Annotated in this window: 104 protein-coding genes (1 of these 104 running past the window's edge); 54 read left to right on the forward strand and 50 right to left on the reverse strand. The window is 75.4% G+C overall.

Going from position 1 to position 104,314, the window contains the following annotated elements; all coding sequences use genetic code 11:
- Together K1Y72_RS23150 and K1Y72_RS23155 are read right to left on the reverse strand one after the other, a co-directional pair.
- On the reverse strand, window positions 1–699 hold the beginning of the coding sequence (locus K1Y72_RS23150; RefSeq protein ID WP_220168521.1) for a DUF1266 domain-containing protein. It extends 702 nt beyond the left edge of the window; the window shows 699 of its 1,401 coding nt (coding positions 1–699); its start codon is at window positions 697–699; its stop codon lies beyond the left edge, outside the window.
- Between the two features lie 34 nt (window positions 700–733).
- Window positions 734–1,699 (reverse strand): DUF6177 family protein, encoded by a 966-nt coding sequence (locus K1Y72_RS23155; RefSeq protein WP_220168522.1) that lies wholly within the window; start codon window positions 1,697–1,699, stop codon window positions 734–736.
- A gap of 83 nt (window positions 1,700–1,782) precedes the next feature.
- Between K1Y72_RS23155 and K1Y72_RS23160 the strand changes: the two genes are divergently transcribed.
- Window positions 1,783–3,237, forward strand: coding sequence for an LCP family protein (locus tag K1Y72_RS23160; protein WP_220168523.1), 1,455 nt, complete (start codon window positions 1,783–1,785; stop codon window positions 3,235–3,237).
- A gap of 289 nt (window positions 3,238–3,526) precedes the next feature.
- Window positions 3,527–4,411: a glycosyltransferase gene (locus K1Y72_RS23165; RefSeq protein WP_220168524.1), complete on the forward strand. Its 885-nt coding sequence runs from the start codon at window positions 3,527–3,529 to the stop codon at window positions 4,409–4,411.
- On the opposite strand, the gene K1Y72_RS23170 is transcribed toward K1Y72_RS23165, so the two are convergent.
- From K1Y72_RS23170 to K1Y72_RS23180, 3 genes are read right to left on the reverse strand one after another with little or no spacing between them, the layout of a single operon-like run.
- Entirely contained in the window at window positions 4,408–7,812 is a 3,405-nt protein-coding gene (locus K1Y72_RS23170) for a YML083C domain-containing protein (RefSeq protein ID WP_220168525.1), read from the reverse strand. The two genes, K1Y72_RS23165 and K1Y72_RS23170, sit on opposite strands and share 4 nt — an antisense overlap.
- Window positions 7,813–7,859: 47 nt before the next feature.
- Entirely contained in the window at window positions 7,860–8,780 is a 921-nt protein-coding gene (locus tag K1Y72_RS23175; protein ID WP_220168526.1) for a glycosyltransferase, read from the reverse strand.
- Window positions 8,777–10,051, reverse strand: a complete 1,275-nt coding sequence (locus K1Y72_RS23180) for a hypothetical protein (RefSeq protein ID WP_220168527.1) — start codon at window positions 10,049–10,051, stop codon at window positions 8,777–8,779. Before K1Y72_RS23180 ends, K1Y72_RS23175 begins: the two co-directional genes overlap by 4 nt.
- Before the next feature lie 183 nt (window positions 10,052–10,234).
- Between K1Y72_RS23180 and glf the strand changes: the two genes are divergently transcribed.
- The 5 genes from glf to K1Y72_RS23205 all read left to right on the forward strand — a co-directional run bounded on the left by glf (window position 10,235) and on the right by K1Y72_RS23205 (window position 16,703).
- A complete protein-coding gene (gene glf / locus K1Y72_RS23185; RefSeq protein ID WP_220168528.1) occupies window positions 10,235–11,404 on the forward strand; it encodes a UDP-galactopyranose mutase in 1,170 nt (389 codons plus the stop codon).
- Window positions 11,401–13,419: a glycosyltransferase gene (locus K1Y72_RS23190; RefSeq protein WP_220168529.1), complete on the forward strand. Its 2,019-nt coding sequence runs from the start codon at window positions 11,401–11,403 to the stop codon at window positions 13,417–13,419. The genes glf and K1Y72_RS23190 overlap by 4 nt, the downstream gene beginning before the upstream one ends.
- Entirely contained in the window at window positions 13,416–14,318 is a 903-nt protein-coding gene (locus tag K1Y72_RS23195; protein ID WP_308287193.1) for an ABC transporter permease, read from the forward strand. Before K1Y72_RS23190 ends, K1Y72_RS23195 begins: the two co-directional genes overlap by 4 nt.
- A complete protein-coding gene (locus K1Y72_RS23200; RefSeq protein WP_220168530.1) occupies window positions 14,319–15,125 on the forward strand; it encodes an ABC transporter ATP-binding protein in 807 nt (268 codons plus the stop codon). It begins immediately after the preceding gene.
- A 78-nt stretch (window positions 15,126–15,203) separates the two neighbouring features.
- A complete protein-coding gene (locus K1Y72_RS23205) occupies window positions 15,204–16,703 on the forward strand; it encodes a sulfatase family protein (RefSeq protein WP_220168531.1) in 1,500 nt (499 codons plus the stop codon).
- A gap of 7 nt (window positions 16,704–16,710) precedes the next feature.
- On the opposite strand, the gene K1Y72_RS23210 is transcribed toward K1Y72_RS23205, so the two are convergent.
- Window positions 16,711–17,913 (reverse strand): sialidase family protein, encoded by a 1,203-nt coding sequence (locus K1Y72_RS23210; RefSeq protein WP_220168532.1) that lies wholly within the window; start codon window positions 17,911–17,913, stop codon window positions 16,711–16,713.
- Complete coding sequence (locus K1Y72_RS23215; RefSeq protein WP_220168533.1) at window positions 17,910–19,028, reverse strand: alpha/beta hydrolase; 1,119 nt, start codon at window positions 19,026–19,028, stop codon at window positions 17,910–17,912. Before K1Y72_RS23215 ends, K1Y72_RS23210 begins: the two co-directional genes overlap by 4 nt.
- A 180-nt stretch (window positions 19,029–19,208) precedes the next feature.
- Here K1Y72_RS23215 and K1Y72_RS23220 point away from each other — a divergent pair, with 180 nt between their 5' ends.
- The 5 genes from K1Y72_RS23220 (at window position 19,209) to K1Y72_RS23240 (ending at window position 27,850) form a co-directional block, all read left to right on the forward strand.
- Window positions 19,209–20,261, forward strand: coding sequence for a glycoside hydrolase family 43 protein (locus tag K1Y72_RS23220; RefSeq protein ID WP_220168534.1), 1,053 nt, complete (start codon window positions 19,209–19,211; stop codon window positions 20,259–20,261).
- 250 nt (window positions 20,262–20,511) lie between these two features.
- Entirely contained in the window at window positions 20,512–22,599 is a 2,088-nt protein-coding gene (locus K1Y72_RS23225) for a hypothetical protein (RefSeq protein ID WP_258573393.1), read from the forward strand.
- The gene (locus K1Y72_RS23230) at window positions 22,596–25,586 is read left to right on the forward strand and encodes an ATP-binding protein (protein ID WP_308287194.1); all 2,991 of its coding nucleotides are present in this window, start codon (window positions 22,596–22,598) and stop codon (window positions 25,584–25,586) included. Before K1Y72_RS23225 ends, K1Y72_RS23230 begins: the two co-directional genes overlap by 4 nt.
- Window positions 25,587–25,650: 64 nt before the next feature.
- Window positions 25,651–27,501 (forward strand): AbeC-like domain-containing protein, encoded by a 1,851-nt coding sequence (locus tag K1Y72_RS23235; protein ID WP_220168535.1) that lies wholly within the window; start codon window positions 25,651–25,653, stop codon window positions 27,499–27,501.
- Between the two features lie 10 nt (window positions 27,502–27,511).
- Window positions 27,512–27,850 (forward strand): DUF5955 family protein, encoded by a 339-nt coding sequence (locus K1Y72_RS23240; protein WP_220168536.1) that lies wholly within the window; start codon window positions 27,512–27,514, stop codon window positions 27,848–27,850.
- A gap of 11 nt (window positions 27,851–27,861) precedes the next feature.
- Here K1Y72_RS23240 and K1Y72_RS23245 read toward each other — a convergent pair whose 3' ends face one another.
- A complete protein-coding gene (locus K1Y72_RS23245) occupies window positions 27,862–28,773 on the reverse strand; it encodes a hypothetical protein (protein WP_220168537.1) in 912 nt (303 codons plus the stop codon).
- A gap of 193 nt (window positions 28,774–28,966) precedes the next feature.
- Entirely contained in the window at window positions 28,967–30,310 is a 1,344-nt protein-coding gene (locus K1Y72_RS23250; protein ID WP_220168538.1) for a hypothetical protein, read from the reverse strand.
- A gap of 428 nt (window positions 30,311–30,738) precedes the next feature.
- Here K1Y72_RS23250 and K1Y72_RS23255 point away from each other — a divergent pair, with 428 nt between their 5' ends.
- Both K1Y72_RS23255 and K1Y72_RS23260 read left to right on the forward strand, forming a co-directional pair.
- Window positions 30,739–31,989 carry a Mur ligase family protein gene (locus tag K1Y72_RS23255; RefSeq protein ID WP_220168539.1) on the forward strand — a complete coding sequence of 417 codons (1,251 nt, stop codon included), beginning with the start codon at window positions 30,739–30,741 and terminating at the stop codon, window positions 31,987–31,989.
- The gene (locus K1Y72_RS23260) at window positions 31,979–32,707 is read left to right on the forward strand and encodes a type 1 glutamine amidotransferase (protein WP_220168540.1); all 729 of its coding nucleotides are present in this window, start codon (window positions 31,979–31,981) and stop codon (window positions 32,705–32,707) included. The genes K1Y72_RS23255 and K1Y72_RS23260 overlap by 11 nt, the downstream gene beginning before the upstream one ends.
- Window positions 32,708–32,758: 51 nt before the next feature.
- Here the strand turns inward: K1Y72_RS23260 and K1Y72_RS23265 are convergent, their stop codons facing one another.
- The 5 genes from K1Y72_RS23265 to K1Y72_RS23285 all read right to left on the reverse strand — a co-directional run bounded on the left by K1Y72_RS23265 (window position 32,759) and on the right by K1Y72_RS23285 (window position 36,220).
- Window positions 32,759–33,121 carry a DsrE family protein gene (locus tag K1Y72_RS23265; protein ID WP_220168541.1) on the reverse strand — a complete coding sequence of 121 codons (363 nt, stop codon included), beginning with the start codon at window positions 33,119–33,121 and terminating at the stop codon, window positions 32,759–32,761.
- 55 nt (window positions 33,122–33,176) lie between these two features.
- Window positions 33,177–34,391: an MFS transporter gene (locus K1Y72_RS23270; RefSeq protein ID WP_220168542.1), complete on the reverse strand. Its 1,215-nt coding sequence runs from the start codon at window positions 34,389–34,391 to the stop codon at window positions 33,177–33,179.
- Between the two features lie 203 nt (window positions 34,392–34,594).
- Window positions 34,595–35,188 carry an NUDIX hydrolase gene (locus tag K1Y72_RS23275; RefSeq protein WP_220168543.1) on the reverse strand — a complete coding sequence of 198 codons (594 nt, stop codon included), beginning with the start codon at window positions 35,186–35,188 and terminating at the stop codon, window positions 34,595–34,597.
- Window positions 35,189–35,214: 26 nt separating this feature from the next.
- Window positions 35,215–35,556 (reverse strand): STAS domain-containing protein, encoded by a 342-nt coding sequence (locus tag K1Y72_RS23280; RefSeq protein ID WP_220168544.1) that lies wholly within the window; start codon window positions 35,554–35,556, stop codon window positions 35,215–35,217.
- A gap of 130 nt (window positions 35,557–35,686) precedes the next feature.
- Window positions 35,687–36,220, reverse strand: coding sequence for a CGNR zinc finger domain-containing protein (locus K1Y72_RS23285; RefSeq protein ID WP_220168545.1), 534 nt, complete (start codon window positions 36,218–36,220; stop codon window positions 35,687–35,689).
- A gap of 84 nt (window positions 36,221–36,304) precedes the next feature.
- On the opposite strand from K1Y72_RS23285, the gene K1Y72_RS23290 reads away from it, so the two are divergent.
- Both K1Y72_RS23290 and K1Y72_RS23295 read left to right on the forward strand, forming a co-directional pair.
- Window positions 36,305–37,528, forward strand: coding sequence for an MFS transporter (locus K1Y72_RS23290; RefSeq protein WP_220168546.1), 1,224 nt, complete (start codon window positions 36,305–36,307; stop codon window positions 37,526–37,528).
- 41 nt (window positions 37,529–37,569) lie between these two features.
- Window positions 37,570–38,022: a pyridoxamine 5'-phosphate oxidase family protein gene (locus tag K1Y72_RS23295; protein WP_220168547.1), complete on the forward strand. Its 453-nt coding sequence runs from the start codon at window positions 37,570–37,572 to the stop codon at window positions 38,020–38,022.
- Window positions 38,023–38,028: 6 nt separating this feature from the next.
- Here K1Y72_RS23295 and K1Y72_RS23300 read toward each other — a convergent pair whose 3' ends face one another.
- Both K1Y72_RS23300 and K1Y72_RS23305 read right to left on the reverse strand, forming a co-directional pair.
- Window positions 38,029–38,301 (reverse strand): hypothetical protein, encoded by a 273-nt coding sequence (locus K1Y72_RS23300; protein ID WP_220168548.1) that lies wholly within the window; start codon window positions 38,299–38,301, stop codon window positions 38,029–38,031.
- 66 nt (window positions 38,302–38,367) lie between these two features.
- Entirely contained in the window at window positions 38,368–39,156 is a 789-nt protein-coding gene (locus tag K1Y72_RS23305; protein ID WP_220168549.1) for an amidohydrolase family protein, read from the reverse strand.
- A gap of 85 nt (window positions 39,157–39,241) precedes the next feature.
- Here K1Y72_RS23305 and K1Y72_RS23310 point away from each other — a divergent pair, with 85 nt between their 5' ends.
- The 3 genes from K1Y72_RS23310 to K1Y72_RS23320 all read left to right on the forward strand — a co-directional run bounded on the left by K1Y72_RS23310 (window position 39,242) and on the right by K1Y72_RS23320 (window position 42,416).
- Entirely contained in the window at window positions 39,242–39,604 is a 363-nt protein-coding gene (locus K1Y72_RS23310) for a MerR family transcriptional regulator (RefSeq protein ID WP_220168550.1), read from the forward strand.
- A 78-nt stretch (window positions 39,605–39,682) separates the two neighbouring features.
- The gene (locus tag K1Y72_RS23315; protein WP_220168551.1) at window positions 39,683–40,948 is read left to right on the forward strand and encodes an alpha/beta hydrolase; all 1,266 of its coding nucleotides are present in this window, start codon (window positions 39,683–39,685) and stop codon (window positions 40,946–40,948) included.
- A gap of 73 nt (window positions 40,949–41,021) precedes the next feature.
- Complete coding sequence (locus K1Y72_RS23320) at window positions 41,022–42,416, forward strand: sulfatase-like hydrolase/transferase (RefSeq protein WP_220168552.1); 1,395 nt, start codon at window positions 41,022–41,024, stop codon at window positions 42,414–42,416.
- A gap of 51 nt (window positions 42,417–42,467) precedes the next feature.
- Here K1Y72_RS23320 and K1Y72_RS23325 read toward each other — a convergent pair whose 3' ends face one another.
- From K1Y72_RS23325 to K1Y72_RS23345, 5 genes are all read right to left on the reverse strand, one after another.
- The gene (locus K1Y72_RS23325; protein WP_220168553.1) at window positions 42,468–43,244 is read right to left on the reverse strand and encodes a hypothetical protein; all 777 of its coding nucleotides are present in this window, start codon (window positions 43,242–43,244) and stop codon (window positions 42,468–42,470) included.
- Window positions 43,245–43,759: 515 nt separating this feature from the next.
- Window positions 43,760–44,116, reverse strand: coding sequence for a VOC family protein (locus tag K1Y72_RS23330; protein WP_220168554.1), 357 nt, complete (start codon window positions 44,114–44,116; stop codon window positions 43,760–43,762).
- Window positions 44,117–44,284: 168 nt separating this feature from the next.
- Complete coding sequence (locus K1Y72_RS23335) at window positions 44,285–44,467, reverse strand: DUF397 domain-containing protein (protein WP_220168555.1); 183 nt, start codon at window positions 44,465–44,467, stop codon at window positions 44,285–44,287.
- Window positions 44,468–44,600: 133 nt separating this feature from the next.
- The gene (locus K1Y72_RS23340; RefSeq protein WP_220168556.1) at window positions 44,601–44,786 is read right to left on the reverse strand and encodes a DUF397 domain-containing protein; all 186 of its coding nucleotides are present in this window, start codon (window positions 44,784–44,786) and stop codon (window positions 44,601–44,603) included.
- A complete protein-coding gene (locus tag K1Y72_RS23345) occupies window positions 44,777–45,568 on the reverse strand; it encodes a helix-turn-helix domain-containing protein (protein ID WP_220168557.1) in 792 nt (263 codons plus the stop codon). The genes K1Y72_RS23340 and K1Y72_RS23345 overlap by 10 nt, the downstream gene beginning before the upstream one ends.
- 156 nt (window positions 45,569–45,724) lie before the next feature.
- Here K1Y72_RS23345 and K1Y72_RS23350 point away from each other — a divergent pair, with 156 nt between their 5' ends.
- Window positions 45,725–46,174, forward strand: coding sequence for an ATP-binding protein (locus K1Y72_RS23350; RefSeq protein ID WP_220168558.1), 450 nt, complete (start codon window positions 45,725–45,727; stop codon window positions 46,172–46,174).
- A 7-nt stretch (window positions 46,175–46,181) separates the two neighbouring features.
- Here the strand turns inward: K1Y72_RS23350 and K1Y72_RS23355 are convergent, their stop codons facing one another.
- A complete protein-coding gene (locus K1Y72_RS23355; RefSeq protein ID WP_220168559.1) occupies window positions 46,182–46,760 on the reverse strand; it encodes an E3 ubiquitin ligase family protein in 579 nt (192 codons plus the stop codon).
- An 80-nt stretch (window positions 46,761–46,840) separates the two neighbouring features.
- Between K1Y72_RS23355 and K1Y72_RS23360 the strand changes: the two genes are divergently transcribed.
- The 4 genes from K1Y72_RS23360 (at window position 46,841) to K1Y72_RS23375 (ending at window position 49,715) form a co-directional block, all read left to right on the forward strand.
- Window positions 46,841–47,341: a heme-binding beta-barrel domain-containing protein gene (locus K1Y72_RS23360; RefSeq protein ID WP_220168560.1), complete on the forward strand. Its 501-nt coding sequence runs from the start codon at window positions 46,841–46,843 to the stop codon at window positions 47,339–47,341.
- A 389-nt stretch (window positions 47,342–47,730) separates the two neighbouring features.
- On the forward strand, window positions 47,731–48,147 hold the full coding sequence (locus tag K1Y72_RS23365; protein ID WP_220168561.1) for a Fur family transcriptional regulator: 417 nt from the start codon (window positions 47,731–47,733) through the stop codon (window positions 48,145–48,147).
- 9 nt (window positions 48,148–48,156) lie between these two features.
- Window positions 48,157–49,143, forward strand: coding sequence for a CAF17-like 4Fe-4S cluster assembly/insertion protein YgfZ (ygfZ, locus tag K1Y72_RS23370; RefSeq protein WP_220168562.1), 987 nt, complete (start codon window positions 48,157–48,159; stop codon window positions 49,141–49,143).
- Window positions 49,144–49,208: 65 nt separating this feature from the next.
- Window positions 49,209–49,715, forward strand: coding sequence for a hypothetical protein (locus K1Y72_RS23375; protein WP_220168563.1), 507 nt, complete (start codon window positions 49,209–49,211; stop codon window positions 49,713–49,715).
- Between the two features lie 4 nt (window positions 49,716–49,719).
- On the opposite strand, the gene dtd is transcribed toward K1Y72_RS23375, so the two are convergent.
- A complete protein-coding gene (dtd, locus tag K1Y72_RS23380; protein ID WP_220168564.1) occupies window positions 49,720–50,145 on the reverse strand; it encodes a D-aminoacyl-tRNA deacylase in 426 nt (141 codons plus the stop codon).
- A gap of 19 nt (window positions 50,146–50,164) precedes the next feature.
- Between dtd and K1Y72_RS23385 the strand changes: the two genes are divergently transcribed.
- On the forward strand, window positions 50,165–50,992 hold the full coding sequence (locus tag K1Y72_RS23385; RefSeq protein ID WP_220168565.1) for a beta-keto acid cleavage family enzyme: 828 nt from the start codon (window positions 50,165–50,167) through the stop codon (window positions 50,990–50,992).
- A gap of 70 nt (window positions 50,993–51,062) precedes the next feature.
- Window positions 51,063–52,025: an asparaginase gene (locus K1Y72_RS23390; RefSeq protein WP_220168566.1), complete on the forward strand. Its 963-nt coding sequence runs from the start codon at window positions 51,063–51,065 to the stop codon at window positions 52,023–52,025.
- A gap of 134 nt (window positions 52,026–52,159) precedes the next feature.
- On the opposite strand, the gene K1Y72_RS23395 is transcribed toward K1Y72_RS23390, so the two are convergent.
- The 4 genes from K1Y72_RS23395 to K1Y72_RS23410 form a co-directional block, all read right to left on the reverse strand.
- A complete protein-coding gene (locus K1Y72_RS23395) occupies window positions 52,160–52,471 on the reverse strand; it encodes a hypothetical protein (protein WP_220168567.1) in 312 nt (103 codons plus the stop codon).
- 309 nt (window positions 52,472–52,780) lie between these two features.
- Window positions 52,781–53,092, reverse strand: a complete 312-nt coding sequence (locus K1Y72_RS23400; RefSeq protein WP_220168568.1) for a hypothetical protein — start codon at window positions 53,090–53,092, stop codon at window positions 52,781–52,783.
- A 41-nt stretch (window positions 53,093–53,133) separates the two neighbouring features.
- On the reverse strand, window positions 53,134–53,565 hold the full coding sequence (locus K1Y72_RS23405) for a hypothetical protein (protein WP_220168569.1): 432 nt from the start codon (window positions 53,563–53,565) through the stop codon (window positions 53,134–53,136).
- Window positions 53,566–53,712: 147 nt separating this feature from the next.
- Window positions 53,713–55,461: a DUF2207 domain-containing protein gene (locus K1Y72_RS23410; protein WP_220168570.1), complete on the reverse strand. Its 1,749-nt coding sequence runs from the start codon at window positions 55,459–55,461 to the stop codon at window positions 53,713–53,715.
- A gap of 219 nt (window positions 55,462–55,680) precedes the next feature.
- Here K1Y72_RS23410 and K1Y72_RS23415 point away from each other — a divergent pair, with 219 nt between their 5' ends.
- From K1Y72_RS23415 to K1Y72_RS23430, 4 genes are all read left to right on the forward strand, one after another.
- Window positions 55,681–56,550 (forward strand): neutral zinc metallopeptidase, encoded by an 870-nt coding sequence (locus K1Y72_RS23415; protein ID WP_308287195.1) that lies wholly within the window; start codon window positions 55,681–55,683, stop codon window positions 56,548–56,550.
- A gap of 167 nt (window positions 56,551–56,717) precedes the next feature.
- The gene (locus tag K1Y72_RS23420) at window positions 56,718–57,113 is read left to right on the forward strand and encodes a helix-turn-helix domain-containing protein (RefSeq protein ID WP_220168572.1); all 396 of its coding nucleotides are present in this window, start codon (window positions 56,718–56,720) and stop codon (window positions 57,111–57,113) included.
- On the forward strand, window positions 57,110–57,664 hold the full coding sequence (locus K1Y72_RS23425; protein WP_220168573.1) for a hypothetical protein: 555 nt from the start codon (window positions 57,110–57,112) through the stop codon (window positions 57,662–57,664). Before K1Y72_RS23420 ends, K1Y72_RS23425 begins: the two co-directional genes overlap by 4 nt.
- A 148-nt stretch (window positions 57,665–57,812) precedes the next feature.
- A complete protein-coding gene (locus K1Y72_RS23430) occupies window positions 57,813–58,175 on the forward strand; it encodes a DUF2516 family protein (RefSeq protein ID WP_308287196.1) in 363 nt (120 codons plus the stop codon).
- A 19-nt stretch (window positions 58,176–58,194) separates the two neighbouring features.
- On the opposite strand, the gene K1Y72_RS23435 is transcribed toward K1Y72_RS23430, so the two are convergent.
- Window positions 58,195–58,959 (reverse strand): SGNH/GDSL hydrolase family protein, encoded by a 765-nt coding sequence (locus tag K1Y72_RS23435; RefSeq protein WP_220168574.1) that lies wholly within the window; start codon window positions 58,957–58,959, stop codon window positions 58,195–58,197.
- 114 nt (window positions 58,960–59,073) lie between these two features.
- Window positions 59,074–59,691, reverse strand: coding sequence for a TetR family transcriptional regulator (locus K1Y72_RS23440; RefSeq protein ID WP_220168575.1), 618 nt, complete (start codon window positions 59,689–59,691; stop codon window positions 59,074–59,076).
- Between the two features lie 72 nt (window positions 59,692–59,763).
- Between K1Y72_RS23440 and K1Y72_RS23445 the strand changes: the two genes are divergently transcribed.
- The 3 genes from K1Y72_RS23445 to K1Y72_RS23455 all read left to right on the forward strand — a co-directional run bounded on the left by K1Y72_RS23445 (window position 59,764) and on the right by K1Y72_RS23455 (window position 63,235).
- The gene (locus tag K1Y72_RS23445; protein WP_220168576.1) at window positions 59,764–62,079 is read left to right on the forward strand and encodes an MMPL family transporter; all 2,316 of its coding nucleotides are present in this window, start codon (window positions 59,764–59,766) and stop codon (window positions 62,077–62,079) included.
- Window positions 62,080–62,099: 20 nt separating this feature from the next.
- Window positions 62,100–62,591: a GNAT family N-acetyltransferase gene (locus K1Y72_RS23450; protein WP_220168577.1), complete on the forward strand. Its 492-nt coding sequence runs from the start codon at window positions 62,100–62,102 to the stop codon at window positions 62,589–62,591.
- Between the two features lie 146 nt (window positions 62,592–62,737).
- Window positions 62,738–63,235, forward strand: coding sequence for a hypothetical protein (locus K1Y72_RS23455; protein ID WP_220168578.1), 498 nt, complete (start codon window positions 62,738–62,740; stop codon window positions 63,233–63,235).
- A gap of 66 nt (window positions 63,236–63,301) precedes the next feature.
- Here the strand turns inward: K1Y72_RS23455 and K1Y72_RS23460 are convergent, their stop codons facing one another.
- From K1Y72_RS23460 to K1Y72_RS23475, 4 genes are all read right to left on the reverse strand, one after another.
- A complete protein-coding gene (locus K1Y72_RS23460) occupies window positions 63,302–63,766 on the reverse strand; it encodes an SRPBCC family protein (RefSeq protein ID WP_220168579.1) in 465 nt (154 codons plus the stop codon).
- 77 nt (window positions 63,767–63,843) lie between these two features.
- On the reverse strand, window positions 63,844–65,010 hold the full coding sequence (locus tag K1Y72_RS23465) for an alanine racemase (RefSeq protein ID WP_220168580.1): 1,167 nt from the start codon (window positions 65,008–65,010) through the stop codon (window positions 63,844–63,846).
- 15 nt (window positions 65,011–65,025) lie between these two features.
- Window positions 65,026–65,931, reverse strand: a complete 906-nt coding sequence (locus K1Y72_RS23470) for a cytochrome d ubiquinol oxidase subunit II (protein WP_220168581.1) — start codon at window positions 65,929–65,931, stop codon at window positions 65,026–65,028.
- The gene (locus tag K1Y72_RS23475; protein ID WP_220168582.1) at window positions 65,928–67,316 is read right to left on the reverse strand and encodes a cytochrome ubiquinol oxidase subunit I; all 1,389 of its coding nucleotides are present in this window, start codon (window positions 67,314–67,316) and stop codon (window positions 65,928–65,930) included. The genes K1Y72_RS23470 and K1Y72_RS23475 overlap by 4 nt, the downstream gene beginning before the upstream one ends.
- 92 nt (window positions 67,317–67,408) lie before the next feature.
- On the opposite strand from K1Y72_RS23475, the gene K1Y72_RS23480 reads away from it, so the two are divergent.
- Both K1Y72_RS23480 and K1Y72_RS23485 read left to right on the forward strand, forming a co-directional pair.
- Window positions 67,409–67,804, forward strand: a complete 396-nt coding sequence (locus K1Y72_RS23480; protein WP_308287197.1) for a BlaI/MecI/CopY family transcriptional regulator — start codon at window positions 67,409–67,411, stop codon at window positions 67,802–67,804.
- Window positions 67,801–68,709: a M56 family metallopeptidase gene (locus K1Y72_RS23485; protein ID WP_220168583.1), complete on the forward strand. Its 909-nt coding sequence runs from the start codon at window positions 67,801–67,803 to the stop codon at window positions 68,707–68,709. Before K1Y72_RS23480 ends, K1Y72_RS23485 begins: the two co-directional genes overlap by 4 nt.
- A gap of 23 nt (window positions 68,710–68,732) precedes the next feature.
- Here K1Y72_RS23485 and K1Y72_RS23490 read toward each other — a convergent pair whose 3' ends face one another.
- The 3 genes from K1Y72_RS23490 to K1Y72_RS23500 form a co-directional block, all read right to left on the reverse strand.
- Window positions 68,733–69,197, reverse strand: coding sequence for a TIGR03618 family F420-dependent PPOX class oxidoreductase (locus tag K1Y72_RS23490; RefSeq protein ID WP_220168584.1), 465 nt, complete (start codon window positions 69,195–69,197; stop codon window positions 68,733–68,735).
- A 13-nt stretch (window positions 69,198–69,210) separates the two neighbouring features.
- Window positions 69,211–70,611, reverse strand: coding sequence for an MFS transporter (locus K1Y72_RS23495; RefSeq protein ID WP_220168585.1), 1,401 nt, complete (start codon window positions 70,609–70,611; stop codon window positions 69,211–69,213).
- A 93-nt stretch (window positions 70,612–70,704) separates the two neighbouring features.
- Window positions 70,705–71,190 carry a MarR family winged helix-turn-helix transcriptional regulator gene (locus tag K1Y72_RS23500; protein WP_220168586.1) on the reverse strand — a complete coding sequence of 162 codons (486 nt, stop codon included), beginning with the start codon at window positions 71,188–71,190 and terminating at the stop codon, window positions 70,705–70,707.
- A gap of 84 nt (window positions 71,191–71,274) precedes the next feature.
- Here K1Y72_RS23500 and K1Y72_RS23505 point away from each other — a divergent pair, with 84 nt between their 5' ends.
- Window positions 71,275–72,093 carry a helix-turn-helix transcriptional regulator gene (locus K1Y72_RS23505; protein ID WP_220168587.1) on the forward strand — a complete coding sequence of 273 codons (819 nt, stop codon included), beginning with the start codon at window positions 71,275–71,277 and terminating at the stop codon, window positions 72,091–72,093.
- A 122-nt stretch (window positions 72,094–72,215) separates the two neighbouring features.
- The gene (gene trpS, locus K1Y72_RS23510; RefSeq protein ID WP_220168588.1) at window positions 72,216–73,253 is read left to right on the forward strand and encodes a tryptophan--tRNA ligase; all 1,038 of its coding nucleotides are present in this window, start codon (window positions 72,216–72,218) and stop codon (window positions 73,251–73,253) included.
- Here the strand turns inward: trpS and K1Y72_RS23515 are convergent.
- Entirely contained in the window at window positions 73,220–74,620 is a 1,401-nt protein-coding gene (locus K1Y72_RS23515; RefSeq protein ID WP_220168589.1) for an MFS transporter, read from the reverse strand. The genes trpS and K1Y72_RS23515 overlap by 34 nt on opposite strands.
- Before the next feature lie 109 nt (window positions 74,621–74,729).
- Here K1Y72_RS23515 and K1Y72_RS37300 point away from each other — a divergent pair, with 109 nt between their 5' ends.
- The 3 genes from K1Y72_RS37300 to K1Y72_RS23530 are packed head-to-tail and all read left to right on the forward strand — an operon-like array spanning window position 74,730 to window position 79,106.
- The gene (locus K1Y72_RS37300; RefSeq protein ID WP_220168590.1) at window positions 74,730–77,336 is read left to right on the forward strand and encodes an ATP-binding protein; all 2,607 of its coding nucleotides are present in this window, start codon (window positions 74,730–74,732) and stop codon (window positions 77,334–77,336) included.
- A gap of 32 nt (window positions 77,337–77,368) precedes the next feature.
- Window positions 77,369–78,022, forward strand: coding sequence for a TetR/AcrR family transcriptional regulator (locus K1Y72_RS23525; RefSeq protein WP_220168591.1), 654 nt, complete (start codon window positions 77,369–77,371; stop codon window positions 78,020–78,022).
- On the forward strand, window positions 78,012–79,106 hold the full coding sequence (locus K1Y72_RS23530; protein ID WP_220168592.1) for a winged helix DNA-binding domain-containing protein: 1,095 nt from the start codon (window positions 78,012–78,014) through the stop codon (window positions 79,104–79,106). Before K1Y72_RS23525 ends, K1Y72_RS23530 begins: the two co-directional genes overlap by 11 nt.
- A 1-nt stretch (window position 79,107) precedes the next feature.
- Here the strand turns inward: K1Y72_RS23530 and K1Y72_RS23535 are convergent, their stop codons facing one another.
- A complete protein-coding gene (locus K1Y72_RS23535) occupies window positions 79,108–79,638 on the reverse strand; it encodes a CGNR zinc finger domain-containing protein (protein WP_220168593.1) in 531 nt (176 codons plus the stop codon).
- Between the two features lie 75 nt (window positions 79,639–79,713).
- On the opposite strand from K1Y72_RS23535, the gene K1Y72_RS23540 reads away from it, so the two are divergent.
- Both K1Y72_RS23540 and K1Y72_RS23545 read left to right on the forward strand, forming a co-directional pair.
- On the forward strand, window positions 79,714–80,928 hold the full coding sequence (locus K1Y72_RS23540) for an MFS transporter (protein WP_220168594.1): 1,215 nt from the start codon (window positions 79,714–79,716) through the stop codon (window positions 80,926–80,928).
- Window positions 80,925–81,236, forward strand: coding sequence for a nuclear transport factor 2-like protein (locus tag K1Y72_RS23545; protein ID WP_220168595.1), 312 nt, complete (start codon window positions 80,925–80,927; stop codon window positions 81,234–81,236). The genes K1Y72_RS23540 and K1Y72_RS23545 overlap by 4 nt, the downstream gene beginning before the upstream one ends.
- Window positions 81,237–81,276: 40 nt before the next feature.
- Here the strand turns inward: K1Y72_RS23545 and K1Y72_RS23550 are convergent, their stop codons facing one another.
- Window positions 81,277–82,110, reverse strand: a complete 834-nt coding sequence (locus tag K1Y72_RS23550; RefSeq protein WP_220168596.1) for an NAD-dependent epimerase/dehydratase family protein — start codon at window positions 82,108–82,110, stop codon at window positions 81,277–81,279.
- A 353-nt stretch (window positions 82,111–82,463) separates the two neighbouring features.
- Here K1Y72_RS23550 and K1Y72_RS23555 point away from each other — a divergent pair, with 353 nt between their 5' ends.
- Entirely contained in the window at window positions 82,464–82,973 is a 510-nt protein-coding gene (locus K1Y72_RS23555; protein ID WP_220168597.1) for an O-acetyl-ADP-ribose deacetylase, read from the forward strand.
- Between the two features lie 10 nt (window positions 82,974–82,983).
- On the opposite strand, the gene K1Y72_RS23560 is transcribed toward K1Y72_RS23555, so the two are convergent.
- Genes K1Y72_RS23560 through K1Y72_RS23570 form a run of 3 tightly spaced genes read right to left on the reverse strand, consistent with a single transcriptional unit; the run spans window position 82,984 to window position 85,973 of the window.
- The gene (locus K1Y72_RS23560) at window positions 82,984–83,448 is read right to left on the reverse strand and encodes a universal stress protein (protein ID WP_220168598.1); all 465 of its coding nucleotides are present in this window, start codon (window positions 83,446–83,448) and stop codon (window positions 82,984–82,986) included.
- Window positions 83,449–83,501: 53 nt separating this feature from the next.
- Window positions 83,502–84,290 carry a TIGR03084 family metal-binding protein gene (locus K1Y72_RS23565; RefSeq protein ID WP_220168599.1) on the reverse strand — a complete coding sequence of 263 codons (789 nt, stop codon included), beginning with the start codon at window positions 84,288–84,290 and terminating at the stop codon, window positions 83,502–83,504.
- Window positions 84,291–85,973, reverse strand: a complete 1,683-nt coding sequence (locus K1Y72_RS23570) for an AMP-binding protein (protein ID WP_220168600.1) — start codon at window positions 85,971–85,973, stop codon at window positions 84,291–84,293.
- 102 nt (window positions 85,974–86,075) lie between these two features.
- Between K1Y72_RS23570 and K1Y72_RS23575 the strand changes: the two genes are divergently transcribed.
- A complete protein-coding gene (locus K1Y72_RS23575) occupies window positions 86,076–86,894 on the forward strand; it encodes a class I SAM-dependent methyltransferase (RefSeq protein ID WP_220168601.1) in 819 nt (272 codons plus the stop codon).
- Window positions 86,895–86,984: 90 nt separating this feature from the next.
- Here the strand turns inward: K1Y72_RS23575 and K1Y72_RS23580 are convergent, their stop codons facing one another.
- A complete protein-coding gene (locus K1Y72_RS23580; RefSeq protein WP_220168602.1) occupies window positions 86,985–89,348 on the reverse strand; it encodes a PEP/pyruvate-binding domain-containing protein in 2,364 nt (787 codons plus the stop codon).
- Between the two features lie 40 nt (window positions 89,349–89,388).
- Window positions 89,389–90,147: an SDR family NAD(P)-dependent oxidoreductase gene (locus tag K1Y72_RS23585; protein WP_220168603.1), complete on the reverse strand. Its 759-nt coding sequence runs from the start codon at window positions 90,145–90,147 to the stop codon at window positions 89,389–89,391.
- Between the two features lie 138 nt (window positions 90,148–90,285).
- Here K1Y72_RS23585 and mshA point away from each other — a divergent pair, with 138 nt between their 5' ends.
- The 3 genes from mshA to K1Y72_RS23600 are packed head-to-tail and all read left to right on the forward strand — an operon-like array spanning window position 90,286 to window position 92,996.
- Window positions 90,286–91,620: a D-inositol-3-phosphate glycosyltransferase gene (gene mshA / locus K1Y72_RS23590; protein ID WP_220168604.1), complete on the forward strand. Its 1,335-nt coding sequence runs from the start codon at window positions 90,286–90,288 to the stop codon at window positions 91,618–91,620.
- On the forward strand, window positions 91,617–92,120 hold the full coding sequence (locus K1Y72_RS23595; protein ID WP_220168605.1) for a type III secretion system chaperone family protein: 504 nt from the start codon (window positions 91,617–91,619) through the stop codon (window positions 92,118–92,120). The genes mshA and K1Y72_RS23595 overlap by 4 nt, the downstream gene beginning before the upstream one ends.
- Before the next feature lie 30 nt (window positions 92,121–92,150).
- Window positions 92,151–92,996, forward strand: a complete 846-nt coding sequence (locus K1Y72_RS23600) for a phosphoglyceromutase (protein ID WP_258573413.1) — start codon at window positions 92,151–92,153, stop codon at window positions 92,994–92,996.
- Window positions 92,997–93,065: 69 nt separating this feature from the next.
- Here K1Y72_RS23600 and phoU read toward each other — a convergent pair whose 3' ends face one another.
- Window positions 93,066–93,728, reverse strand: a complete 663-nt coding sequence (phoU, locus tag K1Y72_RS23605; protein ID WP_220168606.1) for a phosphate signaling complex protein PhoU — start codon at window positions 93,726–93,728, stop codon at window positions 93,066–93,068.
- 184 nt (window positions 93,729–93,912) lie between these two features.
- On the opposite strand from phoU, the gene K1Y72_RS23610 reads away from it, so the two are divergent.
- The 3 genes from K1Y72_RS23610 (at window position 93,913) to K1Y72_RS23620 (ending at window position 96,390) form a co-directional block, all read left to right on the forward strand.
- The gene (locus K1Y72_RS23610) at window positions 93,913–95,106 is read left to right on the forward strand and encodes a sensor histidine kinase (protein WP_220168607.1); all 1,194 of its coding nucleotides are present in this window, start codon (window positions 93,913–93,915) and stop codon (window positions 95,104–95,106) included.
- A 5-nt stretch (window positions 95,107–95,111) separates the two neighbouring features.
- A complete protein-coding gene (locus tag K1Y72_RS23615) occupies window positions 95,112–95,783 on the forward strand; it encodes a winged helix-turn-helix domain-containing protein (RefSeq protein WP_504739490.1) in 672 nt (223 codons plus the stop codon).
- Between the two features lie 217 nt (window positions 95,784–96,000).
- On the forward strand, window positions 96,001–96,390 hold the full coding sequence (locus K1Y72_RS23620; protein WP_220168609.1) for a hypothetical protein: 390 nt from the start codon (window positions 96,001–96,003) through the stop codon (window positions 96,388–96,390).
- Between the two features lie 63 nt (window positions 96,391–96,453).
- Here K1Y72_RS23620 and K1Y72_RS23625 read toward each other — a convergent pair whose 3' ends face one another.
- On the reverse strand, window positions 96,454–97,347 hold the full coding sequence (locus K1Y72_RS23625; RefSeq protein ID WP_220168610.1) for a copper chaperone PCu(A)C: 894 nt from the start codon (window positions 97,345–97,347) through the stop codon (window positions 96,454–96,456).
- Between the two features lie 142 nt (window positions 97,348–97,489).
- Entirely contained in the window at window positions 97,490–98,239 is a 750-nt protein-coding gene (locus K1Y72_RS23630; protein ID WP_220168611.1) for a hypothetical protein, read from the reverse strand.
- A gap of 354 nt (window positions 98,240–98,593) precedes the next feature.
- Here K1Y72_RS23630 and K1Y72_RS23635 point away from each other — a divergent pair, with 354 nt between their 5' ends.
- Together K1Y72_RS23635 and ispF are read left to right on the forward strand one after the other, a co-directional pair.
- Entirely contained in the window at window positions 98,594–99,076 is a 483-nt protein-coding gene (locus tag K1Y72_RS23635) for a CarD family transcriptional regulator (protein WP_220168612.1), read from the forward strand.
- A gap of 22 nt (window positions 99,077–99,098) precedes the next feature.
- Window positions 99,099–99,569, forward strand: a complete 471-nt coding sequence (gene ispF / locus K1Y72_RS23640) for a 2-C-methyl-D-erythritol 2,4-cyclodiphosphate synthase (RefSeq protein WP_220168613.1) — start codon at window positions 99,099–99,101, stop codon at window positions 99,567–99,569.
- Between the two features lie 45 nt (window positions 99,570–99,614).
- On the opposite strand, the gene K1Y72_RS23645 is transcribed toward ispF, so the two are convergent.
- On the reverse strand, window positions 99,615–100,061 hold the full coding sequence (locus K1Y72_RS23645; RefSeq protein ID WP_220168614.1) for a MarR family winged helix-turn-helix transcriptional regulator: 447 nt from the start codon (window positions 100,059–100,061) through the stop codon (window positions 99,615–99,617).
- Window positions 100,062–100,147: 86 nt separating this feature from the next.
- On the opposite strand from K1Y72_RS23645, the gene K1Y72_RS23650 reads away from it, so the two are divergent.
- Window positions 100,148–101,059 carry an LLM class flavin-dependent oxidoreductase gene (locus K1Y72_RS23650; RefSeq protein WP_220168615.1) on the forward strand — a complete coding sequence of 304 codons (912 nt, stop codon included), beginning with the start codon at window positions 100,148–100,150 and terminating at the stop codon, window positions 101,057–101,059.
- 194 nt (window positions 101,060–101,253) lie between these two features.
- Window positions 101,254–102,048 carry a carbon-nitrogen hydrolase family protein gene (locus tag K1Y72_RS23655; RefSeq protein ID WP_220168616.1) on the forward strand — a complete coding sequence of 265 codons (795 nt, stop codon included), beginning with the start codon at window positions 101,254–101,256 and terminating at the stop codon, window positions 102,046–102,048.
- A gap of 9 nt (window positions 102,049–102,057) precedes the next feature.
- Here the strand turns inward: K1Y72_RS23655 and fahA are convergent, their stop codons facing one another.
- Both fahA and K1Y72_RS23665 read right to left on the reverse strand, forming a co-directional pair.
- Window positions 102,058–103,275: a fumarylacetoacetase gene (gene fahA / locus K1Y72_RS23660; RefSeq protein ID WP_220168617.1), complete on the reverse strand. Its 1,218-nt coding sequence runs from the start codon at window positions 103,273–103,275 to the stop codon at window positions 102,058–102,060.
- A gap of 25 nt (window positions 103,276–103,300) precedes the next feature.
- Window positions 103,301–104,146, reverse strand: a complete 846-nt coding sequence (locus tag K1Y72_RS23665) for a DUF2637 domain-containing protein (protein ID WP_220168618.1) — start codon at window positions 104,144–104,146, stop codon at window positions 103,301–103,303.
- Between the last annotated feature and the right edge of the window lie 168 nt (window positions 104,147–104,314).

The following is a 104,314-nucleotide window of genomic DNA, read 5'->3' on the forward strand; positions in this document are numbered from 1 at the left end:
GTCGTAGACGTTCCACGGCTCCTGCAGCAGCTCCAGCGCGGCGCGCCCGTCGGCGAGGGCGCCCTCGGGGGACGGGTCGCCGCCGAGGCGGTCCAGCCGGAACCCGTTGATCGCCCCGTAGAGCGCGCCCGCGCCGAGGATCCAGCGCTGCACCGGCGTCGCCGGGCCCGGCAGGTGGGGCTCGGAGAGCAGCTCCCAGAGGCGCTCGCGGAACTCCTCGGCGGCGTCGGCCTCGCCGGCGAAGAACGCGGCGATCCGGCGCCGGATCAGCGGGTGCCGCAGGTGGAGCCGCTTGAAGACGCGGCCGCCGCGCCAGGCCAGGTGCGCGGGCTCCAGCTCGGCGAGCGGGACGGTGGCGCCGCGGTAGGCGGCGACGCCCTCGGCGAGCCGGAACTCCACCGCCGGGCGGTCGGGCGCGTAGCGCAGCACCAGCAGCATCGCGAGGACGAGCAGGACCAGCGCCGCGCCCGCGCCGAGCGTCCAGCGCGCCCAGCCGTCCGCGCCCGCGAACGTGAGGGCCGTCCCGGCGAGCATCAGCACGACGCCGCCGACGCCGGCGACCAGGAACCCGACGGTCTCGGAGAGGAGGGAGCCGTCCAGGGCGAGGACGCCCGCGTCCTCGTCGTAGTCGAGGGTGTCCTCGGCGAGGGTGCCGAGGGCGGCGTCCTCGACCGCCCCGAGCCGCCCGCTGTGCCCCATGTGCAGAGAACGTACCCGAAGTCGGGGCGGCGGATCAGTGCCGGAGGTGGGCGAGCAGCGCGCGGTGGCGCTGCCAGCCGTCGGGGGAGCGGCCGTCGCCGAGGGTGAACAGCGTCATCGGGGCGCGCTGCGGCCCGACCTGCTGGGCGGGGATGCCGGCGGGCCCGGCGGCGGCGCCGGCGACGGCGAGCGCGACGGCGGCGGGCGCGCCCGTCCAGCGCGGCTCGGTGGTGAGGTCGGCGCGGCCCGGGGTGAGCTGCACGAACAGCGAGGCGACGGGCTGGTCGGCGGCGAGCGCGGCGACGAGCGAGGGCAGGTGCTGGAGCGGCGGCGGGTCGGCCGGCGCGTACCCGATGACGACCGTGGTCGTCTCGTCGAGGGCGCCGCCGTCGGCCGCGGTGAACGAGCAGATCGCCTGCGCGGGGCGCGGCCCGTCGCCGATGACGAGGACGCGGGCGGTGCGCTCGCGGCGGACGTGCTCGGCGAACATCTCCGGCCGCCACTGGTGCTCCAGCGGCTCGGCCGGGCCCCAGCCCGCGGGCTGCTTGCCGGTGAGGAGCTGCAGCAGCCGGTCGGTCGGGCCGCCGAGGTCGCCGCCGGAGGCGTGCCGGACGCGGTGCACGAGCGAGAGCTGCGCGCCGATCGGCGCCTCGGGGCGGCCGGTGAAGCCCGGCGCGTAGTCGCGGGCGTCGGGCACCGGCGCGAACGCGCCGCCGTCCCAGTGCAGGGGGCGGCCGGTGAGGCCCTCGTAGTAGCCGTCGCCGTCGCGGACCACCCAGTGCACGCCGGCGTCGGGGGAGCCCGGGGCGCCGGGGGTGCCGCCCGCGGCGGCGCGGAGGGCGGGCGAGAGCCGGGACGCGGCCGGCGTGACGATCTCCAGGACGCGGCCGGTGCCCGCGCACTCCCGGGCGGCCCCGGCCAGCCAGGGGCTCATGGCCACCACCGGCCGGTCCTGGAGGACGACCATGGCCCGATCGGTCAGCGCGTCAACGGTGCTCATCGCCTGGCAAGTCTAGACCCGTGGCGAAATGACTTTCCTGTGACCACCGTTCCTGGTGTCCATTCTGTGCTGAAATATCCGCGATGCAGGCGCGACCCGGCACGAGGCGACCCGATCCCGTCAGGGCGCGGGCCCGGCTCCTCTACAGCGACGGCGCCCCGCCGCCACCGGAGCAGCCGGTGCGGGGGCGCTGGTGGCGCGTCCTCGGCGGCCTGTCGATCGCGCTGTCGGCGCTGCTCGTCGCCGGCTCGCTGTCCGCCTACGCCGCCTGGCGCCGGCTGGACGGCCAGATCGCCCGCGAGGACGTGCGGGGGCGGCTCGGCGAGCACCGCCCGCCGAAGCTGAACAGCGCGATGAACATCCTGGTCCTCGGCTCCGACAGCCGAGCCGGCGAGAACGCCCGCTACGGCACCGAGATCGGGCAGCGCTCGGACACCACGATCCTGCTGCACCTGTCGCCCGGCGGCGAGAAGGCCGTCGGGATCAGCTTCCCGCGCGACTCGATCGTGCGCATCCCCGCCTGCAAGAAGCGCGACGGGACCACCGTCCCGGCCCGCACCGACATGATCAACTCGGCGTTCGCGCTGGCCGGGCCCGCCTGCACCTGGCAGACCGTCGAGTCCCTCACCGGCATCCGCATCGACCACTACGTCATGGTCGACTTCGCCGGCTTCAAGCGCGTGGTGAACGCCCTGGACGGGGTGGAGATCTGCGTCGACAAGCCGATCGACGACCCCAAGGCCGAGCTGCACCTGAAGGCCGGCCGCCAGGTGGTGCGCGGCGACGCGGCGCTCGGCTACGTCCGCACCCGCTACGTCCTCGGCGACGGCTCCGACCTCGGCCGGATCAAGCGCCAGCAGGCGTTCATGGGCTCGGTCGTGAAGAAGGCCACCGACCGCGGCATGCTCACCGACCCCGCGCGCACCTACGCCTTCCTGTCGGCGGCCACCAGGTCGCTGCACACCGACGACGCGCTGACGCTGTCGGTGATGCAGAAGCTCGCGAGCGGCCTGCGCGGCCTGAGCGCCGGCAAGGTCCGCTTCGTCACCGTCCCGGTGCGGGCCTACGCCCCGAACCCCGCCCGCGTCGAGTTCGCGCCCGTCCTGTCCCGGCGCCTGTTCACCGCCGTCGCGCACGACAACGCGGTGCCGGAGAACCGGCCCGCCGTCGTGCCGGCGCAGGCGGTGCGGCCGAAGGACGTGCACGTCGCGGTCTACAACGCGACCTACACCGAGGGCGCCGGCGGCGAGGCGGGCGGGCGGCTGGAGGAGGACGGCTTCGACGTCGTCAAGGTCGGCACCAAGCGGCCCGTCGCCGCCCGCACCCGGCTGCTGTTCGGGCCCGGCGCCCGGCCGCAGGCGGCGGCGCTCGCCGCCCGGCTGCCCGGCCTCGCCCCGGCCGCCTACGCGGGCGGCAGGCCCGGCCGCGTCTACCTGATCATCGGCCGGAACGGGCTGCCCGCCGCGGGGCGGACGGCGGCCGTCCCCAAGATCGCCGGGGAGATCCGCGCGGACCGCGACGTCTGTGCGGGCGCCTGAGAGCACAGCCGGTTACGGCCTTGCGAATCGGTCCTCATGTGATCGAAGTGCATTTTGGCGCGGCCGGGCGACCGGTATATTGCGGCGCCATGACCGCATAAGTCCTCTTGGTGGTCGGGTGCCGGTAGCCCGGCGCCGCCCCCCGTCCGGCCCGCCCCGCCGGACGCCCCCGTCCCCCTCACGTGCCCCCCACCGTGCCCCCACCGTGCCCACGCGCTCCGCTCCCTGCGCGCCCCGCTCCACGTCGGCCCGGCGTCACCACGGCCTATGTCCTCCGGAGACGAGACCGATGCCGCTCGAACCCTTCACCCTGCTGATGACCGTCTACGACGGTGATCGGGAGGAGTACCTCCGGGACGCGTTCCGCAGCGCCGTCGACGAGCAGATCCTGCGGCCCGCGCAGGTCGTCCTCGTGCAGGACGGCCCGGTCCCGCCCGAGCTCGCCGTCGCGCTGAAGGAACTGGTCGCCACCTCGCCGGTGCCGGTCACCTTCGTGCCGCTCGCCGCCAACCGGGGCCTCGGCCCCGCCCTCGACGCCGGCCTCGCCGCCAGCCGCCACGACATCGTCGCCCGCATGGACGCCGACGACGTCGCGATGCCGCACCGCTTCCAGGTGCAGGTCCCGCTCGTCCGCGCCGGCGCCGACCTCGTCGGCGCCGGGCTGCTGGAGTTCGGCACCGACCTGGAGGACATCGTCGGCCTCCGCACCCCGCCGAGCGACCCCCTCGACATCGCCCGCTACGCGCGGCTGCACGACCCGTTCAACCACCCGACGGTCGTCTACCGGCGCAGCGCGGTGCGGGCGGCCGGCGGCTACGGCGACCTGCCGCTGATGGAGGACTACTGGCTGTTCGTCCGCATGATCGAGGCGGGCGCCCGCGTCGTCAACGTCGCCCAGCCGCTCGTCTACTACCGCGTCGGCGCCGGCGCCTACGAGCGCCGCGGCGGCCGCGACCTGCTCCGCTCGGAGCTGCGGCTCCAGCGCGAGATGCTGAGGCAGGGCTTCATCACCCGCCCCCAGTACCTGCGCAACGTCACCGTCCGCGGCGGCTACCGCTTCGTCCCGACCGCGATCCGCCGCCCCGTCTACCGCATGGTCGTCGCCCCCTACGGCGCCCGCCGCAACCGCAGGCAGACGGGCGGCGACGCCGCGGCTCCGCGGAACGCGGTCTAGGGCAGCGGGACGCTCCAGAGCAGCGGGACGTCCTCGGCGCGCGCGGCGTCGCGGCCCACGCCGAGCAGCCGGTCGCCGAGCGCGGTGAGCCCGCTGACCTGCTGGTCGCCGGCGCCCGACAGGCCCTTGCCGCCCGGCACGTCGACCTGCCACGCCGAGCCGTCCGCCGACGTCCAGCGCACCACGTCGCTGGCGCCCTGGCGGTCGGTCGTGCCCGTCGCGACGAACCCGCGCGGAGTCGCGGTGAGCGCGTTCAACGACAGGTCGCGGGCGTCGGCCGGCGCGGGGACGCGCACCTCCTTCCAGGTGCGGCCGCCGTCGGCCGAACGGAACCCCAGCGGGGTCAGGCCGGCGGACCCGACCGCGATGCCGAGCGCGACGATCACCTTGTCGCGGGCCGCGACCTGGCCGAGCGAGCCGAGCGCGATCCCGGCGGGCAGCCGCAGGGGGCGGAGCCGCCACTGCCGGCCGTCCTCCGACGTCCACACCGCCGGGCGGGCGCCCTGCCCGGCCGGCGCCCGCAGATCCTGGTAGCCGCCCGCCGCGACGAACCCGAACGGGCCGCCGGCCGCGGCGCGCAGCCACCGGTTGGAGCGGCCCGCCGCGGTCAGGTCGTCACGGGCGACGCCCCGGCCCCGCTGCCAGGAGCGCAGGTCCGAAGAGAACCAGACCGCACCCGACAGGCCGTCCTCGCCGACGACGACGTAACCGGACTTGTTCGCGGCCGCCCCGTAGGTGGCGAGCGCCATCCGGCCGCGCTGGGCGAACACGCCCGCCTTGTCGGCGCTCCGCCAGGACAGGCCGTCGGCCGAGGTGACCACCAGCGGGTGGCGCGGCTGCTCGCCGCCGTCGCCGACCGCGACCCAGCCGGCAGGGCCGCCCGCAACGCTCTGCAAACGCTGGATCGCCGGACGTTCCGCACCGTCGATCCGGCCGCGCGTCCAGGTCGTGCCGTCGGCGGACGTCCACGCCGCCGCGTCGCCGTTCGAGCCGCCCACCGCGACGGCCTTCGCGCCGACCGCCGCGACGGCGGACACGCCGAGGTCGCGGTGGAACGCGCCGGCGATCTTCGTGGGGTCGACCGGGACGGCGGTGCCGGCCCGGTCCCAGACCGACAGCAGCGCGTCCGTGTCGTCGGAACGGGCGTCGTGGCCGACCGCGACGGTCGTCTGCGCGGTCACGGCGGTGCCCATCAGCAGCCGCCCCGACGCGTTGACGAGCGATCCGGCGTCCTGCCAGGAGCGGCCGTCCGCGCTCCGCATCACCAGCGTGTCGCGGCCCCGCGTGACGAGCGCGGTGTAGCCGCCGTCGCCCGCCAGCAGGCGCTGCGTCTGCCGGAACCCCGACGCCCGCAGCCGCCCGCCGGTCTTCCAGGACTTCCCGTCGGAGGACAGGTAGGCCTGCCCGCCCGCGCTGGTGTCGCGGACCGCGATGAAGCCGTCCCGGCCGCCGCCGATCGTGAGGCCGCGGCTGCCCTTCGGGGCGGGGACGCCCGCCGGCGCCCACCGGCGGCCGCCGTCCGACGACACCCACACCCGCCGGAACGTGCCCTTCTTGCCGAGGTCGACCGAGCTCTCCAGCAGCGTCGTGCCGCCGGCCGCGGCGACCTCCAGCAGCGACAGCGCGCCCTTCGCCGCGGGCAGCCCCACCTGCCGGCCGAACCGCGTCTCCCAGTTCTGGCCGTCGCCCGACAGCCAGACGGCGGGCTCGGCGTCGGAGAAGTCGCCCCGCGCCGAGTGCGCGCCGATGGCGAGAAAGCCGTCGTCGGTCGCGATGATGCGCTGCACCCGGGTGCTCGGGCCGAACACGTCGCCGGCGGAGTCGGCGAGGCGGCGCCAGGCGCGGCCGTCGTCGCTCGTCCACACCGCGCCGCCCCCGCCGGAGCGCGATCCGATCGCGACCCAGCCGTGCCGGTCACCGCCCGCCACCATCCGCGGCACCTCGCCGGAACCGGGCTCGCCGCCGTCGGCGCTCTTGACCGACGCGGCCTGGAAGGTGCGGCCGCCGTCCGCCGACACCAGGAAGACGCCCCGGAAGGCGGCCGGATCGATCTCACTGCCGACCGCGACGACCGTGGTGCCGGACGCGGCGGCGTCGCTCAGCTCCTGCCCCCGCCCGTCCGCGCGGGCGGCGGGATCGACGGGGAACAGCGCGGCGCCCGTGCGGACGCCCGCGGCCGGCTCCTGACCGCCGTCGTCGCCGTCGTCCTTCAGCACGTAGAACCCGCCCGCCGCGACGAGCGCCGCGAGCGCGAGCCCCCCGCCGACCCCGAAGACGACCTTCTTGCCCTTGCCGCCCCGCCGCTTCTTCGGCGCCGCCTGGTTCAGCCACGGCTCGGCGACGACCGGCGGCGCCTCGCTCGCCGTGGGCGACGACGACGGCCGCGGCCCGCGCGCCAGCGGCGCCGCCATGTCGGACCGCGTCATGTCGGCCCGCGTGGCCTGCCCCGACACCTGCCCGGGGATCTCCTGCGCCCACGGGAAGGGCTCGGGCGCCTTCTGCCGCGAGGCCTGCCCGGGGATCTCCTGTGCGTACGGGAACGGCTCGGCCGGAGCTTGGCCGGGAATCTCCTGCGCGTAGGGGAACGGCGTGGGCGTCTGCGCGGGGCTCTCCTGCGCACGGAAGGACGCCGGAGGCTGCGGCTGCTGCCGGGGGATCTCTTGGGCGTAGGGGAACGGTTCGGGCGCGGACGGCTGGGCGGTGTTCTCCTGCGTGTAGGGGTAGGCGGGGGGCGGTGGTGCCTGGCCCGGGATTTCCTGCGCGTAAGGGAACGGGGCAGGCGGCTGCGCAGGGCTTTCGTGCGCGGCAGGGGAAGCCGGAGGCTGCTGCGACTGGCCGGGGACCTCCTGCGCGTAGGGGAAGGCCGGAGGCTGGGGCTGCTGGTTCGGGGCCGGCTGCGCGTACGGGAACGGCGGGGGCGTCGAGTGGCCCTGGTCCTGCTGCTGCTGCGGGCCGGCCGAGAGGCCGCCGCGGAGCTCCTGCTTGGTCGTCGGGCGGTTCTCGCTCTCCTCGGCGGGGCGGCGGCCGGCGACGTGTTTCATCGTCGCGGGCTCCTCCTCGGCGGGCGCGGGGGGCGGGGCGCTGCCGACGAGCGTCGCGTCGTGCGGGTTGGAGCCCGGGACGTGCTTGTGCGTGGGGCGGTCCTCGTCCTCCTGCGCGGGCGCAGGCGCGGGCGCGGGGAGGGGGACGCTGCCGACGAGCGTCGCGTCGTGGGGGTTGGTACCCGGGGTGTGCTTGGTGGTCGGGCGGTCCTCGTCCTCGTCGTCGCCGGGGGGCGGCGGCATGGCGGGGAGGAGGTCCTGGGGCTGGGCGGCGGCCGCGTCGAGCCAGCGCGGCGGCGGGAGAGCGCTCGCCGGGTCCTGCTCGGTGCCGTTCTCGTCCGGCGTTCCGTGAGAGGTCACGCCGCCCTCCGCATGGTGTCGAGGAGCTGGGTCGGGGTGGGGAAACGCTAGGGATCATAGCGAGGCGAAGCGGACGAAATGACGTCCTCGGTGGCGCGCGGTCCCCGCCGCAGGCCGTCGCGCAGACCGTCGCGCAGGCCCCGCCGCAGCGTGCCCCGGTCGGCCGATCCGGCGTAGGTGCGGGCCCACCGCCGCAGCGTCGCGCCGGCGTAGAGGGCGCGCTCGCCGGGGGCGAGCCCGCGGCTGCGGGTGAACAGCCACAGCTTGTTGCGCACCTCGAAGTAGAAGCGGTCGCCCGGGTCGGCCTCGGCGTCGCCGAACACGCGGGTCTTGTGCACGACGACGCTGGCCGGGCAGCGCAGCCCGACGCGGCCGCGCAGCAGCCGGGTGGTGAACTCGAAGTCGTCGTTCCACAGGAAGTAGTCGGCGAGCGGCAGCCCGCCCGCGCGCACCGCGCCCGCGTCGACCAGCACCGACACGAACGACGCCGACCGCACCGGCGTGCAGCCCGCGGCGGCGGCCTCGGCCAGCTCGGCGGCGGACGCGCCGGGCTTGACGCGCGGGGTGTTCATCGGATGATCGCGGCCGTCGGTCCACAGCACCCGGCTCGCGACGAGCGCGGGCGCGCGGGCGGCGCGCGCGCGAGCGTCCAGCAGCGCGCCGAGCGCGCCCGGCTCGGGGACGGTGTCGTCGTCCAGCAGCCACAGCAGGTCCGCGCCGCGCTCCAGGGCGCGCGCGATGCCCGCGGCGAAGCCGCCCGCGCCGCCGATGTTGCGGGACAGGACGACGAGGTCGGTGCCGCCGAACCGTTCCCGGACGAGGTCGGCGCTGCCGTCGGCGGAGGCGTTGTCCACCACCACGACCAGGTCGGGCGGCCGGTCCTGCGCGCCGACGGCGGTGAGCGCCTCGGCGAGCAGCGCGCGCCGCTCGTGGGTGACGACGACGGCCGCGACGCGCTCGCCGGTCATCGCTCCGCGCCCCGTACCGACAGCAGCGGCCCCGGCTCGGGCTCGGCGTCGGGGTCGGGCGGCGGGGGCGGCTCGATGCCGCGCAGCCGCTCCACCATGTGCCAGTAGCCGACCCGGACGCGCCACACCGCCGGGTTGCGCTCGCTGAGGTGGCGGGCCATCAGCTTCGGCAGCGCGGTGCGCTCCTGCTCGGCGCGCGCCGCGCGCAGCTCGGCGAGCTCGGCGCGGAGCGCGGCGACCTCGTCGAGCAGCCCGAGGACGGTGTGCGCGGCGGTGTCCAGCAGCTCGGCGTCGGCCGGCGCGGATCCGACGTCCGCCGGAGCGGGCGAGGGCAGCAGCTCGGCGAGGTCGCCGACGACGTCGTGGCCGGCGGCGCGCACCCCGGCCACGAGTTCCGCCGCCCGCTCGGCGGCCCAGGCGCGCCGGGCCGCGGGCAGCCGGACGCGGCCCGGCGCGCCGCGCCCCGGCAGCAGCCGGACCGCCAGCACATCGGTGACGAGCCGGTGGTAGAGCCACATCGGCGCGTCCGGGTCGACGGCGTGGTTGACGCGGCGCAGCAGCTCGGTCTCGGCGTGGCTGAGGGAGGCGTTGGTGCGTGCCTCGGTGAGGTCGGCGACGGCGGGGTCCACACCGATCAGCCCGGCGAACCGCTCCCAGAGCAGCTCGCGCGGTGCCGCCGGGCCCGGCAGCGTCAGCACGTGGACGCGTTCGGGCGGCACGTGCGGTGTCCAGCGTGCCAGCACGGCGGGGATGTCGTGCACCTGCCAGAACCAGGCGGCGGCCGCCTCGTCGCGCGGCCCGTCGGCGACCTCGGCGAGCCACTGGTCGAAGCCGTAGAGGTAGCGGTGCTTGACGTACTCCTGCCACTCCGACGGCAGGAGCCCGGCGAGGTCGCGCGCCGAGTAGACGACGTGCACCTCGCAGGGGGCGAGGGAGGCGACGGCGCGCGCGGCCCGCTCGGCGGTCACCGCGCAGAGCACCTCGCTGGACACGACGGCGGCGCGGGCTTCCGAGGCGGTGATCTCGGCGGCGAGCGCGTCCCAGGCGCCGGTCCAGTCCTGCATCGGGTCGTCCGGTTCGCGCTCGACGCCGCGCAGGTCGCGGGTGGCGCGCACGTGCGCGCCGAACGAGCCGCCGGGCAGGAGGACGCCGTGCTCGGCGAGGGCCTCGGCGTTGCCCCAGAGGAGGCCCTGGAGGAACGTCGTGCCGCTCTTGGGGGCGCCGACGTGCAGGTAGACCGTCGGCGGACGGGCGGCGGGGGGCACGGTCACCTGCGCTACTCCTGGGGGTGCGACGCCGGGGACGGACTGTCATCTTGACGGCATTTGACCGGTTCGACTGATCGGCCGGCCGGGGCCTCGGTATTTTAGCCCCGCAAAAGCCTCAAGACTCCCAAAGCCTCCATTCCCTCCACCGCGACGCCCCCCGCTCCCCGCGTCGTAGAAAGCCGAGCCGTGAACGTCGACCTTGTCGTGGCGGGTGCCGGTTTCTTCGGCCTCACCGTCGCCGAACGCTGCGCCGCCGACCTCGGCCTGCGCGTCCTGGTCCTGGACCGGCGCGGCCACATCGGCGGCAACGCCTACAGCGAGCCCGAGCCCGAGACCGGCATCGAGATCCACCGGTACGGCGCGCACCTGTTCCACACCTCCAACGAGCGGGTCTGGGAGTACGCGAACCGGTTCACCGACTTCACCGGCTACCAGCACCGGGTGTTCACCACCTTCAAGGGCCGCGTCCACCCGATGCCGATCAACCTCGGCACGCTCTGCTCCTACTTCGGCCGGTCCTTCACCCCCGACGAGGCGCGCGCGCTGGTCGCCGAGCAGGCCGCCGAGATCACCGACCCGGCCAACCTGGAGGAGAAGGCGATCTCGCTGATCGGGCGCCCCCTCTACGAGGCGTTCATCCGCGGCTACACCGCGAAGCAGTGGCAGACCGACCCGCGCGAGCTGCCCGCCGAGGTCATCACCCGGCTCCCGGTCCGCTACACCTTCGACAACCGCTACTTCGGCGACCGCTACGAGGGCCTGCCGGTGGACGGCTACACCGCCTGGCTGGAGCGGATGGCCGACCACCCGAACATCGAGGTCCGGCTCGGCACCGACTTCTTCGACGTCCGCGCGGACGTCGCCGGCGGCGTCCCGGTCGTCTACACCGGCCCGCTGGACCGCTACTTCGGCTACGCCGAGGGCGACCTCGGCTGGCGCACCCTGGACTTCGAGACCGAGGTCATCGCGACCGGCGACTTCCAGGGCACCCCCGTCATGAACTACGCCGACGAGGACGTGCCCTACACCCGGATCCACGAGTTCCGGCACTTCCACCCCGAGCGGACCCACTACCCGGCCGACCGGACCGTCATCATGCGCGAGTACTCGCGCGCGGCGGACCGCGACGACGAGCCGTACTACCCCGTCAACACCGCGCGGGACCGCGAGCGCCTGCTGCGCTACCGGGAGCGGGCCGCCCGCGAGGACGGCGTCCTGTTCGGCGGCCGCCTCGGCACCTACCAGTACCTGGACATGCACATGGCCATCGCCAGCGCGCTCTCGATGGTCGACAACAGGCTGCGCCCCCACTTCACCGAAGGGGTGCCGCTCACCGGCGGAGGGATCGACCGATGACCACCGAGCAAGGGACCGGGGACCTGCGGGTCCTGCACCGGGTCGTGATGCCCGCCGAGCGCGACTTCGACGTGCTGAAGCTCTACGTCGACGGCAACGCGGTGTTCGGCCGCCGCACCGCCGACCTCAGCACCGCCGCCGAGCGGGTCCTGGCCGAGCAGGCCGCGCCCGCGCCCGGGACGGCGGGCGCGTTCCGGCCCTCGTCCAAAGACGACAGCGCCGAGATCGTCGGGCGCCGCAGCATCGTCGTGCCGTCCGGCGCCCGGGTCTCGTTCTGCAGCTACTTCAACGCCTTCCCGGCCGGGTACTGGCGCCGCTGGAGCACCGTCGAGGACGTCCGGCTGCGCGTCCGGGTCCGCGGCGAGGCGACGATCCTCATCTACCGCTCCACCGGCAAGGGCCACCTGGAGCGGATCCGGTCGCTGCACGTGGACTCCGACACCCCCGTCGAGCGGACCGTCGACCTGCCGCTCGCGCCCTTCATCGACGGCGGCTGGTACTGGTTCGACATCGTCGCCGACGGCCGCACCGCCGTCCTCGACGCGGCCGACTGGTGCGCCGTCACCGACGGCGCCGCGCCCGGCACGGCGACGCTCGGCATCACCACCTTCAACCGGCCGAAGTTCTGCGTGGAGCAGCTCACCGCGCTCGCCGCCGCCGGGGACGTGCTGGACGCCGTCGACGAGATCCTCGTCGTCGACCAGGGCACCGACCGCGTCGAGGACCACCCCGACTTCCCCGCCGCGGCCGCCGCCCTCGGCGACCGGCTGCGCATCATCGACCAGGCCAACCTCGGTGGCTCGGGCGGCTTCGCCCGCGTCATGCACGAGACCGTCGAGGCCGGCCGCAGCACCTACGCGCTGCTGCTCGACGACGACGTCATCCTGGAGCCCGAGGGCATCCTGCGCGCCGTCACCTTCGCCGACCTCGCCCGCGGCCCGGTCATCGTCGGCGGCCACATGCTCGACCTGTACAACCGGTCGGTGCTGCACGTGTACGGCGAGGTCATCGCCCGCTACCGATGGTGGATGGTGCCCGCCCCGCACACTCACCTCGGCCACGACCTCGCGCACCACCCGCTGCGGCACACCCCGTGGCTGCACCGCCGCGCCGACGTCGAGTACAACGCCTGGTGGATGTGCCTGATCCCGGTCGAGGTCATCCGCAAGATCGGGCTGTCGCTGCCGTTCTTCATCAAGTGGGACGACATCGAGTACGGGCTGCGCGCCAAGGCCGCCGGCATCCCGACGGTGTCGCTGCCCGGTGCCGCCGTCTGGCACGTGCCGTGGCACTCCAAGGACGTCATGACCGACTGGCAGGCGTACTTCACCGAGCGGAACCGCATCGTCACCGCGCTGCTGTACTCGCCGTACGAGCGGGGCGGGAACATGCTCAAGGAGAGCCTGTTCATCACCGTCAAGCACGCCCTGGCGATGCAGTACTCGACGGCCGAGCTGATGCTCCTCGCCATCGAGGACGCGCTGAAGGGCCCGCAGGACCTGCACCCGTCCATCCACACCAAGATGGGCGAGCTCCGGGAGCTGCGCGCCAGGTACGTCGACGCGCGCGCGAAGTCCGACCTGGACGCGTTCCCCGCCGTGCGGCGCCGCAAGCCGCCGCGCAAGGGCCGCGACGTCACCCCGCCCCGCAACCGGCGCGCCATGTTCCAGACCGCGATCCTCGGCGGCCTCCGCCAGCTCCAGCCGGTCGGGCCGCACCCGAAGAACCACCCCGAGGCGGTCGTCCCGCACGTCGACCAGACCTGGTGGCTGCTCACCAAGTTCGACAGCGCGCTCGTCTCGTCGGCCGACGGCACCAAGGTGGCCTGGTACCAGCGCGACAACCAGGAGTTCTGGTCGCTGATCCGGCGCGCGACGGCGCTGCACGCCCGCCTCGGCCGCGACTGGGACCGGCTGAGCCGCGCCTACAAGGAGGCGCTGCCCGCCCTCACCTCGCCCGAGGAGTGGGCCGGCACCTTCGCGAAGGCGGCCGAGGACCGGGGCGCCGGGCGGTGACCGCGCTCTCGGGGGAGCCGGCCGCCGCGAACGCGCTGCCGGACCCGGCGGGCCTGCCGGACCTGATGGAGCCGGGACGCGGCGGCGGCCTCGCGGACGTGTTCCGCCGCCGCTACCTGCTGCGCCTCATCGTGCGGCGCGAGCTGCGCGCGCGCTACCAGGGCTCGGTGCTCGGCATGGGCTGGTCGTACGTGCGGCCCGCCGCCAACTTCGCGGTGTTCTTCTTCGTCGTCGGGATCTTCCTGGGGATGAGCAGGAACGTCGAGCACTTCCCGATCTTCATGTTCTCCGGGCTGATCCTGGTCTCGTTCTTCAACGAGACGCTGATCAACGCGACGCACTCGGTGCTCGGCAACGCGCCGCTCGTCCGCAAGGTCTACCTGCCGCGCGAGCTGTTCCCGGTCGCCTCGCTGCTCGTGTCGGTCGTGCACCTGGTGCCCGGCGTCGCCATCCTGCTCACCGCCGCGGTCATGTGGGGGTGGACGCCGTCGGCGCTCGCGCTCGGCTCGGCCGCGCTCGGCTTCGCGATCGTGGCGGTGCTCGGCATGGGCCTCGGCCTGCTCGGCGCCGCGCTGCACGTGTTCTACCGCGACACCGACAAGGTGGTGGACATCGCGACGCTGCTGGTCACCTGGTCCGTCCCGATGATCTACCCGTGGCACGTGGTGCGCGACAGCTCGCCCGGGTGGGCGCTCGACCTGTACCTGGCCAACCCGGTCGCCGAGGCGGTGCTGCTGTTCGAGCGCGCGTTCTGGTGGCCGACCACCGACCGCACCTTCGCGTTCCCGCCGCACCTCACCCGCGACGCCCTGATCACCCTCGCGCTGGCGGTGCTGCTGCTCGGCCTCGGCCAGTACGCGTTCGCCCGCCTGCAGCGCCGCTTCGCCGAGGAGCTCTAGATGGCCGAGCCCGCCCCGACCGCCGCCGCCACCGCTCCCGCCGCCGGCGCGCCGTCCGCCGTCCTGGTGGAGGCGGTCACCAAGCGCTTCACCCTGCGGCACGCCCACTCGATCAAGAACATGAGCATCCGGGCGCTGCGCCGCGAGCCGCTGCGCGAGCGGTTCACCGCGCTCGACGAGGTGTCGCTGGACGTCGCGATCGGCGAGTCGGTCGCGCTGCTCGGGGTGAACGGCTCCGGCAAGAGCACCCTGCTGAAGATCATTTCGGGGGTGCTGCCCCCGGACGGCGGGCGGGTGCGCGTCCGCGGCCGGCTCGCCGGCCTGATCGAGGTCGGCGCGGGCCTGCACCCCGACCTCACCGGCCGCGAGAACATCTTCCTGAACGGCGCCATCCTCGGCATGGACCGCGCCGAGACGCTCGCCAAGTACGACGCGATCGTGGAGTTCGCCGACATCGGCCGGTTCCTGGACCAGCCCGTCCGGTTCTACTCCTCCGGCATGTTCATGCGGCTGGCGTTCTCCATCGCCGCCCACACCGACCCCGACGTCTTCCTCATCGACGAGGTCCTCGCCGTCGGCGACCCGCTGTTCCGCGAGAAGTGCATCCAGCGGCTCGGCGAGTACAAGGCGAGCGGCCGCACGATGGTCATCGTCGCGCACGACGTCACGCTGCTCCGCTCCCTGTGCACCCGCGGGGTGTTCCTGGAGAACGGCCGGGTGCTGTGGGACGGCGACATCGACACCGCCGCCGACCTCCTCGTCACCAAGCGCCGGGAGCGCCGCGCCGCCGCCCGGGCGGCCCGGTGACCGTCCCCGCGCGCCCGCGCGGCGGCGGCGCCGTCCCGCGCGTGCCCTAGGGTTGTTCGCGATCTTGGAGGGGGTGCGATGGCCCGGGGAGACGCCCGACGCCTGCTCGCCGCGCTCGCGGCGCTGGTGCTGCTGGCGCCGGGGTGCGGGACGCCGGCCGGCAAGGCGGTGCCGAAGGCGCGCTCCAAGACGACGCCGGCCGCGCCCGCCGAGCGGCCCAACATCGTCTACATCCTCACCGACGACCTGTCCTGGGACCTCGTCCAGCACATGCCCAACGTGCGGAAGCTCCAGGCGCGCGGCATGACGTTCGACAACTACTTCGTGGCCGACACACTGTGCTGCCCGTCGCGCGCCACGATCCTCACCGGCCGGTACCCGCACAACACCGGGGTGCTCACCAACGACCCGCCGAGCGGCGGCTTCCAGGTCTTCAACGACCGCGGCAACGAGCAGAACACCTTCGCCGTCGCCCTGCAGAAGGCGGGCTACCGGACCGCGCTCATGGGCAAGTACCTGAACGGCTACGAGCCCACCGAGAAGCAGGGCGCCTCCCGCACCTACGTGCCGCCCGGCTGGACCGAGTGGCAGGTGACGGGGCTCGGCTACGCCAACTACAACTACAACCTGAACGGCAACGGCGTCCTCACCCATTACGGGCGGGCGCCGCAGGACTACCTGAACACCGTCATCACCGGCAAGGGCGTGGACTTCGCGAACCGGTCGCTGGACGCGAAGCAGCCGTTCCTGCTGGAGATGTCGACCTTCTCGCCGCACGCGCCCGCGACCCCGGCCCCTCAGGACGCCAAGGCGTTCGCGAATCTGCGGGCGCCGCGCACCCCGGGCTTCAACGAGCCCGACATCTCCGACAAGCCGAGCTGGCTGCGCAAGTACCCGCGGCTCCGGCCGCGCCAGGTCCGCGACATCGACGGCGCCTACCGGCAGCGCGTCCGCGCCGTCCAGTCGGTCGACCGGATGATCGGCGGCCTGATGGCCGCGGTGGACGCCAAGGGCGCGGCCGCCGACACCTACTTCGTGTTCAACTCCGACAACGGCTACCACCTCGGCCAGCACCGGCTGGAGGAGGGCAAGCTCACCGCCTACGACACCGACATCAAGGTGCCGCTGATCGTCGCCGGTCCCGGGGTGAGGCCCGGGAGCGTCGAGAAGCGCTTCGCGCAGAACACCGACCTCTGCCCGACGTTCCAGGCGATGGCCGGCCTGACACCGCCCGACAGCGTGGACGGCAGCTCGCTGCTGCCGCTGCTGCACAGCGACCCCGTGACGTCCTGGCGGACGACCGCCTACATCGAGCACACCGGCCCCAACTACCGCAGGAGCGACCCGGACCTGCCGCGCAAGTACGGCGGCAACCCGCCGACGTACCGGGCCGTCCGCACCGCCAGCGAGCTGTACGTCGAGTACGAGAACGGCGACCGCGAGTACTACGACCTCGCCCGCGACCCCTACGAGCTCGGCAACATGTACGGGCAGGCCCCCGAGGCCCGCAAGGCCGAGCTGCGCTCGGCCCTCCAGTCCTACCGCACCTGCACCGGCCTGGCCTGCCGCAACCTGTGACCGCAGGTCAGCGCAGGAGGGGGAGGGCGGCGGTGTAGGCGCGGCAGGTGCCGCCGTCGGGGCGCGTCGCCGCCTCCAGCAGGCCCTGCCCGGACGCGACGGGCAGCAGCGCCGAGCTGTAGTTCGCGCACACCAGCTCGGCGGCGGTCGGATTGGCGGAGAAGGGGACGCGGACCGGCGCCGGCTCGGCGAGCCAGCGCCCCGCCGGCCCGGTGGCGACGTTGGTGAAGACGGTCGTGCCGCTCGCCGCCCGGTCGAGGCGGCCGCGCGCGTCCCGGACCAGGCCGCCGACGAGCAGCACCCGGCCGCCGGGCAGCAGCGCCAGCGTCGGCGCGTGGAACAGCGTCCGGCCCCCGACGTCGCGGGGCGTCACGGCGGGCCCCCACGCCTGCCCGTCGGGCGAGGTCCGCAGGCGGACCCCGCAGCCGGACCGCCCGCACAGCTCGTAGGCCATCAGGTAGGTCCCCGACGGCAGCCGCCGCACCACCGGCATCCCGGGCCGGTCCCGCGGCCCGCCGCCGACGAGGATCCGGCGCGGCCCCCAGGTCGCGCCGCCGTCCCCCGACGTCACCGAGGCGATCACCTGCGGGTGGCCGCGGACGGTCTCGTCGGAGAAGAGGCAGACGAGCCGGCCCGCCGCGTCCAGCGCGAGCTCGGGCTCCCAGAGGCCCCGGTCCCAGCGGGTGCCCGGCGGCGCCTCCGCGCAGCTCGACAGGTACGCCCAGGTGCGGCCGCCGTCGGTGCTGCGCCACACCCGCAGCGCGGCGCGGCGGCCGGGCGCGCGGTTCTTCATCCCGGTCGTGGCCGCCCACAGCAGCACGCCGGGCGACGGCTCGAACGGCGCCCCGCAGCAGCCGCCCCGGCCCTGCGCGGCGGCCGAGTCGGACAGCGCGGACAGCGGCGCGAAGGTGCGGCCCTCGTCGGCGCTCGCGTAGAAGCGGACGGTGTCGGTGATGCCGCCCGCCGGGCCCGTCATGACGCTCAGCAGGACGCGGCCGTCGCGCAGCCGCAGCAGCCTCGGGTACATCGCGGTACCGCCGTCCAGGAGCCGTTCGCCGAGCGCGGCGAACGGGCGCCGCGGCGCGGGCGCCCCCGCCACCGCGCCCGCCGCGGCCTTCGCGCCTCGTCCCGGCTCCTCCGCCGCGCCGCTCGCGCAGGCGGCGGCGAGCAGCGCGGGCAGCAGGAGCAGGACGGCGGCCCGGCGCCTCACGTGGCCCGCAGCCGCGCGCCCATCCAGCGCAGCACCCCGGGCAGCACCCGCTCCCATGTCTGGAAATTGTGCCCGCCGCTGTCCAGCACGATCGAGGTCGCGCGCATCGGCGGTTTCACCAGGGACAGGAACCGGAGCGTGCCCTCCTTGTTGCGCTCGCCCTGCTCGCTCGTGGTGACCAGCACCGACACCGGCGGGGACGGCAGGTGCTCCAGCCGCCAGAACAGGTCGCTCTCGTCGCGGACGGCCTGGCTGCCGCCGTACAGCTCGCCCGTCGTCAGGTCCTTGATCGCGCCGTAGTAGCCCGACAGCGACGCCGCCGCCGCGAACACGTCGGAGTGGCGCATGGCGAGCTTCAGCGAGCAGTAGCCGCCGGTGGAGATGCCGAACAGCCCCCACCCGGCGCGCTCCGGCGCCGTCCGGTACGCCCCGCGCAGCGCCTCGGGCAGGTCCTGGGCGAAGAACGTCGCGACCTGCGGGCCGCCCGGCACGTCGTTGCACTCGGTGTCGCGCTCCTGCCCGACGACGGGCCGCAGCATCATGTAGATCATCGGCGGGACGCGGCCGGCCCGCGTCTCGGCGAGCACGGTCGCGGGCACCTTCACCTGCGTGACGAGGTTGCGGACCGCGCCGGGGTAGCCGCTCAGCACGATGGTGACGGGGAACCGCCGGTGCCGGGCGGACACCGCGAAGTACTGCGGCGGCAGGTACACGTAGCCGTGCGCGTGCAGGCCCGAGCGGGCGCCCTGGACGTCCACGGTCCGCAGCTCGCCGTTCTGCTCCGGCGTGCCGCCGACCGAGGCGTCCGGCGGGCGCGCGACGATCCGGGACGTCGCGCCGGCGCCGCCCTCCTGCCGGTCGACGCGGCCGCCGCCGTCCGCCGTCGCGATCAGCGGCAGCTCGCCCCACGAGGCGTAGAACGCGAAGTGCCGGTTCACCGCGGCCAGCACCGTCAGGCAGAGCAGCACCTGGCAGCCCGCGAGGACGGCGAGCCGCGCCGCGCCCGCGCGCCAGCCGGCCGCCGCGAGCGCGCGCCACCACCGCAGCGTCCCGGCGAGCGCCGCGACCACCAGGGCGGACAGCAGGACGAGCAGCGGGAGGCCGGTCAGGGACACGCGGCTCCTCCGGGGGAGATCGGCGGCGGGGCCATGCGCCGGACCCTACCGGCAGGAAGATCGGCCGCGCCGGGGCGGTGGGCTGTCCGGGGTCGGCCAGCGGCCCCCGACCGGCTGCGGGCCGCGGACGATCACGACTAGCCTGCCCGCGTCCGGTCAAGATCGATGTGGAGGCCCCCCGTGCCGCTCCCCGCCCGCCAGACCGCCGCCGTGGCCGCCGCCGCGCTGCTCGCGGGCGGCCTCGCCGCCTGCGGCGGCGGCGCGCCCCCCGCCCACCTGTCGGGTGCGGCCGCCGCGGCCGTCGCCGCCAAGCCGAAGCTCGTCGTGCCGGTGAACTTCCCCGACCCCGACGTGCTGAGGGCCGGCACGGGCTTCTACGCCTACGCCACCAACGCCGGCGGGAAGAACATGCCGGTCGCGAGCGCCGCGTCCGCGAAGGGGGCGTGGACGGTGCGCGCCGCCGACGGGCTGCCGAAGCTCGGCGCCTGGGCCGCCAAGGGGCGCACCTGGGCGCCGGACGTGTCCCGCCGCGCCGACGGCAGGTACGTCCTCTACTACACCGCGCACCACAAGGCCCGGAACCAGCAGTGCCTCGGCGTCGCGCTGGCGACGTCCCCGGCCGGGCCGTTCACGCCCGTCGGCAAGAGCGCGCTCGTCTGCGGCGCGCCCAAGGGCGCCACCCACGGCGCGCTGCGCGGCGAGATCATCGACGCCTCGTCGTTCGTGGACGGCGGCAGGCGCTACCTGCTCTACAAGGTCGGCTACAACGCCTACGGCAAGACCTCGTTCCTGGCGCTCCAGCGGATGAGCGCCGACGGCCTCACCAAGGTCGGCGCCGCGAAGGTCGTGCTGACCCAGACCACCGAGCCCTACACCGTCGAGGCGCCCGACCTGGTCCGCGCCGGCAAGCGGTTCGTGCTGTTCTACGCCGCCGGGGTGTTCAGCAAGAACAACTACCAGACCCGCTACGCGGTGGCCTCGAAGGTCGGCGGCCCCTACCGCAAGGCGGCGAAGCCGCTGATGACGACCGCCGGCCTCGGCCGGCAGGTCAACGGGCCGGGCGGCGCCGGCGCCGTCTACGACGCGGGCGCCTGGCGGATCTTCTTCCACGGCGCGATCGTGCCGGGCGCGCACCCGCACCCCGATCCGGCGGCGCAGCCGAAGAACCTGGTCCGCGGGATGTACGTCGCGGACCTGAAATGGACGTCGGGCGGGACGCCGTACGTGCGGTGACCCGGTGGCGGCGCGACGCGCCGGGGAAAGTGGCCGGATGTGGCCAGGTTGGTGTCCCTGGTGTCCGTTCCTTCCCGCAGGTGGCCATGGTGACCGAATTGCTGGGCCAAGCCGGTCATCCCGGTGCCTGTTGCGGCGAACCCGGCGCGTCGCCCCCCGAACCTCTTTAGGCTGTGCGGAGCAGCAGACCACCGACGACACACCAGGCGTTCCTCTTCCGCACATCCAGGGGCCTCTCGACGTGACGGACATGGCGAGCGATCCCGCCGTGGCGCGGTTCATCCAGCCCGACCGCGTCTACGTGGGCTGGCGCTACGCGCAGGTGCACCCCGACCCGGGGCCGCCGCCGGCGGCCCCCGACCCCGCCGGCCCCGCGCCGGCGCCGCCGCCCGCCCGGCGGCCGGCCGAGCACATGGTCGGGCGCCCGCTCCGCGCCATGGCCTACGGCGCCGCCGGGAGCGCCGCGCTGCTGCTGCTCATCGCCCTCCTCGGCTGGCTGCCGTGGGCGTTCGCCGCCGTCGGCCTGCTCGCCTGCGCCGGGATCGCCGGCATCGCGGTGTCGGCGCTCTGGCGCGACGAGCGCGGCGTCCGCGACCGGCTCGCCCGCGAGCGCGCCGCCGCCGAGCGCGACCGCGAGGAGCGCGCCCGCGCCCGCCGCCGCGCCGAGCGCGACCACACCGCCGCCTACCGCGAGTGGGAGCGCCGCCGCGACGACTACGAGAGCCAGCGCGAGTGGTACCCGGTCGCGGTGCCGCCCGGCGTCGACCGCGTCGACGTCGTCGGCGGCACCCTCGCCGGCTGGTCCGCCGCCGTCACCACCATGGGCGCCGCGCGGCTCGCCGTCGGCGCCCGCGTCACCGTCATCGACCTGTCCGAGGGCGCCGTCGCGCACGACCTGCTGCGCGTCGCCGCCGACCGCGGCGACGACCCGCTCGTCTGGGTGCTGCCCGCCGACCTGCCCCGCCTCGACCTCACCCGCGGCCTGCCGGCCGAGGCCCTGGCCGACGTGCTGTCGCTCGTCGTCAGCGCCGGCGAGGAGCGGCACTCCACCCGGGACCTGTCCTACGACAACTCCATCCTGGAGCGGATCATCGAGGTGCTCGGGCCGGGCCCGTCGATCCCGCAGATCACCGCGGCGCTGCGGGTGCTCGCCCAGGTCGGCGACCCGCGCGACGACCTCGCCGCCGGGCTGCTCACCGACGCCCAGCACGAGCGGATCGCGACGCTGTTCGGCCGCAACGCCACCGACCGCATCGTCGTCCGGCACGCCTGGGCGCTGGAGGCGCAGCTGCGCAAGCTGGACCGGCTCGCCGCCGAGCAGGTGCAGCTCCCGCCGTCGCGGCTGCACGTGGTGTCGATGGACCGCCGCGCCGGCGTCCTCACCAACCGCGTCCTCGGCACCTACGTGACGACGGCGCTGACGCACCGCGTCCGCGAGGCCCCGCCCGGCGGCCGCTGGGACCACACGCTGTTCCTCTGCGGCGCCGAGAAGCTGCGCGGCGACGTCCTCGACCGGCTCATCGACGCCTGCGAGACGACCGGCACCGGCCTGGTGCTCATGTACCGGTCGATCCCGCCGCACGTGCGCGAGCGCCTCGGCCGCCGCGGGCACGCCGCGGTCGGCTTCATGCGGCTCGGCAACCCCGAGGACGCGCGCGTCGCCGCCGAGCACATCGGCGCCGACCAGCGGCTCCTCGTCGCCGAGATCACCGACACGGCCGGCGAGACGCTGTTCGACGTCGCGGGCGAGACCTACGCCAGCACCGTCGCGTTCGCGCGGCGGCGCGGCGACGGCCTCACCGAGCCGGTCTGGTCGCCGCTGCCGGCGCCGGCCGCCGACGACTCGGCGTTCGTGCGCGGCATCTCCTCGGCGACGGCGTGGGGCCGCACCATCCCGGCCATCCCGACCCGGCAGCGGGCCCGCGAGCTGCTCATCGCGCCGCCGCAGCTCCAGGAGCTGCCGCCCACCGCGATGGTGTTCACGCACGCGGGCGCGGCGGGCCGCCGCATCAGCCTGGTGGACGCCAACCCCGGCATCATCACGCTGCCGACGGCGCACTCCATCGGCGTGGAGGAGTACGAGCGCGAGCGCGCCCGCCGCGAGCGGGAGGAGCTGGAACGGGACACCGCGGCGGGCGCGGCGGCCGGCCCCGCCGAGGACTCCTCGCCGCGCCTGCCCGCCGTCCGCCCCCGCCCCCGCCACGCCCGCGCGCCCCGCCGCACCAACGGCCGCCCGAACGGCCGCCACGCCGCCGCCCCGGGCGAGGGCGGCGCAGCGGTGAACGGTTCGAGTGCGAACGGGTCGAGCGCGGGCGGGGCGGAGGACGTCGGCGAGTGACGCAGTTTCCGCCGGACGTGCCGTCGATGCCGCAGATGCCGCCGTCGATGCGGCCCGCGCCGCCCCCGCTGCTGCCCGGCCCCTGGTACCGCATCCAGGCGATCCCGGCGCCCGAGCGCGCCGCGTCCGCCGAGTGGGACTTCGTGTCGGTGCTGCCCGCCGCGCTGTCGGCGGCGCGGCGCGGCGAGCCGTTCGTCGTCGGCTGGCTGTCGGCGGGCGGCGGCGCGCCGCTCCAGCTCATCACCAACGCCGGACCCGTCGGAAACAGCGGGAACAGCGAGAACAGCGGGAGCGGCGGCGGGCGCGTCCCGCTGTTCCCGAGCGGCGCCCGCGGCGTCCCGATCGGCGACGGCTGGCTCCGCGACGCCGAGCGCATGACGTGGACGCGCTGCCCGGGGCGGCTCGCCCCGCAGTCGGGCGGCCCCGACGGCGCCGCGCTGTTCGAGTCGACCCTGACGACGCTGATGGAGCGCCCCTTCGGCTGGTTCGTCGTCGCCGACCCCGGCGACGAGCGCGCCATCGACGCCGAGATGCGCGAGCTGCACCACGAGCTGCGGATGCTGCGGCGCGGCGAGCCCGAGCAGGAGCGGCTCGCCGTCGCCCGCGCCGACCAGCGCCTCGCCGAGCTGGACGCGTTCCGCGAGGCCGGGCTCTGGCGGGTGCGGGTCCTCGCGGGCGCCGCGTCGCCCGAGGAGCTCGGGCAGATCGCGCCCGTCCTCGTCGGGTCGGCGGAGCTCGCCCACCACCCCTACCGGCTGCGGTCGGGCAGCGGCGGCGGCCCGTTCGGCGAGATGCTGCGGCCGCCCGCCGAGCCCGCGACGGTCCGCGCGCCCGGCCCGGGCGAGCTGCGCTACCCCTTCACCGCGACGGCCGGGGCGATGGCCGCGCTCGCCGGGCTGCCGCGCCGCGAGGTGCCCGGCCTCCGCGTCCTGGACGCCGGCTACTTCGACGTCACCTCCGAGACCGCCGGCACCGCGCTGCCCGGCGAGCCGGAGATCGAGCTCGGCGCGATCCTGGACGGCCAGGACCGCACCGTCGGCGCGTTCGCGGTGCCGCGCTCCACCATCAACCGGCACGTGTTCGTCACCGGCGCGACCGGCGCCGGCAAGTCGCAGACCGTCCGGCACCTGCTGGAGCAGCTCACCCGCGCCGGCATCCCGTGGCTGGCGATCGAGCCCGCCAAGTCGGAGTACGCGGCGATGGCCGGGCGGATCGCCGACCTCGGCGCGCGGGTCACCGTCGTCAACCCCTCCGACCAGACGTCGGTGCCGCTGTCGGTGAACCCGCTCGCGCCCGAGCCCGGCTACCCGGTGCAGGCGCACATCGACATGGTGCGGGCGCTGTTCCAGGCCGCGTTCGACGCCGAGGAGCCGTTCCCGCAGATCATGGCGCAGGCGCTCCAGCGCGTCTACGAGGGCAACGGCTGGGACGTGGTGACCGGCGGCGCCGTCCCCGGCTCGCTGGTGGCGCCGTCGGTGCCGACGCTGGAGCAGCTCCAGAACGCCGCCCTCCAGGTGATCGGCGACGTCGGCTACGGCCGCGAGCTCGCCGCCGACGTGCAGGGCTTCGTCGACGTGCGGCTCCGCTCGCTGCGCATCGGCTCGGCGGGCCGGTTCTTCGAGGGCGGCCACCCCGCCGACATCGGGGGGCTGCTGCGCGACAACGTGGTGCTGGCCATCGAGGACGTCGCCAACGACGAGGACAAGGCGTTCCTCATGGGCACCCTCATCATCCGCATCGTCGAGCACCTGCGGATGCGGGCGCGGACGTCGTCCGGGCCGCCCGGCCTGCGGCACGTCATCGTCATCGAGGAGGCGCACCGGCTGCTCCGCAACCGGCCCGACCGCACCAGCTCGCACGCCGTCGAGCTGTTCGCCGGGATGCTCGCGGAGATCCGCGCCTACGGCGAGGGCATCGTCGTCGCCGAGCAGATCCCGACCAAGCTCGTCCCCGACGTCATCAAGAACACCGCGCTGAAGGTCGTGCACCGGCTGCCCGCGCACGACGACCGCCACCAGGTCGGCGCCGCGATGAACCTGGACGCCGACCAGTCCCGCGAGGTCGTGTCGCTGACTCCCGGCGTCGCGGCGGTGTTCGCCGACGGCATGGACCGGCCGCTGCGCGTCCGCGTCCCGCTCGGGGAGGGCCGCGAGGCCGAGCGTCCCGGCCCGCCGCCGCCGGTGGACGGCCGCCGCTCGGTCGCGTGCGGCCGCGAGTGCCGGTCGGGCAGCGCCTGCACCCTGTACGAGCTGCGCCGCGCGGACCTGCTGGCGGGCACGATGGAGTCGGCGTGGCTGCGGGTGTGGGTGGAGACCGCGACGCTCGCGCACGTCGTGGACCGGCCGCTGCCGGCCGTCCCGAACGAGCTGCTGCGGGCCTGGTCGCGGCTCGCGCCGCGGCTGCGCGAGTGCGCGCTCGCGACGGTCGTGGAGCACGCGGTGACGCGCCGCTCGCAGGCGCTCCGCACCGCCTACCCGCCCGCCGACCTCACCCGCGCCGTCGCGGAGGTCGCGGGCGCGCTGCTCGCGGGCGACGGCGCGGCCGCCGGGACGCGGCCCGGCGCGCAGTGGGTCATCCCGCAGGTCCGGTGGCTGCACGAGTTCGCGAAACTGTTCCCCTACGGCGCGCCGCGGCCCGGCCCGCACGACCCCGTCCCGCCGCTCGACCACCAGCTCCCGGGCCTCCGCCAGCACCCCGACCCGAAGGTCGGGCACCGGCTGCGGGCGCTGCGCCGCCACCCGCTGTCGCCGGAGGTGCCGCGCAACCGGCCGATCGCCCGCACCGCCCTCGCCGGCGACGACGCCAACGCCGCCTTCTACACCGACCTGTCGCTCGTCGCGATCGGCGTCCCCGAGGAGGACCAGATCGGCGAGGCCGCCGTCCCGATGGGCGTGCAGAACTGGCTGGAGCCCGTGCTGAGCTGGCCCGACGTCATCGTCAAGGGCTACGAGGACGCCGCGCCGGGCGAGCTGCCGTTCGCCGACTGAGCGGTAACGTCACGATCGGGAAACCGGTACCGCTCGCGGCCGCGCGCGGGTTACTTTCTTACGCATGACGGTCGAGGCCGAACCCCGCACGGACGAGCCCTTCTTCCGCCACGGCCACGCCTACGTGCCCCCGCAGGGGCAGCCGCTGCAGAACGCCACCCGGTACCTCGCCGCCGGCGTCTACCTGGACCGCACGCTCGGGCAGCGCGTCATCGCCGAGTACGTCGACGACGAGCACCGCGCGGTGACGCCGTCGTTCGGCTTCGACCTCGGCCCGGTGATCCTGCACGCGGTGCGGGCGCGCCGCCTCCGCCTGGCCCGCGACGTGCTGCTCGGCCTCTGCTGGTTCCTCGCCTACGTCCTGGCGCCGTGGACGGTGGTCATGCTCGGCATCGTGATGATCTTCCCGGCGGTCACCACCCGGCTGCCCTGGCGGCGGCTGACCTGGCCACGCCGGATCGTCCTGCTCTGGTTCTGCGTCACCACGCCCGTCTACGCGGCGCTCGCGATCGGGTACGGGCCGGCCGCCAGGGACCTGGCGCAGCAGGGCGAGACCGGCCGCGATCCCGCCGTCGACGGGAGCACCGGGACGAGCGGCCTCGGCCCGCTCGACGACCACAGCCTGCTGGTGGCGCTGCTCCTGCTGCTGGCGTTCTGCGCCGTGGTGTTCGGGCACCTGGCGCTCGTCTACCGCATCCTCGCCCGCGAGCTCCAGCCCGGCGCCGCCGGTCCCGGGCCGAAGGCGTGGAGCGAGCGGGTGGACCGCGCGCTCGCCCGGGTCGCCTCGGCGCAGCGCGGCAACGTGACGCTCTACTCGGGCGACAACCCCTTCCTCGGCGCGGGCCCGGTGGAGACCGAGGACGGCGGCCCGGCGCCCGGCGCGCGGGTCTGGTCGGTCGTGCTGGAACTCGACCGCGCGGCGGCGGACGTCCTCGGCAAGCCCGGATCCGGGCCGGCGCCCGTCGACCCGGTCGTCCTGCACCAGCGCGTGCGCGAGCGGCTCGTCGAGATGCGCGACGAGCGCCCGGCCGGGGAGGAGCGCCCGCTGCCGCCGAACGAGCGCATCGCGGGCCTGGTCACCGACATGCACGTCGTCGCGCCCGGCCGCTGCCACCAGCTCGCGCGCTCCTTCGACCCGTCGGGCTCCGGCGCCTACCGCGGGCACCCGCTGATCGACGCGAAGGCGGGGCTGCCGTACTCGGTCGCCTCCCCGGCGGCCGTCGAGGCGATCGTCCGCCATCCGCAGGGCGGCGTGCGCTGCTACCAGCGCGTCACCGTCGGCGCGCAGGGGCAGGCGGTGCGCGGCGCGGACGGGCGGCCCCTCGCCCCGGCCGAGGACCAGGACATCGCGGTCTCGTCGTTCATCTACCTGGCCGTCGAGGGGCGCATGCTCTACGGCCAGTTCGCGGCGACGGCGCTGCCGCCCGTCCGCGAGGAGTTCCGCGCCGTGGACGTCCTGCCGAACCTCGGCCCGGCCGGGTTCATCGGCCGGGCCGTGCGGACGGGCTGGCGCGGCGTGCTGAGCGGCGCCCTGCTGGCCTGGCCCCGCGTCGTCAAGACCTGCTGGCAGATGGGGCGCGGCGCGTCGGCGGCCGCGTCCGCGGGCAACCCGGCGCGGCACCTGGCGCACGACTACGGGTCGCGGCTCAGCGTCCGCGAGCTGGCCGCCGAGCCCGACTTCGTCACCTTCACCCAGAAGCTCGACGCCGAGAAGTACACCCGGCTCATCGAGCGGCGCGTCAACGAGGCGCTCCTGGACCACCTGGCCGACGAGTGCGGCATCGACGTGTCGGCCTACCGGGCGCAGGCCGGCGTGATCCTGAACGAGGGCGTCATCATGACCGGCGGCAGCGTGAGCGGCCAGGTCGCGACCGGCGCGGGCGCCCGCCTCACCCAGACCACCATCGACCCGTAAGGGGAACGGCATGTCCGAGCGCGGCGTCAGCATCGGCGGCAACGCGAACGTGTCCGGCCAGATCGCCACCGGCGACCACGTGACGATGAACCAGCGCACCGGCGCCGCCGGCGAGGACGCCTTCGCGAAGGTGGAGCGGCTGCTCGCCGAGCACGCGGGCGCCGTCGCCGAGGCGGGCAAGGCCGCGCGGGACGTCGCCGACCTGCGCGCCGAGGCCGCCGAGGACGACCCCGACACCGACCGCATGGCGAGCGGCCTGGAGCGGCTCGGCGCGCGCGTCTCGGGCGTCGCGGCGCTGGCGGCGGCCGTCGGCGAGCTGGCCGCCGCGCTGGGCCTGCCCCACTCCTAGGGGGCCGCCGGTCAGATCTGGTCCTCGGTGCGGGGCGTCAGGCCGGCCTTGGCGGCGTTGGCGTTCCAGTAGGAGAGGAAGGTGCGCTTGGCGTTGCTGGCGCGGGTGTTGGCGTCGGCGACGCCGGGGTCGGAGTCGGTGGGGCAGCCGGGCGCGCGGTCCAGGTAGGTCTGGTTGGAGTCCAGCGACGCCTGGAGCGCCTGGACGAGCGCGTCGCGCATCGCCGGGCCGTCGTCGAGGGCGTCGACGTCGAGGTCGCGGGCGCGGGCGAGCTGGGACTCGCGCCTGCTCCGGATGTCCTGGAGGTCGCTCGTCGAGCAGCCGTTCTCGACGGCGGTGCCGAGGGCGCTGCGCGTCGAGGACATGTCGCCGAGCAGCGCGTCCACATCCCGCGCCTGCGCGGTCAGGTCGCCGCTCGCGGTCGGCGACGACGTCTCCTCGTCCGTGGGCGTCGGCTCGGGCTGCGTCGGCGCCTCCGACCGCGACGGCGCGACGGTGCTCCCGGCGTTGTCGCTCCGGTGGGCGGTGGCGGGCCAGAAGATGATGGCGAGCGCGACCGCCGCGACCGCGACGACCCCCGCCGTGATCAGCAGGTAGGGGGGCTTGCGCTTGCGCGGGGGCGGCGGCTGCCAGATCCGCGGCTCGTTCCACGGCTCCTCCGACAGCGACAGCGTCTGCTCGCCGGCGGACGGCGCGTCGGGCGGCGGGACGGGCGGCAGGCCCCAGCCGGCGGGCTCGCCCGGCGGCGGCGACCAGGACCGCTGCGGGTCCTGCCGCGGGTCGTAGGGCGGCACCTGGTGGGGGTCGCGGTACGTCTCGTCCTGGGACGGCGGCGGCGTCCAGGGCGGCGGGCCGGCGGGCCGCTCCTGGTCCTGCGTCTCCTGGTGGGACCAGGGCGGCGCGGGCGGGCGCTCGTCCCGCACGGTCGCGCCGTCACCGCCCCCGAGGGGGGTGTTGCAGCGCGTGCACCTCGGCAGCGCCGGGGTCGTATCGCTACCGCATCCAGGGCACCGCATCGCAACCCCTCACCGTAGGGACCAACGGCCACAAGATACTGCGGGGCGTCCGGGAGCGGAGGCGATGCGGGCGGGTCGCAATCCGGTTGTGATCCGGCGATTACACGTTGTTCCATGCGCGGACCGGCTGGCCGCTCTTCTTGGCCACCGGATTCCACAGCGCGACGAACTGCTTCTTGGCCGCCGTGGCGCGCTGCTCGGCCGCCGCCCGGCCGGGCGCGTGCCCCGCGTCCGGCTTCGGCTTGCCCTTGCAGTGCCGCTGCGCCTTCAGCGCCCACACCTGGAGCGCCTGGTCGACCTCCAGGGACGCCTGGTAGGACTCCTTCAGCCGGGCGCGCATCCGCTCGCCGTTCGGGGTCTCGTCGACCTCCAGCGCGGCGGTGCGGGCGAGCTGCGCCTTGCGGCGCTGCGCGACCCGCTGGAAGTCGCCGACCGACGCCGGCAGCGTCTTGCAGCTGCGCGCCGCGGCGAGCCCGTGGGTGAGCGCCTGGCGGGCGTCGGCGCTCGTGTTGAGCAGCGCGTTGACGGCCGCGGCCTGCTCCTTGGCGGCCTGCGACAGCGGCTTCTGCTGCGCCACCGGCCGCTTGCCGGTGGACGGGCTGGTCGCCTGCGCCTTCGGCTTCCCGCCGTCGTCGTCCTTGCTGAAGACGACGATGCCGACGGCGGCGACCGCGACGGCGACGAGCGCGCTCACGCCGATGAGGAGCGGCTTGCTGGGGCCGCCGCCGGACGGGCGCTGCTGCTGGAAGTCACCGGGCTGCTGGAAATCGCCCTGCTGGTGGAAATCGCCGGGCTGGCCGTAGGGCGGCATCCCGCCGCCCATGGGGGCGACCTGCGTGGCGTTCTGGTCGCCGGGCCGGCCCCACTGCTGCTGGCCGTTCCACTGGTCCTGCTGGGGGGCCCACTGCTGCTGCTGCTGCGGAGCGGCGCCCCAACCGTCGGCGGCCGGTGCCTGCTGGCCCCACTGCTGCTGGGTGGCGTCCGCGACGGGCGCGGCCATCGGCTGGGCCTGGCCCTGCGGCGTCCACTTCTGGGTGGCCTCGTCGGCGGGCGGCGCGGGCTGCGGCGTCCACTGCTGCGGGCCCGGCTCGGGCTCGGGCCGCCGCGGCTTGGCGTACCAGGAGTCGGGGACGATCGACTCCGGCTCCTGCTCCGCGCCGGCCTGGGCGCCCCACGCGGGCGGCGGGGGAACGGGCAGCGCGCCGGGGGCGGCCTGCCGCGCGGGCGGCTCGTCGTCGGCGCCGGGGTCGAACTTCCACGGCGCCGTGGACTCGGACTCGGAGTCGGGCGTCGCGGGCGCCGCGGGCGTCCAGGACGGCGGCGGGGGCGCGACGATCGTCCGGTCGCCGAGGCCGGGGGCGGCGGGGGCGCCGAGCGGCGCGTCGCAGTTCGGGCACGGGCCGACCGTTCCGGGCGTGTGAGTACCGCACGTCGGACACTGCATCAGCTCTGAACCTCGCCTTTGGTCGCCGCTACGCCCTCATGGCCCCGGCCCCGCGTCGCGGGCGGCCGGGCCGCCTCCGGGCCTCGCTCGCCCTCCGGCGGGTCGTCGTTCCCCGCAAACGAGCAGGGACCCCGACAAAGTACCTGGACGGCGCCCGCCGTGTGCGCCGCCCCGGGAAATCCGTCGCAAGATCGGGTTCGCGTCCGGCGGGACTCAGCACGCAATCATGGTTGGACGGTAATGGTCAAGATTGTCGGGAGTGACGGGTGGGGCGCCCCGCCGCCACGGTGTGCTGCCGGTGCCGGTGCGGCCCGCCCGGGATGTGATCCTCGTCCCATCGGCCGCACGGCCGCGGCCGCAGGCGCGGCGCGCGCGGCAGCGGATAGGCTCGGGGCTTCCCAGGCGCACAACCAGAGAAGACGGAGTCCATGAGCGATCTTCCGCTGCGTTCGCAGCTGGCCGTCGCGCTCGGGCGGACGGCCGCGAAGATGTCCCGGCTCGCGGGCAAGGGCGACGGATCGGTGATCGGCGGCCGGATCGGCCTCCGGTTCGACCCCGAGCTGCTGACCCGCCTCGCCAAGGACCGCAACCTCGTCCTCGTTAGCGCGACCAACGGCAAGACGACGACGACCCGGCTGATCACCTCGGCGATGGCGCCGCTCGGGGAGGTCGCCACCAACGCGTTCGGCGCGAACATGCCGACCGGCCACGTGTCGGCGCTCGCGTCCGCCCCCGGCGCCCGCTACGGCGTGCTGGAGTGCGACGAGAAGTACGTCCCGATGGTGCTGGCCGAGACCGGCGCGAACGTCGTCGCGCTGATGAACCTCAGCCGCGACCAGATGGACCGCGCCGCCGAGATCTGGCTGCTCGCCGGCAAGTGGCGCAAGGCGCTGGAGAAGGCGCCGCAGACGCACGTCATCGCCAACTGCGACGACCCGCTCGTCACGTGGGGCGCGTCGTCGGCCAAGAGCGTGACGTGGGTCGCGGCGGGCCAGCACTGGCGCGAGGACTCCTGGTGCTGCCCCGAGTGCGGCGGGCCGCTGGACCGGCGCGACACCGAGGAGGACAGCGACTGGCGCTGCCGCCAGTGCCACTTCTCCCGGCCGCGGCCCGACTGGTCGCTGCGCGGCGACCACGTCATCGACCCGCAGGGCCGCGCGATCCCGCTGGACTCCGTCCAGCTCCCGGGCCGCGCGAACCGCTCGAACGCCGCGATCGCGCTCGCCGTCGTCGCGCAGTTCGGCGTCCCGCCCGAGCGGGCGCTGCCGCTGCTGGCGCAGGTCCGCTCGGTCGCCGGCCGGTACACCACCGTCGAGCACCAGGGCCGCTCGATCCGGCTGCTGCTGTCGAAGAACCCGGCGGGCTGGCTGGAGGCGTTCGACGTCCTCGCGCCCGCGCCCGGCCCGGTCGCCCTGTCGGTCAACGCGCAGGGGCCCGACGGCCGCGACACCTCCTGGCTGTGGGACGTGGACTACCGCATCCTGCGCGGCCGCCCGGTGTGGGTGACCGGCGAGCGCCGCATCGACCTCGCCGCCCGGCTGGAGGCCGCCGAGGTGTCCTTCACGGTGGTGGACGACATCGAGCAGGCCGTCCTGGCGGTCCCGCCCGGCCACCTGGACGTGATCGCCAACTACACCGCCTTCCAGGACATCCGAACGAGGTACGGCCGTGCCCTCTGACCGCATCAAGATCGTCTGGATCTACCCGGACCTGCTGTCCACCTACGGGGACCAGGGCAACACGATCATGCTGGAGCGGCGCGCGGCGCTGCGCGGCATCCCGACCGAGACGGTGCACCTCCGCTCGGACGAGCCGGTCCCGCAGGACGGCGACATCTACCTGCTCGGCGGCGGCGAGGACCGCCCGCAGATCCTCGCCGCGCAGCGCCTCCGCAACGACGGCGGCCTGAACAACGCCGCCGCGCGCGGCGCCGTCGTGTTCGCGGTGTGCGCCGGCTACCAGATCATCGGGCACGAGTTCGGCGGCGACGAGGGCCAGCAGCTGCCCGGCCTCGGCATCCTCGACATCCGCTCGGGCCGCGGGCAGCAGCGCGCCGTCGGCGAGGTCGTGGGCGATGTCGCGGCGGAGCTGAACGTGCCGCGCATCACCGGCTTCGAGAACCACCAGGGCGCCACCACCATCGGCCCGAACGCGCGGCCGCTCGCCAAGGTCGTCGCGGGCGTCGGCAACGGCGACGGGCAGGGCTTCGAGGGCGCCTACGCGGGCAAGGTGCTCGGCACCTACATGCACGGCCCCGCGCTCGTCCGCAACCCCGGCCTCGCCGACCTGCTGCTGCGCTGGGCCCTCGGCCACGAGATCGCCCCGCTGGACGACTCGTGGGCGGGCCGCCTCCGCGAGGAGCGCCTGAACGCCGTCCTGGCGGCGCAGCAGGGCTGAGCGTCCGCGCGTCGACGCCCGTCCCCGACGTCCGGGGCGGGCGTTCGCGCGTCAGTAGACGAGCGCCTGCGTGCCGTCCGTCAGGATCTCCTCGACGAACGTGGGCGCCCCGGCGATGCGGACGCCGTCCAGGACGTCGTCCGGGCCGATGTTCCGGCGGGCGGCGCACTGCGTGCAGAGCGTGACGCGCCCGGCCGACAGGAGGATGTCGAGGAGGTCGGGCAGCGGGGTGGCGTGCGCCAGGTCGAACTCGGCGGCGCGGCCGGGCAGCGCGAACCAGGCCGACTCGCCGGTCAGCCAGAGCGAGACCGGCACGCCGCTCGCCACGGCGGCGGCCGCCACCGTGAACGCCTGGTTGCACCGCTCCGGGGCGTCCGCTCCGGCCGTCACCTTGATCACCAGTGAACTCGCCATACCCGCACCCTAGTTGGCTAGGCTGGCCCCGTGGGTGGCATGGTGAACGCCGGGATCATGGTGGTCGTCCTCGCACTGGTCGCCCTCGGCGCGGCCCTGCTGGTGCTGAGGCTGTCCCGCCTGAAATGACGCCCGCGCCGCACCCGGCCACGGCGAGCAGCCCCGGCACCGCGAGCAGCGCGGCGCCCGCCGTCGCCATCGCCGCCACCGCGCCGCCGCCGAGCAGGCCCGCCACGGCCGGGACGGCCGGCTGCGCGACGCCCCAGCTCGATCCGAAGACGGCGAACCAGCGCGGCCGCTCCGCCTCCGGCGCGAGGTCGGCGACCACCGACTGCCAGCGGCCGAGCAGCGTCCCGGCGACCGCGCCCCAGCCGAGGTGGGCCACGGCCGTCCAGCCCGCGCCGGGCGCGGCGGCGAGCGCCAGCGTGAGCGCGCCGAGCAGCACCGTTCCCGCCGCGAGGACCACCGCATGCGGGCGGCCCGCCAGGGGGCCCGCCAGGGGGGCCCGCCCGGCGGCGACCGCGAGCGGAGCGAGCAGCGCGGCGCCCGCCAGGTCGGCGCCGGGCAGCCAGCCGGGCGCGCCGCACTGGAGCAGCAGCGCAGGCAGGAACATGAGCACACCCATGTACCCGTAGGCGAATGCCGTCCCCGCGAGGGTCAGCCGCAGGAGCGTCCCCGGTGGCCGCCACCGCCGCCTCGCGGGCTCGGCCTCGGGCGGCGGGGTGCGGGGGAGCAGGGCGGCGGCGAGGGCGGCCGAGACGAGGCAGGACGCGGCGTCCATCACCATGAGCCAGCGGACGCCGAGGGGGAGCAGCACGGCCGCCAGCAGCCCGGCGACGGCGCCCGCCGCCACCACCAGGGCGCTGAGGAGCTCGTAGGCGCGGTCGCGCACGGCGGGGTCGGGGGTGCGGGCGAGCATCTCCTGGGTCGCGGGCTCGTAGATCTCGAAGGCCAGCCCGACCAGGGCGGCCGCGCCCACGATCGCGGCGGGTCCGCGCGCCGCCGCGAGCAGCAGCATGGCCGCGCCCGTCGCCGCGAGCCCCGCGACGATCAGCGTGCGCGGCGCGTGGCGCGCGAGCAGCGCGCCGCCCGTCCAGCGCGAGGCGAGGGCGGCGACGCCGAACGCCGCCAGCGCGGCGGGCGCCGTCCGGGGACCGGCGAGCACCGCCAGGAACGCCATCGCGAGCGCGCCGACCTGGTTGGCCGCCCGCACCGCGAGCAGCGCGGGCACCTCGCGCGGCAACCGTTCCGCCCGCCCGCGCAGCACCATCACGCCTTCCCCGAGGTGGACGTCCCGAGCATGACATCCGCCTACGACATTCCTGGGCCTGCGCCGTCCACGTGCCGGGCCAGGCCTTCTCCGGCCGTGACCCGCCGCCTGTCGCGCCTGGCTGCGGCGTTCCAGCAGGGTGCGGGCGCGAGGTGCCGCGTACCGGGGTTGCGGCCGCTCGCGGGGCTTTCGTGGTCGCGGCGTCAGGCGCCGAGGCGGGGGTGGCGTTGCAGGAGGGCGCGGACGGGGGGCGTCACGGGGAGGGACAGGGCCTCGTCGGGAGTGAGCCACCGGGCGTCGCGGCCTTCTTCGCGGACGGTCGCCGGGGTCGCGGCCGGGACGTCCGCGACGAACGCGTGCCAGCGGTGGGCGTCCGCGCCGCGCCAGCAGGAGTCGCCCGGCATGTCGGCGACCTCCAGCGGCCGCAGCCGGGACGCCGGGACGTGCAGGCCGGTCTCCTCGCGCAGCTCGCGGGACGCCGCCGCGGCCGGGTCCTCGCCGGCGTCCACGTGGCCGGCGGGGACCGTCCAGGCGTAGGGGTAGAGGGTCCGGTCGAACAGCAGCAGCCGCCCGTCGGCGCGGCGGACGAACACCCCGGCGGTCGCGTGCCAGTACTCGGCGTCCGGGCCGGTCCACCAGGCGAGGCCGGGGTCGACGCGGAGCACCCGCTCGTGCCGCTCGCCGCACGCCGCGCACTCCCAGGCGCCCGCCGCGGCGCGGGCGACGCGCTCGGCGCGGCAGTTCCAGCAGTAGTCGTGCGCCAGGCCGTCGTCGGGGACGGCGATGTCCAGCCTCATGACCGGCAACGTATCCGCCCGGTGCCTCAGTCCCCGGCGCCGGGCGTGGCGATCTCGACGGTGTCGACGATGCCGGTCATCTCGCAGATCCGCCGGACGGTCCCGTCCTCGGGCAGCCACACCGCCAGCGGCGTGCCGAGGACGCGCGCGCGGATGTGGGCGCGGGCGATGACCGAGATCCCGGCCGACGCGCAGAACTCGCAGGCGGTCAGGTCCAGGACGAGGGCGGGGGCGCCGCCGTCGAGCAGGCCGACGGCCTGGGCGCGCAGCGCGTCGGCGTTGTCGAGGTCGACCTCGGCGGGGAAGGCCATCACCACCGCGTCGCGGGTCGTGCGGACGCGGGCCGGACCGGTGCGGGGATCGGTCACGCGCGATCTCTTTCGTTCCTGAGGGGCTCGTGTGGCGGCCGCGCTGCTGGATCGTGGCGCGCCCGGATCCGGGCGGCCCGCTATGAGTCTGCCGCACCCCGCGCGACCGGGGCCACCGGGGTGCCGAAGGTCAGGCGTGGCGGGCGCGGAAGGCGGCGGCCTTGGCGCGGTTGCCGCAGCCGCGCATGTCGCACCAGCGGCGGGTGCGGCGGTGCGAGGCGTCCACGAACAGGCGGGTGCAGGGGTCGGCCTCGCACTCGCGGACGAGCGCGGTCTGCGGCCCGCCGAGCAGGTCGGCGGCGGCGCGGGCGGCGGCGGCGAGCGCGGCCGCCAGGTCGCCGGTGCGGACGAGCCCGTCCGGGGTGAGCCGGACGGCGGGCGGGGCGGGCTCGGCCGCCCGGTTGAGGACGTCCAGGTCGCCGGGGGCGTAGGGGGCGGCGGTGCGGGCGGCGGTGGCGAGGCCGTAGATCGCCTCGCGCAGCCGGCGGGCGTCCGCGAGGCCGGCGGCGGTGACCTCGGGCGCGGTGTCGAGCAGGCGGGCGTCGACGGTCCACCGGGCGAGGTCGGCGGGCCCGGCGAGGAGGTCGATGCGGCGGCTGCGGCGGGCCCCGACCGTCCCGGCGAGGTCGAGGCCGAGGTTGCCGCTGACGAAGGTGAACTCCATCCGCCCATAGTAACCGTCTTGACAAGTTACGTCCGCGCTCGCCACGATCTAACCGTTCCAGACGGTTACTTGCGAGGGGGATCCATGACCGCACTGGTCACGCCCGGCACGGCGGTGCGCCGCTTCGGGCCGCGGCACCGCTGGACGGTGCTCGCCGTCGGGGTGGGCGCGCAGGCGAGCTTCGCGGCGATGTTCTCCGGCCTGCCCGTCACCGGCGTCCTGCTGCGCGCCGACTACGGCCTCACCACCGGCGCCCTCGGCCTCGTCCTCGGCTGCCTCGGGCTCGGCGTCGCGGCGTCCGACCTCGTGTGGGGGATGCTCACCGACCGCTTCGGCGACCGGAACATCCTGCTGACCGGCCTGTCCGCCACCGGCGTCCTGCTCGCGGCGATGGCGGCCGCCGCGACCCCGGGCGCCGGCGCCGGGACGGCCGCGCTCGCCGCCTGCCTGTTCGCCGCCGGGGCGCTCGGCGGCAGCGTCAACGGCGCGTCCGGGCGGGCGGTGATGACCTGGTTCGCCGACGACCGGCGCGGCCTCGCGATGAGCATCCGGCAGACCGCGATCCCGGCGGGCGGCGCCGTCGGCGTCGCCGTGCTGCCGCCGATCGCCGGGACGTGGGGCTTCGGTGCCGCCTACGCGACCCTCGCGGCGTTCTGCCTGCTCAGCGTCGGCGCCGTGGCGCGCTGGCTGCACGAGCCCGACCGGGCGGCGGGCACCGTCGCCCCGACGGCCGCCGGGCCGTCCCCGCTGCGCCGCCCCGACGTGTGGCGGGTCGTGCTCGCGGCCGCGCTGCTCACCGTGCCGCAGATGGCGGTGCTGTCCTTCACCGCGGTCTTCCTGCACGACGCGCGCGGCGCGGGCGGCGCGGTGGCCGCCGGGGTCGTGCTCGTCGCGCAGATCGGCGGCGGGGCCGCGCGGATCTGGAGCGGGCGCCGCACCGACCGGGGCGCGGACCGGCGGACGTTCATGCGCGCCATCGGCGTCCTCACCGCCGTCGCCATGGCGGGCGCCGCTGTCCTCGCGGACGCGCCGCTGCCGCTCACCGCCGCCGCCCTCGCCGCCGGCGGGCTGCTCGCCAACGCCTGGCACGGCGTCGCCTACACCGAGGCCGCCGTCCTGGCGGGCCCCGACCGGGCGGGCGCCGCGCTCGGCCTCGCCGGCACGACGATCTTCTCGGCGGCGTTCGTCACCCCGCTCGCGCTCCCCGTCCTGCTGGACGCGACGTCGTGGCCGGCCGTCTGGGCGGCCGCCGCGCTCGCGCCGCTGCTCGCCGTCCCCCTGACCCCCCGCGCCGCCCGCCGGGCGTGAGCGCGCGCGATTCTGTCGGTGGCGGATGCGACAGTCGGACCATGGCGACATGGCAGCTCTTCGAGAAGGAAGCGCCCGACCTCGCGACGGTGGTGCGGGCGCGGTTCGCGGCGGCCGACACCCACGTCCTGGCGACGCTCCGCAAGGACGGCTCGCCGCGCGTCAGCGGCACCGAGGTCGACTTCGCGGGGCCCGACCTGGCGTTCGGGTCCATGCTGAACGCGGTGAAGGCCCTGGACCTGCGCCGCGACGGCCGGTGCGCGATCCACGCGCATCCGGCCGAGGGCGGCGACGCCAAGGTCGCGGGCGTCGCCGTCGAGATCACCGATCCCGAAGAGAAGCGCGCCTACACGACGGGCTCGGAGCCGCCGGGCGGGTTCCACGCCTTCCGGCTCGACCTGCGCGAGGCCGTCGTCACCGCGGTCGAGGGCGACCAGCTCGCCATCCGGCTCTGGCGGCCGGGGCACCCGGTCGAGACGCACCTGCGGAGGTGACGCGCGTCAGCCGTCCAGGCGCGTGGCGCCGTCCCCCAGCGTGCCGGTGACCACCGCCGCGCAGTGCGCGCACGCCCGCTCCTCGTCGGGGTCGAACACCGAGGCGTTCGTGAAGACGACGCGCTCCTCGGCGCCGCAGGCCGTCCGCTGCTCGCCGCCGTCCGCCCGCCAGGCGTGGACGTGCGGCTCGGGCGGCTTCTCCCCGGCGGACGGCGGGTCGACCGCCCATGTCTGCTCGGGGCCCCGCAACCACCCCTGCGGTTCCGTCGCGGTGTCCATGCCGGTGGCGTCACCGCGGGCGAACCGGGCTAAGCCCACGGAACGGGAAAGATCCCCCGGCGGGCCTCACCCGATCCCGAGGAGGGCGGCGAGGGTGCCGCCGAGGACGCGGTCGCGCACCTCGCCCGGCGCCGTCACCCGCTCCACCGCAGCCCGAGCCAGGACGGGGTCGCCGTAGGGGGCGTCGGAGCCCGACAGGGCCCGCTCGGGCAGCTCCTCGATCGCCAGCCGCACCGCGAACACGACCGGCGCCGTGGACAGCTCCAGGTACATGCTCGGGACGTCGCGCACGAGCCCGACGGCCTCCATCCAGTGCAGGCCGCCGAGCTGGCTCACCACCAGCGGCACCGACGGATGGCGCCGCGCGAGCGCCGCCAGCGTCCGCAGGTCGTCCGCCGTCGTCGGCGCGGCGCCGTGCACGACGACGGGCAGGCCGCCGTGGTCGGCCGCCGCCGCCAGCACGGGGCCGAGCACGTCCGCGCGGCCGGGAGGCGGCGTCAGCTCGCCGATCCCGTACGCGCCGCGCCCGACCACCTCGCGCTCCACGAGAACGGCGACGTCGCCGGCCGGCACGTCCAGCGGGACGGACACGAACGGCAGGAAGCGGCCGGGATGCGCGGCGACGGCCGCGTCCAGCTCCCGCCACGCCGCCCGGTGCGCCCCGGCGCCGCCCGCCCGCCCGCCGAGGGCCGCGCCGAGCGCCGCCATCTCCCGGCCGAGGGCGGCGAGGTCGCGGGCCCGCTCGGGGTGGACGCGGGTGGGGAAGAGGACGGCGCGGTCCGCGCCCGCCTCGTCCAGCAGGGCCAGATGGGCGTCCACCGGGTCGTGCACGTGGCCGTGCGCATCGATGATCATTTCGTGCCTCCGGTCGCGGAATGCGGGCGTCCCGGCCACTGTTGAGCCCTGACACCGTGGCAGGGTCAAGCCCGAGGGGGAGCGCGTGCTGATCGGGGAACTGGCCCGCCGGACGGGAGTCGCCGAACGCCTCCTCCGCCACTACGAGCGGGCCGGGCTGCTGCACGCCGAGCGCCTGCCGAACGGCTACCGCGACTACGACGACGGCGCCGAGGACACGGTGCGGCGCATCCGCGCCCTCCTCGCGGCCGGCCTGACGGCCCGCGAGATCGGCCCGATCCTGCCGTGCACGGCGGGCCCCGGTACGGCCGTCAGCGCCTGTCCGGGCGTCCTCGACGGCCTGCGCGACCGCCTCGCCGTCCTCGACCGCCGCGCCGCCGACCTGGACGCCGCCCGCCGCAACCTGCGCGCCACCATCGCCGCCACCGAACGCGCCGCCCCGCCCTGACGCCCTCAGGTCCCGGCGAGAGGAAGGCTTTTCCGGGGCTTGGGCATGGCGTCGGGCGCCGGCGGCCATGAAAAGATCATGGGCTTGTCTCGGGCGGTGGGGTTCGCCGCGGCCGGCGCGTGCCTGCTCGCGCTGGGCGCGGCAGCGTGCGGCGAGGACTATGACGGCGGCGCGAAGGGCCCGCCGACGGCGACGGCGACGGCGTCCCAGGTCTCCGCGGATCAGGCGGTCCGGCAGGCGCAGGCCGCCGAGGCGGCGAACGCCCTGCCCCGGGACGCGTTCTACACGGCGCGCCCGACGTCCGCCGCGCCCGGCACGCTGCTGCGCGCGGAGGCGTTCTCCGGCTGGACGGCCCTTCCCGACGGCGCGCACGGCACCCGCATCCTGTACGACTCGCGCTCGGCCGAGGGCGCGCGCGTGGTGACGTCGGCGGCGGTCGTGACTCCCGGCGGCACCGCGCCGTCCGGCGGGTGGCCGGTCATCGCCTGGGCGCACGGCACGAGCGGCGTCGCACCGCAGTGCGCGCCGTCGCTGATGAAGGACCTGTACTACGGCGATCTCATCGCCGCGTTCGTCAAGCAGGGCTACGCGGTCGTGGCCACCGACTACTCCGGTCTCGGCGCAGGCGACGGCCACGAGTACAACACGATGCCCGCCAACGCCGGCGACGTCCGCTACTCCGTCGCGGCGGCGCGCAAGGCCGTCCCGCAGCTCGGCGAGCGCTGGGCGGCCGTCGGCCACTCGCAGGGCGGCCAGGCCGCCTGGGGCGCCGCGAAGCAGCAGGCGACCGAACCCGTCGGGAAGATGGTCGGCGCCGTCGCGCTGGCGCCGGCGACCCCGGCCGGCGGCGCCGTCCAAGGCGTCATCGACACCCCCGGCGCGGCGGTGTACCTGCCCTACGTGGCCTTCTCGCTCGCCCTGCAGTACGACGGTTTCGCGCCGCAGGACATGCTCAGCGACACCGGGATGCGCCACTACCGGCAGTACGTCGAGAACGGCTGCCTGCCCTACGCCATCGCGCTCACCGGCGACGCCACGCCGCGCGCCTACCTCAAGGCCGACGCGGCGGACAACGCGGCGGTGCGGCGGTACATCGAGAAGAACGTCTACACCGACCGCGAGCTGGCGGCGCCGCTGTTCGCCGCTTCGGGGGCCAAGGACGCCTCGGTCGCCGCGCCGACCGTCGAGGCCGCGGCCGCGCAGCAGTGCGAGCACGGCACGGCCGTCGCCTACAAGCGCTACCCCGGCACCCACGACGGCATGATCGACGAGGCGCTGCCCGACGTCACCGCCTGGCTCGCCGACCGCTTCGCGGGCAAGGCCGCCCCGAGCACCTGCCGCTGACGTCCCGCGATTGACAAGCGGACGGACCGGCTGGTCTCCTGCATTCCAGACTTTTCCTATCTGAGGAGTTGGAATGAGTGCGCTGTCGCGGCGGACGTTCGGCACCCTGGTCGGCGGAGGGACGGCCGCGGCCGCGCTCGGGACGCTCGCGTCCCCGTCGGAGGCCCGCGCGGGCGAGCGGCGGTTCGCCGCGGCCGGGCGCCGCCCCCGCCGGAAGCCCAACATCCTGCTGATCCTCGGCGACGACCTCGGCGCGTCCGACCTGTCGAGCTACGGCGCGCCGCACATCAGCACGCCGAACCTCGACCGGCTCGCCCGCGACGGCGTCCGCTTCACGCAGGCGTACTCGGGGTCGGCGACATGCTCGCCCACCCGCTTCTCGCTCTACACCGGCCGCTACCCCGGCCGCCTCGCGGGCGGCCTGCTGGAGCCGATCAACGCCAAGGGCGTCGGGCTGCCGCCCGGCCACCCGACGCTGGCGTCCCAGCTCAGGAAGGCCGGCTACGAGACCGCGCTCATCGGCAAGTGGCACGCCGGTTTCCTGCCGGACTTCAGCCCGACCAGGTCCGGCTGGGACACCTTCTTCGGCAACTTCGGCGGCGCGCTCGACTACTTCTCCAAGATCGGGGCGCTCGGCGAGTACGACCTGTACGAGGGCGACGCCGAGTACCGCGACCTGCGCTACTACACCGACGTCCTCACCGAGCGGGCCGTCGACTTCGTCAAGGACGACCACGCGAAGCCCTGGCTGCTGAACCTCAACTTCACCACCCCGCACTGGCCGTGGGAGACCGCCAAGGACAAGGCGGTCAGCGACGCCATCACCGCCAAGATCAAGGCGGGCCTGAACCCCACCCTGGCCCTGCTGCACAACGACGGCGGCTCGGTGGAGATCTACGCCGAGATGGTCGAGTCGCTCGACGCCTCGATCGGCAAGGTGCTCCAGGCGCTGCGCCGCTCCGGCCAGGAGCAGGACACGATCGTGCTGTTCTCCAGCGACAACGGCGGCGAGCGGTTCTCCTACAACTGGCCGCTGACGGGCAACAAGGCGAGCCTCAACGAGGGCGGCATCCGCGTCCCGAACATCCTGCGCTGGCCCGCCGCGATCGACGGCGGCCAGTACAGCGACGTCCCGGTCATCACCCCCGACTGGACGGCGACCCTGCTGGAGATCGCGGGCGCGTCCGCCGACCCCGCCCACCCCCTGGACGGCCGCAGCCTCGCCGGCCACCTGCTGCGCGGCGCCGAGCCGCCCGCCCACGACCTGTTCTGGCGGACCCGCGGCTGGCGCGCCCTCCGCCGCGGCGACTGGAAGTACCTGCGCACCCCGAGCGGCGGCGACCAGCTCTTCAACCTCGCCGAGGACGAGCGCGAGCAGCGCGACTTCACCGCCGCCCAGCCCACCACCCTGGCGTCCCTCAAGGCCGCCTGGGAGAAGATCGACGCGACCCTCCTCCCGTACTCCTGACCGTGCGCGCCGCCCGGCGCCGCGCCCGCGCGCGGCGCCGGGCGGGACGGGTCAGTGGTGGCCGTGGTAGCGGTCCCACAGGGCCTGCATGTGGCCGGTGTAGACGACCACGTTGCCGTCGTTCTGGACGGCCAGCCAGGTGCTCTTGTGCCACGTGTGCGTCGACCAGAGCGCCTTGCCGCCCGCGCGGACGACCAGGTTCCCGTCCGCCTGCATGGTCGTCGTCGCGCCCTTGTGACCGGACGTGCCGGTGTGCCACCTGAGCTTGCCGCCGGAGTACAGCGCCAGGTCGCCGCCCGGCTCCTGGCGGAGCTGCCAGGCGCCGTTCTGCGAGACGACCTTCTGGTACGGGTAGAGCGTCACCCCGTTGGACAGCGTGCTGATCCACTGGTAGCTGGACCACAGCGCGGTCTTGCCCTTGTAGACCACGGCGTTGCCGTCGTTCTGGAGCTTGAGGTAGGCGCCTTTGTCCCCGTCGGTGTGGCTCCGCCAGTACTGGTGGCTCCCCTTGGCCACCACCAGGTCGCCGTTCGTCCGCATGGTCGCGGACGAACCCTTGACCCAGGTGTGCGAGCTCCAGATCGCCTTGGACTTCTTGTAGACGACCAGGTTGCCGTCGGTCTGCATGATGAGCTTGTACCGGCCGTCGGGGGAGTGCAGCGACCGGCCCGCCTTCAGGGTCTGCCCGGACTTCAGCACCGAGCTCGTGGCCTGGGCGGCGGCGACGGGCGTCGCCGTCGACGGGGCGGCGAGCGACGGGACGGCGACGGCGGCGGCGCCCGCCGCGGCCAGCGCGGCCGCGGCGCCCACGATCAACTTGATCTTCATAGGGTGGACCTCGGAATCCCTCTGCCACTGATCTCGCCGGAGGCGAGACGGATGCGACACAGGAGCCTAGGAACGCGCACCCCGGCGCGGTCCGCACCGCATGCGCCCTTCCTGTGCAATCCGTGCGCCCACCGAGCCACGCGCCCACGCCCCCACGCGACACCGCACCCCTACGGACACCACCCCACCACCGAGCCGCACGACCACCGTGCCGCGCACCGTCGTGCCCCGCGTCCGCCGGGCCGCGCACCGTCGTGCCTTGCGACCGCCGAGCCGGCGACCATGGAGCCGCGCGACACCGCGCCCCTACGGACGCCACCGCACCACCGCACCACCGCACCACCGAGCCGCACGACCGCCGGGCCGCGCACCGCCGTGCCCCGCGTCCGCCGTGCCGCGCACCGTCGTGCCTTGCGACCACCGAGCCGCACGACCGCCGTGCCGCGCACCGCCGTGCCCCGCGTCCGCCGGGCCGCAACGACCACCGGGCCGCGAGGGGAGGGGGCGCCGCGCCGTCAGGCGGCGGGCTGCCAGAGCTCGACGCGGTTGCCCTCGGGGTCGGTCACCCAGCCGAACCGGCCGACGCCGTCCATGTCCTGCGTCTCCGCGGACACCTCGGCGCCCTTGGCGCGGAGCTGCGCGAGCATCGCGTCCAGGTCGCGGGCGCGGAAGTTCAGCATGGTCTGCTGCGTGCGGGAGCCGAAGTAGTCGGTCCCGGACTCGAAGGCCGCGAACACCGTCGTCCCGGCCTCCTGGCGCCACGCGCCGTTCTCGTCGGCGTCCAGGCCGAGGCACTCGCGGTACCACGCCCCCAGGGCGATGGGGTCGGCCGCCCGCAGGAAGTACCCGCCGATGCCCAGTACACGTTCCATGCCGCCATCCTGGCAGCCCCCCCGATCACCCGGCCCTCCTTCGCCGCCCCGACCACCCGGTCACCCAAAGTTGAGATGCGGCGTGTTGGCCACTTTCGATCTTCAAAGTGGCCAACACGCCGCATCTCAACGGACGGCGACCGGGTGGTCATTGCGGGGACGCGCTGATCAGAGGTGCTTGACGACGTCGGAGAAGCGCCGGAAGGCGGCGCGGTTCACGAGGAGGTGGGGGCCGGTCGCGTCCTTGCTGTCGCGTACGGCGACGGCGTCGCGGGCACCGGCCAGCTCCACGCAGTCGCCGCCCTTGTCGTCGCTGCGGGCGGCTTTGCGCCAAGGTGTCGTGAGGTGCATGTGCCTACCGTCCTGTTGCCTTTCAACCAACCTTCGGTCGGTTCTCGGTCCTAGGCAAGAGGCGGTTCCCGGATGGCTGAGTCGCGGCGGCCTGCCCGGAGCAGGGCGCCGCAACTCAACCGGGTGCGACGTGCTAGAGGTTCTTGATGGCGTCGGTGAAGCGTTGGAAGGCGGCGCGGTTCACGAGGAGGTGGGGGCCGGTCGCGTCCTTGCTGTCGCGTACGGCGACGGCGTCGCGGGCGCTGGCCAGTTCCACGCAGTTGTCGCCCTGGTCCGAGCTTCTCGAAGCCTTTCGCCAAACCGGTTCGATCAAGTCCACGTGCCCTCCCTGACCTCTCTGATGAGTTCACGCGAGTCGTCGACGTTCAGCGCCAGCGCTTGCAGGGTGCTGAAGGCCTCGCCGGCTCTTGCTATGCGATCGGGATCGTTGGTGGTCTCGCCGCCGAACGCGTGGAGCGCATAGGCGATCTCGCTGTGGTCCGCCTGCCGGGCAATGGCGAAGGATCCCCACACGCCTCGATAGTAGGCGATAGGGGCTATCTGTAGATATATGCGATCTCTGCTGGAGATCTCTTCGAGGAAGAGGAGTTGCTCCCGCATGAGTCCTCCGGTGCCGATCCGGCGCCGGAGGACGCTCTCGTCGAGGACGACGAACGTCAGCGGCCCCTGGTCTCGGAGGATGCTGTCACGGCGCCGCATCCTTGCGGCGACGGCAGCGTCGTCGCCGAGCAGCACGCGTGCGTAGGCTTCGGTCTGGAAGGGGCCGTAGACGTGCCGGTCCTCCCAGTCCCGCAGCAGTACGGCCGTGGCCTCGGCCTTCGGATAGCTGGCGAATGCCTTGGGGTAGCGCACCGCCTTGATCGCTTCCAAGAGGTCGTTCCACGCCTGAGCGATCACCCCGTTCGCGCCGAGCTCCTTGTCCAAGCGAACCGCGAAGTCCGAGCGGCAGCGCGTGTGCCCGGCCTCCACCTGCGAGATGTAGCTTCTGGTCACGGACAGCTTTGCAGCCGCCTGGCCCTGAGTCAGCCCGGCGTCCGCCCGGGTCTTCTTGACCACTTCGCCGAACGCCACCAGTTCGGGGTCGATGTTCCTTGTCGGCATGCGCTCGCCTCGTTGAGGTTAGTGATCTGCCAGCCATTGTGAGCGGACGGCTTGTGTCCTCTCACTTACCAGGAAACCTACGCCCTCTCGTGGCTGAATGTGAGGGAAAGGAAGCACAAAGTGAAGCTTCGAGGTTCGTCTTCGTGGAGGTCGGGCATGGTGTGCGGGCAGGTGACGGGGCCGCCGGCGGGGCCGGTGGACGGGGTGAGCGCGCTGGTCCTCGCGTCGGCGCCGGAGGCGGCGCGGGCGGGGCGGGAGTTCGTCGCGGACTGGCTGTACGACAAAGGGTACGACGACGTGTCCGTCGAGGTGGGGCGGGCCGTCGCGAGCGAGCTGGTGACCAACGCGTACCGGCACGCCGCCGGGGCGGGGGAGCGGATCACCGTGCGGGTCTACGTGTCCGCCGCCGGGCCCGTCCTGGAGGTGTGGGACCCGAGCCCGGAGCTGCCGGAGGAGCGCCCGCTCGACCTCGTCAGCACGTCGGGGCGGGGGCTCGCGATGGTCGGGCTCATCACCGGTGGGTGGGGCGTCAACCCGCTCGCGAGCGGCGGTAAGTCCGTGCACGCGCTGCTGCGTGCGGAGCTCGATCCCGAGGCCGCGCCGTGAGAGGGCTCTACCAGAGCCAGAGCCAGCCGTCCGTCACGTGCTTGAAGATCGCGTAGGCGATGGCGAGGACGAGGAGCAGGCCGCCGGTGCCGTAGCCGATCGCCATGAACTTCAGGGCGCGGCGCCGCACCCCCGAGGCGTCCCGGGTGCTGATGAGGCCCTGCGCCTCGGCGTTCAGGACGGTGAGCGGCAGGCCCGGCGGCAGGATCCACTCCTTGTAGGAGTAGGACTCCGGCCGGTCGGCCGGCGGCAGCTGCGGCAGCGCCGGGGACGGCGGGAACGTCTGCTCGGTGACGCCGTCCACGAACTTCTCGTGCGGGTCCACCAGGACGCCCCCGACGACGAACGGCTCCCGCGACCGCTCGTCCACGAACGTCCTCTTGCCGGACGCGGTCTTGGCCGTCGCCTGCACCTTGTACCAGACGCACGGCGCGCCGGAGAAGGGCGCGCGGAGCGGGCCGGACGGTCCCGGGTACGCCGCGCCCGTCACCTGCCGGGCCTTGTCGCCGAGCGCCCGCCAGCGCATCCGCCACACCCAGCCGACCACGAAGAACACCGCCGCGACGATCCCGAGGACGTACTCCATGGCGCGATGATCGCCACCGTGCTCCCGCGCCGCCAGTGACCGGCGTCCCGAGCCTCCCGGGACCGCTACGCTCGGTGCCCATGGAGCCCGACCTGCACCCGGACCTGAAGCCGCTGGAGTTCCTGCTCGGAACGTGGAAGGGCGCCGGCGTCGGCGACTACCCGACGATCGAGGCGTTCAACTTCGGCCAGGAGGTCACCTTCGGCCACAACGGCAAGCCGTTCCTCAGCTACTCCAGCCGGAGCTGGCTGATCGAGCCGGACGGCACCGTCGGCCGCCCGCTCGCCACCGAGACCGGGTACTGGCGGCCGCAGCCGGGCAACGAGATCGAGGTGACGCTCGCGCACCCGACCGGCATCGTGGAGATCTACGTCGGGAACCTGGCGTTCCACCGGATCCAGCTCCGGACGGACGTCGTGGCGCGCACCGCCACTGCCAAGGAGGTCACCGCCGGGGCCCGCATGTACGGGCTGCTGCCGGAGAAGGACGGCGTCCGCGACCTCGGCTGGGTGTACGAGATGGCGGCCATGGGCCAGCCCCTCCAGGTGCACCTGTCGGCGCAGCTGAAGAAGGCCGGCTGACGCCGTCCCGGCCGGAGCCCCGCTCGGGAGGGTCCCGGACAGGGAACGATCCCCGGACCTTCCCGCCGGGTGGCGGGAGATGGACGGGACTGGCCCATCGGTCCGGGGATCGGGTGTCTGCCTGGTATTCGCCGGTCACCGTCGTGACCGGACGTGCCACCGCGCGAAGACGGCGGCGCCGAGGCGTTGACGGCGACTAGCGGACAGCCACCTCGCGAGTCCCAAGAGAAATCATTTCTTGGACCACCTCCTTTCGCGCGTGACTGCAAGCTATGTCAGCCGCGCGCGCCAGGGCAAATGCTTTTCTCCCCCACCCGTCCCACCCGTCGGCGGGACGCCGGGCGCGACGGCCGTCCCGCGCCCGGCCGGGGGTGCATACACTCTCGGTCATGGCCGAGACGTGGCAGCAGGAGCTACGGGCGAAGGGCTACCGGGTGACGCCGCAGCGGCAGCTCGTCCTCGAAGCGGTGACGAACCTGGAGCACGCCACGCCCGAGGAGATCTGCACCGAGGTGCAGCGGACCGCCCAGGGCGTCAACATCTCCACCATCTACCGGACGCTGGAGCTCCTGGAGGAGCTCGGGCTCGTCCGGCACGCCCACCTCGGGCACGGGCCGCCCAACTACCACCTGGCCGCCGAGGCCGAGCACATCCACCTGGTCTGCCGCGCCTGCGGCCGCGCCGAGGACGCCGACCCGAAGGCGGCGGCGTCGCTCGCCGAGACGCTGCACGGCCGGTCGGGGTTCGTCACCGACGTGCACCACCTCACCGTCTACGGCCGCTGCAGGGACTGCGCCGGCGCATAGGCTGGGCGCATGAAGAGCCCGCTGCTGGACACCCGCGGGGCCGTCGCCGCCGACGCCCCCGACCAGGACGTCGCCGCGCACTACGGCGAGCCGTCGCAGGAACAGCGCGCCCTGGAGGCCGGGACCGCGTTCGTGGACCGGAGCAACCGCGGCGTCGTCACGGTCACCGGGCCGGACCGCCTGCCGTGGCTGCACAGCCTGCTCAGCCAGCACCTGGAGGGCCTCGCCCCGGGCGCCGCGACGCAGGCGCTGCTGCTCAGCCCGAACGGGCACGTCGAGCACCACCTGCACCTGGTGGACGACGGCGAGACCGTCTGGATCCACGTGGAGACCGGCACCGCGCCCGCGCTCGCGGGGTTCCTCGACCGGATGCGGTTCATGCTGTGCGTCGAGGTCGCCGACGTCACCGACCGGTACGCCGTGGTGACCGGTCCGGCGGGCGAGGGCACCGGGCCGGCCTTCCCCGACGTCGCGGGCCTCGTCACCCGCATCGTGCCGCGCGGCACGCCCGCCCCCGAGGGCCTCCGCCCGGCGGGGCTGTGGGCGTACGAGGCGCTGCGGATCGCCGCGCACGTCCCGCGCATGGGGCTGGACACCGACCACAGGACGATCCCGCACGAGATGGGCTGGATCGACGAGGCCGTCCACCTGAACAAGGGCTGCTACCGGGGCCAGGAGACCGTCGCGCGGGTGCACAACCTCGGCCGCCCGCCGCGCCGCCTGGTCTTCCTGCACCTGGACGGCAGCGTCGACCGGCTCCCCGCGCACGGCGACCCGGTGGAGGTTCCCGGCGGGAGGACGGTGGGTTTCGTGGGGTCGGCGGCGCGGCATCACGAGCTCGGGCCGGTCGCGCTCGCGCTGGTGAAGCGGAGCACGCCGGTGGACGCGGAGCTGCTGGCCGGCGGGGTCGCGGCGGCCCAGGAGGTCGTGGTGTCGCCCGACACGGGCGCCAACGTGAAGATCGAACTTCGCCGAACGGCGGCAAATAGGGGGTAAAACGGTCCGACCCCGGGCACACTCGACAGGCGTAGGTATCCGCCGCCGTCAGGGAAGGTGCGCCGATGGCCGCGAGCCCCGGGAGCCAGCCGCCGTCACCGGTGGTGCGGAGGGCGGCGGGCCGCCGGCGCCGCCGCCGGCGCGAGTCGCCGCTGCTCTGGTGGCTGCTGTTCGCCCTCCTCGCGGGCGCCGCGGTGCTGGCCGAGTCGTGGCGGATCGCGCTCGCCGGCCTCGCCCTGTGGTGCCTGTACGAGTTCCTGCTCGTCCCGGGCATCTGCCGGATCATGCTGCGGCAGGGCCACGCCTGCCGCGAGCCCGCGCGCGGCCGGCTGTTCGCGTGCGGCCCCGAGCACCAGCGCCTCAAGAACACCGCGCTGCTCCGCCTCGCCGGGCGGCGCCCCCGCCCGCAGCCGCTGCCCGCGCCGACCGACGACGGCGCCGGCGGCGGCGTCCTCGTCCACTCGACGGCGGTGCGCGGGCGGCTCGCGCGGACCGACCGGCTGATGATCCTGGTGACGGTCGCCGCGACCGCCGCCGCCGTCGTCCTCGCCCTCTACGGGCTGGGCGGCTGACCCCTCACAGCTCGACGATCAGGGTGATCGGGCCGTCGTTGACGAGCGCGACCTTCATGTCCGCGCCGAACTCGCCCGTCCCGACCTCGGCGCCGAGCGCGCGCAGCTCGGCGACGACGGCGTCCACCAGCGGCTCGGCGACCGGGCCCGGCGCGGCCGCGATCCACGTCGGGCGCCGGCCCTTGCGGGCGTCGCCGTAGAGGGTGAACTGGCTGATCACCAGCAGCGGGGCGCCGATGTCGGACGCCGACTTCTCCCCGTCCAGGATCCGAAGCCCCCACAGCTTCGCCGCCATCTTGCGGGCCTTGTCGGGGGTGTCGTCATGGGTCACGCCGAGCAGCACGACCAGGCCCGGACCGTCGAACGAGCCGGTGACGCGGCCCTCGACGGTGACGCTCGCCCCGGCGGCTCTCTGGACTACAGCTCTCACGACCATGCATTCTGCCGTCATGGGAGCAACGACGCTCATCACGGTGGCGCCCACGGGCGCCGAGTCCGCCAAGGCGGACGTCCCGGCCCTGCCGGTCACCCTGGACGAGCTGGTACGGACGGCCAAGGAGTGCGAGGCGGCCGGCGCGGCCGTCGTGCACGTGCACATCCGCGACGGCGACGCGCGGCCCACCCTGGACGCGGGGCGGCTGGCGGAGACGGTCGCGGCGCTGCGGGAGGGCACCGGGCTGATCGTCCAGCTGTCCACCGGCGGCGCGGTCACCGACCCCTACGAGGACCGGCTGCGGGTCCTGGACGCCGCGCCGGACGGCTGCTCGCTGACCTGCGGCACCGTCAACTTCGGCGACGAGGTGTTCCTGAACCCCTGGCCGTTCATGGTCGAGCTGTACCGGCGGACGCAGGAGCTGGAGATCGTCCCCGAGTTCGAGCTGTTCGACCTCGGGCACATCGCCGCCCTGCGCCGGCTGCTGGACAAGCACGGCGCTCCCTACGGCGGGCACGTGCACTGCGACCTCGTCATGGGGGTGCCCGGCGGGATGCCCGGCGACGCGCGGACGCTCGTCGCCGCCGTCGACGCGCTGCCCGCGGGCGCGACCTGGTCGGCGACCGGCGTCGGGCGGACCGCGCTGCCCGTCATGTTCGCCGCGCTCGCCGCGGGCGGGCACCTGCGGGTCGGGATGGAGGACACGCTGACGCTGGCGCGCGGCGTGCCCGTCGCGTCCAACGCCCAGCTCGTCGCGCGCGCCGCGCAGGCGGCCGAGCTGGCGCAGCGGCCCGCGATGCCGGTGGCCGAGGCGCGCGCGCTGCTCGGCGTCCGGCCCGGCTGACCCGCCGCCCGGGGCATCCCCGCGCGCCGCCTATCCTGAGAGTTGATCATCGAGGCGCGAGGGGGACGACGTGCGGATCAACCCGGTCCTGGTCGAGGTGGAGCGGTCCGGCTTCGTCGAGTCCCGGCACCGCGGCAGCGCGGTCGGGCTCGCCGCCGACGGCTCCGTCGCGGCGAGCGCCGGCGATCCGGACGTGCCGATCTTCCCGCGCTCGGCGGTGAAGCCGTTCCAGGCCGTCGCGATGATGCGCGCCGGCCTGGACCTGCGGGACGAGCTGCTCGCCCTGTCGGCGGCGAGCCACAGCGGCGAGGACTTCCACGTCGAGGGCGCCGAGCGGATCCTCGCGGGCGCCGGGCTCGGCGCGGACGCGCTCCAGTGCCCGGAGTCGTGGCCGATGGAGGACGCGGTCGCGCTCGCCCACGCCCGCGCGGGCGGCGGCGCGTCGCGGCTGCGGATGAACTGCTCCGGCAAGCACGCCGGGATGCTCGCGGCCTGCGTCGCGGCGGGCTGGCCCACCGCCACCTACCTGGACGCCGACCACCCGTTGCAGCGGCTCGTCGCCGAGGTCGTCGAGGAGCTGACCGGCGAGAAGCCCGCGGCCGTCGGGATCGACGGCTGCGGCGCGCCGCTGTTCGCGATCTCGGCGACGGGCGTCGCGCGCGGCTTCCGCGCCCTCGTCACCGCCCCGCCCGGCAGCCCCGAGCGGCGCCTCGCCGACGCCATGCGCGCCCACCCGCAGTGGACGTCGGGGGAGCGGCGCGTCGAGCGGCTCCTCATGGACGCGGTGCCGGGCCTGCTGGTCAAGTGCGGCGCCGAGGGCGTCGACGCCTTCGCGACCGCCGACGGGCGCGCCGGCGCCGTCAAGATCGACGACGGGGCGATGCGGGCGCGGGTGCCCGTCACCGTGGGGCTTCTCCGCGTCCTCGGCACGGCCGAGGACGTCCCCGCCGACCTGGAGCCCTTCGCCGCCGCCCCGCTGCACGGGGCCGGCGAGCAGGTGGGCGCCGTCCGCCTGGCCCCCGGCCTCTTCTGACCCGCCCCGCCCGCCCCGTCCGCCCCGCGGCCCTATGACCACCTGGTCGCCCTTCGTCGACTTGCGGTGTGTTGCCTTCCTGGAACGTTCCAGGAAGGCAACACGCCGCAAGTCGACGTGGAGTGGTCGGGGGGTCAGGACGGGATGCGGGTGATGCCGTCCGTGGTGGCGGCGGCGTCCGGGATGATCGCGGGGGACGCCTGGCGGGGCATCTCGGGGATCTCTCCGGGCGCGTAGCTGTGCGAGTACATCCCCGGCGTGTAGCGGTACGTGCCGCCCTCGACCGGACCCCGGCGCGGCGGCACGTAGTCCTTGGCCCACTTCACGTACTGGGCGCGGGACGGCCGCACCGAGCGGACCGTCAGGGTCAGCCACGCGCCCAGCGCGAGGAAGACGGCGATCGGCCCGATCCACAGCAGGGGCCCGTCGCCCAGGCGCACGACCATCGGTACAAGCTCTGCGTTCATCTCGGCCTCCCCGAGTGCTCTTCCGTACACCCCCAGTATCGGCCGAAAAATCGACGCGAAACTTGTGCATAGCTCGACTTGGGGGCGCGACGGCAGGAAAATGACCGGCCCTGCCGTGAATGTCCCTCCCGCGGGCCGCGCTTTACCGCGGCGGGGGCGGCACCGCCCGATACGAGCGGCGGACAGGGGCGCTGAGCAAGATCGTGAAAGGTGCGAGCCTGGGACACGGGCCTTGCCGGAGCGGGTGGCGGGGCTGACGGTGCCCGGCCGCCGGGGAAGCGGAGAACTCTAGGGGAGGGGAGACGGCCTGGACGGCGAGGGTGCGGGGGCGGGAGCGCCGATCGTGCGGTTCCGGACGGCCGCGAGGCCCGGAACCAGCAGGAGGATGGCGACGGCCAGCGGGCCGAAGGCGGCGATGAAGCAGCCGGCGCCCTGAGCGAGGCCGAGCGGCACCGTCCACAGCCACACCGACCCGACCGGCGCCCACGCCGCCCCGCCGAACCCGGCGGGGCTGAGCGCCACGATCGCGACGACGAGCGGGCGCTGATCGCGGAAGCGGCGCACCGCGACGGGCACGGCGAGCGACCCGACCGCCCGCATCTCGACGATGGGTGACCGGGTGGTCGGGGAGGGCGCGCGGGTCAGGCGCGGTGGGCGCCGCCGGAGCGGGGGTCGCCGGGGGCGGTGCCCTCCGGGGCGACGCCGCCGGTCGAGGTGCGGCCGGACGGGGCGGTCGCGGGCGAGGTGTTGCCCTCGTCGTCGACGACCAGCATGTCCTCCTGCTCGGCGCGGACGGCGGCCTCCTCGGCGGCCGCGGCGTCGCGCTGGGCGCGGGCGCGGTCCTCGCCGACGACCCCGGGGTCGACGACGCCGCCGCTGACGCCGGTCTCCGCGAGCTGGCGCCGCGTGTTCGGATCCGCGGCCTCGTCCGGGTGCTCGGCCATGCGCTGGGAGCGCTTGGTCAGCAGCAGCCAGGTGGCGAGGGCGATGGCGATCGCGACGGGCGCGAGGATCAGCCAGTAGTTCGCACCGGTCTGCCCCCCGTCGGCCAGCGGTGATGTGGCGTTGAGCATGTCGTTCCCACCTCCGCCCGTAGCCCTACCCGTTTCCGGCCTTTCAACCGTGCCGGCGGTCGCCGTCCCGGCGCGCGGACCTGCGGCGCCGCGGGCCGCGGGCGCCGAGGGCGGTGAGGCCGAGCCAGGTGAACGAGGCCGCCCCGGCTAGAGGCCCCGCGACTGGGAGATGGAGCCCGAGGTGGCGAGCGTGAAGGTGCGCATCGACTCGGCGAAGCGCGACAGGTCCCACTCGGCCGGGCCCTCGTACCAGTACAGGTTGTCGGCGCCCTGCGCGCGCTCGCCCGCGTCCTTCACCGTCTCCGCCCACTTCGGGACGGTGTCGAACACGACCGCGTACGGCAGGAACCGCGAGAACAGCGCGATCCGCTGCTGCGAGGCGACCGGCCCGCCGTCGGGGATCTCGCCCCGCTCCAGGAACGCCCGGAACCCGATGGTGTGGGCGAGGACGGTCGAGCCGCGCGCGGTCTTGGCGGGCATGTACTGGCCGCCGTAGGCGAGCGCCCCGCCCGCGATGATCACGGCGAGGCCGGCGAGGGCGTAGTCGGTGGTGAGGGCGAGCGCGACGGTCCCGGCGACGCCGAGGACGGTGAGGACGACGCCCGTGATCGTCCAGCGGGACCGGACGGTGTCGGGGCGGCGGGCGAACCAGCCCTGCTCGACGACGTCGTCGTACATCGCCGAGCGGACCTCGGCGAGCTGCGTGGCGAAGGTGCCGCCGAGGTCCGACAGCTTCACCGCCGGGCGCGGCGCGCCGTCCGGGCCGGTGAACAGGGCGTCCAGCAGCAGCCGCTCGTAGCGCAGCAGCTCCTCGGCGCCGGGCCGGTCGAGGCGGACGAGCTCCCAGTCCATGCGGCCGGTGACCTCGCGGTCCTCCTCGTCGATCCGCAGGTAGCCGCGGACCGCCAGGTCGACGATGGTGGCGGTGACGTCGATGACGTCGGCCTGCTCGTCGATGAGGGTGCCGATCTGGCCGGGGCGCACCCCGTGCGGCGGCTCGAACCCGCCGCCGCCGACGGGGGCCTGGTCGCCCTCGGCGGCCTTGCCGGCGACGGCCCGCTGGTCGCGGCCGCGCAGCAGGTAGAGGGCGAGGACGCCGCCGCCGAGCAGCAGCAGCAGGCCGAGCAGCGCGCCGCCCGTCACGCCGTTCACCGAGAACGCGGTGGCGGCGGTGTGGCGCCGCTCGTGCAGCGGCGGGTCCTGCACGGTGCCGGCGGGCAGCCCGGCGACGACCGTCAGGTACTCGCCCGGCAGCATCTGCTGCTGCGCGTAGATGCCCTGGGTGTGGCTGTGGTCCATGTAGTACTGGGTGCAGCCGACCGAGCTCTGGAGCGGCCCGGAGAAGCAGTTGACGCTGCGGATCTCGCCGGGGGCGCTGACGGTGACGCGGGCGCTGTCGACCGGAACCGACCAGCCGCCGACGGCGGGCCAGCGCATCTCCTGCGCGGCGCCGACGGCGGCGGTGACGCCGCGCAGGTCGTACTCCAGGACGACGGTCCGCTTGCCGGTGAGCGCGCCCGTCCCGGACACCTTCACGGTCGTCTCGGTGCCCGAGACGCTGGTGGCGACCTCGGCGGGACCGCCGTCGGGGCTGCTCGCGCGCAGGTTGTCGAGCTTGTAGAGGCGGTCCTCGGTGACGCTCTCGTGCACGCGGGTGACGTACTTGCGGGAGAGCTGCCGCTCGCCGGAGAAGGAGTAGGAGATCGTCTCCTTGACGTGCGCGGCGCCGTCCCGGGCGAGGCCGATGGTGACCGCGTCGCTCAGGACGCGTCCCGCGGACGCCTGCGCGGGGGCGGCGGCGCTCGCGGGCGCGGCGGCCAGCAGGCACGCCAGGGCGGTGGTGGTGAGGGCGGTGGCCGCCCGTCGCGCATGGCCGAACGACGCAAGAGCCGACATGAGCGGCAATCGTAGCGCCAAGCCGTGCAATGATTTCCGGCTATGGCCGGTCAACAACCCCCCTGGGGCCCTCCGCCGCCTCCGGCGCCGCCGCCGTACTACGGTCCGCCCGCACCGCGTCACCCACCGCAGTACCCGCCCTACCGGCAGTATCCCCCCCAGTACCAGGGGTACCACTACGCGCCGCCGCGCCGCCCGCCGCAGCGCTCGGCGGGCGGTGTGATCGGCGGGGTGCTGGCGCTCGTCGCCATCGTCGGCGTCCTCGGGGTGCTCGGACTGGCCGCCATCGGCCGCAGCGCGTCCGCCGGGTCGTCCGCGGGGACCGGGGCGTCCGGCGGTTCGCGCGGGACGAGCGGGAACCGCGCGCCGACCGGCCGCGCCGCCGCCTACGACAGCAGGCTGTACACCTCGGGGCCGCTGGCGGCGCGCGGCTGCCGGCTGCCGGCGATCGGGGCGGCGTCGGCGTCGATGAACCGCTTCATGAACACGCTGAGCGACTGCCTGGACGCCTCCTGGGCGGCGCAGTTCGGGAAGATCGGCATCTCCTTCCGGCCGCCGCGCCGGGTGTTCTGGCTGACGCCCGGCAGCAGCCCCTGCGGGAACTACCCGGCGCCGGGCGCGTCGGCGTTCTACTGCCCGGCCAACAACAGCATGTACGTGGGGCTGCGCGACGTGGTGAAGACGTCGGCGAACGAGCCGCTGTCGCACTACGCGGTGTTCGCGCGGGTCATCGCGCACGAGTACGGCCACCACGTCCAGGACGCGGCGGGCATCCTGGAGTACGCGCACAGCGCGCCCGCCGCGTCGACCGAGGCCGCGCGGAACGAGGCGAGCCGGCGCATCGAGCTGCAGGCGCAGTGCCTGGCGGGCGCGTTCCTCGGCAGCGAGCGGGACACGCTGCCGATGACGCAGGCCCAGTACGCCTACATGATCAACGACGTGCGCGGGCGCGGCGACGACGACAAGGCGCCCGACGAGCGCGACCACGGCCTCGCCCGGCACTACGCCGGCTGGGTGGTGCAGGGCTTCAAGGGCCGCGGGCTCGGCGTCTGCAACACCTGGTCGGCGCCCGCGTCCGAGGTGAGCTGACCGGCGCGCCGCGCGTACCCGTTCAGGGGTGCTAGCAGGATCCCCGGATCCTGCTAGCACCCCTGAACTGCGAGAAGCCCTTGTCGCGAAGGGTTTGTGAGCGGTGTCACGGCGAAAGTGCTAGCTGAGCGCTTGCAATTGCAAGCACCCTGACGCAAGGTGGGGACATGGCAAGTTCGAAGGTCGGCTCCATCGGGGAGTACATCCGGGAGCAGCGGACGCGCGCGAAGATCTCGCTCCGCCAGCTCGCGGACGTCTCGGGGATCTCCAACCCCTACCTGAGCCAGATCGAGCGCGGGCTGCGCAAGCCCAGCGCGGAGATCCTGGCCCAGATCGCCAAGGGTTTGCGCATCTCCGCCGAGGCCCTGTACGTGCAGGCCGGCTTTCTCGAGGACCGTGGGGCCGACACCGACGTGGCGGCGGCCGTCCGGGACGACCTGCTCCTCACCGAGAGGCAGAAGCAGGTGCTGCTGGACATCTACGAGTCCTTCCGCAAGGAGAACGACGCCACGGGAGTAACGCCACGGTTGATCGAACCCCTGAGAGAGGATGAGGTCGGATGACCCTCGCCAGCGCCATTCGTGACAACAAGGCCGTCTACACGCTCGCCGGCGCGGGCGACTTCGCGGTCGAGAAGCTCCGCGAGGTGCCGGGCCAGGTGACCAAGGCCCGCGCGACCGTCGCCAAGTACCAGGACGACGCGCGCGGCAACGTGGACGGCTACCGCAGCCAGGTGCGCGGCACCGTCGACCGCTACCGCGTCGAGGTCCGCAAGAACGTGGACCGCTACCGCGGCGAGGCCCGCGACAACGTGTCCAAGCTGCAGGACAAGATCGAGGTCAAGGACCTGCCGGGCGCGGTCGTGGCCTACACGACCCACTTCGGCACCCGCGCCTTCGAGTTCGTCGACGAGCTGGCCGAGCGCGGCAAGAAGGTCGTGCACCGCACCGCCGCCGAGGTCGCCGAGTCCGCCGAGGGCGTCGCGGCCGTGTCGGCGGGCGACGCCGCCAAGCCCGCGTCCAAGGCCAAGGCCGCGACCGCCAAGAAGACGGCGCGCCAGCAGGTCAAGTCGCCGGCCAGCACCACCGGCACCACCCGCAAGAGCGGCTCCTGACGCTCCGCGGTACGGCAGGGCCCGCCCGGGAACGCCCGGGCGGGCCCTGTCGTCTTTCCTGGAGACAGGCCGGTGGCCCTAGGCTGGCGGCAGGAGCGCGGCATGGCGGCCGGCCCGCCGCGCCGGACCGCGGGAGCGTTGATCACCGGTGACGGGTTTCGGGATCCTGGACTACTTCTTCTGGCTGCTGCTCGGCATCGCGTTCGTCATGGAGGCGTGGGCGCTGGTCGACTCCCTGCTGGTGCCCTCGGGCGCGTACGGGGCGGCGAGCAAGCAGAGCAAGAAGCTCTGGACGATCATCTTGACGGTCGCGACCGTCATCGGCTTCGCGTACGTGGTGCTGCCGACGCGCGGCGTCTCGCCGATCGGCCTGCTCATCGGCATCCTGCCGGTCGCGGCGTTCCTCGGCGCGGCGGTCTACCTCGCCGACGTGCGGCCCGCGGTGAAGCCGTTCCGCGGCAAGGGCGGCAAGCGCGGCGGCTCCAACATGGGCCCCTACGGCCCCTGGTGACGGTGCCGGTGGCGGCCGGCTAGCCGCGCGCGTCGCCGGCGGCGACGAGCCGGCGGAGGGCGGGCGCGGCGCGCAGGTCGGCGGCGAACCGCCCGGCCAGGTAGGCGTTGCCGGCGGCGTTCGGGTGCGTGCCGTCGGAGCGGATGTAGGCGGGCGCGTTGCCGGTGCCCTTGCGCCGGTCGCCGGTGATCCAGCGCTCGGCGAGCGGGTCCAGGAAGGTGGCGCCCGCGGCCGCCGCGACCCGGCCGAGCAGGTCGCGGACGGCGAGCGCCTTCCGCCCGGGGTCGCCGCCCCACAGCGGCCCGACCAGCACCAGCGGCACGCCCGGCCAGCGCCGCCGGACGGTGTCCAGCAGGCTGCGGGCGCTGCGCTCGACGCGCGCCGGCCGGTACCAGACGTCGTTGTGGCCGCCCGAGACGATCACGAGGTCGGGGGCGTCGCGCCAGGCGAGCTGCTCCTGGAACAGCGTCGCGAAGGGCTTGCCGATCCGGCCCGTCCCGACGAAGCCGGTGCCGGCGTGCCCGGCGGCGACGAGCCGCCAGCCGAGGCGGCGGGCGGCCTCGGCGGGGAACGCCGTCGCGCGGGTGGCGCCGCCCTGGACGCCGACGGTGTAGCTGTCCCCGAGCGCGTACACGAGCGGCGTCCGGCGCGGCGGGTCGACGGTCTCGCGGCGCCCGCCGGGCAGGCCGGTCGTGCAGGCGGCGAGCAGCAGCGCGAGCAGGCACGCGAGCACGGGCGCGAGCACGGGCGCGGGCGGGGACGCGAGCGGCAGGGGACGCGGCAAGTCGGGCCTTTCGGATCGTGCGGGGGACTCGCCGCATGCTATCCGCGCGCCAGCCGGGGCGGGCGGGACCGGCCGCCGGCCCGGGGGCGCCTCCCCGGGCCGGCGGCCGGCGTCTCAGGGGGCGGCGCGGAGCGCCGCGATCGACCCGATGCCGTGCTCGACGAGCGCGATCGCGCGGTCGAGGGCGGCCTCGGTGCGCTCGGCGTCCAGGCCCTCGCCGCGGCAGTGCACGACGATCGCCTGCATCGCGCCGACCGCGATGCCGCCGACGGCGATCGCGTCGATCGGGTCGAGGCCGGGGCAGAGCTCGCGGAGCCGCTCCTCGACCTCGCGCTGCACGCCGGTCATCCGCTGCAGCATCCGGGCCTGCACCGACGGGTGCTCGAAGATCAGCGCGATCTGCGCGGCGCCGTACTCGCCGGGCGCGGTGACGAGGGCGCGCACCGCGTAGACGAGGCCGCGCCGGATCGTCTCCAGCGGCGTCTCGCCGTCCGGCCGGTCGGCGAGCCGGGCGTCGATCTCGGCGAGCCGGTCGTCGATCTCGGCGAAGACCACGTCCTCCTTGCTCGGGAAGTAGGCGAAGAAGGTGCGCGGCGACACCTCGGCGGCCGCCGCGATGTCGGCGATCGTCGTCTCCTCGTAGCCGCGCTCGGCGAACAGGCGGAGCGCCGCCGCGGCGAGGGCGCGGCGGGTGCGCTCCTTCTTGCGCTCGCGCAGTCCGGCGTGATGCACATCACGGAGATTACCATGACTGCAAAGTTGCAGCTATTGCAGAAAACGGCGGGAGCGTGCTTTTCTGCGGGCATGGCGCGCTTCCTGGACAGGCTGGGCCGCTGGTGCGTGCGGCGGCGCCGCACCGTGTTCGAGCTGTGGCTGGTGGTGATCATCGGCTCCGGGGTGCTCGGCGTCGCGCACGGCGGCCTGTTCATGCAGCAGTCCACGCTGCCGGGCACCGAGACCCAGCGCGCCATCGACCTGCTCCGCCAGGACCTGCCCGCGCAGGCCGGCCCGACCGCGACGGTCGTGTTCGCCGCGACCCCGGACGCGAGCCCGAACAGCTGGCAGGCCACGCTCACCATCGGCCGGTCGATCCAGCAGATCTCCGCGCTGGACCGCGTCGCGTTCGTGCAGAACCCCTACGTGCAGGGCCTCGGCGGGCTGAAGAGCCCGCGCGTGGTCGCCGTCCAGGTCACCTTCAAGGGCACCATGGGCGACGTGACGCGCGCCGACCTGGAGCGGCTCGACCAGGCCGTCGACCCCGCCCGCCAGGCCGGCCTGAAGGTGACGTTCGGCGGCATCGTCGCGCTGCTCCTGGACCAGCCGGCGACGGGGCCGCAGGAGGGCGCCGGGATCGTCCTCGCGATGGCGGTGCTGGTGCTGGCGTTCGGCTCGTTCCTCGCCGCGGGCGTGCCGATCCTCGTGTCGCTCTGCGGGATGGCGGTCGCCTACTCGCTGATCCACTTCGCCGCGTCGGTGATCCAGCTGCACCCGACGGCGCCGATGGTCGCGGCGATGCTCGGGATCGGCGCCGGCATCGACTACGCCCTGTTCGTCGTCACCCGCTACCGGCAGCAGCTCGCGGCGGGCGACGACACCGAGACCGCCGTCGGGCACGCCCTCGCCCACTCCGGGCACGCCGTCGTCTTCGCGGGCGGCACCGTCGTGTTCGCGATCTGCGGGCTGTTCCTGTCGGGCATCACCTTCGTCGGCCGCATCGGCGCCGCGTCCGCGCTCGCCGTCGCGCTGATGGTGGCGGCCGCGCTCACCCTGCTGCCCGCCGTCCTCGGCGCGCTCGGCCCGAACATCGACCGCTACCGGCTGCCGTGGATCAAGCCCGAGCGCGGCTCCGACCGGTGGACGCGCTGGGGCCGCCACGTCGACCGGCGGGCCTGGCCGTACGCGATCGTCGCCACGCTGGTGCTGCTCGGCCTGGCCCTCCCGACGCTCAGCCTGCGCTTCGGCGTGATGTCCGACAGCATCGCCTCGCCGTCCAAGCCCGCCCGGCAGGCGTACGACACCGTCGCGGGCGAGTTCGGGCCCGGCCAGTACAGCCCGTTCCTCGTCGTCGCCAAGGTGCCCGGCGCCGAGCGGAGCGGCCGGCCGAAGCCGCGGGTGCCCGTGATCAAGGGGCCCGAGGGGCTCGGCGGGATCGGCGCGCCGCCCGTCACCGCGCCCGCGACGCCGTCCGCCGCGCCGACGCCCGCGATCAAGGGGGCGCCGGACCCGGACCTCAAGCCCGACAAGCGGGCGACGCTGCTCGGCGCCGAACTCCAGGAGCGCCTGTCGCGGGTGCCGGGCGTCGCCTACGTCGGGCAGCCCGCCGTCATCGGGACGACGGCGACGCTCACCGTCATCTCCGACTACGCCCCGCACGTCCAGGCCACCACCGACCTCGTGCACCGGCTGCGGGCGACCGACATCCCGGCCGTCCGGGACCGCCACCCGGGCGCGCGGATCTACCTCGGCGGCGAGAACCCCGCGATCATCGACCTGGCGACGACCGTCGGGGACCGGATGCCGGTCGTCGTGGTCGCCGTCGTCGGCGTCGCGCTGCTGCTGCTCGTCGTCGCGTTCCGGTCGGTCGTCGTGCCGGTGAAGGCCGCGCTGATGAACCTGCTGTCGATCGGCGCCTCGTTCGGCGTCGTCACCGCGGTGTTCCAGTGGGGGTGGGGGATCCGGCTGCTCGGGGTGGAGCAGGCCGTGCCCATCATGTCGTTCGTGCCGCTGTTCATGTTCGCCCTGGTCTTCGGGCTGTCCATGGACTACGAGGTGTTCCTGCTGTCGCGGATCAAGGAGGAGTACGAGCGGTCCGGCGACCCGCACGAGAGCGTCGTCGTCGGCATCGGCGCGACCGCCCGGCTGATCACCTCGGCGGCGCTCATCATGATCTTCGTGTTCGCCAGCTTCGTGCCGCAGCCCGACCCGACGATCAAGATGATGGCGCTCGGCCTCGCCGTCGCCGTCGCGGTGGACGCCACGATCGTCCGGCTGGTGCTCGTCCCGGCGCTGATGAGCCTGCTCGGGCACGCCAACTGGTGGTGGCCGGGCCGCTCCCGGCCCGTCCCGCCGGGGCCCGCCGAGCCCGCGCCGCGCGAGCTGGAGCCGGCGTCGCACGGCTGAGCACCGCGTAGGTTCGCGGCATGGACATAGAGATCATCAACGGCGGGGCGGCGGACGTCGAGCGGCTCGGCCCGCTCTGGGCGCAGCTCCTCGAACACCACCGCGCGGTCGTGGCCGGGGACTGGCCGGTCCGCGCCGGCGCCGACTCGTGGGAGCGCTGCCGCGCCCAGTACCTCGACCTGCTCGCCAAGGACGAGGGCCTCCTCCTCGTCGCCCGGCGGCCCGGCGACGACGCGCCGCTCGGCTTCGCCTTCGTCGTCCTGCACGGACCCGGCGCCACCTTCGACCTCGGCGAGCGGCGCGGCGAGGTGGACACCCTCGTCGTCGCGGCCGGGGCGCGCGGCGGCGGCACCGGCGCCGCGCTGCTGGAGGCGTGCCGGGCCGCGCTGCGCGAGCGCGGCATCGCCTACCTGAGCATCGGCGTCCTCGCCGCCAACCCCGACGCCGCGCGCCTCTACGAGCGCGTCGGGTTCCGCCCGTGGACGCGGGAGCTGCTCACCCGCACCGATTGACGGCCCCCGCGACATACCGGAAGTTAGCGTCGGCGCAGGTCAGGGGCCGGTCAAGCTTCGGTCAACGGACGGCCGGGCGGCGACTGCGGGCGGCCCGCCCGGGCATCGGGAACTCGATCAAGTTCGTGGAACCGAGGAAGGCACCCATGCTCCTGCGCACTCTCACCGTCACCGTCGCCGCGACCGCCGCCTTCGGGGGGCTCGCCGGGACGGCGCTGGCCCACCAGCGGCTGGCACCCGCGCCGGACCTGTACCTCCAGGCGAGCAACGAGATCGTCAAGGCGGGCGACACCACCAAGGTGACGCTGACGGTCGGCAACAGCGGGACGGGCGCCACCACCGCCGACGCCGCGCTCCAGATCGTGACGCCCTTCTACGTGGCGGTGGGGGAGAAGGCGCCGAAGGGCTGCACGGCGACGCCCGCCAAGCCGGTGCCCGGCGTCCCGCAGACCGTCAAGTGCACGGTGCCGAAGGGCCTGAAGCCGAAGAAGGACGTCAAGATCGAGCTGCCGCTCGCGGTGGACAAGAAGGCCCCGCGCGGCCCGCTGGCCGGCGCGGCCCTGGTGATGATGAGCGGCCAGGACAAGGACGCCTTCCCCGGCGACAACGCCGCGGCCTTCACCCTGATGACGCTCCCCGCCTGACGCCTGACGCGGCGAGGGCCGGGCACCCCGCGGGGTGCCCGGCCCTCGGTCATGCCGTGGGGTGCGTCAGCGGGTCGGGTCCTGCCCGACCTCGCCGCGCCAGCCCGGGCCGTCCTGGCCGTGCGCCTCGATGTGGTCCTTGAAGCGCTTGAGGTCGCCCTTGACGCGGTGCTCGACCACGCCGAGCGCGCTGCCCGCCTTCTCGGCGGCGCCCTCCGGCTCGAAGTCCATCTGGAGCATCACGCGGGTGTGGCCGTCGTCCACGCGGTGGAACGTCACGACACCGGCCTGCTGCGGGTCCTCCAGGGACTTCCAGGCGACCCGCTCGTCCGGCCGCTGCTCGGTGATCTCGGCGTCGAACTCGCGCTTGACGCCGGCGATGCTCGTCCGCCAGTGGGTCCGGGTGTCGGTGATCTGGTCGATCTGGTCGACGCCCTCCATGAACTTCGGGAAATCGGTGAAGCGCGTCCACTGGTCGTAAGCGGTGCGCACCGGGACGGCGACGTCGATCGACTGCTCGATGGTCTTCACTCTCGGCCTCCTCCTCGTCGTTCGGTCTGTCGTTTCGGTTTCGCAGCCGACCCCCTGCCCGGCGAACCGGACATCAATCATCGCGAGGGAGAGAACCGGGCCGTGCCGAGGTAATGGAAGCCGGGCTCGGGGTGCATCAGGAAGCCGTGGTGGGAGATGTTCCAGCCGTAGGCGCCGGCCATCGCGAACGCGACGACGTCGCCGGTGGCGAGGCGTCCGGCGTCCGCCTGGCGTGCGAAGACGTCCTTGGGGGTGCAGAGCTGCCCGACGAGGGTGACGGGCGCGTCGGTGGCGGGGCCGTCGCCGCCGCGGCGCAGGACGGTGAAGGGCTGGTCGTGCTGCTTGGTGACGGGCGTGCGCAGGTGCATGGTGCCGCCGCGCAGGACGGCGTACCAGTCGCCGTGGGCGCGCTTGACGTCCAGGACGTCGGTGACGTACCAGCCGCTGTAGACGCTGACGGCGCGGCCGGGCTCGATGCGCAGGGTCTCGCCGTCACGGGCGAGGGCGGCGGCGCCTTGGGCGTAGGCGGGCCAGTCGAACAGGTGCGCGGGGTCGGCGTAGTCGACGGCCATGCCGCCGCCGAGGTTGATCTCGGGCCGGCGGACGCCGCGGGCGGCGAGCCAGGGCCGCGCCCAGGCGAGGATCTCGGCGGACTGGCGCAGCATCGCGGCGGCGTCCAGGCCGGACGCCAGGTGCGCGTGGATCCCGCGCAGCCGGACGTGCGGGGCGCTGTCCAGCAGCGGGACGCACGCGCCGATGGCGTCGGCGTCCATGCCGAAGGGGCCGGACATCGCCAGGGCGACGCCCGCGCGGTCCCCGGCGAGGTTGACGCGCAGCAGGACGTCGGCCGGGCGGCCGAGCGCGGCCAGGCGCGCCAGCTCGTGCGGGCTCTCGACGTGCAGGCGCTCGACGCCCGCGTCCAGCGCCGCGGCCAGCTCGGCGTCGGTCTTGCCGGGCCCGCCGAAGGCGATCCGGGCGTCCGGCAGGGCGCGGCGGACGTGCGCGAGCTCGCCGCCGGAGGCGACCTCGACGCCGTCGACGTACGGCGCGAGGGCCTGGAGGATCGGGGCGTCGGGGTTGGCCTTGGCGGCGTAGAACAGCTCGGGCGCGCCCGGGGCGGCGTCCAGCGCCGCCCGGATCGCGGCGGCGTGCGCCCGCAGCGCGTCCAGGTCGTACACGAACGCCGGCAGCCCGCCCGCCCCCGCCAGCTCCGCCGCCCGCACCCGCACCGTCTCGGTGATCATGTCCCCATCCTCCCCTCACAGGGGGCGGGGCCGCGCGGGGGGTTCGGAGCGCTGGAACAGGACGTAGAGCCAGAGCAGCGAGGGGACCAGGACGACCGCGCCGATGCCGAGGGCGGCGAAGACCACTTGGAGGACCGCGTCGTGCGCCGCCGCGGCGGCGACGTCCAGGCCCGCCGTCTCGGCGGCGCCCCACAGGACGGTGACGACGGCGAGCGCGCCCGTCGCCCGGACCGCCACGTAGCGGCGGCGCAGCACCAGGACCAGCGACGCCAGCCCCGCCGCCGCCGACACGATCAGCATCGGCGAGCGGACGCCGAACACGACCGCGCCCGGCAGCGCCAGCAGCCCGACGACGACGCCCGACAGCACCGCGTAGCCCTGGAAGCGCAGCGTCGCGTCGGCGTCGCCGAGGCGGCGGGCGTCCCAGATCAGGTAGACGGCGGCGAGGTAGGCGCAGAGCGCGGTGGTGAGGACGCCGCCGTAGACGCCCGCCGCGCTCAGCCAGGACGTGCCGCCCGTCGTCACGGTCGTCGCGACCGCGCCGAAGCAGTACGGGGTGACCAGCGAGGACGCCCCGAAGATCCAGGCGTACCAGCCCTGGTCGGGGACGGCCTTGGCGAACACGAAGGTGCTGCCGCGCGCCACGATGCCGAGCGCGGCGAGCGAGAGCGGCACCCAGTGCGCCGCCATCACCGACGCGAAGATCGGCGGGAAGGCCGTCCAGGTCATCACCAGCACGAAGATCAGCCAGACGTGGTTGGCCTCCCAGACCGGGCCCATCGCGTGCTCGATGACGTCCTTGTCGGCGCGGCGCCGCGACAGCAGGTGCCAGAGCCCGGCGCCGAAGTCGGCGCCGCCGAACAGCAGGTAGGCCGACAGGCCCACCATGACCAGCCCGAAGGCGACGTCGGCGAGGCTCATCGCGCACCCGCCGTCTCGGGCTCGGCCGCCGCGACGGGCGGGGCCGGGCGGTGCCGCATCCGCCGCAGCACGCTGACCATCGCGGCGGTCAGCAGCGCGTAGACGGCGAGCACCACGTACAGGCCGTAGCGGAGGCCGGGGTTCGGGTTGACGGCCTCGGTGGTGCGCATCACCCCGTAGACGATCCAGGGCTGGCGTCCCACTTCGGTCACGGTCCAGCCGGCCTCCATCGCGATGACGGCGGCGGCGCCGGCGAGCGTCGCGGCGCGCAGGAACCAGCCCTGCCAGGGCAGCGCGGCGCGGCCGCCGGACGCGCCGCCCGCGCGGCGCCGCAGGAACCAGGTGAGCGCCCACCAGGCGGCGAGGCCGAGCAGCAGCATGCCGATCGCGATCATGATCTCGAAGCCGGTCTTGACGACCTCGGCGGGCGGCCGCACGTCCGCCGGGAAGGCGTCCAGCCCGCGCAGCGTCGCGTGGGTGTCGAACTTCAGCATCAGCGAGAGCATGTCGGGGACCTCGAACACCGCGAACCGGAACGGGACGCCGGCCTGGGTGTGCTCGACGCCCTCCATCGCGGCGAATTTGATCGGCTGGTTGTCGGCGACGAACCGCGTCGCCCAGTCGCCGACGAGGATCTGCAGCGGCGCGCAGACCGCGCCGAGGCTGAACGGGATCGCGAACCCGAGCCGGTTGTAGCGGTCGTCGCGCCCGGCCTTGCGGTCGCGCAGCAGCGCGACCGCGTACACCGACGCGACGAGGAAGCCGCAGACCATCAGCGACGCCAGGATCAGGTGGACGGCCTGCACGGGCGTCGCGGGGTTGAACATGGCGGCGAGCGGGTCGACGTCGGTGACCTTGCCGTCGACCAGCTTGAACCCGCGCGGCTGGTTCATCCAGGAGTTGACGGTGAGCACGAACGACGCCGACAGCAGGCCGGCGACGACGACCGGGACGCCGGTGAGGAAGTGGGCGCGCGGCGACAGCCGGTCCCACCCGTACAGGTAGATCCCCATGAAGATCGCCTCGATGAAGAAGGCGATGCCCTCCAGCGCGAACGCGGCGCCGAAGACCTGGCCGTAGGTGTCCATGAAGTTCGGCCAGAGCGTGCCCATCTCGAAGGACAGGACGGTGCCCGAGACGGCGCCGACGGCGAACAGCACGCCCGCCGCCTTCATCCAGCGGCGGGCGAGCTCGGCGTAGACGGCGTCGCCGGTGCGGAGCGCCCGCCCCTCGGCGATCAGCGTGAGGGCGGGCAGCCCGATGCCGATGGAGGCGAGCACGATGTGGAAGCCGAGGGTGAACGCCATCTGCTGGCGGGCGGCCGCGAAGTCGGCCGGGGACGCGGCGCCCGCCGCCGCGTCGTGCAGGAGCGCGAGAGAGCTCATGCCACCGAATGTAGTACTACGCGTCGTAGTACTTAACTCTGTAGTACTACCCGGCGTGGTGACTTGTCTCTCAGTCGGTTAACCTGAGTGCCGTGAAGGGTCTGGGAGAGCTTGAACGCACTGTCATGGAGGTTCTGTGGGCGCGCGAGGACGCCGGCCTGGCGGCGGCGACCGCCCGCGACGTGAGCCGCGCGCTCGCCGGCGACCGTGATCTGGCCCACACCACCGTGATGACCGTCCTGGACCGGCTGGCCAAGAAGGATTTCCTGCAGCGCGAGCGCGACGGGCGGGCCTGGCGGTACCGGCCGGTGGAGAGCCGGGAGGGCTACGTCGCCGAACTGATGCTCGGCGCCCTCAATGAGACGGGCGACCGCGACGCGGCTCTGGCACACTTCGTCAAGTCGGTCTCGCGTGATGAGATCGATGTGATCCGCCAGGCACTGGCCGACCTCACCTCGCGCACCCCAGGTAAGGAGCCACCGGCATGACCGGAGCGGCCCTGCTCGCACTGATCTCGCTGGCGACCGTCGGCGGCGCGCACGCGCTGTCCAAGGCGCGCTGGACGTGGCGCTCGCCGCGCACCGGCATCGCCCTCTGGCAGGCGCTCGGCCTCGGCTGGGGCGTCTCCACGATCGGGGCGCTGCTCGGCCTGGCCCTGCTGCCCTACCAGCGGGGCATCGTGCACGGCCTGCCCGGCCTCGTCGCCGACCAGGCCGCCCGGCTGGACACCGTCCACCTGACCGCGCTGCTCGCCGCCGCCAGCCTCGCCGCCGTCCTCGTCGCGATGCTGATGTGGGCGGTGTTCCGCGTCGTGCGGGCCCGGCGCCGGCACCGCGCGCTGCTCGCGCTCGTCTCGCGCCGCGACTCGGCCGTCCCCGGCACCCTCGTGCTGGACCACCCGGGCGCCGCCGCGTACTGCGTGCCGGGCGTCCGCTCGTCCAAGGTCGTGGTGAGCGCCGGCACGCTGGAGCTCCTGGACGCCGACGAGCTGGCCGCCGTCCTCGCGCACGAGCGCGCCCACGCGCGCGAGCGCCACGACCTCGTGCTGCTGCCCTTCGCCTCGCTCCGGCAGGTGTTCCCGCAGATCGGGCTGGTCGGGCGGTGCCTGGACGCGGTCGAGCTGCTGATCGAGATGGCCGCCGACGACCGCGCCCGGCGGCAGCGTCCCGCGCGCGAGCTCGCGACCGCGCTGCTGCGCTTCGCCGCCGCCCGCCCGGGACCGGCCCCGTCCGGCACCCTCGGCGTCGCGACCGCCGACGACATCCCGGTGATGGCCCGGGTGAACCGGCTGCTGGAGCCGGTGCCCGCCCGCCGCGGCGTCCGCCTCGCCGCCGCCCTCGCCGTCCCGGTCATCGCCCTGCTCCCCGCCGTCCTCTACGCCCTGCCGCACTGATCCGGCCCGCCGTCCTCGCGGGCTCAGTCCGCGAGGACGGTGCCGTAGAGGCGGTCCGCGCGGAGGCGGACGACGAGCCGGCGGTCCTTGGCCATCTGCTCCAGGAAGGCCCGCTCGTCGGCCGGGTCGGGGTAGCCGGGCGTCATCGCGAGCAGCTCGCGGCCGACCGCGTCGCCCGGCTCGGCGGACGGCGCCGACAGCTCCGCCGTCCCCTCGACCACCGCGAAGCCGAGATGGTCGGGCGTGGCGACGTGCAGCGCGGCGCGCGGGTCGGTCCGGAGCTGCCGGACCTTCAGGCGGCCCTCGACGGTGGAGATCCTGATCGTCCGCTCGGCGGCGTCCCAGGCGAACACCACCGTGGACAGGTGGGGATGGCCGCTCGCGCGGTTGGTGGCGAGGACGCCGAACGGCTGGGCGGCGAGGATCGCCTCCAGGTCGCCGCCGGCGAGCTTCTTCGGGCCGGGGCCCTGGCCGGGTCCGTAGGTCATCGGTCTCTCCTTGTCAGGCGTGGGCGGTGACGGGCGCGTCCTCGGCGGCAGGGGCGTCCGCCGCCTTCGGGCGCCGCAGGACGAGCAGGGTGAGGGCGAGCGCGGCGAGCAGCAGGGCGCCGCCCACCGCGAACGCCAGGTGGTAGCCGCCGACGTCGCGCGGGCCGTCGCTGTGCGCGGCGGCGAGCGTGGTGAGGGCGGCGACGCCGAGCGCGGCGCCGATCTGCTGGGTGGTGTTGAACAGCCCGGACGTCACGCCCGCGTCCTCGGGCGCGGCCCCGGACATGCCGAGCCCGGTGAGCGCGGTGATCGCGAGCCCGAAGCCGCCCGACAGCAGCATCAGCGGCAGGACGTCCACCAGGTAGTTCCCGTCGGCGGGCAGCCGGACCAGCCAGAACCGGGCGGCGAGCAGGAGCACCAGGCCGATGACGAGCGCGGTCCTCTCGCCCAGCCGGGCGATGGCGCGGGCCGACAGGCCGAGCGCGACGGCGCCGATGGACAGTGCGGCGGGCAGCATCGCGAGGCCGGTCGCGGTCGCGCCGTAGCCGAGGACGTCCTGGAGGTAGAGCGTGATCAGCACCTGGAAGCTGAACAGCCCGGCGAGCAGGAGCAGCTGGATCAGGTTGGCGCCCCACACGTTGCGCGGCCGCAGGACGCGGAGCGGCAGGAGCGGGGCGGCGGCGGCCGCCTGCCGGGCGGCGAACGCGGCGAGCAGCAGGACGGACGCGGCCGCGTACCACACGCCCGTCGCGTCGAACCGGACGATCGCGTAGACGCCCGCCATCGCGCCGCCCGTCACCAGCACCGCGCCGAGGCCGTCCGCGCCGCGCACCGTGCCGGGCGCCGCGTCGCGCTCCAGCAGGCGGAACGCGCCGGCGACGGCGGCGGCGCCGAGCGGCAGGTTGATCAGGAACACCCAGTGCCAGCTCAGCGCGTCGGTGAGGACGCCGCCGAGGACCTGGCCGATGGACGCGCCGGCCGAGCCGGTGAAGGCGAACGCGCCGAGCGCCCTGCCGCGCTCGGCGGGCTCGGGGAACAGCGTGATGATCATCCCGAGCGCGACGGCGGAGGCGAGCGCCCCGCCGGCGCCCTGCGCGAACCGCGCGGCGACCAGCGTCGCGGGGCTCGTCGCGGCGCCGCAGAGCAGCGAGGCGGCGGTGAACAGCACCAGCCCGGCGACGAACACCCGCCGCCGCCCGAGCAGGTCGCCGAGCCGCCCGCCGAGCAGCAGCAGCCCGCCGAAGGCGATCATGTAGGCGTTGACGGCCCAGGTCAGGCCGCCGGGGGAGAAGCGCAGGTCGCGCTGGATCGCGGGCAGCGCCACGGTGACGATGCTGCCGTCCAGGACGACCATCAGCGTGCCGGCGCACAGCACGGCGAGGGCCGCCCAGCGGTTGCGGGAGGAAGCGGGCATCGGATCTCTCCTGTTCCGAGGTGGACAGGAAAGACGCTAACAGATGATTCCGTTGCAGACTATATTTATCGGATCTTTCTTGCCGCGGCCCGTTCAGGTGCGGGCGCGGGGGCGGCGGACGGGGGCGGGGGCCTCGGCGGGCTCGGCCAGGTGGCCGGTGGCGAGGCGGTTGAGGGCGCGCAGGAAGACCTCGCGCTCGCCGTCCGGGAGGGACGCGAGGGCGTCCTCGTGGACGCCGTCGACGAGGCGCTGGCTCTCGGCGGCGACCTTCGCCCCGGCCGGCGTCACCGAGATGATGCGGGCGCGGCGGTCGGTGCTGGACGGGCGGCGCTCGGCGTAGCCGGCCTTCTCCAGGGCGTCGACGGTCACCACCATCGTGGTCTTGTCCATGTCGCCGATCTCGGCGAGCTGGATCTGCGTCCGCTCCTCCTCCAGCGCGTGCACGAGGACGCAGTGCATGCGGGCGGTGAGACCGATTCCGGCCAGCGCCGCCGCCATCTTGGAGCGCAGCACGTGGCCGGTGTGGTCGAGCAGGTAGGACAGGTCGACCTCGGCGGCCGAGGGCCTCATGGACGTCATGCCGCCCAGGCTACCAACCGATCCCGTAGTGGATAATCCGCTGACTTCCTCACCTCGCGGCGTCCTCCCCCGCATACTGGGCGGGTGGACCGTCGAACCGAGCTGGGCGCGTTCCTCCACGCCCGCCGCGCCCGGCTGTCCCCGGCCGACCTCGGGCTGGACGCGGCCGGCGGGCGGCGCCGCGTCCCCGGCCTGCGCCGCTCCGAGGTCGCGGCGGAGGCCGGCATCAGCGCCGACTACTACGCGCGGCTGGAGCAGGGCCGCGACCTCAACGTGTCCGAGGAGGTGCTCGACGGCCTCGCGCGGGTGCTGCGCCTGTCCGAGGTTGAGCGCCGCCACCTGCACGAGCTGGCCCGGCCCGGAGGCGCGCGCGCGCCGGAGGTGCAGCTCGTCCGGCCGCAGCTCCTCCAGGTGCTGGAGACGATGGAGGCGGCCCCCGCGCTGGTCCTCGGCCGCCGCCTGGACGTGCTCGCCTGGAACCGGCTGGCGACCCGGCTCGTCGCCGACTTCCCGCTGCTCGCCCCCGGCGAGCGCAACATGGTGCGGCTGCTGTTCCTCGACCCGGACGTGCGGCGGGCCTTCCCCGACTGGTCCCGCGTCGCCCGCCGCGCCGTCGGGGACCTGCGCCTCGACGCGGGCCGGCACCGCGACGACCCGCGCCTTGCGCACCTGGTCGGCGAGCTGTCGCTCGCGAGCGCGGAGTTCAGCCGGTGGTGGGCCGAGCGCCCGACGGACGAGCCGCCCGGCGGGACGCTGCGCGTCCGCCACCCCGAGGCGGGCGAGCTGGTCCTCGGCTACGAGGCGATGCACCTGGCGGTCGACCCCGACCAGACGCTGGTGGTCTGCGCGGCCGACCGCGGGTCGGCGGCCGAGGCGGCGCTGCGGGCTATGCTGGACCCATGATGAACCCGCGTCGCACCTGGCGGCCGTCCTAGGACGGCCCCTCGACGCGCGGCCGTCCCCTCGGGGCGGCCGCTTCTCCTTTTCCGGCCGGGCCGCCCCCCTGTCCCGAAACGGAGAAGACCATGGACGACCTCGAAACGCGGATCGCCGCCGACCCGGCCGCGTTCCGCATCCTCACCGGCGACCGCCCGACCGGCCCGCTGCACCTCGGCCACTACTTCGGCACCCTCGCCAACCGCGTCCGGCTCCAGGACCTGGGCGTCGACACGTTCGTGCTGATCGCCGACTACCAGGTGCTGACCGACCGCGACGTCGCCGCCCGCCTGCGCGAGCACGTCCTCGGGCTGCTCGCCGACCACCTGGCCTGCGGCATCGACCCGGCCCGCTCGACGATCTTCGCGCACGGCGCGGTGCCCGCCCTGAACCAGCTCCTGCTGCCGTTCCTGTCCCTGGTCACCGACGCCGAGCTGCGCCGCAACCCGACGGTGAAGGACGAGGTGCGCGCGTCCGGGCGGACGGTCAGCGGGCTGATGCTCACCTACCCCGTCCATCAGGCCGCCGACATCCTGTTCTGCAAGGCCGACCTGGTGCCGGTCGGCCGCGACCAGCTCCCGCACCAGGAGATCACCCGGTCGGTCGCGCGCCGCTTCAACGAGCGCTACGGGCCGGTGTTCCCGGTGCCGGAGGCGCTGCTGTCGGACGCGCCGCTGCTGCTCGGCACCGACGGCGGCAAGATGAGCAAGAGCCGCGGCAACGCCATCGCCCTGTCGGCCACCGAGGACGAGACGGCGCGCCTGCTGCGCCGCGCGAAGACCGACGCCGACCGGCACATCGCCTACGACCCCGAGCGGCGTCCCGAGGTCGCCAACCTGGTCCTGCTGACCGCCCTCTGCGAGGGCCGCGCGCCCGAGGACGTCGCCGCCGGCATCGGCGGGGCGGGCGCGGCGGCGTTGAAAAAGGCGGCGATCGACGCCGTCAACACCTTCTTCCGCCCCCTGCGCGCCCGCCGCGCCGAGTTCGCCGCCGACCCCGGCGAGCTGCTGCGCGTCCTCGCCGCGGGCAACGCCCGCGCCAACGAGGTCGCGGACGCCACCCTCGCCGAGGTCCGCGCCGCCATGGGCATGGACTACGCGGTGCCGGACTCCGCGGGCGCGCCCTGACGGGCCGCCTCCGGCCGCGCGGCGGGGGCGCGGCCGGGCACGGGCAGCAGGGGGACGAGGGCGGCGGCGAGCGCGGCGAGGCCCGTCACCGCCCACAGGGCGCCCTCGGCGGCGCGCACGACCGGTCCGAGCGCGAAGAACAGCGTGCCGATGCCCGCGACGCCGAGGGCGCCCGAGAACTGCTGCGCCGTCGACAGGACGCCGGACGCGCCGCCCGCCCGCGCCGGCTCCACGCCCGCCAGCACCGCGCCGATGACGGCGGGCAGCAGCAGGCCCGACCCGGCGCCGAGCGGCAGCAGCGACAGCGCGAGGACCGGCGCCGTCACCGACGCGCCCGCGACGTGCAGCTCCAGCGCCGGTAGCAGGGTGCTGAGCGCCGACAGGACCGCGCCGGTGACCATCACCGCGCGCGGGGCGCGGGCGAGCAGCGGGCGGGCCGCCAGCGACGCGACCATCGTCGTCAGCGCCATCGGCCCGTAAGTCAGCCCGGCCTGCAACGGCGTCCGGTGCAGGCCCGTCTGCAGCAGCAGCGTCACGACCAGGTTCAGCGCGCCGAACGCCGCCATGAACGCCACGTTGATCGCCAGCCCGACGCTGAAGGCGCGCGACCGGAACAGCGCGAGGTCCAGCAGCGGCGCGGGCCGCCGCCGCTCCCACCACAGCGTCGCGGCGAGGACCGGGACGGACGCGGCGAGGCACGCCCGGATCCACACCGGCCAGCCCTCGGAGCGGCCGAGGACGAGCGGGACGAGCAGCAGCGCGAGCCCGCCCGATAGGCCCGCCGCGCCGAGCACGTCCAGCCGGGCGCGCGGCCCGCCGCCCGGCGGCAGCACGCGGACGGCGAGCGCCGCCGCCGCGAGCCCGACCGGCACGTTCACCAGGAAGATCGGCCGCCACCCCCACGCGTCCACGACGGCGCCGCCGGCCACCTGCCCGAGCACCCCGCCGCCGCCGAGGACGGCGCCGTACCAGGCCATGCCGCGCGGCCGGTCGGCCGCCGGGAGCACGGCGGTGATGAGCGCGAGCACCTGCGGCACCATCGCGGCGGCGGTGAGGCCCTGCAGCAGCCGCCCGGCGACGAGCCACCCGGCCGTCGGCGCGAGCCCGCAGAGCAGCGAGGCGAGCGCGAACGCGGCCATGCCGAGCGCGAACAGCCGCCGGTGCCCGTACAGGTCGCCGAGCCGGCCGCCGGTGACCAGCCCGGAGGCGTAGGTGAAGGCGTACCCGGCGACGATCAGCTCCAGCGCGGCGGGCCCGGCGCCGAGGTCGTGCCGGAAGGACGGGGTCGCGACGTTGACGACCATGAAGTCGAACGAGGCCATGAACGTCGCCGCCAGGATCACCGGGAGCGGTGCAAGGGATCTCATGCGGTCCACGCTCGTCGGCCGAGCACCCGCGCCGCATCGGGAGGAATACTGAGCCGGGGGGCGCGGCTTCTTCAGATTCCCGGCCCGTGGTGTTCAGGGAGGTGCGGCGGTGGTCTTCGCCGGTCGCGCGGACGAGCTCGCCGCGCTGCGCCGGGCCCACCGGGACGCGCCCGGCGTGGTGCTGGTCGAGGGCGAGGCCGGGATCGGCAAGTCCCGCCTGGTCGCCGAGTTCGCGGCGGGCCTGGACGGCGTCCCGGTCGTGGAGGGCGGCTGCGTCGCCGCCGGTGCGGGCGAGCTGCCCTACGGCCCGTTCGTCGCGGTGCTGCGCGCCGTCGTCCGCGATCTCGGCGCCGAGCGCGCCGGGGCGCTGCTGCCCGGCGCGGGACGCCGCGGCCTCGCGCACTGGCTGCCCGCCCTCGGCGAGCCGGACGGCGCCCCCGATCCCGGGAGCGGCCGGGTGCGGCTGTTCGAGGACGTCCTCGCGCTGGTCGAGGCGCGCCCGCAGGTCGTCGTCCTGGAGGACCTGCACTGGGCGGACCCCTCCAGCCGCGACCTGCTCGCCTTCCTGGCCCGCAACGTGTCCCGCCCCGGCGTCCTGCTGGCCTGCACCTTCCGCACCGGCGACCTGCCCGACGGCCATCCGACGCGCGCGCTCGTCGCGGGCCTCGCCCGCCTGCCGCGCGTGCGGCGCGTCCCGCTCGCCCCGCTCGGGCGCCGCGACCTCGCCGCGATGCTCGGCGGCCGCGCGGACGGCCGGCTCGGCGAGATCCACCGGCGCAGCGAGGGCAACCCGCTGTTCGCCGAAGCCCTGCTGGACGCCCCGGACGGCACCCCCGCCGAGCTGCGGGACCTGCTGCTCGCGGGCTACCGCGAGCTGCCCGCCGCGTCCCGCCGGGCGCTGCGCGGCGCGTCCGTCGCGGGCCAGCGCATCGAGCGGCCGCTGCTCGCCGCGATCGGCTGCCTGGACGAGGAGGACCTGCGCCCGGCGGTCGCGCGCGGGCTGCTGCTGGTCGAGCGCGACGGCTACCGGTTCCGGCACGCGCTGCTCCGGCAGGCCGTCTACGAGGACCTGCTGCCCGGCGAGCGCGCGCGCCTGCACGCCGAGTTCGCCGCCGCCGCGCCCGATCCGGCCGCCCGCGCCACGCACTGGCACGCGGCGGGCGAGCGGCAGCGCGCGTTCGACGCGGCGTGGGAGGCGGCGGGCGCCGCCGCCGAGGTCTTCGCCCACCACGAGCGGCTGCGGTTCCTGGAGCGCGTCCTCGACCTGTGGGACGAGGTCCCGGCGACCGTCCCGGACGTCGACCGCGCGGACGTGCTGGCGCTCGCGGCGTCGGCGTGCCTGTCGGCGGGCGAGGCGGTGAAGGGCGTCCGGTACGCGAGCGAGGCCCTCGCCCTCTGCGGGGAGGACGGCGGCGAGCGCGCCGCCGTCCTGCTGAAGGAGCGCAGCGCGCTGCGGCACCGCCTGGGCGAGGACGCCCTGGACGACCTGCGCCGCAGCCTCGCCCTCGCGCCCGCGGGCGGCGGCCTGCGGGAGCGCGTCACCGCGACGCTGGCGAACCGGCTGTTCCTGCTCGGCCGCTTCGCCGAGGCGCGCCGCCACGCCGAGGCCGCGCTCACCTCCGCCGAGGACGGCGTCCGCGCGTGGGCGCTGCTCACCATCGGCTCGATCGACGCGCTGGAGGGCGACGCCGAGACGGGCCGGGCGCGCTGCGTCGAGGCCCGGCGCCTCGCCCTGGACGGCGGCGCGGAACACGGCCCGCTCGTCATCGCCTCGCTCGCCGAGGCCGACGTGCTGCTCGGCGCGGGCCGCTACACCGAGGCCCTGGACGCCGTCGGCGACGGCCTCGCCACCGCCCGCCGCATCGGCCTCGCCCGCGACCAGGGCGCGGGCCTGGCCGCCAAGACCGCCGACGCGCTCATCGCGCTCGGCCGCTGGGACGAGGCGCGCGCCCTGCTGGACGAGGCCCTGGACGTCGAGCCGCCGCCGCTGTTCGCCGCCATCGCGCAGATCGGCCTCGGCACGATCGCGCTGGCGCGGGGCCGCCCGGACGAGGCGGGCGCCGCCGCCGACGCGGCCCGCGCCGTGCTCGGCGCCGGCTACCCCGGCGCGATGTTCCGGCTGCCGCTCTACGAGCTGCGCTGCCGCCTCGCGCTCGCCGCCGGCGACGCCGAGGGCGCCGCCGCCATCTGGCGGGAGGCCCCCGTCGACACCGCGATCCCGCGCTTCTCCTGGCCGCTCGCCGCCGTCGGCGCGCTGCTCCCGGTGGACGCCGCCGCGCTCGCGGACGCGCTGCCCGTCCACGGCCCGGTGGACGCCGCGCACCGCGCCACCTACCGCGCCGAGACCGGGCGGGGCCCCTGGGCGGACGCGATCGGCGCGTGGCGGGACCTGCGGCAGCCCTACCAGGTCGCGCAGGCGCTCGCCCGCAGCGGCGGGCCCCGCGAGCGCGCCGAGGCGGCCGAGATCGCCGAGCGGCTCGGCGCCGCGCTTCCCGCGCCGCCCGCGCACGGCGGCCCGTCCGGGCTCACCCGCCGCGAGGCCGAGGTGCTGCGGCTCGTCGCCGAGGGCCTGTCGAACCGGCAGGTCGGCGAGCGGCTGTTCATCTCCGGGCGGACGGCGGGCGTGCACGTGTCCAACATCCTCGCCAAGCTGGACGTGGCGTCCCGCACCGAGGCGGCGGCCGTCGCGCACCGGCTCGGCCTCCTCGCCGAGTAGAACGGAATTATCCGTTCCGGTATGCTGGGATCATGGAGAGCACCGCGGGACCGCCGCTCAGCGGCCGCCGCGCGCAGGCGGCGCGCAACGACGAGCTGATCCGCGAGGCCGCGCGGGCGGTCTTCACCGCCGACCCCGGCGCGCCCATCGCGGCCGTCGCCGAGCGCGCCGGCGTCGGCATCAGCGCCCTGTACCGGCGGTACGGGAGCAAGGAGGGCCTCCTCCAGCACCTCGCCGACGACGGCATGGACCGCTACCTCGCGCAGGTCGAGGGCGCCCTCGCCGCCACCGAGGGCGCGGGCGCCGCCGCCCTGCGGGACGCCCTCGCGGCGTTCCTGCACCGCTGCCTCGACCTGGGCGCCGGTGCGATCACCATGCGGCTCGCCGGGGAGTTCCCGGTCACCGCGGAGATGAGCGCCAAGGGCCGCCGCATCCACGCCGCCACGCGGGAGCTCCTCGACCGCGCCAAGGCGGCGGGCGTCCTCCGCCCCGATGTCGAGGTCGGCGACGTCTCGGTGATCCTGGAGTACCTGCACACCGTCCGCATCGGCGACGACGAGCGGATGGGCGTCCTCCAGCACCGCTACCTCGCGCTGATGCTGGACGGGCTGGCCCGCACCGGCGCCGGGCCGCTGCCCGGCCCCGCCCCCGACTGGCAGGAGCTGCGCGACCGCTATGACGGCTGACGTCCTGGACCGCCGCGCGCTGAACCGCGCCCTGCTGGCCCGCCAGATGCTCCTGGAACGCCGCGCCCTGCCCGCCCTCGACGCCGTCGAGCGCCTCGCGGGCATGCAGAGCCAGGCCCCGAACCCGCCCTACGTCGGCCTCTGGACGCGGCTGGCGGGCTTCGACTTCGCCGAGCTCGCCGAGCTGCTGACGAGCCGCCGCGCCGTCCGCGTGCTGCTGATGCGCGGCACGATCCACCTGGTCAGCGCCCGCGACGCGGTCCTGCTGCGGCCGCTCGTGCAGCCGATCATGGACCGGCACGTCGCCGCCTTCCGCCTCCCCGACCTGGACGCCGTCCTCGCGCACGGCGCCGAGCTGCTCGCCGCCGCGCCGTACTCGGCGAAGGAGCTGCGGGCGCTGCTCGCCGAGAAGTGGCCGGACGAGGACCCCGAGACGCTCGCCCGCGCCGTCCACTACGGCCTGCCGCTCGTCCAGGTGCCGCCGCGCGGCGTGTGGGGCAAGGGCGGCCTCGCCCGGCACACCGTCCTCGGCGGCTGGCTCGCGGACGACCCCGAGGCGCTCGCGACCGAGCCCGACGCCGAGGAGATGGTGCTCCGCTACCTCGCCGCGTTCGGGCCCGCGTCCGTCCGCGACGCCCAGCAGTGGTCGGGCCTCACCCGCCTGAACGCGGTGTTCGAGCGGCTCGCCGGCCGGCTCGTCCGGTTCCGCGACGAGGAGGGCCGCGTCCTGTACGACCTGCCGGACGCGCCGCGCCCCGGCGGCGACGTCCCCGCGCCCGTCCGGCTCGTGCCCGACTTCGACAACCTGACGCTCTCGCACGCCGACCGCGCCCGGATCCTCAGCGAGCCCGATCGCAAGCGGCTGTTCACCGTCAACGGGATCATCCGCGCGGCGCTGCTGGTCGACGGGTTCGTGCACGGCCAGTGGAAGATGGAGGCGGCGCGCGGCAAGGCGTCCGTGCGGATCGAGCCGTACCGGCCGCTTCCCGCAGGTGTTGCCGCCGAGGCGGAGGACGAGGCCCGGCGGCTGCTGGCGGCGGCCCATCCGGAAGCCGTCCACAGCGTGGAAATCGCCGACGTGTGACTCAGGGCTGCTCCTGGCGGCGCCGGTAGGCGGCCGATTTCGCCTTGTTGCCGCACGCCGCCATGCCGCACCAGCGACGCCGTCCGGCGTGCGAGACGTCCAGGAACAGGCGGCTGCAATCGGGGTGCGCGCACTCGCGGACGCGCGCGGCGTGCGGGCCGCCGAACAGGTCGATCGCGTCGCGCGCGAGCGTCGACAGCACCGCGTCCAAGCCGCCCGAGCGGTACACCGTCCCGTCCACGAGGCGCGGCACGAGCGGCGGGCGGGACGCCGCCGCGTTCAGCGCCGCCACGTCGTCCGGGGCGGGCGCGCCCGCCGGATGCCCGATGCGGTAGACGGCCTCGCGGAGCGCGCGGGCGCGCCGCAGCCCGCCGGCGTCCACCTCGACGGGCGCCTCGCAGAGGCCCGAGGCGGCGATCCAGGCGCCCAGGTCGGCGGGGGTGCGGAGGGTCTCGACGGGCTGCTCGCGGTGGCGGACCCGGAGCGTCGTCGTGAGGTCCAGGCACGGCCGGCCGCTGAGGAAGGCGTCCACGTCACCATATTGACCGGTGACGCCGGGCCGGGCAAGGTGGAGTAACCCCACTGTCCGGTGACGGGAGAGCCCCCCATGCGTCCGCCCGCCGTACCGCTCCGCTACCTCGCCACCGCCGTGCTGGTGCGCGGCGCCGACGGCGGCGCGGCCGTCGGCCTCGTCCTGCTCGCGCTGGAGCACGGCGGGGCGCTGTCCGGCGGCCTGCTCGCGGCGGCGCTGAGCGCCCCGCACCTCGCCGGACCCTGGCTCGCGGCGCGCCTGGACCGCGCCCGCGACGGCCGCCGCCTGCTCGCCGCGTCCTACCTGCTCTACGGGACGGCGCTCGCCGCCGGGGCGCTCACCGTCGGGCGGCTGCCGGTGGCGCTCGCCGCCGTGGCCGTCGCGGGCGCCTGCGGACCGCTGCTGACCGGCGGCCTCAGCAGCCGCCTCGCGGGCGTTTCCAGCGCCCGCGCGCAGGGCTGGGACGCGCTCACCTACGGCATCGGCGGGACGGCCGGGCCCGCCCTGGTCGCGGGCCTCGCGGCCCTCGCCGGGCCGCTCGCGGCGGTGCTCGCGCTGAGCGCGGCGGCCGTCGTCGCCTCGGTTCTCGCGCTCAGCCTGCCGCCCGTCCCCGCGCCCGTCCCGGCGAGGGACGGGACGGGCGGGACGTGGAGCGGGGTGCGCGTCCTGGCGGCGCCCGGCCCGCTCCGCCGCGTCACCGTCCTCACCCTGCTGACGGCGGTGCAGCTCGGCGCGATGCCGGTGATCGCGGGCCTGCTCGGCCCGCACCTGGCGGGCCGTCCGGGCGCGGCGGGCGCGCTGACCGTCGCCTACGGCGCGGGCAACCTCGCCGGGGGACTGCTCGTCACGGCCGTCCCGCTGCGCGGCGACCCCGAGCGCGCCGCGCTGCGGCTGTTCACCGTCCTCGGCGCCGTCACCGCCGCGTGCGCGCTCGCGCCGTCGCTCGGCTGGGCGCTCGCGGGCTTCGCGCTGGTCGGCGCGGGCAACGCCGCCTCGTTCACCGCGACGCTCGCCGCGCGGGCCGCCTACGCGCCGCCCGCCGCCCGCGCGCAGGTGTTCGTGACGAGCGCCGGCCTCAAGGTCGCGGTCTCGGCGGCGGGCGCCGCGCTCGCGGGCACGGCCGCCGGCCTCGGCGGCGCCGCGCTCCTGCTGGCGGCCGCGGCCCTCGCGGGCGCCGCCGTCCTCCTCGCCCTCGCCGACCGCGCGCTCACCAGCGAGCCCGCGATATCGCGAGATCTTGACCCGGGGCGGCGCGGGCGGCGGGCCGCCGCGGGAAGGAGCGGAACATGACGACACCGAGCGACCCCGCCGTCCGGGCCCTCGTCGCGGCGATCAACGCCGGCGACCGGGACGCCTTCCTCGCCGTGCTGACGCCCGACGCCACGCTCTCCGACGACGGCACCGACCGCGACCTCGGCGACTGGATCGACCGGGAGATCTTCGACGCGCACGGCCGGTTCGCGCTCCTCGGCGAGCGCGCCGACGGCCTCGCCCTGACCGCCCGCTTCCGCAACGACACCTGGGGCGAGATGCGCACCGCCTGGCGCTTCACCCGGTCCGGCGACAAGATCAGCCGGATCGAGACCGGGCAGGCGTGACCCCGGCCGCACGCCCGGCCCCCGGGTCACGCCGTGCGGGTCACGCCATGCGGGCGAAGCCCTCGCGCCAGGACGGGATCCGCGGCTTCCAGCCGAGCTCGGCGGCGCGCGCGTTGGACACCGGGCGGCCCGTCGCGGCGGCGTGCCGCGGCGTCGCGGGCGTCGGCGCGCCCAGCGCGGCGCTGTAGACCGGCAGCCACTCGGCGTTCTGCGCGGGCTCGTCGTCGACGATGTTGACCGGCCCGGCCGGCCAGTCCAGCGCGGCGACCGCGGCGGCGGCCGCGTCGTCGGCGTGCACGAACGACGTCCACGCCGGCGTCGGCTTCAGCGTGCCGAGCCGCACCCGCTCGGCGATCGCGCCGTCGGGCGCGTACCAGGTGCCGGGGCCGTAGAGCGCGCCGTAGCGCAGCACGACGCCGCGCGGCATCTCCGCGACGGCCTCCTCCAGCGCGTGCACGCCCTTGTAGGGCGGCAGCGCCGGGTCCAGCGGGTCGGACTCGACGGCGGGCCCGGGGCCCGGCCGGTACAGCCACGCGATGCTCTGCGCGACCATCGCGCCGACGCCCGCGGCGAGCGCGGCGTCCACCAGGTTGCGGGTGCCGACGACGCGCAGGTGCCCGTTGGCCTCGAAGTCCTCGCCCGCGAGGTCGGTGAGCTGGTGCACGATGACGTCGGGGCGGTGCGCGGCGACGGCGGCGCGGACCGCGGCGGCGTCCAGCACGTCGAGGACCACCGGCGTCGCGCCCTGCGCGGAGATCGCGTCCGTGCGGGCCGCGCGGCGCGTCGTCCCGGCCACCTCGTGACCGGCCTGCACGAGTGCGGGAACGAGCCGGCCGCCCACGACGCCGGTCGCCCCGGCAACGAAGATCTTCAAGGGGGGAACCTCCACGACTTGCACGTCATTGTGGTCGTCCTGACGGCAGCATAGACCGCGCCCGCCCCCGTTCACCGCCCCCGCGGGGCGGCCCCGACCACCTGATCGTCTCTCCGGCGCTGCGATCGCGGACGCCCGCGCGGCGCGGCCCGCCCGGCGATCGGATCCAGTATGGCCCATCCGCCCCGTTCCGCCATCTTGACCAGCGCGTTCGCGACCGCGTGTCGCCCGCCGGTCCGCGCGCCCCGCCCCGCCCGCGGCGTGACCGGGTGGCCACGTCCGGTCCCCGGCGGCCGCGGCTGCGGTTATGTTGCGAGCGGGAGCATCCGACGACACCCCGGCGGAGGGGGACCATGCAGATCACACTCGTGCGCGGCGACATCACCGAGCAGCACGTCGACGCGGTGGTGAACGCCGCCAACTCCTCGCTGCTCGGCGGCGGCGGGGTGGACGGCGCCATCCACCGCCGGGGCGGCAAGGCGATCCTCGACGAGTGCCGGCGGCTCCGCGCCTCGCACTACGGCGGCGGGCTGCCGACCGGGCGAGCGGTCGCGACCACGGCGGGCGAGCTGCCCGCCCGCTGGGTGATCCACACCGTCGGCCCGGTCTACAGCGGGTCGGCCGACCGCTCCGACCAGCTCGCGTCCTGCTACCGGGAGTCACTGCGGGTCGCCGACGAGCTCGGCGCCGCGTCGGTGGCCTTCCCGGCGGTGTCGGCGGGCATCTACGGGTGGCCCATGGACGACGCGGCGCGCATCGCGGTCGGCACCGTGCGCTCGACCCCGACGCGGGTCGGGGACGTGCGGTTCGTGCTGTTCACCGGGGACGCCCTCGCGGCCTTCGAGAAGGCCCTCGGCGGCTGACTCCGGGCCGTCATTCCTTGCGGACGGGCGGCACGACGAGCGTCGCCCGGTGCGCGTGGTGCAGCACCCGGTTGGAGACGCTGCCGACGAGCATCGACTTGGCGCCCGACAGGCCGCGCGAGCCGATCACGATCAGCGAGGCGTCCAGCTCCTCGGCGACGTCCACGATGGTGGACCAGATCGGCCCGTTGTTGCGCTCGGCGCGGGCGGTGACGTCCGCCCAGCCGGCCTTCCGCGCCAGCTCGACGCCCTGCGCGGCGAGCTTGTGGGCCTCGTTCTCCTCCTCGTACCGCTCGCTGTCCGGGTCCCCGGCGGGCACGGGGATGGCGAGCGGCGCCCACGCCATCTGGGTGAGGAGCGGCTCCCACACGGTCAGCAGGACGGCGCGCTCGCCCTCCTGCTTGACGGTGCGGGCCGCGTACTCGATGGCCGTCCGCGCGTCCTCGGAACCGTCATAGGCGATCAGAATGGTCATGTTCCGGTCATGTCCAAAACCGGCATCGCCCAATCGGGGGAGTGGCCGATCTCTCAGGCGTCCGCCTCGGCGGCGGGCCGGCCGGCACCGGGCGGCCCGGCGAACGCCTGCGCGATGTCCAGCCACCGGTCGGCGTCCGCGCCGTCGGCGGTCAGCGCGAGGTCGGCGCGGTGGCGGCGCTGGGTGACCAGCAGGCAGAAGTCCAGCGCGGGCCCGGCGACGCGCTGCGCGGCGTCCTCGGGGCCCCATGCCCACCGCGATCCGTCGGGTGCGGCCAGCTCGACGCGGAACGGCTCGGCGGGCGGGGCGAGGCCCCGGTTGGCGTGGGCGAAGTCGCGGGTGCGGACGCCGATGTGCGCGACGTGGCGGAGCCGCGCGGTCGCCGGGCGCGCGGCGCCGAGGGCGTCGGCGACGTCCTGGCCGTGCGCGAACGTCTCCATGATCCGGGCGGTGGCCATCGACGCGGCGCCCATCGGCGGCCCGAACCAGGGGAGTTTGGTGCCGTCCGGAACCCCGGCGAGGGCGGTGACGAGGGCGGCGCGGCCGGCCCGCCAGCGCGCGAGGAGCTCGCCGTGGGGGAGCGCGGTGCCGGCGGCGGCGCCCGCCTCGACGAGGCCGCCCGGGTCGGCGGCGGCCTCGATCAGCACGTCGTCGAAGCGGCCCTCGATCGAGGCGAGCGACTGCCGGTCGGTCCACTCCAGGTGCGAGACCTGGTGCGTGACCGTCCAGCCGGGGGCGGGGGTGGGGGTCGCCCAGCCGGCCGCGTCCAGCGGGGCGACGAGCGCGTCCAGCGCGTCGCCCTCGGCGGCCAGGTCGGCGAGCAGGGAGGTGATGTCGGGCACTCAGCCAGCATGCCCGCGATCTTCGGCCGGTGCCAGGGCGGTCTCCGCGGCGTCCGCGGCTTCCGCGGCCACCAGGGCGCGGGCGGCGGCGTAGTCGGCCTTGCCGTTCGGCAGGCGGAGGCCGGCGTCGGTCCGCAGGAACGCCTTGGGGATCTTGTAGCGGGCGAGCAGCCGGGCGCAGCCGTCCCGGAGCGCGGCGTCGCCCGGCGCGGCCGCCGGGCGCAGTACCGCGACGATCTCGGTGCCCCAGCGCTCGCTCGGCCGCCCGACGACCAGCGCGTCGGCGACGCCGGGCAGGTCGCGCAGCACGCCCTCGACCTCCTCGGCGAACACCTTCTCGCCGCCGGTGTTGATCGTGGTGGCCTCCCGGCCGTGCACCTCGACGGTGCCGTCGGCGAGCAGCCGGGCGCGGTCGCCGGGGACGACGAGGCGGGCGCCGTCCACGGTGAGGAACGTCGCGTCGGTCTTGACCGGGTCGCCGAGGTAGCCGAGCGGGAGGGCGCCGCCCTTGGCGAGCCAGCCCAGCTCGTCCTCGCCGGGCGCGAGGCGGCGGGCGCGGTCGGCGCTCAGCACCGCGCCGCCCGGCGCCATCGCGAACGTGCGGGCGGCGGCGCCGGTGCGGGTGACCGCGAAGCCGCTCTCCGACGACCCCAGCACGTCGGCGATCCGCGCGTGCGGCAGGTGCTCCAGGACGCGCGCCTTGACGTCGGGGCTGATCGCGGCGGCCGAGTTCAGCAGGGTGCGCAGCCGGGGCAGCCGGTAGGGGCTCCCCGCGGCGCGGGCGCGGTCCAGCTCGGCCAGGATCGGGCGGGCGAAGGCGTCGCCGACGAGCGGGATGCGGGTGACGCCCTCGCGCTCGGCGGTGTCCAGCAGGTCGGCGGCGTCCAGGCCGTCCACCCGGGACGGGAACACCACGCAGCCGCCGCCGCACCAGCCGCCGAGCGCCGACCAGGTGCCCGCGCCGTGCATCATCGGCGGCCCGACGAGGACGCGGTGCGCGCCCTTGGCGGCGCGCGCGACGGCCTCGTCCAGGTCGTCGATCGGGGAGCCGTCGCGGCGGACGAGGCCGAGCGGGCCCACCATCAGGTCCCCGATCCGCCACAGCACGCCCTTGGGCAGGCCGGTGGTGCCGCCGGTGTAGAGGATGTGCAGGTCGTCGGGGCTCGTGCGGACGGGCAGCGGGGCGTCGTCGGCGGCGGCGAGGGACTGCTCGTAGTCGAGCGCGCCCTCCAGCAGCGGGACGCCGGACGCGTCGGCGACCTGCAGCAGCAGCGGGACGCGGTCCATCCTGTGCACGACCCGCTCGATCGCGGGCGCGAAGCGCGCGTGGTACAGGATCGCGGCGGGGCGGGCGTCGCCGAAGAGCTGCGCCAGCTCGTCGTCCACGTACCGGTAGTTGACGTTGAACGGCGCGACCCGCGCCTTGTGCGCCCCGAGCAGGCCCTCCAGGTACTCCGGGCCGTTGTGCAGGTACAGCGCCAGGTGGTCGTGCGGTGACTCCCAGGACGGCACGTCCTCGTCCCGGCGCCCGAGGCCGTGCTCGCGCAGGACGTGCGCGAGGCGGCGGCTGCGCCCGGTGACCTCGCGCCACGTCCACCGCCGGTCCTCCCAGACCAGGCACTCCCGGTCGGGGATCGCGGCGGCGACCGCCTCGTGCAGGGCGGCCAGGTCGAGCTGGGGCATTCGGCTCTCCTCGGGACGTCTCGGTCACCTGGGGGATCACCGTAACCGATCGCTTATCGAGGTGGGCCCGCCAGGTCCGCCGGACGCGGGACAATCGGGGGGATGGCCCGCCCGACCAAGCCCCAGGGGGAGATCACCCGGGGCACCACCGCCCCGAACCGGCTGCGCCGCGTCGACCGCTGGATCGCCGCCACGCAGCGGTCCGCGCTGCGCGCCGGCGACCGCCCCCTCGCCGTCGACCTCGGCTACGGCGCGTCGCCGGTGACGGCCGTCGAGCTGTACGCGCGGCTCCGCGCCGTCGCGCCGCGCCTGGAGGTCGCCGGCGTCGAGATCGAGCCCGCCCGCGTCGCCGCCGGGACCGCGTTCGTGGCGGCGTCCGGCGGCGCGTACCCGGGGCTGTCGTTCCGGCGCGGCGGGTTCGAGCTGCCGGTGGACCGGCCGCCCGTCCTCGTCCGCGCGTTCAACGTGCTCCGCCAGTACGCCGAGGCCGACGCCTGGCGCGCCTGGTCGGACCTGTGCGGGCGCCTCGACCCCGCCGGCGTCCTCGTCGAGGGCACCTGCGACGAGATCGGCCGCCGCGCCGTCTGGGTCGCGCTCGGCCCCGAGGGCCCGCGCACGATCACCTTCGCCGCCCACCTGCCCGCCCTCGGCCGCCCGTCCGACCTCGCCGAGCGCCTCCCGAAGACGCTCATCCACCGCAACGTCCCGGGCGAGCCCGTGCACGCCCTGCTCGCCGACTTCGATTGGGCCTGGGCCACCGCCGCCCCCCAGTCGGCGTTCGGCCCCCGCGCCCGCTGGACCGCCGCCGTGGACCTCCTCGCCCGCACCTGGCCCGTCCACCGCCACGCCCCCTACGGCGGCCGCCCCCGCCTGCGCCTGGGCGAGCTCACCCTCCCCTGGCAGTCCGTCGCCCCTCGTTGAGATGCGGCGTGTTGGGCTCCCTGGAACGTTCCACGAGCCCAACACGCCGCAAGTCAACGAGTGATGACCGGGTGGTCGTCGGGCGGGGGGTCAGAGGCGGGTGACGGTGCCGCCGGTGCCGTCGACCTCGACGCGGTCGCCGGTGCGGAGGCGGGCGGTCGCGTCCAGGGCGCCGACCACCGCCGGGATGCCGAGGTCGCGGGCCAGCGCCGCGGCGTGCGAGGCGGGCGCGTCCGCCTCGGTGACGACGGCGGCGGCGCGCGGGAACAGCGGCGCCCAGCCCGCGTTCGTCGCGGTCGTCACGAGGATCTCGCCGTCCCGCAGGCCGGCGGCGTCCGCCGGGGACGCCGCGACGCGGACGGGGCCGGCGGCCCGGCCCGCCGCGCCCGCCAGGCCGCTGATCCGGGCGGCCGAGGCGCCGTCCCGGCCGGGGCGCGGCGCGAACGGGTCGAACGCGCCGCGGATCAGCGCCGGGTACGGCGGCAGCGCCCGGTACCGCTCGTAGGTGCGGCGGCGGACCGGGACGCGCCGCAGCGCGGCGTCGTCGCCCCGCAGCAGCCCGAGCACCTCCCCGATCGTCAGGTGGAACACGTCGTCGCCCTGCAGCGTGAGCTCCCCGGCGCGGACGACGTAGGCGCGCAGCACCCAGAACATCCGCGCCAGCTCCGAGCGGGCGCCCTCGCGGCGGTCCTCGGCGCGCGCCCAGCGCGCCAGCCGGCGCCGCATCGCGGCGGCCTTGCGCGGGTGCCGCTCGCGCAGCAACCGCCAGGCGTCGCGGCTCGCGGCGCGCCGCCGCTCCAGCAGGACGGCGGCGTCCGCACCGGCGGCGCGCGCCTGCGGCAGCCATCCGGGGTCCTCGGCCGGGCGCGGCTCCGCCACCTCGAACTCGTACGGCCCCCGGTGCCCCCACCGGCGGACGTAGGCGGCCGCGTCCAGGTCGCCGCGGGCGAGGCGGGCGAGCCCGTCCAGCGGCCCCGATCCGGCGAGCGGCTCGCCGCCCGGGGCGCGGACGCCCGCGAGCATCGCGTCCGCGGCCTCGCCGCCGACCAGCCGGGCGAGCCCGTCGCGGACGCCGTCGCCGGCGCGGCCGTATCCGGCGGCCTCCACCATCCGGCAGGCGTTCAGGAACGCGGGCCGCACCGCCTCGTGCCAGAGCGCGCGCAGCTCGCCGGGCGTGCGGACGTCGGCGATCCGGGCGCGCAGCGCCTCGCAGCGCGCGGGGAAACCGTCCCGCAGGTCAGCGGCGCGCCGCCGACCCGTCCGCGCGCCCCACGCCCCCTCCAGGACACCGACTGCGGCCGCCGCCGTCGGCACGCCCGCGCGCGGAACCCGCACGCCCGGCGGCACCCGGACCGGCAGCCCGAGCGCGCGCGCCCGGCTCGCGTCCGTGTACAGGCGACCGCCGACGCGGCCGTAGGCGCGGTAGCCGCGCACCGACCAGGCGGGCAGCGCCCGGCCCATGAACATCTGCACCAGCGACCATGTACAGGGCGTCATGACGCCCGGGACGGCCTCGCCGAGCCCCGCCGCCGTCCACAGGTGATCGACGTGCGGGGTGTCGTTCCACGCCTCGACGGCGTCGCCCCCGGGCAGCCCCTCCAGCGGATGGGCCTCCAGGACGGTGAACGCGCCGTCCTCCAGCGCCCACTGCACCTCGGCGGGCTCCCCGGCGGCCTCCTCGACGCGGGCGCCGAGCGCCGCGAGCTCCGCCGCCCGCGCGTCGGAGAGCAGCCGCCCGGCGGGGCCGGTGCGGCCGATCACCCGTCCGGACGGCCGCGCCACCGCGATCGTCTCGGGCGGCGCGGGCCGGTCCGGCGACGTCGCGCCCGCCCCCCGCACCGCGTTGATCACGACGCGGCCGGGGGAGCCGGTGACCGGCGCGACCGTGCTCAGCACGCCCGCGACGTCCGGCAGGAGCTGCTTCTGCACGAGCACCGCCACGGCGGCGTCCTCGTGCGGGACGCCCGCCCGCTCCCGGTGGGCGATCCGGTCCGCGCTCCACAGCGACGCCCAGCAGTCGCGGACGGCGCGCGGCAGGTCGCCGTCGGCGGGGACGTCCCAGAAGTCGGCGGGCGGCGGCGCCGGCTCGCCCGGCGCGTCCGGGTGGGAGGCGCGGACCGACACGCGCTCGTCGCGGCCGGAGATCCGCGCGGCCGCCCAGCGGACCGCGCCGTCCAGCTCGGTCGGCAGGTGGTGCCGGGCGAACATCTCCGCGATGGCGGCGGCCGCCTCCGCCGGGCTCGCCGCCGACCGCACCGCCGTCAGGACGGGGCCGCGCAGGCCCGTCAGCTCCATGTACCGGCGGTAGGCGCCGGTCGTCACGTGGAAGCCCGGCGTCACCGGCAGCCCGGCCGCCGCGAGCCGCGCGGCCGCCGCACCCGTCCGGCCCACCGCCGCCGGGTCCGCGCCCGCGTCGCCGAGCGGCGGCGCGAACGCCCCCTCATCTCCCGCCATGTCCGGACCTCTACCCGGCCCGGACGGGTATCACCCCTGGTCAGACGCGGTGCACCTTGTGGGAGGTGGCCTGGGCGCGCGGCTGCACGTCGATCCGGTCGATGTTGACGTGCGCGGGCCGCGTCGCCGCCCACGCCACGCAGTCGGCGACGTCCTCGGCGACGAGCGGCTCCGGCACGCCCTGGTAGGGCTTGGCGGCCTTCGCCTCGTCGCCCTTGAACCGGACGAGGCTGAACTCCTCGGTCTTCACCAGGCCCGGCGCGACCTCGGTGACCCGCACCGGCTCGGCGACGAGCTCCAGCCGCAGCACCTCGTTCACCGCGTAGGCGGCGTGCTTGGCCGCGTTGTAGCCCGCGCCGCCCTCGTAGTTGACGTGCGCGGCGAGCGAGGTGATGTTGACGATGTGCCCGGCGCCGCCCGCGACCAGCTTCGGCAGCAGCGCCTTGGTCACCCGGACGAGACCGAGGACGTTCGTCTCGTACATCGTCCGCCAGTCGTCCAGGTCGGCGCCCGCGACCGGGTCCAGGCCGACGGCGCCGCCCGCGTTGTTCACCAGCAGGTGGCACTCGGCGAGGCCCGCGGCGAGCGCGTCCACCGACGCCTGGTCGGTGACGTCCAGCGTGACCGCCACGACCTTCCCGGCGCCGGGCACGTTCGCCTCGACGTCCTTGACGAGATCGTCGAGGCGCTCGCGGCGCCGGGCCGCCGCGACGACGTTGAAGCCCTCCGCCGCGAGGCGCCGCGCCGTCGCCGCCCCGATCCCGCTGCTCGCCCCGGTCACCACCGCCGTTTTACGCATGCCCGACAGCATTCCAGGTGGTCGCGGCGCCCTCCAAGTCCGGTGACGTGGGTCACGGCGGGGGCGGTCCGTGCATGGGCTCCGGGTGGAGGGAACATCGGTGACGGTCGGTAGGTTGCATTACCGGAGGTGGTGTCGGTGTCGCGTCGTGTATCCCGGGTTGCGACGATCAGCTTGCACACCTCGCCCCTGGACCAGCCGGGGACGGGGGACGCGGGCGGGATGAACGTCTACGTCGTCGAGGTCGCGCGGCGCCTCGCCGCGCGCGGCGTGGAGGTCGACATCTTCACCCGGGCCACCTCGCGGGCGCTGCCGCCCGTCGTCGAGCTCGCCCCCGGCGTGCTCGTCCGCAACGTCGTCGCCGGTCCCTTCGAGGAGCTGGACAAGGGCGAGCTGCCCCGCCAGCTCTGCGGCTTCACCTCCGGCGTGCTGCGCACCGAGGCGTCCTACGACCCCGGCCACTACGACCTCCTGCACACCCACTACTGGCTGTCGGGGCAGGCCGGGCAGGCCGCCAAGCAGCGCTGGGGCGTGCCGCTGGTGCACTCCATGCACACCATGGCCAAGGTCAAGAACGCCGCGCTCGCCGCCGGCGAGCGGCGCGAGCCCGCCGAGCGCGAGCTCGGCGAGGACCAGGTCGTCCGCATGTCCGACCGGCTCGTCGCCAACACCGCCAAGGAGGCCCGCGAGCTCGTCGAGCTGTACGGCGCCGACCCGGCGCGCGTCGCGACGGTGAGCCCCGGCGTCGACCTGTCGCTCTTCCAGCCCGAGTCGCCGCTGATCGCCCGCAGCACCGGGCTGCTGCCGCACCGCACCGGCCCCGCCCGCCGCCGCCTCCGGCTGCCCCGCGACGCCTACGTGCTGCTGTTCGTCGGCCGCATCCAGCCGCTGAAGGCCCCCGACGTGCTGCTGCACGCCGCCGCCCGCATGCTGCGCGACGACCCGGCGCTGCGCGACCGCCTCGTCGTCGCGATCGTCGGCGGCCCGTCCGGCAGCGGCCGCGAGCGTCCCGAGGGGTTGCAGCGGCTCGCCGCCGAGCTCGGCATCGCCGGCTGCGTCCGGTTCGAGCCGCCCGCGCCGCAGCGCGTCCTCGCCGACTGGTACCGCGCCGCCGACGTCACCGTCGTCCCGTCCCACAACGAGTCGTTCGGGCTCGTCGCCATCGAGTCCCAGGCGTGCGGGACGCCCGTCGTCGCCGCCGCCGTCGGCGGCCTCTGCACCGCCGTCCGCGACGGCGAGTCGGGCGTCCTCATCCCCGGCCACGACCCGGCCGACTACGCCAACGTGCTGCGCCGCCTGCACGCGGCGCCCGCCGCACACCTCAAGCTCGCCCGCGGCGCCGTCCGGCACGCCCAGGACTTCGGCTGGGACGCCACCGTCGACCGGCTCCTCGCCGTCTACGACGGCGCCGTGTCCGCACTTCCGGCGGCCCTGCGGGCCGCACCGCCGATCCCCGCGGAGGCCACCGCATGACCGCGTCCACCGAGCACTACCTGAAGGTCATCGAGGAGACGCTCGTCTCCGCCGAGCTGGAGTTCGACCGGCCGCGCGAGAACGCGTTCTTCGTCAAGCTCCCCGGGCAGCACAAGCTCGCCACCATGACCTGGCTGATCGTCGGCGAGCACAGCCTGTCGATCGAGGCGTTCTTCTGCCGCCGCCCCGACGAGAACCACGCCGACTTCTACCGCTTCCTGCTGGAGAAGAACGGCCGCATGTACGGCCTGTCGTTCGCCCTCGACGACGTCGGCGACGTCCACCTCACCGGCAAGGTCGCGCTCGCCTCCATCACCCCCGACGAGATCGACCGGCTGCTCGGCTGCGTCCTCACCTACTCCGACGAGAACTTCGACCGCGCCCTGGAGCGCGGCTTCAAGACCTCGATCCAGAAGGAGTGGGACTGGCGCGTCAAGCGCGGCGAGAGCCTCGCCAACCTCCAGGCGTTCGCCTCCTTCGCCGACCCGGCGAATCGTTGACGTCCGGGGGCGGCCGATAGGATTCGCGGCATGGCGACCCTGGTATTGCTGCGGCACGGCGAGAGTGTGTGGAACGCGGAGGGCCTGTTCACCGGCTGGGTGGACGTGGACCTGTCCGCCAAGGGCGAGAGCGAGGCGACCAAGGGCGGCGACCTGCTCCTGGACGCCGACATCACCCCCGACGTGGTGCACACCTCGCTGCTGAAGCGGGCCATCCGCACCGCCAACATCGCCCTCGACGTGGCCGACCTGCTGTGGATCCCGGTCGAGCGCTCCTGGCGCCTGAACGAGCGCCACTACGGCGCCCTCCAGGGCAAGAACAAGGCGCAGACGCGCGAGGAGTTCGGCGACGAGCAGTTCATGGTCTGGCGCCGCTCCTACGACACCCCGCCCCCCGCGATCAAGGACGACGACCCGCTGTCGCAGGTCAACGACCTGCGCTACGCCGGCCTGCCGTCCGAGCTGATCCCGCGCACCGAGTGCCTCGCCGACGTCGTGGACCGGCTGCTGCCCTACTGGTACGACGCGGTCGTCCCCGACCTCGCCGCCGGCAAGACCGTCCTCGTCGCCGCGCACGGCAACTCGCTGCGCGCGATGGTCAAGCACCTGGACCACGTCTCGGACGAGGACATCGTCGGCCTCAACATCCCGACCGGCATCCCCCTCGTCTACGAGCTCGACGACGACTTCGCCCCGCTGAAGCGCGGCGGCGAGTACCTCGACCCGGCCGCCGCCAAAGCCGCCATCGAGGCCGTCAAGAACCAGGGCGGCGGCGCGAAGAAGCCCGCCGCGCCCGTCCCCGGCGCCCCGAAGTCCCCGGCGGCGGCCGCCTCCGCCGAGCCCCCCAAGAAGCGCGGCCGCGGCCGCAAGAAGTAGGACCGAACGCGAAGAGCGGCCGGCGGCGCTCCCGGGCGCGGCCGGCCGCTCTCGCGCGTCCGGGAGGGTTCAGGGGGTGTCGATGATCTCCTGGGGGCGCTGCCCGGTGGCCAGGTAGACGACGTTCTCGGCGACGTGGACGGCGTGGTCGGCGAAGCGCTCGAAGTAGCGGCCGGCCAGGGTGATGTCCACGGCGGGCTCGACGCCGTGCTTCCACTTCGGCGACAGCAGGATGTCGAACAGGCGCCGGTGCAGGCGGTCCATCTGGTCGTCGTCGGCGTCCAGCTCCATGCCGAGGTCGACGTCCTTGGAGGCGATCACCGACCCGGCCTTGGCGATCATGCGCTCGGCGATCTGGCCCATCTCCAGGACGGTGGCCTGCAGCTCGGGCGGGACGGCCGTCTCCGGGTGGCGGCGGCGGGCCGTCTTGGCGATGTGCACGGCCAGGTCGCCCATGCGCTCCAGGTCGCCGCTCATCCGCAGCGCGGTGATCACGGTGCGCAGGTCGCCGGCGACCGGCTGCTGGCGGGCCATCAGCTCGAAGACCGTCTCCTCGATCTCGGTCTCCAGCTTGTTGACCTGCTCGTCGGCGCTGATCACCTCCTCCGACAGCCGCAGGTCGGCGTCCAGCAGGGCGGTGGTCGCCCGCGCCATCGCGGACCGGACCAGCCGCGTCATCTCGACGAGCTTGTCGGAGAGGGAGTCCAGTTCGTCATGGTAGGCGTCGCGCAAGGGGTTTCCTCTTGTCACTCATAGGCGGGGGGCGGGGGTTCCGGAAGGGCGGACTCGCCCACGCCACAGCCTGCCCGACCGACGTGAACCGGCCTGGGGTTATAGGTGAACTTCTGGATAACGCGACCGCGTCTTGGTCCCCCAAGGTGCGAGAACGTCCCGAATGGCACCTACGATCCCATGTGTGGAGGTCGAGATTGTCGCGGGTCTGACAGGGCTCGCCGGGCTCGCTGTCGGGCTCGCTACTGGATTGGCGGTGCGTGTGACCGAGCGAGCCCAGCGTGTCGTCACCCCGCCGACGACACCCGGGGGGCTGCCGCCCGGGGTGGCGTCGGTGCTGAGCGTGCTGCGCTCGTCGGCGGTGGTGGTGGACCGCGAGGACCGCGTGCTGCGCGCCAGCTCGGCCGCCCGCGCCTTCGGCCTCGTCCACGGCGACCGGCTCCTGGTGGACGAGCTGCTCGCGATGGCCCGCCTGGTCCGCCGCGACGGCGAGATCCGCGAGACCGAGGTGCAGGTGGCGCCGGCCCGCGGCCGCGTCCGCGGCGAGGGGCGCTGGTTCGCCGTCCGCGTCGCGCCGCTCGGCACGCACGGCCTCGTGCTGGTGCTCGCCGAGGACCTCACCGAGATGCGCCGCGTCGAGGCGATGCGCCGCGACTTCGTCGCGAACGTGAGCCACGAGCTGAAGACGCCCGTCGGGGCGCTGTCGCTGCTCGCCGAGACCGTCGAGAGCGCCGCCGACGACCCCGAAGCCGTCCGCCGCTTCGCGGGCCGCATGCAGCACGAGTCGGTCCGCCTGACCAGCCTCGTCCAGGACCTCATGACGCTGTCGCGGGTGCAGGGCGACGAGCCGCTGCCCGAGCTGCACCCGGTGTCCCTCGACGAGGTCGTCGTCGAGGCCCTGGACCGCGGCCACGTCAAGGCCGGCGCCAAGGGCATCGAGCTCGCCACGGGCGGCGAGGACGGGCTGAAGGTCCGCGGCGACGAGGAGCTGCTCGTCACCGCCCTGCGCAACCTGATCGACAACGCCGTCGCCTACAGCCCCGAGAACACCCGCGTGGTGGTCGCCACCCGGCGGGCCGACGAGGCGTACGCCGAGATCAACGTGACCGACCAGGGCATCGGCATCCCGCCGGGCGACCTGGAGCGGGTCTTCGAGCGCTTCTACCGCGTCGACCCGGCCCGGTCCCGCCAGACCGGCGGCACCGGCCTCGGCCTCGCCATCGTCAAGCACGTCGTGACCAAGCACGACGGGCAGGTGACGGTCTGGAGCAAGGAGGGCTCCGGGTCCACCTTCACCATCAGGCTCCCGCTCCTGAACCCGCCGGCGGGCGGCGACCCGACCCCCCGCACCAGAACCGCCCAGGAGGCAACACCGTGACCCGCGTGCTCGTCGTGGAAGACGAGGAGTCCTTCAGCGACGCACTGTCCTACAACCTGCGCAAGGAGGGGTTCGAGGTGGCGATCGCCGCCACCGGCCCCGACGCGCTGGACATCTTCGAGCGCAACGGTGCCGACCTCGTGCTGCTCGACCTGATGCTGCCCGGCCTGCCCGGCACCGAGGTGTGCCGCGAGCTGCGCGCGCGCTCCAACGTCCCGGTCATCATGCTGACCGCCAAGGACAGCGAGGTCGACAAGGTGGTCGGGCTGGAGCTCGGCGCCGACGACTACGTCACCAAGCCGTTCTCCACCCGCGAGCTCATCGCCCGCATGCGCGCGGTGCTGCGCCGCCAGGGCGAGACCGAGGAGCTGGCCCCCGCCACGCTGGAGGCGGGCCCGGTCCGCATGGACGTCGAGCGGCACGTGGTGAGCGTCGGCGGCACGGCCGTCCAGCTGCCGCTGAAGGAGTTCGAGCTGCTGGAGGTGCTGCTCCGCAACGCGGGCCGCGTCCTCACCCGCATGCAGCTCATCGACCGCGTCTGGGGCGCCGACTACGTCGGCGACACCAAGACCCTGGACGTCCACATCAAGCGCCTCCGCGCCAAGATCGAGGACACCCCGTCCACGCCCCGCTACATCGTCACCGTCCGCGGCCTCGGCTACAAGTTCGAGCCGTAGGCCGCACCCCGCCCGCGCGCCGCGCCGCCGTTCCCGAAGTCACCGGAACGGCGGCGCGCTCGCGTGCATCTGATCTTGCAGGGCGGGTGCGGGAGAGAGGCGAGGCCGGATGCGTCTGCAGAAGGGCGATCTCGTTCTGCGGGTTCGCAGGAGGAAGCGGCTGGGGTGGCTGGTCGGCGGGGTGGTGGGCGCGGTCTTCCACATCGCGTTTCCGGGGGTGCTGCTGCTCTTCGGCCATCCGGACCGCTTCGAGGCGGTCGCGGCGATGGCCGTGGCGCCGGCGTGCCTCTACACGGGACTGGGGTTCCAGCGTTGCAGGATCGTGCTGACGCCGGACGAGCTCCGCGTGCGGGGAGCGTTCGTCCAGCGGCGCGTGCCCCGGGCGCGCATCGCGGAGGTGTGGCGCGTGGTCGCGTCCGAGTCCATGCTGACGCCTTCCGGCACTCTGTACCTGTACGGCGAGCACCGCGAGCTGCTCCGCAAGGTGGTCCTCGCCGTGCACTACGAGAGCGCGGACATCGACCGGCTGATCGAGGAGCTCGGCGTGCCCTGCACGCCGGTGTCCCTCGACAGGACGGAGACGCAGCTCGCGCGCGGCCGCTGGTAGCGGACCGCCGGACGCGCGAAGGGGCCCGGAGCGCGCGCCGCGCTCCGGGCCCCTCCGTTTCGGTCAGCCCCCGGTGGTCGGGGTGGTCGACGGGGAGGCGCCGTCGCGGCTCGCGGTCGGCTCGGGCGACGCGGTGCCGCTCTCGCCGGCCGACGGGGTGGCCGTGCCGCTCTCCGACGGGGACGCGGCGGGGGACGCCGACGCGCCCGGGGCGGGCGGGTAGGTCGCGTACTCGCCCTGCTGCGGGATGACCGGGACGGACACGGTGGTCGAGCCGGCGCTCGCGAACTGGAGCGTGACCTGGACCGTCTCGCCGCCGATCAGCTCGCGGTCGAGGCCGGTCAGCACGACGAGCGGGGACTGCTGCCCGCCCGACGGCTGCGGCGTCGCGGCGTTGCCGCCGCCGGCCGTGTTCGGGCTCGGGGTGTTGGAGCTCGCGGCGGTCGCCGAGCCGTGCGGGGCGGGCTCGCCGGACGGCGTCGCGCCCGCGCCGGTGATCTCGGGGGACGCGGACGGGGACGCCGACGCGCCCGCCTTGTCCTTCTTGTCCTTCTTGGACGGGGAGGCGGACGGCTCCGGCGAGGCGCTGCCGAGCAGCCGCGTCGCCGTGCCGGTGCCGTCGGGCTGGGCGGCCGGCAGCGCCAGCCCGCCGCCGGAGATCTTGACGTCGGCGAAGCCGGCGGCGCGGACCGCGACGAGCTTGTCGGCCTGCCCCTTCACCTGGTTGATGATCGTGGCGTAGAGCGGCACCGAGGCGCCGGCGGCGAGCTTCTGGCCGGGCTGCGGGCCGAGCAGGAACAGGTTCCGCACGTCGATCTTCGGGTGGTCCTTGGGGACCGAGACGTTGACGGCGTCGGTGAGCTGCGTCGGCGCGGCCGTCTGGGGCTCGGAGCCGGCGCCGCAACCGGAGATCACCGGCGCGATGGCGAGGGCACCGGCGAAGGCGAGTGCGGCCACTCGGCGGCTGTTACGGATCACGGCGGCGATCTCCTTGCGGGTCTTCGTGGGTTCGGCTTGTCCGTGGGCGCGGGAAACGCCAGGGGCAGCGTAGCGAGCCCGGTGCCCGCCCCCGCCCCGGGGGGTGGATCAGCGCGCCGCCTCAGCCGAGGTCGTGGATCAGCGTGGTGAGCTCCGGCGACGGCGCGGCGTTCCGGCGGACGGCGGTGACGATCCCGTCCGTCCGCACGAGGGCGATGGTAAGCCCCGGGCCGGGCCGCGCGGGCGCGTACGCGGCGGAGAGCAGGCCCGTGCCGTCGGTGGCGAGCCGGGGGCTGCCGTCGTGGGAGGTGCTGGCGAGCGCGGTGAGCTCCTTCAGCACCTGCCGCGCCCGCACCGTGCGGCCGCGCGTGTCGGCGACGAGGAAGAAGTCGATGTCGTAGACCTGGGCGGTCGCCGACAGGCGGGCCACCGCGTCCCGGCATCCGCAGGAGGCCGCCGCGATGCCGAACACCGCGGGCCGCTGGTCGCGCAGCGGCACGTCGACGGGCCGCCCCTCGACCAGCGTGATCCTGGTGTCGGGCAGCTCGCCGCCGACGCGGCCGGGGCTCGCGGACGGGGCGGGGCCGAGCAGCCCGGTCTGCCGGCCGGGAGCCGGGCGCGGCCCGAGGAAGGTCATCAGCGCGCCGGAGACGAGCGCCACCACGACGGCGCCGGCGATGAGGGGGACCGTCAGCCCGAACCGGGCGAGCGGCCCGAGCAGGCGGAGCAGCCGGGCCCGGCGGCGGTGGGCGCGCCGCTCGCGGTGGTAGGCGTGGACGTCGCGCTCCAGCTCGCGGGCGTCGTCGGGCACCACGACGTCGACGCGGGGGAGCCCGTAGTCGTCGGGCTCGTGGTCGCCGCCTGGCCTCACGCCGCACACCTCACAGTCCCGTGAACAGCCCCGAGTGAACGCTGAGCGACCGCCAAGCCCGCTTTGTGCTATTGGTGTTCTATAAGCCGTTCTGTACCCATCCGAACCGGCGCGCTCACCTCCCAGTATGGGCCGCTTCCGCGCCCGCGGCAGGAGGCGCCGGGAACCCGCCGCCGGAGGCGCCGGAGGCCCCCGTCACGGGCGCTCCAGGGGTTCCACCCGTCTCCGATGCACCTTCCATTACCTTTGTCAAGACCCCAATTAGGGGGTTGACCTGCGGATATGTCCCTAACGCCGGTGCGGTCACCGTCCGGCGCGTGCTATCCTGGGTTCAGCGGAAGGGGTACTTGTCACATGACTTTCCAGGTCGGCGACACCGTCGTCTACCCCCACCATGGGGCTGCTCGGATCGAGGCCATCGAGACTCGCACCATCAAGGGTGAGGAAAGGACCTACCTGGTCCTGAAGGTCGACAAGGGCGACCTGACCGTCCAGGTTCCGGTCGAGAACGTCGAGGACGTCGGCGTGCGCGACGTCGTCGGCCAGGAGGGCCTGGAGAAGGTGTTCGAGGTGCTGCGCGCACCCTACACCGAGGAGCCGACCAACTGGTCGCGCCGCTACAAGGCCAACCTTGAGAAGCTCGCCTCCGGCGACGTCAACAAGGTCGCCGAGGTCGTTCGCGACCTGTGGCGCCGCGACAAGGAGCGCGGTCTGTCGGCCGGCGAGAAGCGCATGCTCGCCAAGGCGCGCCAGATCCTGGTCAGCGAGCTCGCCCTTGCGGAGAAGACCAACGAGGACAAGGCCGAGGCCCTGCTGGACGAGGTCCTGGCCGGCTAGCGTGCGCGAGCAGCTGCCACGGGTGGGCGTCGGTACCGACGTCCACCCTTTCGCTTCCACCGACCGCCCGCTGTGGGTGGCCGGGCTGGAGTGGCCCGGCGAGGGCCCCGGCCTGGACGGCCACTCCGACGCCGACGTCGCCGCGCACGCCGTCTGCGACGCGCTGCTCGGCGCCTGCGGCCTCGGCGACCTCGGCGCCGTGTTCGGCACGTCCGACCCGCGCTGGTCGGGCGCCTCCGGCGCCGCGCTGCTCGGCGAGGTCGCCCGCCTGGTCGACGCGGCCGGCTACGCCGTCGGCAACGTCGCCGTCCAGGTGATCGGCAACCGGCCGCGGATCGGCCGGCGCCGCGACGAGGCGCAGAAGGTGCTCTCCGAGGCCCTCGGCGGCGCCCCCGTCAGCGTCTCGGGCACCACCACCGACGGTCTCGGGCTGACCGGCCGCGGCGAGGGGATCGCCGCCATCGCCAACGCCCTCGTCGTTCCCAAGAGCTGAACCCTCCCGGAGGGGCCGGACACGCGTCCGGCCCCTCCGGCATGCCTAGGACCCGGCGGCGAGGACGCGCAGCGACGCGATCAGGCGCTCGGCGTCCCCGGGCGGCAGCGGGGCCAGGAAGCGGGCCTCCATGGCGCGGCGCGCGTCCTCGGCCCGTGCCAGCAGGTCGCGGCCCTCCGGGGTGGGCAGGACGGTGTTGCGGCGGCGGTCGCGCGCGCTGCGCCGCCGCTCGACCAGCCCGCGCCCCTCCAGCCCGTCGATGAGGGCGACCATCGTGGTGCGGTCGACGCCGAGGCGCGCGGCGGCCTCGGCCTGCGAGAGCTCGTCCGGCGCGCCGAGGACGGCGAGCACCGCGAGGTCGCGGCCGGTGATCCCGAACGGTTCCAGGGCCGCCGCCGACAGGGCGGTGAGGCGCGCGTGGGCGTGCTTGAACAGGTAGCCGAGGCGCGCGTCCGGCGCGTCCGGGACGGGTGCGGGGCCGGGCTCGGTCATGCCGCCAGCGTAACGGGACCAGATCGTCAGTGAAGCTGATGATTTGCTACGCTGACGGAATTCGTCCGTTCCCCCGGGAGGCGACCATGCCCGACCAGCACGTGACCTTCGGCGTCAAGACGACCCCGATGCGCGCCGGCTACCAGGAGATCCTGCGCGTCTGGCAGGAGGCCGACGAGCGGCCCGAGCTCGCCGACGCCTGGCTCTGGGACCACCTGACGGCCCTCGGCCCCGACCCGGCGGCGCCCGTCCTGGAGGGCTGGACGCTGCTCGCCGCCCTCGCCGCCCGCACCGAGCGGCTCGGCCTCGGCCTGCTGGTGACCAGCAACCGGATCCGCGAGCCGGCCGTCCTCGGCAAGATCGCGACGACGGTGGACGTGATCTCCGGCGGCCGCCTCGTCATGGGCCTCGGCGTCGGCGGCACCCGGCAGCCGCCCGGCACGGGCGGGATCCCCGGCCCGAACCCCGCCGTCGCCGAGTACGCCGCCTACGGCCTGGACCTCGTCCCGCCCGGCGAGGGCGTCGAGCGGCTCGCCGAGACGATCGCGATCCTCAAGGGCATGTGGACCGAGGAGGTGCTCGACTTCGCCGGCCGCCACTACACCCTCACCGGCAACCGCAACGAGCCGAAGCCCGTCCGGCCGGGCGGCCCGCCGCTGCTCCTCGGCGGCTGGGGGACGCGCGTGCTCCGGCTCGTCGCCGAGCACGCCGACGCCTGGAACGTCCCCGGCCCGCCGCACAACGACGTCGCGTGGATCGCCGGGCGGGCGCGCGTCCTCGACGCGCACTGCGCCGACATCGGCCGCGACCCGGCGGAGATCGCCCGCTCGGTGCAGTACATCGTGGACACCGCCGACGCGGCCGGCACCCGCGCCGCCGTCGCCGAGCTGATCGCCGCCGGCATGACGCACATCGTCCTCAGCCTGCGCCCGCCCTACCCGCCGGGCGCCGTCGCGTGGCTGGTCGAGGAGGTCGTCCGCCCCGCCCGGGAGGGCTAGGGCGTGTTCTGCGGATCTACGTTCTGCTGCGCGGCGCCCAGGCGGCCCCCGGCGGCGTTGTCGTCGGTCGACGGCCGGCACCGGGCCGCCTCCCTCCTCCGCCTTGCCGGGGACCACCTGGACACCGCTCACGACGAACAAGACCCACCGAACACGCCCTGGCGGGCCGGTCCGGCCGGTGCCTACGATGCGGCGTGACCTACGAGATCTTGAACGTGGCGCTCGCGCAGACCGCGTCCGTCCCGCACGATGTGCGGGCCAACGCGGCCGCCGCGGCCGGGCTGGTCCGCCGCGCCGCGGACGCCGGGGCGGAGCTGCTGGTCCTCCCCGAGCTGTTCCTCACCGGCTACGACCTGACCTTCGTGGACGACCCCGCCGCCTACGTCACCGAGGACGATCCGCGCCTCGACGGCGTCCGCGCGGCCGCCCGGGACGCGGGCGTGACGACCGTCCTCGGCGCGGCCCTGCGCCGCCCCGGCGGCGCCGCCTGGATCGCCTCGCTCGTGCTGCTCCCCGACGGCGGCACGCACCCGCACGGCAAGTGCCACCTGCACGGCCCCGAGCGGGACGCGTTCGAGCCCGCCGGGGAGGGCCGCGTCCTGGACGTGGCGGGCTGGAAGGTCGGTCTCGCCGTCTGCTACGACGCCGGGGTGCCCGCCCACGCGGCGGGCGCGGCGGCGCGCGGCGCCGAGGTCTACGCCGGATCGGCGCTGTACACGCAGGCCGAGACGCGGCGCCTGGACCTGCACTTCGCGGCCCGCGCCATGGACCACCGCATGTACGCCGTCGTCGCCAACCACGCGGGCGGCGGCGCCGGCTGGGTGTCGTGCGGCGGCAGCGGCGCCTGGCACCCCGACGGGACGCGGCTGGTGCAGGCGGCGACGGGGGAGGGCATCGTCACCGCCGCTCTGGCCCGCGCCGAGATGGCGGAGCTGCGCGACCGCGACGCGGCGGCCGGGTACCCGCGCGGCGCCGCGCCCCCGCGCTGACGGCCGCCCTCAGCAGGTCGCGGGAAGGACGGTGCCGGTCACCTCGCCGAGCCCGATGACCGCGCCGTCCGGTCCGGGCGCGGTGCCGCGGATCGTGACGGTGTCGCCGTCCTCCAGGAACGCGCGCGCGGACCCGTCGGCGAGCGTGACGGGCTCGGCGCCGTTCCACGTCAGCTCCAGCAGGCAGCCGCGCTGCCCGCGCCCGGGCCCGGACACGGTGCCGGACGCGAACAGGTCGCCGGTGCGGAGCGGCGCGCCGTTGACGGTGGCGTGCGCGAGCTGCTGCGGCGACGTCCAGTACATCTCCCGGAACGGCGGCTCCGCCACCCGCCCGCCGTTGATCAGGACCTCCAGCCGCAGGTCCAGCCCCCACGGCTCGGCGGTGCGCAGGTAGGGCAGCGGCGCGGGGTCCTGCGCGGGCGGCGCGACGCGGGCCGCCTCCAGCGCGGCGACCGGCACCACCCACGGCGACACCGACGTCGCGAACGACTTGGACAGGAACGGCCCGAGCGGCTGCGCCTCCCACTGCTGGACGTCGCGCGCGCTCCAGTCGTTGACCAGCACGAACCCGAACACGTGGTCGCGGAACGCGTCCACCGCCACCGGCCGCCCCGGCGCCGACGGGACGCCCGCCACGAACCCCACCTCGGCCTCGATGTCGAGCCGCAGCGACGGCCCGAACCCCGGCTCGTCCTGGCCGGGCACGCGGCGCTGCCCGCAGGGCCGCACGACCGGCGTCCCCGACGGGTACACCGTCCCGGCCCGCCCGTGGTAGCCGACCGGCAGCCGCTTCCAGTTCGGCAGCAGCGGCTCGCCCTGCGGGCGGAACATGCGGCCGACGTTCGCCGCGTGGTGCTCGGAGGAGTAGAAGTCGACGTAGTCGGCGACCTCGAAGGGCCGGGCGAGCTCCACCGCGCCGAGCGGGACGAGGTGCGGCTCGACGTCCGCGCGGTGCGCCTCGCCGCCCAGCAGCTCGGTGAGCCGCGCCCGGTTGGCCGCCCAGGCGGCCCGCCCGGCGGCCATGAAGGCGTTGAGGGAGCCGGCCGCGAACCAGCCCCGGTCCTCGACGAGCCCGGCGGCGGCGAGCCCGGCGAGGTCGAGGACGCGGTCCCCGATCCGCACCCCGGCGCGCGGCGGCCCGCCGGACCGGGTGAAGATCCCGTAGGGCAGGTTCGCGAGGCCGAAGCCGCCGTCGTCGCCGGTCTCGGCCCAGGCACGTGTGCTCATGGCGCCCATCCTCCCCGAGCGGCGGTCAGCGGCCGTCGGCGGGCGGGACGGGGCTGCTGCGGAGCTGCCCGGACGGCGGGTCGCGGTCCCAGAGCGGCCGCCCGTCGTCGTCGGCGGTGGTGTCCACCTCGGGGGCGTGCCAGACGGGCCGCCCGCCCGCGCCGGCGTCCGCGTCCTCGGCGCGGTCCTCGACCGGCGGGTCGGGCTCCTCGTCGGTGTCCGGCAGGACGGGCATGACGAGGTCGGGGCGCGTGGTGGAGGCCTTCCCGGCCGGGGGCGCGGCGCCGTTCCGGACGAGCTCGACGTCCGTCGGCAGCAGCGCGGGCGGCGCGGGGTCGGCCTCGTCCGCCGGCTCCGCTGGTCCCTCCGGCTCCGGCTCCGGCGCGGGGGCGGGGGCGGGGGCGGGGGCGGGGGCGTCCCGGCGCGGGGCGCGGAGCCGCTTGATCATCGTCAGCCAGAGCCAGACCGCCAGGACGAGCGCGACGTGCGGCGCCACCGCGACACCGCCCCGCACCCGCTCGGCGTCCAGCGACCCGTAGCCCCAGACGGCGTGCTGCACGCCGAGCGCCGCGCCGCCCGCGAGCAGCAGCACGAGCAGCGCCCAGCGGACCGCCCGCGACCACCAGCGGCCGTGCCGGGCCACGATCAGGCCGAGCACGGTGATGACGAGCAGCGCGTCCGCCATCACCGGATAGGCGGGCGCCCAGCGGCGGCCGACGCGGCCCGCGAGCGCGAGCTCGCGCAGCGGCTCGTAGGTCACCGCGAACGCCGCGGCGGCGAGCACCACGACGGCGAGGACCGCGAATGTCGCCAGCAGGCGGCGGAGCGCGCGGCCCTGGCGCGGGGCGGCTTCGGGACGGTCAGCGGGCATCGGGGGCACTCGTTTCCACGGGTCGTTCCTTCGGAGGTTAGCCAGGCGGGCCCGGCGCGGCCCGCCGTTCATGATGATCGTCTGAAGGGGTCTTTCACCGCCGGGCCGGGTGAAACGGGTACGAGTACGTTGAAAGTGACAATGGCGTCCCCCTTACTGGAGGCAGCG

This window comes from Actinomadura parmotrematis, from assembly GCF_019458805.1.
Classification (GTDB): domain Bacteria; phylum Actinomycetota; class Actinomycetes; order Streptosporangiales; family Streptosporangiaceae; genus Spirillospora; species Spirillospora parmotrematis.

Coding starts and splice junctions, on each gene's coding strand:
- K1Y72_RS23155 (WP_220168522.1), bottom strand. CDS start 1,699: ATGAGCACCGTTGACGCGCTGACCGATCGGGCCATGGTCGTCCTCCAG.
- K1Y72_RS23160 (WP_220168523.1), top strand. CDS start 1,783: ATGCAGGCGCGACCCGGCACGAGGCGACCCGATCCCGTCAGGGCGCGG.
- K1Y72_RS23165 (WP_220168524.1), top strand. CDS start 3,527: ATGCCGCTCGAACCCTTCACCCTGCTGATGACCGTCTACGACGGTGAT.
- K1Y72_RS23175 (WP_220168526.1), bottom strand. CDS start 8,780: ATGACCGGCGAGCGCGTCGCGGCCGTCGTCGTCACCCACGAGCGGCGC.
- K1Y72_RS23190 (WP_220168529.1), top strand. CDS start 11,401: ATGACCACCGAGCAAGGGACCGGGGACCTGCGGGTCCTGCACCGGGTC.
- K1Y72_RS23200 (WP_220168530.1), top strand. CDS start 14,319: ATGGCCGAGCCCGCCCCGACCGCCGCCGCCACCGCTCCCGCCGCCGGC.
- K1Y72_RS23205 (WP_220168531.1), top strand. CDS start 15,204: ATGGCCCGGGGAGACGCCCGACGCCTGCTCGCCGCGCTCGCGGCGCTG.
- K1Y72_RS23225 (WP_258573393.1), top strand. CDS start 20,512: ATGGCGAGCGATCCCGCCGTGGCGCGGTTCATCCAGCCCGACCGCGTC.
- K1Y72_RS23235 (WP_220168535.1), top strand. CDS start 25,651: ATGACGGTCGAGGCCGAACCCCGCACGGACGAGCCCTTCTTCCGCCAC.
- K1Y72_RS23240 (WP_220168536.1), top strand. CDS start 27,512: ATGTCCGAGCGCGGCGTCAGCATCGGCGGCAACGCGAACGTGTCCGGC.
- K1Y72_RS23250 (WP_220168538.1), bottom strand. CDS start 30,310: ATGCAGTGTCCGACGTGCGGTACTCACACGCCCGGAACGGTCGGCCCG.
- K1Y72_RS23255 (WP_220168539.1), top strand. CDS start 30,739: ATGAGCGATCTTCCGCTGCGTTCGCAGCTGGCCGTCGCGCTCGGGCGG.
- K1Y72_RS23265 (WP_220168541.1), bottom strand. CDS start 33,121: ATGGCGAGTTCACTGGTGATCAAGGTGACGGCCGGAGCGGACGCCCCG.
- K1Y72_RS23270 (WP_220168542.1), bottom strand. CDS start 34,391: ATGGTGCTGCGCGGGCGGGCGGAACGGTTGCCGCGCGAGGTGCCCGCG.
- K1Y72_RS23275 (WP_220168543.1), bottom strand. CDS start 35,188: ATGAGGCTGGACATCGCCGTCCCCGACGACGGCCTGGCGCACGACTAC.
- K1Y72_RS23285 (WP_220168545.1), bottom strand. CDS start 36,220: ATGGAGTTCACCTTCGTCAGCGGCAACCTCGGCCTCGACCTCGCCGGG.
- K1Y72_RS23290 (WP_220168546.1), top strand. CDS start 36,305: ATGACCGCACTGGTCACGCCCGGCACGGCGGTGCGCCGCTTCGGGCCG.
- K1Y72_RS23295 (WP_220168547.1), top strand. CDS start 37,570: ATGGCGACATGGCAGCTCTTCGAGAAGGAAGCGCCCGACCTCGCGACG.
- K1Y72_RS23300 (WP_220168548.1), bottom strand. CDS start 38,301: ATGGACACCGCGACGGAACCGCAGGGGTGGTTGCGGGGCCCCGAGCAG.
- K1Y72_RS23305 (WP_220168549.1), bottom strand. CDS start 39,156: ATGATCATCGATGCGCACGGCCACGTGCACGACCCGGTGGACGCCCAT.
- K1Y72_RS23315 (WP_220168551.1), top strand. CDS start 39,683: ATGGGCTTGTCTCGGGCGGTGGGGTTCGCCGCGGCCGGCGCGTGCCTG.
- K1Y72_RS23320 (WP_220168552.1), top strand. CDS start 41,022: ATGAGTGCGCTGTCGCGGCGGACGTTCGGCACCCTGGTCGGCGGAGGG.
- K1Y72_RS23325 (WP_220168553.1), bottom strand. CDS start 43,244: ATGAAGATCAAGTTGATCGTGGGCGCCGCGGCCGCGCTGGCCGCGGCG.
- K1Y72_RS23330 (WP_220168554.1), bottom strand. CDS start 44,116: ATGGAACGTGTACTGGGCATCGGCGGGTACTTCCTGCGGGCGGCCGAC.
- K1Y72_RS23335 (WP_220168555.1), bottom strand. CDS start 44,467: ATGCACCTCACGACACCTTGGCGCAAAGCCGCCCGCAGCGACGACAAG.
- K1Y72_RS23345 (WP_220168557.1), bottom strand. CDS start 45,568: ATGCCGACAAGGAACATCGACCCCGAACTGGTGGCGTTCGGCGAAGTG.
- K1Y72_RS23350 (WP_220168558.1), top strand. CDS start 45,725: ATGGTGTGCGGGCAGGTGACGGGGCCGCCGGCGGGGCCGGTGGACGGG.
- K1Y72_RS23355 (WP_220168559.1), bottom strand. CDS start 46,760: ATGGAGTACGTCCTCGGGATCGTCGCGGCGGTGTTCTTCGTGGTCGGC.
- K1Y72_RS23360 (WP_220168560.1), top strand. CDS start 46,841: ATGGAGCCCGACCTGCACCCGGACCTGAAGCCGCTGGAGTTCCTGCTC.
- K1Y72_RS23365 (WP_220168561.1), top strand. CDS start 47,731: ATGGCCGAGACGTGGCAGCAGGAGCTACGGGCGAAGGGCTACCGGGTG.
- ygfZ (WP_220168562.1), top strand. CDS start 48,157: ATGAAGAGCCCGCTGCTGGACACCCGCGGGGCCGTCGCCGCCGACGCC.
- K1Y72_RS23375 (WP_220168563.1), top strand. CDS start 49,209: ATGGCCGCGAGCCCCGGGAGCCAGCCGCCGTCACCGGTGGTGCGGAGG.
- K1Y72_RS23385 (WP_220168565.1), top strand. CDS start 50,165: ATGGGAGCAACGACGCTCATCACGGTGGCGCCCACGGGCGCCGAGTCC.
- K1Y72_RS23395 (WP_220168567.1), bottom strand. CDS start 52,471: ATGGTCGTGCGCCTGGGCGACGGGCCCCTGCTGTGGATCGGGCCGATC.
- K1Y72_RS23400 (WP_220168568.1), bottom strand. CDS start 53,092: ATGCGGGCGGTCGGGTCGCTCGCCGTGCCCGTCGCGGTGCGCCGCTTC.
- K1Y72_RS23405 (WP_220168569.1), bottom strand. CDS start 53,565: ATGCTCAACGCCACATCACCGCTGGCCGACGGGGGGCAGACCGGTGCG.
- K1Y72_RS23410 (WP_220168570.1), bottom strand. CDS start 55,461: ATGTCGGCTCTTGCGTCGTTCGGCCATGCGCGACGGGCGGCCACCGCC.
- K1Y72_RS23420 (WP_220168572.1), top strand. CDS start 56,718: ATGGCAAGTTCGAAGGTCGGCTCCATCGGGGAGTACATCCGGGAGCAG.
- K1Y72_RS23425 (WP_220168573.1), top strand. CDS start 57,110: ATGACCCTCGCCAGCGCCATTCGTGACAACAAGGCCGTCTACACGCTC.
- K1Y72_RS23445 (WP_220168576.1), top strand. CDS start 59,764: ATGGCGCGCTTCCTGGACAGGCTGGGCCGCTGGTGCGTGCGGCGGCGC.
- K1Y72_RS23450 (WP_220168577.1), top strand. CDS start 62,100: ATGGACATAGAGATCATCAACGGCGGGGCGGCGGACGTCGAGCGGCTC.
- K1Y72_RS23455 (WP_220168578.1), top strand. CDS start 62,738: ATGCTCCTGCGCACTCTCACCGTCACCGTCGCCGCGACCGCCGCCTTC.
- K1Y72_RS23465 (WP_220168580.1), bottom strand. CDS start 65,010: ATGATCACCGAGACGGTGCGGGTGCGGGCGGCGGAGCTGGCGGGGGCG.
- K1Y72_RS23470 (WP_220168581.1), bottom strand. CDS start 65,931: ATGAGCCTCGCCGACGTCGCCTTCGGGCTGGTCATGGTGGGCCTGTCG.
- K1Y72_RS23475 (WP_220168582.1), bottom strand. CDS start 67,316: ATGAGCTCTCTCGCGCTCCTGCACGACGCGGCGGCGGGCGCCGCGTCC.
- K1Y72_RS23485 (WP_220168583.1), top strand. CDS start 67,801: ATGACCGGAGCGGCCCTGCTCGCACTGATCTCGCTGGCGACCGTCGGC.
- K1Y72_RS23490 (WP_220168584.1), bottom strand. CDS start 69,197: ATGACCTACGGACCCGGCCAGGGCCCCGGCCCGAAGAAGCTCGCCGGC.
- K1Y72_RS23495 (WP_220168585.1), bottom strand. CDS start 70,611: ATGCCCGCTTCCTCCCGCAACCGCTGGGCGGCCCTCGCCGTGCTGTGC.
- K1Y72_RS23500 (WP_220168586.1), bottom strand. CDS start 71,190: ATGACGTCCATGAGGCCCTCGGCCGCCGAGGTCGACCTGTCCTACCTG.
- trpS (WP_220168588.1), top strand. CDS start 72,216: ATGGACGACCTCGAAACGCGGATCGCCGCCGACCCGGCCGCGTTCCGC.
- K1Y72_RS23515 (WP_220168589.1), bottom strand. CDS start 74,620: ATGAGATCCCTTGCACCGCTCCCGGTGATCCTGGCGGCGACGTTCATG.
- K1Y72_RS23525 (WP_220168591.1), top strand. CDS start 77,369: ATGGAGAGCACCGCGGGACCGCCGCTCAGCGGCCGCCGCGCGCAGGCG.
- K1Y72_RS23530 (WP_220168592.1), top strand. CDS start 78,012: ATGACGGCTGACGTCCTGGACCGCCGCGCGCTGAACCGCGCCCTGCTG.
- K1Y72_RS23540 (WP_220168594.1), top strand. CDS start 79,714: ATGCGTCCGCCCGCCGTACCGCTCCGCTACCTCGCCACCGCCGTGCTG.
- K1Y72_RS23545 (WP_220168595.1), top strand. CDS start 80,925: ATGACGACACCGAGCGACCCCGCCGTCCGGGCCCTCGTCGCGGCGATC.
- K1Y72_RS23555 (WP_220168597.1), top strand. CDS start 82,464: ATGCAGATCACACTCGTGCGCGGCGACATCACCGAGCAGCACGTCGAC.
- K1Y72_RS23560 (WP_220168598.1), bottom strand. CDS start 83,448: ATGACCATTCTGATCGCCTATGACGGTTCCGAGGACGCGCGGACGGCC.
- K1Y72_RS23570 (WP_220168600.1), bottom strand. CDS start 85,973: ATGCCCCAGCTCGACCTGGCCGCCCTGCACGAGGCGGTCGCCGCCGCG.
- K1Y72_RS23575 (WP_220168601.1), top strand. CDS start 86,076: ATGGCCCGCCCGACCAAGCCCCAGGGGGAGATCACCCGGGGCACCACC.
- K1Y72_RS23580 (WP_220168602.1), bottom strand. CDS start 89,348: ATGGCGGGAGATGAGGGGGCGTTCGCGCCGCCGCTCGGCGACGCGGGC.
- K1Y72_RS23585 (WP_220168603.1), bottom strand. CDS start 90,147: ATGCGTAAAACGGCGGTGGTGACCGGGGCGAGCAGCGGGATCGGGGCG.
- K1Y72_RS23595 (WP_220168605.1), top strand. CDS start 91,617: ATGACCGCGTCCACCGAGCACTACCTGAAGGTCATCGAGGAGACGCTC.
- K1Y72_RS23600 (WP_258573413.1), top strand. CDS start 92,151: ATGGCGACCCTGGTATTGCTGCGGCACGGCGAGAGTGTGTGGAACGCG.
- K1Y72_RS23635 (WP_220168612.1), top strand. CDS start 98,594: ATGACTTTCCAGGTCGGCGACACCGTCGTCTACCCCCACCATGGGGCT.
- K1Y72_RS23645 (WP_220168614.1), bottom strand. CDS start 100,061: ATGACCGAGCCCGGCCCCGCACCCGTCCCGGACGCGCCGGACGCGCGC.
- K1Y72_RS23650 (WP_220168615.1), top strand. CDS start 100,148: ATGCCCGACCAGCACGTGACCTTCGGCGTCAAGACGACCCCGATGCGC.
- fahA (WP_220168617.1), bottom strand. CDS start 103,275: ATGAGCACACGTGCCTGGGCCGAGACCGGCGACGACGGCGGCTTCGGC.
- K1Y72_RS23665 (WP_220168618.1), bottom strand. CDS start 104,146: ATGCCCGCTGACCGTCCCGAAGCCGCCCCGCGCCAGGGCCGCGCGCTC.